Genomic DNA, 115,343 nt, shown 5'->3' on the forward strand with positions numbered 1-115,343 from the left:
ACTCTTCGTCGCTCAGTGGTGGCGTATTATACGTGAATTGGAATTGGTGTCAACACCTTTTTTAAAAATTTTCAAATAAAATAAAAATACCGCCTTGCGGCGGTATTTTTATTAATACTCTAATCAGTGAAATGATTATTTGTTGTCATCTTTTACTTCGGTGAATTCTGCATCGACAACCCCATCATCTTGCTGGGTTTGTTGTGGCTGTGCATCACCCGCTTCTGCAGTAGCGCCTGCGTCAGCATAGATTTTTTGACTAACTGGTAAGAAGGCATTGTCTAGGGCTTCAAGTTTTGACTTGATGTCATCTAGACTATCTTCTTTGACAGCCAATTCTAGCGCTTTGATAGCGTCTTCTACTGCGGCTTTGTCGCTATCGGTTATTTTGTCAGCGGCATCTTTCATGGCTTTTTGTACGCCATGAATACGACCATCTGCTTCGTTACGTACTTGCGCAAGTTCAGCAAATTTGGCATCTTCAGCGGCATTGGCTTCAGCATCACGAACCATTTGCTCAATTTCAGCATCTGATAGACCTGAGTCGGCTTTAATTTGGATACTTTGTGCTTTACCAGTTCCTTTGTCTTTAGCTGAGATATTCATGATGCCGTCAGCGTTGATATCAAAGGTAACTTCAATTTGCGGTACGCCACGCGGTGCGGGTGGAATATCGGTCAAATCGAAACGTCCAAGCAATTTATTTTGGGCGGCAATTTTACGCTCACCTTGGTAGACCTGAATAGTTACCGCAGGTTGGTTGTCATCCGCTGTAGAAAACACTTGTGATTTCTTGGTTGGAATCATGGTGTTTTTCTCAATAATTGGTGTCAACACACCGCCCATGGTTTCGATACCTAGCGTTAACGGTGTTACGTCAAGCAATAGTACGTCAGTTTTGTCACCCGACAATACCGCACCTTGAATCGCTGCACCCATCGCTACGGCTTCATCAGGGTTCACATCTTTACGTGGCTCTTTGCCAAAGAATTCTTGAACACGTTGTTGTACCAGTGGCATACGGCTTTGACCACCTACCAAGATAACATCATCAATATCAGACGCTTTTAAGCCTGCATCGCTCAGTGCGATTTTACAAGGCTCAATGGTACGGTTGACTAGCGCTTCAGTTAAGCTTTCTAACTTGGAACGGGTTACGTTTACCACTAAGTGTTTTGGACCTGTCGCATCGGCAGTGATGTACGGTAAGTTAATATCGGTGCTTTGTGAGCTTGAAAGTTCGATTTTCGCTTTCTCTGCCGCTTCTTTTAGACGCTGCATTGCCAGTGGGTCACCTTTTAGGTTTACACTGTTTTCTTTTTTGAATTCTTCAACCAAGTAGTCGATTAAGGTTAAGTCAAAGTCTTCACCGCCTAAGAAGGTGTCACCATTGGTTGAAAGCACTTCAAATTGCTGCTCACCATCAACGTCTGCGATTTCGATGATTGAAATATCGAAAGTACCACCACCTAAGTCATAAACCGCAATCTTACGATCTGCACCGCCTTTTTTGTCCATACCGTAAGCTAAAGCCGCCGCTGTAGGTTCGTTGATGATACGTTTGACATCAAGACCTGCGATTTTACCGGCGTCTTTAGTGGCTTGACGTTGGCTGTCATTAAAGTAAGCAGGTACCGTTACTACCGCTTCAGTGACGTTTTCACCCAAATAATCTTCTGCAGTTTTTTTCATTTTTTTCAAAACTTCAGCAGAAATTTGAGGTGGTGCTAATTTTTTACCGTTGATGTCCACCCAAGCGTCGCCATTGTCAGCTTTGACAATTTTATATGGCACCATGCCGATGTCTTTTTGAACGACTTTGTCTTCAAACTTGCGACCAATTAAACGCTTGATAGCAAATAAGGTATTTTGTGGGTTGGTTACCGCTTGGCGTTTGGCTGATTGACCCACTAAGATTTCGCCGTCATCTTTATAAGCAACGATTGATGGGGTGGTACGTGCGCCTTCAGCATTGTCGATGACTTTAACTTTGTCACCTTCCATCACTGCAACACATGAGTTGGTTGTACCTAAGTCAATACCAATAATTTTAGCCATAATTAAATTCTCCAATTTTTATTTTGATGGTAAGTGGTGATGAGCACCACATTGTCTTGTATTTTTATATCGGTTTACCGAGGGTTTTTTTCAAGCAGTTAGCAAAAGTTTTTTGCTACACTTGTTACCAATCGGTCAATCCGTTGTTTACTGCTTGCCTACTAGCTACCTACGCGAACCATGGCTGGGCGCAATAAACGCTCATGTAGCGTATAACCTTTTTGTAGTACTTGACCTACTTGGTTGGCGCTCGCTTCTGGGTCGATACCCACGGCTTCGTGCAGGTCGGCATTAAATGTTTCGCCTTGTGGATCGACCACTTTTACGCCGTATCTTTCTAGCACCGCAATCAGCGATTTGTGGGTAAGTTTGACGCCTTCAAGCACAGGATCATTGTCGGATTGGCTATTTTCAATCGCACGTTCAAGGTTATCAACAGTGTCTAATAGGTCTTTGGCAAATTTTTCTAAAGCAAATTTTTTGGTTTTTTCGGTTTCTTGCTCCATGCGGTTGCGCGCATTGTAGGCGTCAGCATTGGCACGGGCATGGGCTTCTCTAGCTTCTTTGACTTGACCTTCAAGCTCGGCAATGCGCTGCTCGTAAGTGCTCAAATTGATGTCGCTAGGAATGGTTTTTTGCTCGTTACTTGGCTCAAACTGTTCCATCGCATCTTTTAACTCCGTTGAGACGGCGTCAGTTTGGTTATGCAGTTGCGTATTTTGGTTATTATCAGCTGAATTCATCAATCATCACTCCTATTATCAAAGTAACGGTCACCAAGGTAACAGTTACACGTTAAAACGGTTAAAGTTATCGGCTTTGATAATGGTGAATCCCTTTGATTTCAAGAGTGAATAGCATTATTTGCGGGTCAAAATAGCGTTTTTCCTATGAAATCCACACTAAATTTGCGTATTTATGAAATTAGGGAATAAAAATCGCTAGAAACATGGCTAAAAACAACATTGCTAAAAACAAGGCGTTAAGCGCGTACTTGTTGTTGAGTTAGTGCATCAAAAATCTGGCTAGGTCGAACAAATCCAAGGGTGTCGCCGAGTAAATAACCGATGGCATCACCGAAGTAATGATAAGCAGCCGCAAAATCAGTAGCAGGTGTTAAACCCGATAGGTTACAACTCGTGGATACCAAAAATCCAAACGGGTTATTGTGATCTGCGTGGGCGATGTGATTGCATAGTTTGGCAATCATCGGATGGCTAATCACTCGTATGGCTAAGCTACCTCGCCCACCTGTGACCCACTCGGGGATTTTTCCTTGCAATGATGCAGGAATCGGTAACAACCAAGTGGTGGCTTGTGCATCGCTAGACTGCCAACTTGCCGCAATACTATCGACTACTTGCTGTGGTAACGGCTGTAAGAATGGCTGAATATGCGCGATATCGCCTGTGATAACAATCATACCTTTTTCGATTGGACGTTGTTTAATCGCTAAAATCTGTTTCACTGCGGTTTCGTTAAATGGATCACAGCCGATTCCCCACACCGCTTCGGTTGGATAAGCCAGTAGATTGCCGGCTTGTAAAAATTGCTGAACTGCATCGAGCTGGGTGTCATTAAACTGCATTATATACCTCGATTATTTGGTAGTTTTCTTTGCTCATGGCTTATCAAAATTAAGGGCGGCAGCGCATATACAGACCGCCGCGCTGCATTACCAGTCCCATGAGTTCAAGTTCAATCAGCCAGCCCATAAGTGTGGCAATATCGGTGCGGATCTTATCGACCAAGCTGTCTAAATCTTGCCCTACCCAATCGAGTTGATTAAGTAGTGTCTGCAAATGCGGCGGCACATCCATCGCCAATGGCGCTTGGTGCGGCTGGGTGTTTGGTGCTGATTCGGACGGTAATTGAGGGCTATTGCTCACTGCCTGTGCAACTATTGGCGCTGTTTCAACCTCAGTGGTTTTGACAAGCGGTGATTTAAAAATTGATAAATCTTCCAAAATTTGTGATGGATGATCGACCAAGGTCGCACCCTCACGAATCAATTGGTGGCAACCTTTGGCGTTGAGGTTGTCAATATGACTAGGAATAGCAAAAACTTGTTTGCCTTGCTCGTTGGCTTCTCTGGCAGTGATGAGCGAGCCACTTTTGGCAGCAGCTTCAACAACCAAAGTTGCTAAACTTAGCCCAGCGACGAGACGATTGCGCCTTGGGAAATGGTAACGATTGCTCGGCATATCAGGCAATAATTCACTAATGACGCAGCCACCTGACGCAATAATATGGGCTTTAAGGCTGGCATGATTTTTTGGATAACAATGTTTAATACCATTGCCCAGTACCGCGATAGTACCACCTTGTGCGCCCGTCATCTGTAGACTTAACGCACCTAAATGCGCTTGTTTGTCAATGCCTTCCGCCATGCCACTGGTGATCCATAAACCTTCGTGCGCCAAATATTGCGCCATATCAAAGGCAATTTTTTCGGCATGTGGGCTAGGTTTACGACTCCCAACGATCGCCAATTGAGGTTGGCTTAAGGCAGATAAGTTGCCTTGATACAATAGCAAAGGGGGTGGGTCATAGATGTTTTTTAACTGAGTCGGATATAAAGGGTCATTATCAAACACCACACCATACTGCCCTTGAGATAGTTCTAATAGCGTATCATTCAAAAACTGGCTGGTTCGACTAGCGCTGATAAACTCAGCAAAGCGTTTGTGGTGATTATCATGCAAGCCCAGTGCTTGCCAGTCTGCCAGCTTGGCTTGAATGGCTTGTTCAGCGCTACCAAAACGCGCTACAAGCTTATTATAAACCGGCACCGATAAGTTCACTAAATGCCATAACAATAAGGCAGCCTGCTGCGCCGGGTTTAGGTTAGGCTGATAGTCCTGCATCACGTATATTCCTTAGGCATGTATAGGGCTTATAAATGTTTGCTATTATAAATTTTTCTCACGATAAAAACTTTAAAGACAGCAAAGCCAGTCAAGGTGACTGGCTTTTGAACAATCACTTACCCATCAAGCATAAGCAAGGGCAAGCAAGCAAGCAAAGGTAAGCGAAAGCGTTAGTTGCCGACCGCAGGCAATAAAAAATCTTGCTCATGAATCGGTGACTCTGCATCGAGTACATAAGCGTAGCTAATATCGTTAAATGTTTTAAATACCATCACATGACCGATTTGCTCACTTGGCAACCGTACTGCCCCACCTTTCACGGATGAATAGTCATCCAAGACTAAAGCGCCTTTTTGATAAACCGTCAGCACATCGCCTGGCTCAGCGCCTTGGCTAGTACCCAAGTTAATGGCAATCACCCCATCTCGACCCGCACTACTAATTGAATTTAAAATACGAATCACGCGACCGCCACGGGTAACGCTGGCAGGTTTTGGATAAAACACGGGTGGCAAGTATTGACCGACTTCGACAAATACACGGTCACCTTCGCGCACTTCTTGACCATACGATTTTTTAAGCTCGATACTAGAAACACCGTTTGATGCTACGCTAGTGACGATACCTGCGGCAACTTGGGTGACTTCAAGACCAATGACTTTACGGGTGGTTGGGTCAACATACGGTTCGCCCTCACGATACACACCATAGCGTTGTCCCACAATGAGTGGCACGCCTTTGGCATAAATTTTGTTACCGACACCTGTGATAATGTTTTTATCTTTTGAAGCAAGGACATAGGGGGTAGTTTTAAAGTCATCAGGCGATACGATGATATTGCGCTCAAGCCATGTTTCAATGGCAGTCAAAGGAATCGCAGTGATACTACCTGCAGCGCTCACCACGGTGGTTGTGGTGACTGGCGCGTTCATGGCTTTTTCAATGCCTGCACAGCCTTCACCCGTATCTACACCGACCAATTTTTGCCCTTTAATCACACATAAGATAATCACATCTTTTGGATAAATCAGATGCGGATTACGAATCTGTTTATTGGTCGCCCAAATTTCTTTCCAGCGCCACGGACTTTCTAAGAATTTACCGGAGATATCCCAAAGCGTATCACCTTTTTTTACCACATAACGGTTAGGAGCATCGGCTTTGATACGAGGCGGCGGATTGTTAGCAGCGGCCACCGAAGTCACTGTCATACCTAGGGTTGCCAACAAAGCGAAGGATAATTTTTTCATTGTCGTGGTGTTATAGTTTGTCATAGCCCAATGCTCAAGGTTAACCGCTTAACGCTTTAAAATGGCATACTCTTTACCATCACTTATAAAAATCATAGCCAAATGTTGTGTTATGTGTCGCAAAATCACCCATAATTTGCACTATGTAAATTTTGGTTAGCATAGCATAAAATAATTGGGGCTTCATAAATTTTCTCTTTAAATCGTTTTTTTAAATGATTTGGTTTTGGTGGATTTTAATGACTCAATGATTATCATTGATTATTTGCTATTGTGAAGCGATTGGTTTGCACCTATATATAAGTTATAGTAGCCAAACTTTAGCGTTTGCGTTACCCTATGCCAATTTTTTTAGATAACTTTAGCCCTATTATTTGCCTTATTAACAGTTGACCAATTATGACTTTACGTACCATTTTAAATTACCCAGATCCAAGGCTTCGTACCCTTGCCAAGCCTGTCACCCACTTTGATGATGACCTAAAAACCTTGATTGATGATATGTTTGAAACCATGTATGCCGCCAAAGGTATTGGTCTGGCGGCAACGCAAGTGGATGAGCATATTCAATTGGTGGTGATGGACTTGTCTGAAGATGGCAGCCAGCCTCGGGTGTTTATCAACCCTGTTATCACCCCATTAGCCGATGAATTATATAGCTACGAAGAAGGGTGTTTGTCTGTGCCAGAGTATTATGACAAAGTCGATAGACCCAAACATGTCAGAATTGAGGCACTCGACGCGCAGGGCAACCCGTTTGTTGAAGAAGCACAAGGCCTACTTGCTGTATGTATCCAACATGAAATTGACCACTTAAATGGTAAAGTTTTTGTGGATTATCTATCCAAGCTCAAACAAGACCGGGCGCGTGATAAAGTGCGTAAAGTTGTCAAACAACGTGAAAAAGATGCTGAACATAAAAGATTGTGATTTTAAACTGTAAGGGAAAACCATGACCACTCGCCCATCGCGTATCGCCACCGTCACACGAAATACTGCCGAAACCCAAATCACCGTATCTATCAACCTTGACGGTACCGGTCAAGGCAGCATTGACACGGGTGTGCCATTTCTTGACCATATGCTTGACCAAATCAAACGACATGGCTTAATTGACATGGATATCACCTGTAACGGCGATACCCACATTGACGACCATCATAGTGTCGAAGATGTCGGTATCACGCTAGGTCAAGCCTTCAAACAAGCAATTGGTGACAAAAAAGGCATCGTGCGTTATGGACATTTTTATGCCCCACTCGATGAAAGCCTTAGCCGTGCGGTAGTGGATATTTCAGGTCGCCCTGGACTACACATGGATATCCCGTTTACCCGTGCGATGATTGGTGGGTTTGATGTGGATTTGTTCAGTGAATTTTTCTATGGCTTTGTCAATCATGCCATGATAACTATTCATTTGGATAACTTGAAAGGCAAAAACAGCCATCACCAAATTGAAAGTACGTTTAAAGCCTTTGCTCGTGCGCTGCGGATGGCGGTGGAATATGATGAACGCGCACTCGATAGACTGCCAAGTACCAAAGAAAGTCTTTAAGTCTTAAATAAAAAAGGCTCTATTGGACGAGTAATAGAGCCTTTTTAACCAATTTTTAAAGCTGTTAAACTTTTCTCTGTTTCACTTCTAAAATCTTGGTAATATTCAATATCCTTATCAAAACTTGGACACGCTAGCAATACAATCTTTTTGTCAACCAGTGCATCATAAATCAATTTTGACTGAATTCTCACTTCATTTAAACTTTCGCTAGAAAAACTAAATCTGCTATTTTCAATTAATTCTACTTTAGCAACTAAACCATAATCTATCGCTAAACTTTGTAAAAATTCATAACCCTGACAATATAACTCATAAACTTTCGCCAATAGCGGCATATCGTTAGGTTGATTTTGTAGTGATAAGAGTATGTCTTTAAGATGATGAAGATAATAATTCGTATAATCTACATAAGGAAAAATGATTCGCTGAATACTATCTAATACAAATTTTTGGTTAAAATCCAAACTGATAAGTTCATAATAATCATCATTATCTAAAACTTCTAACAGGCTGGGTTCTTGGTAAATCCAATTTTCTAAATCTTTTAAATTACCATTCTCCATAATAACCTTGAAAAATGGTAATTGTTTATCGACAGGTAATTTTTGCATTAGTCTTTAAAATTATTAAATTGCAGTGGCACGCCAAATTGCTTTTCTTTCAAAAACGCCATCGCTTGCTGTAGCGTGTCTTTTTTCTTATCATTGACCCGTACTTTATCGCCTTGAATCGCTGCCGATACTTTCAAATCTGACTCTTTTAATGCCTTGCTGATTTTTTTGGCGGTATCGCCATCAAGTCCATCTTTGAGATTGACTACCTTTTTCATTTGTTTGCCCGAGCCTTGATTATCCTGTGGGTCAAGTGACTGCAAATCCACCCCGCGTTTTATCATGTTTTTCTCAAGCATGGCATACACGTTTTCCATCTGCAACTCATTGTCTGCGGTGATGGTGATTTTTTTGTCTTTCTCATTGAGTTCGACTTTAATATCGCTGCCTTTAAAGTCAAAACGGGTGGCGATTTCTTTCTCGGTATTTTGTACGGCATGTTTAACTTCAAATAACTGTAATTCTGAAACCACGTCAAATGATGGCATGAGGTTTTCCTTATCAAATTTGTTGAATAAAATCTAAAAAATCTGCCCTATGATAACTGATTTTGTCAATTTTTAACAATTGACTAGCTGTTAGCATCAAAGATAATTATGCAAAACAAATCATAAATTATATAATGATTTAAAATACCGATTAAAATAATTAAATTTTTAATAACGCTGATTACAGTTTTTTACCTTATTTGTTTGTATAATGAGTAAGCAAATAGGTCATTTATTAAAAAATGTAGTATAACAATTTACGATAATAAGGAGTAGGACATGGCGTTTAGCGATATGATTGGCAAACAAGTGCCAAGCGTGACTTTTCATACCCAACAGCAAGGCAAATGGGTAGATATTAGTACGGATGAATTATTTAAAGGCAAAAAAGTCGTATTATTCGCCTTACCCGGGGCATTTACACCAACGTGTTCATCACTGCATTTACCCCGCTATAATGAATTGGCAACTGAATTTGCCAAACTAGGCGTTGATGACATTGTGTGTGTCTCAGTCAACGATACCTTTGTTATGAATGCTTGGGCAAAAGACCAAGACTGTAGCAATGTGACGGTGATTCCAGATGGTAACGGTGAGTTTGCCGAAGCGATGGGACGCTTAATTGATGACTCAGCAATTGGGTTTGGCAAACGTTCATGGCGTTATTCGATGCTGGTCGATGATGGTAAAATCGTCAAAATCTTTGACGAACCCCAAGACAGCGGCAGTGATGACCCATACGAAGTATCAGATGCCGATACCATGATTAAATATATTGACCCAAACTGGCAAGACAAACCCTCTGTCTCTATTTTTACCAAGCCTGGTTGCCCCCATTGTGCCAAAGCCAAAGAAACGTTAACCCAAGAAGGCTTTGAGTTTGAAGAAATCGTACTTGGTAAAGATGCCAGTATTACCTCAGTGCGAGCCATTACGGGTCGTGAAACTACCCCGCAAGTATTTATCGGTGGCAAGCACATCGGTGGTAATGATGACTTACAACAATACTTTGCTGATGCGAAGTAATGTTTGATTAAATAAAAAAAGACAGTCTAGGCTGTCTTTTTTATTGGCTAGTTAAAATTATTTTCCATCTCTTCAAGTGTCATCATCAAATTCATCACCTGCTCTTCGACTGCTTCAATGTCACTTTTTAATGCCGTCTGCTCATCGAGCAACGTTAACAAATCGGCTTTTCGGCTATCATCATACAGACCTGCATCACCCAGCTTTTCTTCGATCTCACCCAGCTGCGCCATGAATTTTTCTAGTTGCTTTTCCTCGTTTTCGATTTTTTTACGGATGGGCGCGGTGAGTTTACGCTGTTCAGCGGATTTTTTGCGTTGTTCTTCTTTGGATAACGCATTGGGCACGTTTGACGTTTCACGTGAAACATATGTTTTATGGTCAGCTAATTTTTTGTCTTCGAGCTTTTTATTGTCGCTCGCTTGTTTGGCTTGCTGTTTACGGGTCTGTGATAACCACTGACTATAATAAGCGATGTCATTGTCAAAGATGTTACATTGCCCGTCATGCACCAAATATAGCTCATCGCAAACATTGGCTATCATTTCTCGGTCATGTGACACCAGAATGACCGCCCCTTCAAATTCTTGCAAAGCCATACTCAATGCTTGCCGCATCTCCAAATCTAGGTGGTTGGTCGGCTCATCTAATACCAAAACATTGGGACGCTGCCATACGATGAGCGCAAGCGTGAGTCTTGCCCGCTCACCGCCAGAGAATAACTTGCTTTTGGTATCAATGCGCTCACCGCGAAAGTCAAAACTACCTAAAAACGCGCGTAAATCAGCGTCTGAGGTTTTGCCTGCGAGACGCTGTAGCATCAACATGGGTGATGCTTCGCCATCAAGGCTATCCATTTGGTGTTGGTTAAAATATCCTAGTACCAAACTATCTGCGGCTTTACGCGTCCCAGACAAGATAGGCAACTCGCCCACCAAGCCTTTAATGACCGTTGATTTGCCTGCGCCATTCATCCCTAGCAGACCGATGCGGCTGTCAGGGGTAATTTGTAGGCGAATGTTCTTGATGAGTGCTACACCGTTATAGCCGACACTAGCATTATCTAGCACCAGTAATGGCGATGTTAATTGCACAGGGGATTTGAACCGAAATTGAAACGGATTGTCCGCCATGATAGGCGCTAGCTCGGTCATCCGTTCTAGCTGTTTGACACGGGCTTGCGCTTGTTTGGCTTTTGAGGCCTTGGCTTTAAAACGGCGGATAAAATCTTCAAGGTGGGCACGGGTTTCTTGCTGTTTTTCAAACTGTTGCTGCTGCTGGGCTAAGCGTTCACTGCGGGTACGCACAAAGGTACTGTAATTGCCTGTATAAAGGGTCATTTGTTGGTTTTCAATGTGCAAGATATTGCTCACTACATTATCCAAAAACGCTTGGTCATGCGAAATCATAAGTAGCGTACCGTCATAGGCTTTGAGCCATTCTTCAAGCCACAAGATGGCATCCAAATCCAAGTGATTGGTCGGTTCATCAAGCAACAGTAAATCCGCTCGGCTCATTAAGGTTTTGGCAAGGTTTAGGCGCATACGCCAGCCCCCTGAAAAACTACTCACAGATTGGCTTTCTTGGGCGACATTAAACCCAAGTCCTGTCATGATTTGGGAGGCTTTTGCAGGGATACTATAACCATGGATATCATCAAAGCGCGCGTGCACATGGGCAAGTTCATCTTCTGACAAGGTATCTGGCTGGTTAATCTTATCTTGCAGCTCAAAGTATTCTTTGTCTCCACTCAACACAAAATCTATCGCCGACTGGTCAGTGCTTTCAATCTCTTGCGCCATATGGCCGATTTGCCAACTGTTTGGAACGGATAGACTGCCTGTGTCGAGTGCCAATTCGCCTTCGCCTTTTTGGGTCAATAGCGTCGCAAAAAAACTGGATTTACCTGTGCCATTGTTGCCTGTTAACCCGATTTTCCAACCTGGATGGATTTGCAAATTAACATCTTTAAATAATACTCGCCCATCACGGCGAATACTGGCATCTTTTAGTTCTATCATAATCGGCTCAAAACTCAAAAAATTTGACTAAAATTAAATGGGAAAAATTCTTGATAGTATAAAGCAAGCACCCCATAATAAGAAAAAAGTTTTTATAAGGAATACCCCGATGAGCGATATCGTAACTGATAGTATGGTTGATGGCATGACCTTGACCGATAATGCTGCCAAAAAAGTGCGTAACCTACGTGATTCAGAAGGCAATAACGACTTGATGCTGCGGGTATATGTGACGGGTGGTGGCTGTTCAGGTTTTTCGTATGGTTTTAATTTTGAAGAGAACTTAGGCGATGATGATGCTACCTTTAGCAACGCTGATGTAGCATTGGTCGTTGATAGTTTGAGCTACCAATATCTACATGGCTCAACCATTGATTATGTAGAAGGCTTAGAAGGCTCGCGTTTTACCGTTAATAATCCAAACGCCACCACGACTTGTGGTTGTGGTTCGTCATTTTCTATCTAGCTTACTGGCTAATTTTACTGGGATTCTTTACCTAGTTCATTTGAATGATTAAAAGGCTTTAGCTTAAATTCTGGCTTAAATATAGCCAGTAACTGTTAAGTTTAGCCTTTTAATTTTCGTTTATCCTGTATTTGTTACCTTTGAACAAAATCATCTACATTTTTTCAGCGTTTATCAGATTTGATTTGTGTCATTAGCCTTTATCCGTAATAATGCTTCCATCAACAGCGTGATGACACTTAACCGTGTTATCATCAAGTACCCTAATATAGGTTGATATTAATTTATTCTTGTTAATTACTTAATGTTAAATGTTTTAATGATTTAAGTTTGTTAGCTAAGCAATTATTAATAAGCAATCTTTATTATTAATTTAATAATACCAAGGAGCTTATCATGGCTAAATTATCTTTAGACTCACTCAATAACATCGACGGTTTCATTGCAGCTGCATTGGTTGACAGCGAATCAGGTCTAGCACTTGCCTCAACCGGTAATGGTATCGACCTTGAAGTCGCAGCAGCGGGTAACACTGAAGTGGTACGTGCAAAACGTAAAACTTCTAAAGCATTAGGTCTTAACGACAATATCGAAGATATCCTAATCACATTAAGTAAACAATATCACTTAATCCGCCCTCTAGTACGTAACGAAAACCTATTTTTGTACCTAGTACTTGATCGCCAAAAATCAAACCTAGCTATGGCGCGTCATGAATTAAAAGGCTTTGAGACTGAATTAGATTTCTCTTAATGCTTTTTTGATTAAAAGTGACAGATGTTAGGTGAAAATTATCGCTTAATCAAATAATGGGATAGCTTTTATCATACCCACGGTATTTACTGTGGGTTTTTCACGTTTGGCGATTATCGCAATTGGTAATTTCGTCATCACGATATTTTGATAGTGTTTGTATAAATTTGGTGGCATAATTTCACACAATTAAAAATAATTTTAGGATAACTATGACCCAAGCGCCTCAAACTTGTACTTCTTTGCAGCTACCTACTTGGCTAACCGCTGAAAAAATTCATGGCATGCTACGGGGTATCGAAAAAGAAGGCTTACGTATGAGCCCTGAGGGATATATCGCCACTACCCCACACCCGGCAAAGCTTGGCTCAAAACTCACTCACCCTTTTATCACTACTGACTACGCCGAAAGCTTGTTAGAGCTAATTACTGAGCCAAAACCCACGGTGAAAGAAGCGCTTGATATGCTGCGTGATTTGCATATTGTGGTACAAAATGCTTTGACCGATGACGAGCTGTTTTGGTCGATGTCGATGCCTTGTATGATTTCGGGCGATGAAGATATTTTGCTGGCCGACTATGGCACCTCAAACTCAGGTAGATTAAAAACCCTATATCGTCACGGTCTAGGCATCCGCTATGGTCGCCGTATGCAGACCATTGCTGGATTGCATTATAATTTATCATTTGGTGATAATTTATTCACCGCTTGGCAACAGCAGTCAGGTGATACCCAGTCATTAACTGAGTTTAAAAATGAAAAATATTTGGGTCTGATTCGTAACTTCAAGCGTCTAAGTGGTATGGTGCTGTATTTGGTTGGTGCAAGTCCTGCCGTGTGCGCGTGTTTTTTAAAAGGTCGCGAGCATCCGCTACAGCCAATGAACGCATCAACTTACTATTTACCCAACGCTACCTCTCTGCGTATGGGCAAACTGGGTTACCAAAATAGCGTACAAGACGATTTAGATATCCGCTACAACAGTCTCGATGAATATGTCGCAGGTTTGCGTAATGCCATCCACACGCCGCATCCTAATTTTACCGCGTTGGGACTCGATGACGAAAATGGCTATCCCATTCAAATCAATGACCATATTTTACAGATTGAGAACGAGTACTACAGCCCGATTCGACCCAAACAAATAACTCAACCTGGCGAAACCCCCAGTGATGCCTTAGCCAAGCGCGGTATCGCTTATGTGGAACTGCGAGCTATTGACTTAGATCCGTACAGCGAAATCGGTATCAGCTTAAATACCGCCTGTTTTATGGAAATTTTAGCATTGTACTGTCTATTGCTGGACAGTCCTGACTTATTGCCCGATGAAGATGCCCTACTTGCTCAAAACCAAGAAAAAATTGTCAATCAAGGGCGCGAGCCAAACTTAATGATTGATACACTAGCAGGGCAAGTCGCATTCAAAGACTGGCTACTACAGCATTTGCTAGGTATGCGTAAGCTATCAGAACTCATGGATGTCACCTATGGTAGCAATGATTACCGCAACGCGTGGCAATCGATGATGGCAAAAGCGCAAAATCCCGATAATACCCTATCAGCGCAAGTGCTAGCCGATACTGAACGCTTTGATAGTAGCTGGCAGTTTGGTAAGTCACTGGCGCAAATGCATGCCAATCGTTTAAGACATCAAGGATTAGTCCCTGAGCAAATCACTTACTTTGAGCAGCTTGCCAAAGATTCTGTGCGTGAGCAAGCTGATATCGAGCAGAATGACACACAAGATTTTTATGCCTATGTAGGTCAATTTCGTTAATTAGCAGGTGGTAGTTAGCAGGTATCGTTGCGCTGATTATTTTGTAGGGTTAAATTTCTAAAATTCTAAGCGCTATTGTTTGGCTTATTCTTTTTCACTAAATTGTTTGATGGTTTTTTTATGCGTGATGCTTCATTGACCCACAGCTTGTTAAGTTATCGGGGATTAGCAGGACTATTGACGTTAGCCAGCATTATTGGCATGAGTTTCGCCTATTTTTATTTGCAAGGGGTGGTAAAATTAGACCCGTGTCCGCTGTGTATCTTTCAGCGAGTGGGTTTGATTGTGATGGGGATTTTTGCATTTATCGCCTTTTTGCTCAATCCAAAACAAGTTTGGGCAAAAATTTTGTTGATGGGTGGCGCGCTGCTCGGCATTTTGTGGTCAATTGCTGTGGCGATTCGCCATGTATGGATTCAACATCTGCCACCTGACCAAGTCCCCTCTTGTGGTCCGGGGTTAGACTATTGGATGGATACCTTACCGATTGCCCAAGTGTTGAAAGAAGTGTTTAAAGGTTCTGGCGAGTGTGCGGTGATTGATTGGACGTTTTTAGGCTTTAGTATCCCAGAATTATCCTTGGGGGTTTTTAGCATTTTATTGGTAATGATTATTTTGGCGATACGTCAAAGCAATACTCGATAAGTCTATCGGTCGTGGTTTAAACCCATAAAAAAGGCGATAATCAATCGCCTTTTTTTATGAGCTTTTTTAGTCGCTTTATTCCCATTCAATGGTCGCTGGTGGCTTACTTGAGATATCGTAGGTCACACGTGATACTTCTTTGATTTCATTCATGATGCGATTAGACACGGTTTCAATCAAATCATATGGTAAATGTGCAAAACGCGCTGTCATAAAGTCGATGGTTTCAACCGCTCGTAACGCAATCACCCACGCATAGCGGCGACCATCACCGACCACACCCACTGATTTTACCGGTTGGAACACGGCAAACGCTTGTGCAGTTTTCTCATACCAACCAGATTTTTCCAACTCTTGCATAAAGATGGCATCGGCTTGACGCAAAATATCGGCATATTCTTTTTTCACTTCACCCAAGATACGCACACCTAGACCTGGACCTGGAAAAGGATGACGATAAATCATTTTTTCAGGTAGCCCTAATGTCACGCCGAGCTTACGCACTTCATCTTTAAACAAATCACGTAAGGGTTCAATGAGTTTGAACTGCAAATCGTCTGGCAAGCCACCGACATTGTGGTGAGACTTGATCACATGCGCTTTGCCTTGGTGACTTTTTGCCGATTCAATGACATCGGGGTAAATGGTACCTTGTGCCAAGAATTGAATGCCTTTACCCTCACCCGACAGTTCACGTGCGGTATCTGCAAACACATCGATGAAGGTTTTGCCAATGATTTTACGTTTGGCTTCTGGATCGCTAACACCGGCTAATAAGGTCAAAAAACGTTCCTCAGCATCCACGCGAATGACTTTAACGCCCATGTTTTCAGCAAAGATTTGCATCACTTGGTCGCCTTCATGGAGCCGTAACAAACCATTATCAACAAACACACAGGTTAGCTGCTCACCAATCGCTTTATGAAGCAGTGCGGCTACTACTGAGCTATCTACGCCGCCTGAAAGTCCCAACAACACTTGCTCATCGCCAATTTGTTCTTTTAACTGCGCGACACGCATCTCAATGATGTTATCCGGCGTCCACGCATTGGCACAGCCACAGATTTGGTGCACAAATCGGCTAATCAATGCTTCACCTTGCAGCGTATGGGTCACTTCTGGATGAAACTGCACTCCGTAATAATGCTTGCTCTCATTTGCCATCGCAGCAATTGGACAGCTTGGGGTTATCGCGGTCACTTCAAAGCCTGCAGGTAACTTAACAACTTTATCGCCATGACTCATCCAAACGTGTAATTTGTTGGGCTCATCTTCAATGCCTTTAAAGAAGCTATCTTGAGCGGTTTTTTCAATGATAGCAGCGCCAAACTCTTGGTGACTGCTGGCTTCAATTTTGCCACCAAACCGATCTGCCATCGCCTGCATACCATAGCAAATGCCTAGTACAGGCACATTGATATCAAATACGGCGTCATTAATTTTTGGGCTATTTTCTGCATACACGCTCTCTGGACCGCCCGATAAAATAACCCCTTTTGCACCAAAATCGTGAATGCGCTGTGCGTCGATATCGTATGGGTACATTTCACAAAATACCCCCGCTTCACGCACGCGGCGCGCAATCAGTTGACTGTACTGTGAACCATAATCCAATACCAAGATACGGTCTTGTTTGATTGAGTTGTTGGATGTTGACATAAGAGCCTCTTTAAATTTGGATAAATAGCTTAATTAAACCGATGTTAAAAGGTTTCAAAAATTTATGGGTATTGTACCAATTAACGGCTTTATTTGCTGATTTTTATAGGGTAGAAAATAGCTACATGAATGTTTTAAGTAAAACTTTTCTCTAAAAAATTTCTCTAATAAACGGTCTTTAATTACGTTTTTTTGTATCCCTTTCACCAATTGATTATCTTTGTTACACAAACCTCATCTAAGAGGCTTTAGGTTTACCAAACTCTACGAAAAAATTGCTGATACTGCTACAGAGTAGACGCAAAAATTTATTATTATGGAAGGGCAATAACTTAAAACGGTTTTACGAAAAATTGATTTTAATTTATGCATTTTAAGTTAACGTCACGTTCAATCGTTTTTCGACAATAAAAATAATAGCCGTATTAAAAATTTTTTCTAAACACTAGTATGGCTTGGATAAAAAAACTTCAAATGAGGATACAATCATGGTAGATAATATTAATAATTCAGACTTAAACCGCGACCCTATCACTGGTGAACCAGGCTCACATCCAATCGGTACCGCAGTAGGCGGTATGGGTGGTGCGGCTGCAGGTGCAGCTATCGGTGCTATTGGTGGTCCATTAGGTATGTTAATCGGTGGCGCAATTGGTGCCATCGCGGGTGGTGCTGCAGGTCACGCTGCAGGTGAAGCGATTGATCCAACTATTGAAGATACTTATTGGAACGATACCTATTCACAAACAACCTACTATAGAGATGGTTATGATTATACTACTGACTATCAACCAGCTTATGCCGTCGGCTATGCCAATCGCGCAAAATACCCAGCTGGCACAACGTTTGACAGTGTAGAATCCGATCTTGAACGTAGCTGGCATGAAGTAAAAGGTAATTCACGTCTTGCATGGCAAGATGCCAAAGAAGCGATTCGTGATGGTTGGGATAGAACAGATGCTCGTATTTCTGGTCAGGAATATTCACCACGTCTTCGTACAGTGGATGGCTATGCAGAAGGTGAAGAAAAAGGTCATCCTGTTGCTACTGGTACAGGCGCATTAGGTGGTGCCGCAGCCGGTGCAGCCGTTGGTTCGGTAGCGGGTCCTGTTGGTACCTTAGTGGGTGGCGCTATTGGTGCTGTAGCGGGTAGCGCGGCAGGTCATGAAGTCGGTGAAGCAGTCAATCCTACCACTGCTGAAGATGCCTACGAAAAACCTCATCCAGTTGCCAGTGGTTCTGGCGCACTAGGCGGTGCAGCGGCCGGTGCAGCCGTTGGCTCAGTAGCCGGTCCTGTTGGTACCTTAGTGGGTGGCGCGATTGGCGCTGTAGCCGGTGGTGCAGCAGGTCATGAAGTCGGTGAAGCAGTTAACCCAACTGAAGCAGGCGAACAGCGTAAAGAAGCTAACCCTGTCGCCAGTGGTACAGGTATGGCAGCCGGTGCTGCTACAGGCGCAGCGATTGGTGCAGTAGGTGGTCCAGTAGGTTCATTGGTTGGCGGTGCCATTGGTGCTGTAGCAGGCGCAGCTACGGGTAACGCTGTAGCAAATACGCTTGAAGGTAATACGGAAGAAGATACCTACTGGCGCAATAATTACAATACGACGACTTACTACAGCCAAGGCTATGATTACGATACTGACTATCGCTCAGCGTATGATTATGGTTACCGTGCACGTCATCATTTTAATACCGCTAATGAGTTTGAAAGTGTTGAAAATGACTTACGCAATGATTGGGAACAATTCAAAGGTAGTTCTCGTTTGACTTGGGACCAAGCTCGCTTAGCAGCACGTGATGCCTGGTATCGTATTGAGCGTTAATCTTTCGATTAAGTTAGCTTAAAATGAAAAAAGACTTTCATTAATTTGAAAGTCTTTTTTATTTGAACTGTTAAAATCCGAGGCAAAAAAAGCTGGTCTATTAAATTACCATTTTGATGCCAATACCGATTAACACTAGCCCACCAAAAATTTCAGCCTTACTTTCTAGCCACGTACCTGATTGCTTGCCCATAAATACGCCGATAAAGCTAAAAATGCCTGTTACCACGGCAATTACTGCACAGGATACATAAGGATTGACTGGGATTAAATTTAAGGTAAATCCGGCTGCCATTGCATCAATACTAGTTGCAATCGCTAAAGTAGTCATGGTTTTATGCGTGATGACAACATTGGCATCATTGGCGATATCTAAAGCAATATTGTGTGGGGTGGAGTCTTGTGATGACGCATCTTCATCATCGCCAGATAAGGCTTCATACAGCATTTTTCCACCAAGCCCCACCAAAATAATGCACGCGATCCAAGGCGCCCAATTTGCGATAAATCCTAAGATTGAACGTCCACCGAGATAACCAATCAAAGGCATCAAACCTTGAAAGACGCCAAAATATACGCCTGCCATAACCGCAATTTTGGTCGTATCTTGGCGGTGTTTGGCACCCAATCCAATCGCTACAGCAAAGGCATCCATTGATAAGGCTATCGCTAGCAGTAATAAAGCAATCATGTGATATCTCTTTTAAAAATTCAAGCTGAAATAAAACCACCTTATTACAACATAAGGTGGTTTCCATTGTATTAAAACACGACTCTAAAATTGGGTTAAATATCCAAGTTGGTCACCGTTAACGCATTCTCCTCGATAAAGGCACGACGCGGTTCTACATCATCCCCCATTAGACACGAGAACAAATGGTCAGCAGCAATCGCATCTTCAATGGTGACTTTTAGCATATGGCGGTTTTCTGGATCCATCGTGGTTTCCCACAATTGATCAGCGTTCATCTCTCCTAACCCTTTGTAACGCTGAATCGCTAAACCACGGCGCGCATCACTCATGATAAATTGCCATAGATAACCCATGTCTTTGATCGGCAGTTTTTTGTCACCTTTAGCGACATAAGCAGTATCTGACAACATGTCTTTCCACTGGCTAGTCAAGCGATGCAAACGGCTATACTCACCTGAACCAATAAATGCGGTATCTAATAAGTACGCGTGTGGCAACTGATGGATAAAAATCGTCACGCGCGGTAGATAATAGGTTTTTTGATGATCGCCTTCTTGTTTGCTAAAGGGCTCTAATTCAATTTGTGGGTCTAATCCGTCTGCCGTCACTGCTAAATTCTGCGCTAACGCTTCTAGCCAATTTCGCATTTGCGCTTCATCTTCAATCATTGGTATGCTAAGCTTGCTGGTGATTGCCAACGCATCCAATACGGCGCTTGGATATTTGATTTGCAAACGGTTTTTGATGGTTTGAGTTTGGTTATAATCATTGAGCAAGGTTTCTAGTGCTTGCCCGGTTACCGCAGGCGTACCTTCACTCAAATGCAACTGGGTATCGTCAATGGTTGATGACAATAAATAGGCCTTTAACGCTTCATCGTCTTTGACATACAATTCTTGACGACCTTTTTTCACTTTATACAGGGGTGGCTGCGCAATATAAATATGACCACGTTCTAATAGCTCTGGGGTTTGACGGAAAAAGAATGTCAGGAGCAAGGTGCGAATATGTGAACCATCCACGTCCGCATCAGTCATAATGATAATTTTGTGATAGCGTAATTTGTCAGGATTGTATTCATCAGGTCCGATGCCTGTACCCAATGCGGTAATCAAGGTACCCACTTCCTGCGACGATAGCATCTTATCAAAACGCGCACGTTCTACGTTTAGAATTTTACCTTTCAGCGGCAAAATCGCCTGCATCTTACGGTTACGACCTTGTTTGGCAGAACCGCCTGCTGAGTCCCCTTCCACAATGTACAGCTCTGACATCGCAGGGTCTTTTTCTTGGCAATCAGCAAGTTTGCCTGGCAGACCTGCGATATCCAGGGTAGTTTTACGGCGAGTCATTTCACGAGCTTTACGCGCCGCTTCTCGCGCACGGGCGGCATCGATGATTTTACCAGCAATCCCTTTGGCAGCATTGGGATTTTCAAGCAAATAAGCGCTAAACTTATCGTGCATGGCTGATTCAACCGCGGGTTTGACTTCACTCGATACCAGTTTGTCTTTGGTTTGGCTTGAAAATTTTGGGTCAGGTACTTTAACAGAAATAATCGCTGTTAGGCCTTCACGCGCATCGTCACCTGTTACCGTAACTTTTTCTTTTTTCATCAAGTTTTCGCTATCCATATAGCTATTTAGGCAGCGTGTTAATGCCGAACGAAAACCAGAAAGATGGGTACCGCCATCTTTTTGCGGGATATTGTTGGTAAAGCATAATACTTTTTCGTTGTAGCTATCTGTCCATTGCAATGCCACTTCGACACTGATACCGTCATTTTCTTCACTGGTAAAATGAAACACCTCATTTAGCCCAGTTTTGCCCGCATTGATGTAATGGACGAACTCAGATAAACCGCCAACGTGCTCAAACTCATGGCGTTTGTCATCGCGCTCATCCGTCAATACGATGCGTACACCCGAGTTTAAAAACGACAATTCGCGTAAGCGCTTGGCGAGAATTTCAAAATCAAAAATCGTGCCTGTAAAAATATCATCGCTTGGATAAAAACGCACTTGTGTGCCTGTTTGTTGGGTGGCTTCAAGCTGCTCGATAGGCGCTACGGGCTCACCATCAGCATACGTTTGGCTATAGTGGTAGCCATCACGCCAGATATCGAGCACCAGTTTTTTTGATAACGCATTAACCACTGACACACCGACACCGTGCAAACCACCTGAGACTTTATAACTGTTGTCGTCAAATTTACCGCCCGCATGCAGTACTGTCATGATAACCTGCGCGGCTGACACCCCTTCTTCTGGGTGAATATCGACAGGAATACCGCGTCCGTTATCTTTGACGCTGACCGATTCATCTTCGTGGATGATGATGTCAATTTGATCACAGTGACCCGCCAAAGCTTCATCAATGGCGTTATCTACCACTTCAAACACCATATGATGCAAACCTGTGCCATCGTCGGTATCGCCAATGTACATACCAGGGCGAACTCGGACGGCTTCTAAGCCACGAAGTACGCGGATACTGTCAGAACCATAAGCTTTATTTTCTTGATGACTTGATTGGGTAATAGATTGTTGTGTCTGATCGGCTACATTCGCAGATGTATCAGTCATGATGACTCCATAAGTTTTGCATGGCAAAAACGTCAGAACATACTCGATTTTATGGTCAAAATCGTTGATTTTTTTCTTAGTTTTTTGGCGAAAAATAAAGGGTTTATTGTAGCAAATTTTAGGGGAAAAGTCACTGAATATCCCTGCTTGTGAGAGGCAAAATAGTGATTTAGCTTGGCAAGAAAAAAGGGAGTTTAAGTTACATGAGTTTGAAAAAATACTTAATCATTTAACCTTAGTCAGCTAAAAATATTATTGGTTTTTATAGGCCATTTTTAATAGATTGTGTTTCAAGTGGTAATTGTCTAACGCTTCCCTGTTCCACGTGAAACAGTTTTATATTATCCTGCCAAATCTTTTGAATACTCTCAACGATATTTTGGGTGAGACTGGTGATAAACAGCTGTGAATTTACTTGTTTTAAGCCAGTTAATAACAACATAAGCGCGTCATTATCCAATTCCGCTGTGATATCGTCTACCAATACCAAGGGTACCTTATCGACTTGGTTGAGTAACGGCAACTGCGATAAGCGAAGCGCCATGACCAATAATTTTTTTTCACCCCGTGACAGCATATCGGTGGCAAGCAATGTCTGCTTGTGTTTATGCCCTGCTGCATCAGTATGCACTAAATCTAGCACAACATTGATATCAGCCCGATGACATCCCATACGCGTATAGCCAAGCTCAATGTCAGACGCTAAACGATTGGCTAAAGTAATGGCTAAGCCAGCTTCAGTATCAAACCCCGGTGTATAACGCAATCGTAATTTTTCGGCATACTGGGGTAAAAATTTTTGCACTTGCGCCAAAAAATGGGGCTGCCATTGTTCAATGATACGGGCCCTTGCTTGGTGAATTTTTTCTGCATGTTGGCTTAGCTGGTAATCCCAAGCTGACAGTTCTTGCTGCTGCAGGTTGGTTAATGAGGTATTGCCAAAATTTTGCTTTAATAAGCTATTGCGCTGTTTTAACAGACGTTGATAAGACAGCCAATTGGGATGAAATGATTGTTCCACGTGAAAACCTAGCCAATCTAGCATTTCACGCCTTGCTTGACTACCATCCTCTAGCTGTGCAAGGCTCACAGGCTCAAGCAACAGGGTCGGTAGCAGCTGCGCAAGTGGGCTTTGGGTCACAAGCGACTGACCATTAAGACGCAATTGCGTGGTAGCGTCTTGGGATTTGGCAATAGCGACGGTTTGGTCATGATTGAGCTTAGCAAAAACCGTCGTATCGCTAAAACCATGCTCAATATAATGCCTCGGTTGATGATGGCGAAAACTTTTGCCGCGCGATAATAAATAGATGCTTTCTAATAGCGACGTTTTTCCGCTGCCATTTTGACCCAAGAACACATTACAACTGCTGGGTTGTAATTCAATCGTGTGAAGATTGCGAAAATGATGAATAGCTAATTCAATAATTTGCATGATTTATCTACTTAACTACTCATCACTGGATTGAAAAAAATATGCCCGCTGACTAAATACGCATTGGCATAACTACAAATTCGTGTTTGCTGTCATTGACTTGTTGTACCAATACCGAAGCATTGGCTTGGCTCATATTAAAGTCAATTTCGCCTTGCAGTACATTCAGCACATCTAGCAAATAAGCCACATTGAATGATATCTCTAATGGCTCACCTTGATATTTAACCTCAAGCTGCTCACTGGCTTCATCTTGCTCAGCATTGCTAGCACGTACCACCAAATTGTTATCGCCTGAAAAATCAAAAATCACACCACGCGATTTCTCGTTACTCAAAATAGCCACGCGGCGAAGCACATTCGCCAGCTGCTCTTGGCTGATACGGGCAATTTTGTTGGTTAATGACGGCATAACACGGCGATAATCGGGGAACTTACCATCAATCAAACGCGCGGTAAAAGCCACCATGATGGCATTTTTTAGCTGACCTGTACTATCGACTTCCCCAAAAGGGAGTAAGACTTGTAAAAATTCACGACCGACATTGAGGGTGATTTTATTATCTTGATTCGGTAGCATGCGTTTAAGCTCTGCTAACAAACGTTGTAATTCAAGTACAGCTTTTCTTGGTAAAATTGCAGCCAGTGCCACGCTATCATCACACGCTATCACCGTACGAGCCAATGCCAAGCGATGACCATCGGTTGATACCGTCGCCAATTGCCGCTCTTTGACTTCAAACAGCATACCGGTGAGATAATACCGCACATCTTGCACCGCCATCGCAAAATGTGTTTTATCCAGCAAATCGACAAGGTCTTCACGGCCCAATTGAATAGGCGTAACTTGTTCTGGCTCACCCAACAGGGGAAAGTCTTGGGCAGGTAAGGTGCTGAGTTTAAAACGACTACTACCGCACACAATTAAACACTGATTGTCGTTGCCTACACTGATAGATACGGGTAAACCGTCGGGCAATAATTTTACGATATCTTTGAATTTGTTGGCAGGAACGGTGATTTCACCTGGTTGTTTGCACGCCAATTCTGGCAAATTGAGGGTGGCTTGTAATTCAAGCTCCAAATCTGACGCTACCATCACCAATTGAGAGTCGGTTAACGCCAATTTCATATTCCCCAAAATCACCATGTTATGGCGTTTGTCAGCGGCTTTTGAAATTAAATTAATCGCTTGTAATAACAAATCGCGAGAGATTACTAATTGCATGGCACCGCCTCAAATCAAAATGAATGGTTGTAACAAATGGAAAAATTAAAACTTATTATACGGGGTAATTGAGTAAAAATCTTTTTAATCGAGTTAACAAAATACTAGGTCTGTAACATTAATTTCAATGAGCGATAATCCTTGTCAAACATCAGATCGCTAACACAAAGTTCTTGTACTTTCTCACAGGCGTGCATGACCGTGGTATGGTCACGACCACCAAATGATTGCCCAATTTCTGTAAAGCTGTTATTAGTTAATTCACGGGCTAAACTCATAGCCACTTGCCGCGGACGAGCGATATGACGTAAACGCTTTTTACCCATCAGGTCTTTGACCGATATATCATAAAACTCAGCAACGACTTTACGAATATTATCCATACTGACCGCTTGTACACGAATGGCAATCAAATCTTTTAACGCCATTTGTACCAGTTCTAAATGGATAGGTTGATTGAGCAGACGGGAAATAGCTAAAACTTTGTTGAGCGCGCCTTCCAACTCTCGCACATTGGCGATGATATGCTGGGCGATAAAAATGGCACATTCTTTTGGTAAAATCACCTCTTGCGCTTTGGATTTTTTTTGCAAAATTTGAATACGGGTTTCTAGCTCTGGCGGCTCTAACGCTACGGCCACCCCCCAAGCCAGACGTGACTTTAAACGCTCGTCAAAATCAGTCAGTGCGCTCGGGTGTTTATCCGATGCTAAAATCACCTGTTTATTTTTGCTCATAAAGTCATTAAGCAATAGCAAAAACTGCTCGCTACTTTTTTGTTTGCCCGCAATCACATGAATATCATCAATAATCAATAAATCGGCTTTTTTTATTTTATCTTTGAACTCATCGATTTTTTGTTTTCTTAATGAATTCACCAGCTGGTTAACAAACTTATCGGACGTGAAGTAATAAAAACTTTTGCCTTGCTTTAAAATCTCGTGGGCAATTGCTTGCATTAAATGGGTTTTTCCCAAACCTGTCGCGCCATAAATAAACAGCGGATTATTTTTAGATTGTCCCAAATTGTTGGCAGTCTCTCGGCAAATACTATAAGCGATTTGATTGGATTTTGCAGTTACAAATTGGTCAAACGTAAAATGCGGATCGATATACTGAAAAGAGCGTTGCTGCTCATTTTTTACCAGCGTTACTTTTTGTTCACCAAGCTCTTGTGTACTAACAGCGTCAGTGATTGCGTTACCCTTGTCAATTTGAATCTGCACACGAATCGGTATGGTTGGCTCAAGCTGGTGTAAAATCGTTTGAATTTGACTTAAATGATTTTTTTCAACATAGCTGGCAAAGTACTGGTTAGGTACATTGACGACCATCGTATTGTCATGCATTGAGGCGGATAATGGGCGAATCCACATGGTAAAAATATTATCGGGTACTTGATATTTTAATTCGTCAACGCACTTAAGCCATAATGCATCAGCCATAACTTCATTTTCCTAATTCAAGCATCTTCAAAATTGGTTTAATGTATCATAAAACAGGAATTTTACAAATAAAATTATTGTGGATAATAATGTGGATATAATTGTTGATAAGTTAAAATTGGAAGTTACTAACAAACTATCAACTATTTATATACAGGTTTATCAACATTATAAATAATTGTTTTTTATTATTATTATATTAAATATCCACTAAAAATTACGTGCTTAATAATAATAATTAATACTTATTTAATATATAATAATAAAAAATTTTTTTGTGGATAACTTTTTGTCACATTGTATTTTTCATACAAAAATGTTATTTTAGATAAGCAAAATAATTGACTGTAGCAGTAATTTTAAGAAAGAAATTAATCGGTAAGCTTAGTTATCCTTGACCTATTGGTTAAAATTAAGGATAATACTAGATTAACTGTTTTGAAATTTTGTATTTTAACCGCTATCGGTTAAATGTCACGTAAATTTAGCCAAGGTGAATCGCATGAAACGCACTTTCCAACCAAGCGTAATCAAACGTAAACGTACTCACGGTTTCCGTGCTCGTATGGCTACTAAAAATGGCCGTCAAGTTTTAGCTCGTCGTCGTGCTAAAGGCCGTCATCGTTTAACGGTGTAATGTCTATTTTGTTAACTTGATTTAATAATAATGTGGATATTAAAACAGGTTATAGTAAAAAGCGATATACTTTTTATATCGCTTTTTTTATTGTTGTACTAATTGTTATGCTAAAAGTCGGTTTGTAACTAGCGCTTAGCATACTCCCCTACTCTATTATTTCAGCCTATTTTTACCCTATCCATAAAATCTTTATAGCTTCTTGTTTATAACTTTAGCTTTTATTTTAATGGTGCTTTGGTATTGATTTGGACTTATCCCCATGACCGCAGACAAACCTTTTAAATTTGATAAATCACAGCGGCTACTAACGCCTAAAGATTTTAAAGCGATGTCGGGTCGTCATACCAAAACTGGTGAAGATCAGTCACAGCCTGTTGTGATATTTAAAATTCATCAGCCTAACTTATTGTTCTTTGTCAAAGTGGTTTTATCCGATACCCAAAAACAAACATTAGTAAGTCGGTTGGGTCTTGCGATTACTAAAAAGAAAGTCAAACGTGCCCATGAGCGTAATCGTATTAAGCGATTAACGCGAGAGTATTTTCGGTTGCATCAGTACCAGCTAAATGGTCAAGTTGATATTTTATTAACTATCAAGCAGTTTTCCGATGACATGCCAAATGAAGCAATTGTGCAGCAATTAGCGATGGGCTTTAACTTAATCAACGTTAAGATTAGAAAGTTGAAGCGGAGTTAATTTTAGCGGCAGTTCGTAATATCTTTACTCAAATGAAGGTGATAAAAAATCTGGGTTTAATCCATGGATAAATTATTAGCAAAATTTTTGCTGCTTATGATTATATTTTATCAGCGTTTTATTAGCCCATGGTTGGCACCTCGCTGCCGTTTTTACCCAACGTGCTCTAGTTATGGTTTAGAGGCGGTAAGATTGCATGGGGGGTACCGGGGTGGATTATTAACAGCCAAGCGTATCGCGAACTGTCATCCTTGGGGTGGGCATGGGATTGATTTTGTCCCTAAACCATTATATCGCTACCGCTATCATTATATTGACACACGCCCGTCTTACTTTTTGGTATATGCTTACCACTATCATTAATTGATGTGGCTAATTACATTATAAAAATTTGTCGCCAGTCTCAAATAGCGTAATTGAGTCAACTATTTATAGAATATCTTTTTTAACTTTTTTTTAGTAGAATGTCTTCTATTTTTTAATTGTTTTTCCTTTATTAGCAACTAGTGATTTTAAGCAATATCATTAGATAGGATAGCTATATATGCAAAAAATTTTACGGACATTGATTATTATCGCAATGTTAATTACGGGTTATTTGCTGATTCTGGCATGGCGGGATGATTATACCAATGTAAATAAACCTGTGGCGATAACCCCAACAACCACAGCCGTGAGTAGCAATGATGTGCCAGTGGCGGGGGTTTCAGGTACGCCAACGGGTGATATTCCCACGGCAACGGCAACCACACCAACCGCCGCTCCCACTACCCAGAAAACGGGCGCACAGCTCATTAGCGTGATGACGGACAAGTATGATCTTCGTATTAATCCAGTCGGTGGCGATGTGGTGTACGCGGCGCTTCGAGAGCAGACCCAGACATTAGATAGCAAACAGCCATTTGTACTACTTGAAGAAGATAGTAATCGCGTATATGTGGCTCAGTCAGGGTTAATTGGCGCCAATGGTATTGATAATAGCAATGGTCGTGCGACTTTTACCGCGCCTAGTAACCAATTTGTCATGCAGCCAAATCAAGCCGAATTGGTCGTGCCTTTAACTTATCAAAAAGATGGCATAACTGTCATCAAATCGTATAAGTTTACCAAAGGTCAATATCCTATCAACGTCAGCTATAATATCACCAATAACGGTACGCAGCCTTGGCAAGGACAAATGTATGCGCAGTTAAAACGTGATAATAGTGAAGACCCAGGTAAAGGTGACAAAGGCGCAATTAGCCTATCGACTTACCTCGGTGGCGCATGGGGTACACCAGATCAGCCTTACAACAAACTTAAGTTTGGTAATTTTAATGATGGGTTAAAAGCCAGCAGTGATAAAGGCTGGATTGGCATGGTACAGCATTATTTTGTCACCGCTTGGATGCCAAAGGATTACACAGCGAATTTTTATAGCCGTGAAGCTGGCAAAGATCACATCATCGGGTTTACCAGTAACCCTGTGTCAGTTGCTCCCAACAAGCAAGTGACGTTAACGTCTACCTTATATGCAGGTCCAAAAATTCAAACCAACTTAAAGCCTTTGGCAGAGGGGTTAGATAAAACTGTTGATTACGGTATTTTATGGCCGATTTCAAAAGTCCTATTTTGGATTTTGGATAATGTGCATAAAGTATTGGGCAACTGGGGTTGGTCAATTATCGTACTTACTTTATTGGTTAAAATCGCGTTAATGCCAATTGCCAATAAAAGCTATCACTCGATGGCAAAAATGCGCGCAGTGGCACCACGATTACAAGCCTTAAAAGAAGAATATGGTGATGATCGTATGCGTATGTCACAAGAGATGATGCGCATCTACAAAGAAGAAAAAGTCAACCCAATGGCAGGTTGTTTACCGGTATTGCTGCAAATGCCGATTTTCTTGGCGTTGTATTGGGTACTGGTTGAATCGGTACAATTACGCCATGCCCCTTGGATTGGTTGGATTCGTGACTTATCATCTATGGATCCATTGTTTATCTTGCCACTGATTATGGGCGCGGCGATGTTTTTCCAGCAGATGCTAAACCCACAACCGCAAGATCCTATGCAAGCCCGTGTGATGAAGTTTATGCCGATTATTTTCACCGTGTTTATGCTATTCTTCCCAGCGGGTCTAGTGCTTTATTGGACGGTCAACAACTTGTTTAGTATGGCGCAGCAATACTTTATCAATAAAAAAGTTGAGCGTGAGCAAGCGGCAAAAGAGGCAGCACGCAACGTGGTGTAAATCCATCGAACCGTAATTTGATACTTTAACCGCCCTTTAAACCGTTGTTTAAAGGGTTTTTTATTGGCAAAAAATAATCATGTTGTAATCAGTGAGCGGATGTTAAAATATCAGTATTAAGTCAATGCTGACTACCCGAAATGTTAGATTGTAAAAAATTATGTTAAATAACTCTCAGACAGCGCTTACTTCAACCATTGCCGCCATTGCAACGCCAATGGGTCGTGGCGGGGTTGGTGTGATACGCCTATCAGGTCCAAACAGTTACCAAATTGCCTTGGCTTTGACAGGTCGTCAAGCTTTCAAACCGCGATTTGCCCATTTTTGCCGATTTTATGATAGTGATGATACGGTGATTGATGAGGGATTGGTGTTATATTTCCCTGCCCCCCATTCTTTTACCGGTGAAGATGTGATTGAGTTGCAAGGTCACGGTGGTATGATTTTGCAGCAGCAGCTTTTGACCCGTGTGTTTGAATTGGGTGCAAACCAAGCAGTAGCCGGCGAGTTTTCGGCGCGGGCTTTTGATAATGATAAGCTTGATTTGGTACAAGCAGAAGCGATTGCTGATGCCATTGATGCCACCAGTGTGGCTGCCGCAAAAAGTGCCATGCGCTCATTGACCGGTGAGTTTTCACAAAAAATTAATGCGCTGCTTGAGCAGTTAATTCAGCTACGACTGTATGTTGAAGCCGCTATTGATTTTCCGGATGAAGAAGGTGTTGATTTTTTGGCAGATGAGCATATCGCCAAGCAATTACGCCAAATTTGTGAGCAATTAAACAATGTGTTAGCCACTGCCAAACAAGGGCAATTACTGCGAGATGGTGTCTCAGTTGTGATTGCCGGGCGACCCAATGCGGGAAAATCTAGCTTGCTCAATCGCCTAGCGGGGCAAGAGCGTGCCATTGTGACCGATATTGCCGGGACAACCCGCGATATTTTGCAAGAAACCATTGTGTTAAACGGGCTAACGCTGAATTTGACCGATACCGCTGGGCTGCGCCAAACCGATGATATTGTGGAACAGGCGGGCATTGAGCGAGCACGACAAGCCATCACCCAAGCTGATTTACTGCTTATGGTGTATGATGCGCACCGTGAGCATGAGCCGTTACGATTGGCGAGCGAATTATTTGGTAGCCTACCCAGTGCCAATTCGATATTAATGATTGCCAACAAAATTGATTTATCCGACAATCACCAAAATTTGCCCAAGCAATTTTCATCACAAGAGCAGATTTACCACCCCGTCTATGTGTCTTGTAAATATGGTACAGGGCTTGAAGAATTGGTCAATCAAATCTGTGATAAAGTCGGTTTTCATCCCCCTGAAAATAGCTTGATTGCACGAACCCGCCATCTTGATGCGCTGCGCCGTACCCAAATGGCGCTGCAAGAAGCCGATGAGCAATTGCATTTGTTTCATGCCGGTGAATTGGTGGCGGAAAGCCTACGCCAAGCACAGATTAGCCTCAACGAAATCACTGGTGAATTTACCGCCGATGATTTATTGGGTAAGATTTTTGGCAGTTTTTGTATTGGTAAATAAATTAAAAGGTTTAAACTTAGCTAGGAAATCGCATGCACTGTCCATTTTGTAATGCTGAAGATACCAAAGTCATCGATTCAAGACTCGCGGCAGAAGGTGCGCAGGTGCGCCGTCGTCGTCAGTGTACCGCGTGCCAAGAGCGATTTACCACCTTTGAAATCATTGAGGCAGTAATGCCCCGTATCATCAAATCCAATGGTCGTATCGAGCCGTATGATGGACAAAAACTGCGTCGCTCAGTGCAGCTACCATTACAAAAACGTCCAATATCGAGCGACAACATTGAAGCCATGATTAGCCGGATTGAAAAACAGCTCAGGCAGCTCGGCGAGCGTGAGGTGCCAAGTAAAATTTTAGGTGAAATCGTCATGAAAGAGTTGGGCCAAATTGACGATGTCGCCTACGTTCGATTTGCTAGCGTGTATCGTGATTTTCAAGATATTGAAGCTTTTAAACACATGGTGTCAAACCTCACCACTGACGCCAATAAACAAGAAATCAATCAACGTATCGAAGATTTGACCCACCCACACAAGCTCAAACACCTACAATCCTAAGTTTATTATGACGGCAACTTTATCATCTGCTGAGCGCTATCAGCACCAATACTACATGTCACGCGCCATTGAGCTGGCTAAAAAAGGACGTTTCACCACCCGTCCCAATCCTAATGTCGGCTGCGTAATTGTCAAAGATAATCAAATCATTGGCGAAGGTTTTCACTATCAAGCAGGACAACCCCACGCCGAAGTGTTTGCCCTTCGCCAAGCGTATGAGCGTGATGCCAAGCAATTGCAAGGCGCAACAGCATATGTCACCCTTGAGCCTTGTAGCCATCATGGACGTACCCCGCCCTGTGCTGATGCATTAATCAAAGCGGGTATCAGCCGTGTTGTGATTGCTGTTGTCGATCCTAATCCTAAAGTCGATGGTGGCGGTATTGCCAAACTGCAGCAGGCGGGTATTGAGGTCATTACCGGTATTTGTGAGCAAGCGGCTTATCAATTAAATGAAGGCTTTTTTAAAGTCATGTGTGGCGGCTTGCCTTTTGTGCGCTTAAAGATAGCGACAAGTCTGGATGGACGCACCGCGATGGCAAATGGCGAGTCAAAATGGATAACCAGTGACCAATCACGCGAGGATGTACAGCGTTTACGAGCGCAGGCAGGGGCGATTATTACGGGGAGCGAAACCATCCTACAAGACCATCCTGCGCTAAATATCCGTAGTCAGCAATTAGGGGTAAATTTAGACGACATATCCCAGCCGTTATTGGTAGTGCTTGACCGTCGTCAACGCATCCAAATGACGGATGCATGGTACCAAAGTCAAATCAACAAGCGTCCTGTTTTGCTTCTCCAAGACGCAACTATGAGCTTAACCCAACTACTCACCATTTTAAAAGACAATTACCAAATCAATGATGTGTTGGTTGAAGCGGGTGCGACGGTCGCTGCTAGTTTCTTACAACAAGGTTTGGTAGATGAATTAGTCGTGTATCAAGCGCCATGCATTTTGGGTAGCAGTGCTAAGCCCATGATTAACTTTACGGCACAGCATATTCACCAACAAATGGTCGCTTCACTAGTTTCACATGAAACAATAGGTGCTGATATCAAACTAACCTATCGCTTTGATAAGTAAATCCACACAATGAACTAGGTAAAACTTGCGCAAAAAATCAGTTAAACTGTTATATTCTTTGATTTTTAAAACTTATCCACATTGTTAGATAAATCTAATAACTACGTTAAAACCAGCATTTCTTTTGTGGATAAGTGTTTCACATGAAACAATCATTAGAGTCAAATTATACTATAATACTAGACTATAAGCGGTGTTCCACATGAAACATTGCACAAAACACCCGTTACCTATCGGAATTATGACTAGTGGATAAGTAGATAAACAAGGTCATAACTAGTCTATGATGGTAAGTTATCCACCAAAAGCTACCTCTATCATTTTAATTTTTTGAACGCTTGATGCTCGATTTGAATTAAAGTTGATCGCTGATTATAATTTAATTATTCTAAATAATATTTTATGTTTGTGATAGTTGTAAAAGTACATTAAAATGCATTGATATCATAAAAAACTAGGATAAACAATGTTCACAGGTATTATTGAAGCTACTGGAAAAATCGTTGCGATTACGCCAACACAGGGTGATGTACGCTTAAAAGTTCAATCTGACTATTTGGACTTTGCTGATGTTAAATTGGGTGACTCGATTGCAAGTAACGGGATTTGTCTCACTGTTATAGAGCAAGGTAAAGACTGGTACGCCGTTGATGTTTCACGTGAAACACTCAATAAAACAGCGATGCAACAATGGCAAGTAGGAGATGTATTAAACCTTGAAAAAGCCATGTTGCCTACTACACGATTTGGCGGACACATTGTCACCGGTCATGTTGATACCACGGGTACGGTTAAACTGATAAAAAATGATTCGCGCTCGATTCACATAGAGATTGAGATTCCAAGCGAGTTTAGCAAATATGTCGCTACCAAGGGTTCTGTAACGGTCGATGGTATTAGCTTGACCAGTAATTTGGTAGAAGGTAATGTGATTAGTTTAAATATCATACCGCATACAGCGCAGGTCACCAACATAGCCAGACATTGGAAAGTAGCAACAAAAGTTAACATCGAGGTGGATGTGGTAGCCAGATATTTAGAAAAGCTTCTTGTGTCAACATCAGGCGACATGTCAAATTCTAACCATGAAGGCATTACCTTAAATTTCCTACAACAAAATGGATTTAGCAAATAACACGGATATATCCCCTGCTAAACTTTTAGCTGAACAAAAATCGTCAAATTTGCAGTTTTAGGCGGTAAACACGATGCGCTTACTTTAGTGGCTACAAAGGTCGCCGATTAAGGGATATTGGTGGCTAAATGATATTGGTAGTTAAAAACAACAAATAGCCAGTTGCTAATTGCAAAGCATAAATTTGTCAGCAATTGACGAAAAGTTTTGAGTATGGTGAAAGATTGAACTTCTTTTTTCTCGAACAAAGTGTAACAATAACTCAATCAAATCAATCTGTAATGATACATATTGAAACATGAAGTTAAGGTTATAGGGAGTTTAAATGGACACGCTGCTATCAAATAATTTTTTCAACCGTGCTATCATGTTAACACTGTTAGCGACTTTATTAACCGCTTGTGGCGGCGGGGAAAGCGGTAACAGCGATAGCTCATTAACCCCATCATCAACCACTTCCCCAACCCCTATTCCTACCTCTCCCACTAATAGCACAGTAGAATTGGCTGCGATGAAGTTATTGAATGAAAATCGTAGTCAGTGTGGCTTTGGTAGTCTAACAGCCAATCAGAATCTTAACCTTACAGCAATGAATCATGCCAACTATATGGCATCGGTAACTGAAACAAATAAACAGCCATTTGCAAGTCACGAAGAGCAAGCTGAAACGGATTTGTTAGATACAGGGATTACCAACCCCTATTATTCAGGTATTGATTTAGCCACTAGACTAAAACCCTCTACCTTGGGTAAAAATGCCGTTAGTACTCATTACGATGATCAAGGGCAAGGTGAGAATATTTCGTTATCAAACTTCTCCACTAAGGATAGTAGTTATACGGTAAATGACACTGCCACAGTCGAAGCCATGTTATATCATTTATTTGCTGCCCCTTATCACCTGCGTAGTTTAGTTTATCCGCAATTTACTGAGGTAGGATTAAGCTATCAATTAGTCAAATGGACCGCCAATAATGAAATTAATCATACGAGTCTATTGGAAATCGTATCTGCCTTACCTTCCAGCCAAAAATATATAGAAAATACCAAGCTTTTGAATTTCCCTTGTGATGGGGTTACTACTGACTATAAACTCACAGATGAAACCCCGAACCCATTTGGTACAACCCGAAATTTAAAAGACCAGCCGACTGGACAACCTGTATATGTGTTAGCACCTTTTGATAAAACTATTGCTGAGGCGACAGCCACAATAATGCAAAATGGTACGTCGATAGGCATGATACATACGCTAACAAGCCTCTCTGACCCCAATAAACTATTAAGCAAAAATGAAGTCATCTTCATCCCAGATTTACCGCTTAAACCCAATACTGTCTACCAAGTTAGTTACCAACTGGTTTATGATGATGGACAAAAAACCACCAATCAATTTACTTTTAAAACTCGACCCTAATAATGTTTTACTTCAAACAAAAAAAGACCAAGTTAACCTGGTCTTTTTTTATTGTCTCAGACCATGTAATGATTGATGGCTTCGATGAGTTTTTGCTTATTGATAGGTTTGGTCAAAAAACTGTCCATGCCCGCTTCTAAACAGATATTTCTATCATCATCAGAATCGTTGGCGGTTAAGGCAACAATAGGCACACTATCTTTATTGAGACGAATAATACGTGTCGCTTCAATACCATCTAAGATTGGCATACGACAGTCCATCAAAACAAGTCCGATTCGCTGACGATTTTCACTAAGTAACTTAACCGCTTGCTCGCCATCATCGGCTACAAGATAGCGATAACCCAAGGTTTCCAAATGTTTTTTGGCAATTTTTTGGTTAACGGGGTTGTCTTCTGCTATTAGTATCAATTTTTGACTAGAGTGATGCGCATCATTTAGGCTATCAACACTCGCTTGCCCGTCATCAACCAATTGAATTGGTGTATCCAATAAGACATTATAGTTATTAACGGGTGGTGGTGCGGATGCTACGGTAACGCTAGAATGAGAGAGATTAGGGTACTGCTGCAAAAATTGCTTAAACGCCAGTTGTACGGGGAGATGGGTGTTGGTTTTTTCTTTTCTGATTTTTAACTCATATAGATGATTCACCTCCGCAATCAAGTGGCTTAAAGACGCAGGTTTTTGCAAATACCCATCAAATTGTAATTGGCGTTCGGGTGGCAAAGTTTTGGGGGATTCCATGCTTAAAATAATTTTAATCGCATCAGCATAAAAATGAATATTATCTAATAAATGGTTATTGGGTTTGAGTGCTACATCATCAATCACAAAGACCGGCATCAAGCCTTGCAAATCAAGGTTGTTAATCGTATCGATAATGGCTTCATCAATAGCTGTGAAGATATGGTGCGATAATTCCACATAATTTAGCACTTTATTCACTCGCTCAAAGATAGAAAATGGCGAGATAATAATCAGTGTTACCCTTAAATTACCAGTTTTATATTGGTAAGCAGACTGCAGACTAAACTTTGGAATCGGTAAAAATAGTTGGAATTCACTCCCTTGACCAAATTGACTTTCTAAATGAATAAACCCGCCCAATAAATGTGAAAAACTATTTGAAATGGCTAGACCAAGCCCTGTACCGCCAAACTGCCGACTAATGGAATCATTGGCCTGTCCAAAGTAAGAAAATAACTTTTGTTGGTCTTTTTCTGTAATACCTAAGCCGGTATCTTTTACTGATATTTTTAACCAATCTTTGGTGACAGTGGTATTTTGGCTAGTTTTAGCCTTGATTAATGGGTAATGGCTATCGGTTTTATCAACCGTGATAGCCACGTAGCCCTCTCGGGTAAATTTCACCGCATTGGTCAATAAGTTTAAAATAATTTGGCGTAATTTACCTTCATCACAATCAATAAAACGTGGGGTAAGGGGATCCACAAAAATATACAGACTAATTTTTTGACGTCGGGCATTACCAAGCATCAGTTCAGTGGTTTGGCGTAGTAACTTCAAGAGATCAATAGACGTGACATTGGTTTGTAGCTTGCCTGCGTCTAATTTGGCAACATCCAGCATATCATTGAGCAGTTGAATCATGGTTTGGCTAGATTGCTGTAAGGTTGCGATGGTTTCTTGTTGCTCGCTATTAAACTGCGCTTTATCTTCAGCAAGTAAATCTATCATGCCGACTAGACCACTCAGTGGGGTACGTAATTCATGTCCCACTACCGCCCACATTTTATTAAAACTAGTTAATTTATCGGCAGTAAATTTATCTTCGACCCACGCTTTTTGCAGCTTATCGTGATAATCGGTGGTATCTTGTAAGCCACAGCTATAACCTTGTAATTGACCAAAACGGTTATAATACGGGGTAATGCGTAAATCAAAATACAGATTTCGCTGTAGATTGGTCACGGGTAAAGTCGCATAAGTCTGAATATTCTCGAGCGAACTTAGTAACTGCTGCGTGGTTTTATTGGCACCGGTGATAAAGTCACTGAGAATATACATCGACCCCGGTTGAAACGGGGTATAAAACACTTGTGAAAATTTATGATTAAAGTATACAATCCGACCATTTCTGCTCATGATAAATAGCAAAATTGGTGAAGTATCAATCAAAATATTTTGTCGATAAGTTAACTCGCGAACCTTATCATAATATTGACCCATCTTATAAGCATATCGGTTAAATAGCTGAGCCAAATAGAGCGGTTCAGGATGATTACGAAACTCATGAAGCTTGGCAGGCTGATAACCTTCACTAATTTGCAATTGCAAATTCTGGGCATAATCGAGAAGTTTATACCAAACCTCGTAGCTCTTTCGTAGCTGAATCATCACATATAAAAATAGGCAAAGCCCTAGTAGCAGCGGCAGCAAATAGATAGGGTTGGCAAAATTATTCCAAAGCGGGAAGTATTGTACTTTAACGTATAGGCGGTAACCCGCTGCCAGATTCTGCCAAACTTCAAAGCCACGATCATCATAAAATATTTTATTGCTTTGTTTGGCAGATAGCGTCCAATTCGGTAAGGCGTCAGAGAAATCGTTATGGTTGTTTTTGACAACGGTAGTATCACCCGTTGGCTCAAAGACAATCAACTGATAATTTTTGATGGCTTCATGTTGGTCTAAATTAACCTGACTCCAATCGTGCTCACCGTGGGTAATTTTATGATTGAGTTTATCAACCAGTTCAACGAGGTAGCTTTTGCCAAGCTGCTGTTGCTGCTGCAACGCATAAAGCCAAAGCAGTCCATAACCTGCCACTATTAGTATCAGCTCGATAGCCACTAAGGTTATGATGAGTCGCCGAGCTGCTGGGCGATTGTAAAGAGAAAACTGGTTTGACACAGCGTGATATACCCAATAGAGAAAACGGTCAATGAAGGTAAAAGAAAAAAACCCATCATCACAATGCTAGATTTAAGTATTGTGCCAATTCATATTATAATAGCAGAAATTTATTGTATTTAAGTCGAAATTTACCATGTCTCAAACCCCGCTTAGGGTCGTATTTGCTGGTACGCCCGAATTTGCTAAAGTCGCCTTACAAGCACTCATCAGTCACCAAAAAGCCCTTAATATTGACATTGTGGCAGTCTATACACAACCTGACCGCAAATCTGGTCGTGGGCAAAAAATTAACGCATCACCCGTTAAAGCCCTTGCCTTAGCAAATAACATTGCGGTGGAGCAACCCGAAAGTTTTAGTCTAAAATCAGTCAATGGCAATGTTTCACGTGAAATACTTAAACACTATCAACCCGATGTGATGATAGTGGCGGCTTATGGGTTGATTTTACCACTTGGCGTGCTACATATCCCAAAATTTGGCTGTATCAATATTCATGGCTCATTATTGCCACGCTGGCGCGGTGCAGCGCCCATTCAGCGTGCGATTTTAGCAGGTGATGACACTACAGGCATTACCATTATGCAAATGGCGCAGGGACTCGATACGGGCGATATGCTGTATAAAGTAGCGTGCCCAATTACTGACACAGATACCACCCAACTACTGCATGACAAATTAGCCAAATTAGGCGGTGAAGCCATTGTCACGGTGTTGTCTGATTTAGAAAACTATCAACAAAAAGCGCAAAAACAAGACGACGCCTTGACTAATTATGCTGAGAAAATCACCACGGCAGAGGGTGAGATTAACTGGCAAAATGATGCTATCAGTATTCAACGTCAAATCCGTGCGTTAAATGCCTTTACCTATCTTGATGAACATAAAGACCCCAACAGCCGTATCAAAATAATAGAAGCAGCGCCCATTAAACTCGACCAACAAACCCATGAACCTGCAGGTAAAATCGTCAGTGTGGGTCGTAATGCGATTTTGGTCGCCTGTGGTAAAAACGCGACCAACCACCAACATCAGGGTGTGCAACATCTGATTAATATCACCCAAATGCAGTGGCCAGGGGGTAAGCCGTTAACCGCTGAGCAAATTGCCAATGGAGATAAACTCAACGATGGTGATATTTTTCACTCATAACCAATTAGGCACATCATGACCCAATTACATTCTCAGCTTAACACTCGCGCCAAAGTTGTCGCCACCCTTGAGCGTATCCAACAAGGCGAGTCCTTAGCTAGCTTGCTTGACCCACTACTCAACCAAGTGAGCGAAAAAGATAAAGGCTTTGCCCATGAATTATTGCTTGGCACACTGCGTCAATGGTGGGCACTCGCTCGTATTGGTGAAAGCTTGATTGAGCATGAAGTCACTGATAAAGGCGTATGGGCAGCACTCAATATCGGACTGTACCAACTGCTGTATATGGACACGCCAGATTACGCGGCGATTGGTGAAACGGTCGAAGCAGTCAAACAACTGGATAAAGGTTACGGTGCGGGACTTATTAATGCCATACTGCGAAAGGTGCAAAAAAACCCTGCCAAATTTGCCAAAAAAATTGAGAAAAACCACAGTCTACCTAACTGGCTTGCCAAACAGCTCAAACAGGATTGGGGTGAATACTATGCCGAGCTTGGACAAGCACTTCGCCAACCTGCGCCCATATTCTTACGCGTCAATCGCAAATTTTGTAGTGTAGAGGATTATGCCGATATATTAACCCAACAAGGCATCGGTTTTGCCCTAGTGTTCATTGGCTTTGAGGAGGTGCAAACCATTCAACTCACTGACGCTATAAGAATCACCGATTTGCCTAAATTTGCCGAAGGATGGGTCAGTGTGCAAGACAGACATGCCCAGTTATCAGCGCATATTTTGGCAAGCCTCGCCTTGGATAAATCTTTGACTGTACTAGATGCTTGCACTGCGCCTGGGGGTAAACTGGCGCATTTATTGGAACTTGATGAGTCAAAAACGTTTCACGTGAAACATCAAAATATCGCGCATATAATTGCTGTGGACAACGATGAAAAACGTTTACAACGGGTGAGCCAAAACCTTGAGCGTTTGCAGTTAAACCAAGAGAATGTACACTTGGTATGTGATGATGCCACAACGTTTCAAGCCGATACCCAATTTGATGTGATAGTGCTTGATGCACCTTGTACCGCAACGGGTGTGATTCGCCGCCATCCTGATATTGCATTGCTACGTACTGAAGAAGATGTAGGGCAAACTGCCGCGTTACAAGCCCATATTTTAGCAAACTGTTGGCATAATTTAGCCGACAACGGCTATCTACTCTACATCACCTGCTCGATGTTAAAAGCAGAGAATGAAGACCAGTTACAAGCGTTTTTAGCCACACACAAAGAGGCGCAAATCGTGGATTTTAGCCTTAATTTATCCAACCAAATCAAACAGGACATCGGTTATCAATGCTTGCCGCTTCATCAAAACGATGGCGATGGCTTTTATTATGCCTTACTGCAAAAACGTGGGTAAAAAATTGGCATTCATCGCAATGCTAGGTTTATGCTAAACTGCATGAAATTGATTAAATGGATGGAAAGATGAACTATATCAGCACCCGTGGCAAAACGGCCCCTATGCAATTTAGTGATGTGTTACTGATGGGACTTGCCCCAGACGGCGGCTTAATGCTACCTGAAGAATACCCACAGATTGATGAAGCAACCCTCACCCAATGGCGCACTTTAAGCTATCCTGAGCTTGCCTTTGAAATCATGCAATTATTCGCCACCGATATCCCAAAAGACGATTTAAAAACACTGATTGATAAAACTTACACCGTACAAGCATTTGGCAATCCCGATATCACCCCTGTTCGTACACTCAAAGATGGCATCAAAATCATCGAGTTATCAAACGGCCCCACATTGGCATTTAAAGACATCGCCATGCAGTTTTTGGGCAATGCTTTTGAATATGTGTTAAAGAAAAAAAATGAGCGTCTGACCATCATCGGTGCGACATCAGGCGATACAGGCTCAGCGGCTGAATATGCGTTGCGCGGCAAAGACAATATTGAAGTGTTCATGATGTCACCCCATGGCAAAATGAGTGAATTCCAGCGCGCACAAATGTATAGCCTGGATGATAAAAATATCCATAACATCGCCATCAAAGGTATGTTCGATGACTGCCAAGACATCGTAAAAGCCTTGCAGCAAGATGCCGAGTTTAAAGCCAAATACAGCCTTGGGACTGTCAACTCCATTAACTGGGGTCGTATCCTAGCGCAAATCGTCTACTATTTTAAAGGTTACTTTGCTAGTACTACTGACAACAGCCAAAAGGTGAGTTTCTGCGTGCCATCGGGTAACTTTGGTAATATCTGCGCGGGACATATTGCCCGTGAAATGGGATTACCCATCGAGCGGTTAATCGTTGCCACCAATGAAAACGACGTTCTGCATGACTTTTTTACTACTGGCAAATATAGCCCGCGTACCGCTGACAAGACTTATGTGACATCAAGCCCATCGATGGATATTTCAAAAGCGTCAAATTTTGAGCGTTTTGTGTATCTGCTCGCTGAGAAAAATGGCGAAACAATTAATACGCTTTGGCAGGATGTCAACGCAGGTAAAGGCTTTGATATGTCGGATTTGATGGCAAATATCAATGGCAAATATGGCTTTGCATCGGGAAAATCAACGCATGCCGACCGTATCGCCACGATCAAACAAGTGTATGCCGAAGACAATCAGCTAATTGACCCGCATACCGCTGATGGGATAAAAGTGGCACGTGAAGTACGCAAAGAGGGTGAAGTCATTGTGTGCGCTGAAACCGCCTTGCCAGCCAAATTTGCCGAGACCATCACCGAAGCTGTGGGTCAACTTGACATTCCCCGCCCCAAGCATACCGATAATATCGAAAGCTTGGCGCAGTATGTGACTGTGCTTGATAATGATGCAAATTTGGTGCGTACGCAAATTGAACAGTTTGTGGTAGCCAAATGATGGCTATCTAATAAATTGGGTCAAATAAAAGCCTTTTAATTTGCCAATTAAAAGGCTTTTTTGCATTATTATTCTCTTTTGCCTTACTGTTTATGGACAAATTTGCGCAGTATCGCTTTGACTTCATCCGTCTGTAGACGGCTACTAAAGTGAATATTTTCTTGTTGGATACGCGCTAGGATTTCTGTGGCATTACGCATTAAGTCTTTGGTTTGTCGTACCGATGGCACCGATTTTTTGGCAAGTATTTCTGCTTTTTGCCGCGCCGTGCTTAATACCTCATCGCTAGTAGCAAAAGCTTGGTTGGCTAAGCCCAATTCAACTGCCTGTATGGCTGTGATTTTTTCACCCATCACAAACACCTCAAAGGCACGCTGATAACCAATTTTTTGCGTCAGCAAAAGGGTCGAACCTGCTTCTGGTACCAATGATAAATCCACAAATGGGGCTAATAATTTAGCGTTTTCTACGATATACACCAAATCACAATGAAGTAGTAGCGTCAAGCCAATGCCAACGCCTGAGCCTGTCACCGCTGCCACGATGGGTTTGGGATAATCACCCAAAAACTGCACGAAATCTAAGGCATTAAGCTCAGCATTATCATTTTCTGCTTTGGTTAAAAAATCGACAAGATCATTGCCTGCGGTAAAAAAATCCCCCGTTGACGTAAATAAAATCGCTCGAATATTATCGTCACTTTTTGCCTGTTCCATCGCAGTTTGTACTGCTTGGTACATGGCATTGGTTAGGGCATTTTTTTTATCAGCTCGATTAAATTGGATTTCTAAAACGCCATTTTGCGTGTGAAAATTGACAAGTTGTTCCATGAAAATGTTTACCTTAGTATCTCATGAGTGTCTAGTTGGGGTCTAGTAGGTATCTGGTGCTAAAAACCAAGTCAACAATATAGCATTATTCTAAGCTTAGATTCTAAACTTAGTAAGACAATGACCGCAAAAAAAATCAAACTAAAAAAATTTAAAGCCAAAATGCCAAGCGTTAGATATTATGCGTTCAGAAAATTTTAGCCAATAAAAAAGGCATTTAATTTAAATGCCTTTTTTAATTGATATTTTAAATTGATTGCATAGTTAACTCATACAGCATTAACCAATACGGCGTTTACCCGTCGCTAATTCATAGACGAATAGCACAATAATGGCACCAATGACTGAAAAGATCAAACCGGTAAAGCCACCATTGGCATTCATGCCTAGCATACCTGCTAAGAAACCGCCCACTAATGCACCAATAATACCCAGTACAATAGTAAGAATCCAACCCATTGCGTCCGCACCTGGCTTGATAGCACGTGCGATAACACCAACGATAAGACCCATGATAATCATATAAATAAAGCTCATTTTAACACTCCTAATTTTTTAACTTGTCTAATTTTTAACTTATTTTTTTACCTAATCGATTGGCAAGCGTTACAGGGCTAAATTGTTATATTTATAGTTTTAACTAATAACTGCCTCTCTGATGACTATCATTTTATAGACAAGCTACCATCAGTTAAAATGTTGGTTTGTTAATTATGTAAGTTCTCTTTGAAGTATTAAGAGGATTTTTTATTTAATGTAATGCTATGTCAGTAGACACGATTAAATGTAAGTTCCGTTATCTAGATTCGATTTCTTGATAAAGCGCAGCATATTGTTGGGTGAGTTTATGTTTGGGGTCCAAATAAATCAGCGGCAAACTTTGATGATGGGATTGTTTCATGATAATGGAAGGGCTAAGTTTGGTGTCATATACAGGATAGCCTTCATTGACCAACGTTTGTACTACTTCTTTGGGTAAATTGGCGCGTGGGTCAAACTGATTGACGATAATGCCTTCAATTAACAAGTCACTATTATGGTCTTGGCGCGTCTCTAAGATATTTTGCACCAAGGTTTGCAGCGCGCGTTTGGAGAAAATATCACAATCAAACGGGACGATGACACGATCAGCCGCGATCAATGCCGATAAAGTAAAAAAGTTAAACGCCGGTGGTGTATCAATGTACACCCGATCAAATTGCTGCGTTAAAAGGTTTAAGCCGTCTTTTAATTTATAAATTTTATGTTTGCTTTCAAGGGGCTGCAAAATATCGGCAAGCATGGGGCTGGCTGGAATCAGTGATAAATTATCAAATCGGGTGGTGTGAATACAGTGCTCCAACCCTTGATTACGACTACCCGTCATACCACCAAATGGAAATGCAAACATCATTGGCATAGGGCTAGACGTCGCTTGCAGGGTTTGCGAAAAGAAATTTTCAATATTGGGTTCTGTGATATGCGCGGGATGAATGTCTGTGGCCGCATCGCCGATGATATATTGGGTAGCGTTGCACTGTGGGTCAAGGTCGATGAGTAAAGTACGCAAACCTTGATGGGCGCTCATCGCGGCAAGATTGACAGCAATGCTGGATTTACCAACACCGCCTTTTTGATTAAAAATGACTCGGGTAAGCATTGTGTAACCTAATATTTTTACAAGTAATCATGAGTATGCTAAAAAATCACGATTTTTGCTAGCAAATTTACAAGGTTAGAACAGTTAGGGTTGCTGCAGTGCCTTCACCAGTCGACCATGAATACCTTCAAAGTCGCCATTTGACATCACAATCACCGCATCGTCATCGCCAATGTGTGCTGCAATATGCTCAATAATCGCATCGGTCGATGTCATCACTTGTTGGTTGGCAGTGTTGCCAATCGCATCGGCGACTGACCAATCTAGATTGGCAGGTTGATACCAAATGACTTGGTCGGCGATACTCGCTGATGGCGCAAGCAAACCTTGGTGGGTGCCGAGTTTCATGGTGTTTGAACGTGGTTCAATCACCGCCCAGATTTTACGCTTTGGGTTATCCGCAAAACGTTTTTTGGCGCCATCGAGCGTGGTTTCAATGGCGGTTGGGTGGTGGGCAAAGTCGTCATAAACTTCTATCTGTTTGCCGTTGTTATCGATTGTGCCGACCAGCTCCATACGGCGTTTGATACCCGCAAAATTGGATAAGGCTTCACAGGCTTGTGCAACTGATACGCCAACATTGTAGGCTGCTGCAATTGCCACTAAACCATTATTGACGCTATGTAGCCCGCTCATCTGCCAATTGACTTCTCCTTTGTGCCCCTCAAACATGACTTCATATTGGCTTCCGTCTTGTTTCACTAGCTTGGCTTGCCAATCGGCGTGGGAATTAGTGGCAGCAATCGCTGTTCGCCAAATGGGGGTCCAACAGCCTTTTTTAAGGGTTTCTTCCAAGCTTTCAGTATTTGCTGGCATGATGATTTTGCCATTTGACGGTATCATGCGTACCATGTGATGAAACTGGGTTTGGATGGCGGCAAGGTTGGGGAAGATATCAGCGTGGTCGTATTCAAGGTTGTTTAAAATTGCGGTGGTTGGGCGATAGTGAACAAACTTAGAGCGTTTATCAAAAAAAGCACTGTCATATTCATCCGCTTCGATGACAAAGTAACCTTCATGATCTGCAGTTTTATCACTACCTAAATAACTACTGTGGGCAAACGCTTGTTGTAGGCGTTCATCTTGGGTATCGACAAGTGGCACGCCACCAATCAAAAAGCCGGCATCAATACCTGCATAGTGTAAAATCCACGCCAGCATCGTGGTAGTGGTAGTTTTGCCATGCGTGCCTGCGACGGCTAATACATGACGGTATTGCAATACCTGCTCTGCCAAAAACTGCGGACCTGAGGTATAAGGAATACGCTCATTAAGCATATATTCAACTGCTTCGATGCCGCGCTTCATGGCATTGCCGACAATCACCAAATCAGGTGCAGGTTGTAAATGACTGGCGGCGTACCCTTGCATAATCTCAACACCCGCATTTTCAAGCTGGGTGGACATTGGTGGATAGACATTGGCGTCTGAGCCTGTCACGGTATGTCCAAGGTCACGCGCAAGCAGCGCCAACGAACCCATGAAGGTACCACAAATACCAAGAATATGAATGTGCATAAGTTTGCCTTAGGTCAAATACGCATTAGCGGCTAACCAAAGCCGCTAAACCTTGCTAAAAATTAACAATTTTAAAGGACAAATCAAGCTTTGTCAGCTATTAAATCCCGTTGCAGGTTAACTTGCTCACAAACACCCATGTCTAGTTTTCGACAACCCATCGTGCCAAAACCGTGCCAAAGAGGTACAGAAAAATAGTTTTACAAATTACTATGACAGTGCTAAGTTACTATAAATTCACCAAAATAGTGTTTTTGCACTATTTTTATGAAGTTAAAGAATTGAGGAGTGGTATGAAAAGCAGTGAGTTATTAAGTATTTTAAAGCAGTGTCATAGCAATGAGCCAGAGTTTATCCAAGCGGTCGAAGAATTCTGGGAAGATATCGCAGCGGTTTATGACCAATCCACTGTTTATCAACACCTTAATCTATTTGACCGCTTAACCAACCCCGACCGCGTTATTCAATTTCGTATCAACTGGGAAGATGACCAAGGCAATGTTCAAGTCAACCGCGGTTGGCGTGTGCAATTTAACAATGCATTAGGCCCTTACAAAGGCGGTATTCGTTTTCATCCCAGTGTGAATCTTTCGGTACTAAAATTTTTAGGGTTTGAACAAATCTTTAAAAACGCATTGACCGGTCTGCCCATGGGTGGGGGTAAAGGCGGTTCAGACTTTGACCCAAAAGGTAAATCAGACGCCGAAATCCGTCGATTTTGCTATGCCTTTATGCGCGAATTAGCGCCTTATATTGGTGCAGATATAGACGTACCTGCAGGTGATATCGGTGTCGGTGGCCGTGAAATTAATTATATGTTCGCCATGTATAAGACGCTTAATCGTGAGTTTACCGGGGTATTAACCGGTAAGACAGTGGGACAAGGTGGTAGCTTGATTCGTACCGAGGCAACGGGGTTTGGTCTTGTGTATTTTTTACAAAATATGCTAGAAGCCCATCATGACGGCTTGATGGCTAAGACTGTCCTAGTCTCAGGTGCGGGCAATGTATCGCTACATGCGGCACAAAAATGTATTGAGCTTGGCGCACAGGTACTGACATTATCAGACTCAAAAGGCACTTTATATCTCAAGCATGGCTTTACCTTAGAGCAAATTGAAGCGCTCAAAACTTATAAAGCGCAAGACAAACGTTTAAAAGACTTCGTCGGCACCAGTGATGACGCCGAATGGATCGACGGTAGCCGCCCATGGCATATCAAAGCCGATATTGCCCTACCTTGCGCCACCCAAAACGAAATCAACGGGCAAGATGCGCAAAATCTTGTCAATTATGGCGTTAAATATGTGGCAGAAGGTGCCAACATGCCCAGTGATGCCGATGCCATCGCCATCTTCCAAACTAATGGCGTCATCTATGCGCCGGGAAAAGCCTCGAATGCCGGTGGGGTCGCGGTATCAGGTCTTGAGATGTCACAAAACTCGGTACGTCAATACGCAACCTTTGCGGTGCTTGATGAGCAATTAAAAACCATCATGAAAAATATCCATGACGATTGTTTTAACCATGGTAAACAAGCGGATGGGAGCATTGATTATAAAAAAGGCGCAAACCTAGCAGGTTTTAACAAGATTGCTAAAGCCATGGTGAATTACGGCATTTTATAATGTTAGAAGTAATCTTAAAAAACCACTCATTAACTTTAATAAATAAAAAGCTCCGTCATTGTGATGGAGCTTTTTATTGAAGCAATAGTAATCAGTCAGCACAAGCCTGAAAAAATTTAAAGGTGGTGTTAGGCAGCCAATTCACATTGAGTTTTTTGTTTTGTAATTGCACAAAGCCCACATGTCCCCCATGCTGGCTATACAGTAAGCGCACACAAGGTGACACATCTGATTGGGTGGCAAGAATGCCCAAAAATGGGTCGTCTTTGGCAGTGATAATCAGCGTGGGTTTAGTGATGTTTTTGAGTACAGGTAGGGCGGAGGCTTGGATATAATAATTCGCTCCTGTGCCAAAACCATGGCGCGGCGCGGTATATAACTCATCAAACTCATCAATCATCTTAATATTTTTTAAGGCGTTAACTAATGCTGGCTCATCCACCTTTTTTAAAGCTTTTTGCAATAAAGGATTGAGCAAATAAGGCGTATATACCCGTTTGGCGACAAAACGATGCATGGCTTTTGCCGAAGTCGTCAAATCGACGGGCGCAGAAATTACCACCGCTGCTTCACAGGCAGCTGCATCGCCTTGCTCGCCCATATAACGAGCCAGCATATTGGCGCCGAGCGACACGCCGCTGGCTACAATTCGGCTATAACCGTACTGAGTTTTTAGCAGGTCAAACATATGTACCGCTTCGGCAGTATCACCCGCGTTATAGTCCAGTTCTGAGGTATTATCCACCCCGCCGCAGCCGCGAAAATGCACGATAACCGCATCATACCCCAATCGGTGCGCTTGGTGGGCAAAGGCAATGGCGTAATGGCTATTACTGCTGCCTTCAAGCCCATGAAACATCACCGCCAATGGCTTATCAAGGTTTGGCTGATTGTCGGTATTAGCAAACACAAAGTCATAAGCGACTTGGGTGGTGCCGGTACGGTCAGGGTGAAGGTGACGCTGATAGTTAGGTTTTGGCAGTTTGATAAACTTGGGTAAAATGGTTTGAACGTGGGGGTTGGCTAAGAAAAACGGGGTGCGAAATGGCGTTAGGGGTAGTTGGTGAATATTCATAATATGCCTAGTAATTGTTATGATTTTTGACTATTTTACGGCTTTTTGACAGTTTTTTCATGGCAACTTGTGAAGTAAGTTTGGGGTGTTTTGTAGGTTTTTTTGAGGACAATTTTGCTAGGCTAGCACTTTTACGCTGCTGCTGTGGTTATTTGCTTTTGGTTATTCGCTAGCTTTCACAGTACCGTAAAAGCCGATTTTTTCGCTGAGGGCTTGAACCGACTTTTGCGCAGCCTCTACGGTCAAAACGACATTTTTACCATAATCAACCTTCAAAATCGTGGCACTAAAGCCGTCTAATGTATGCCTAACAAAGGATTCATTGGCAAAATCGGTTTCAATCAGTACCACGCTTAACGGCACAAACGTGTGCAAATTCATGTTATCAACCACGGCTTGCGCGCTGCTGCTATAGGCACGTGTCAGCCCACCTGCACCAAGTTTGATACCGCCAAAGTAACGCACCACAATCACAACGCAGTTACCAATTCCCTTGTGTTGTAACACGTTTAAAATCGGCTTGCCTGCTGTACCACTGGGCTCACCATCGTCATCAAACCCTGCCGAGGTGGTATTGTGTGGGTCGCCAATAATATAGCCATAGCACACGTGGCGCGCATCGGGATACTGGTTGCGTAATTGTTCCACGTGAAACATTAATTGCTCGCGGCTATCAATGGAATAGCCAAAACCCAAAAATTGGCTTTTTTTAATCTCAAGTGTGGCAGTACATGGGTCGCTAAGCGTGTAATAGGTCATGGTTAATCTATGTTACAATAAACAAAACAAACACTAGGATAACAAAAAAATGCGTTTAGACAAATTTTTAAGCAAAGCCACCCAGCTATCGCGTAAAGACTGCAAAAAAATTTTGCACGCAGGCGAAGTCACTGTCAATGGCGAGGTGGTCAAAGATTCAAGCCTACATATCGATGAAGTGGATGACGATATCGAATGGGCGGGTGAGCCGTTATCGGTCGCGATGGGCAATCGCTACTTACTGTTATATAAGCCAGAAGGCTTTGAATGCACCCTAAAGCCAAAAGAGTGGCCGATTGTCACAGACTTGATTGATGTACCTCAGCTAGGTAGCTTGCGGATTGCGGGGCGACTCGATGTCGACACCACAGGTGCGCTACTACTCAGTGATGATGGTGGCTTTTTGCACCGTGTCACCAGCCCAAAACATCATGTGGCAAAGGTGTATGAGTTGACCCTTGCCGACCCAATGACTGAAGCACAACAGGCATTTGCTATCAAAGAATTAGCAAAAGGCATCATGCTTGAGGACGAGTATGATAAAACCAAACCTGCTGAGTTAAGTTTTTCTGATGCTACTCATGCCAAGCTGGTACTCACGGAAGGCAAATACCACCAAGTCAAACGCATGATGGGCTACTTTGGCAATAAAGTCATTGAGCTACACCGTGCCAGCATCGGTAACATTACCTTAGCAGGATTAGAAAAAGGCGAAAGCCGATTTTTGACTGCCGAAGAAATTGACCAGTTTTAAGCATTTAGCGGCAGTGTCACACCCACGATTTTCCAATGGATAAGCCCTTGGCGCTGCAAGCTCAACGTTAAGGGATAGCCACGCAGCTGTCCGGTGACTTCAAAACAGTTAAAACCACAATAGTGTGTGGTCGGTTGGGTCTGTGACGTTGCTGTGGTGGCATTGGGATTAGGCGATTGTAATTGTTGTTTAATTTTTTGATTAAGTTCAGCTGAATTGCGCGCCAAAATCAAGTCTTTGATATCAATCTTATCCATCGCTACGGCCACCAAGCCCCCCAGCAGTTTGACATTTGTTTTGAGCAGCTCGGTGGTCGCTTGTCCTGTCAACGCATACTGTACGCCCTCTGGCGTGACGGTATTATCCACGGCTTGATTGACCATTTTATTCACTAGGTCATCAGGGTTTAATTCGATATTGAGCATCTGCAAAATAGGGGATTTTGCCACATGATTGGCTTTTTCTATTAATACAGGGCTTAGCTGTGATTTGATACTTTGCTGCAGTTGCGTAAATTCAATCGCTGCACTGATAGTGTCTGCTTGTTGTGCATCATAGGCTTTTTTCAGTTGGTACACTGCCCAATAAGGGGAGGCAAATACCCATGCGATGATAATCAGTGCAAGGATGATTAGCAAAGATAATACTTTTTTCATAAATCACTATCAGAGTTAAAGTTTGCTAATTAGTTTAAAACAATGGGCTGGGCTGTTGCGTATTTTTCTTGCAAAAAAAGGAAAATATTTTTGCGCTGATTGCCGATTATTTGCTTGATTATTTAACAAAAATCGCCACTATATTGCATATTTTTAAATTTTAGTCTTTCAAAGGTTTGGCAGCTGTTAAACGTTGCTACTGGTCGAATCCACTCTTCCGTACTGTCAAAACTATGCTGCCAAAGGAGTTACTATGTCAAAACGCGATTTTTATGAAGTATTAGGGGTAGATAAAACCGCTAATGAACAAGAAATCAAAAAAGCCTACCGCAAACTTGCGATGAAATACCATCCAGACCGTAACCCTGATGACCCTGCCGCCGAAGAAAAATTCAAAGAAGCCTCGATGGCATACGAAGTGCTAAGTGATGATAGCAAACGTTCAGCGTATGACCGTATGGGGCATGCTGCGTTTGAGAATGGCATGGGCGGTGGCGGCTTTGGCGGTGGAAACTTCCAAGACATTTTTGGCGATATTTTTGGCGGCATGGGCGGCGGTCGTGGTGGCAGCGCGGGCGGCTTCCAAGACATTTTTGGCGACATCTTTGGGGGTCGCACAGGGGGTGGACGTAGCAGACGCGGCTCAGATTTACGCTATATGCTTGATTTGACGCTTGAAGAAGCGGTACAAGGGACAAAAAAAGAAATTACCTTTACTGCACCTGCTCCTTGTGAAACTTGTGATGGTAAGGGCGCCAAAGACAGCAGCGATATCGTGACCTGCGCAACTTGTGGTGGTGCGGGTGTGGTACGTATGCAGCAAGGATTTTTTGCTGTGCAACAAACCTGCCCCAATTGTGGCGGCTCAGGTAAACAAATCAAAAATCCTTGCAATGACTGTCATGGCTCGGGTGTTAAAGAAAAATCACGTACCCTTGAAGTCACCATTCCTGCCGGTATCGACAATGGCGATCGGGTACGTTTAACGGGCGAAGGTGAAGCGATTACAGGCGGTGAAAGCGGTGACTTGTATGTTGAAATCCGTGTGGCACAGCACCCTATTTTTACCCGTGAAGGCGCTGACTTATACATGGATGTGCCAATCAGCTTTGCAGATGCAGCCTTAGGTCGTGAGGTGGAAGTGCCAACGCTTGAAGGACGTATCAATTTACGCATTCCTGAAGGCACCCAAAGCCACAAAGTATTCCGTATCAAAGGCAAAGGCGTTACCCCCGTGCGCACGACGATGAAAGGTGACTTGTTATGCCGTGTGGTGGTTGAGACACCAACCAACCTTAACAACGAACAAAAAGAGCTACTTCGTCAGCTACAATCATCTATGGGTGATCATCAACAATCGCCCCAGAAAAAATCTTTCTTTGATAAACTCAAAGAAGATGTCAAAGATTTGTTTGACTAAGTTTTATTGGTTTATATTGTTTTATAGAAGTTTCACGTGAAACATCGAACCCTTGTAATGATTGCAAGGGTTTTTTTTGGCATAAGCCAGTATTGAGTTAAGCTAGGATTCAGCGAGACAAGCTGTTATGATTTAAACTTAGAAATTTATGCAAAAAAATCAGGCTAGAAAATCAGATTAGAAAGTTACACTAGGTAATCAGGCTAGATAAAGCTAGATAAAGGATAAGCAAATGGTAAAAATCGGGATCATAGGCGCAGGTGGGCGCATGGGACGTATGCTGATTCAAGCGGTGGCACAAAATCCACAAACTACCCTTGCAGGGGCAATAGAGCGTCAAGGCTCAAGCTTGTTGGGCGTGGATGCGGGCGAGCTAGTTAATCTTGATAAAACTAATGTCGCTTTGGTTGATGACTTGGCAGGGGTCATTCATGATATTGATGTGCTCATAGATTTTAGCTTGCCTGAGTCGACTGCCAAAAACTTACAACTTTGTGCTGCCAAAGGTGTCAATATGGTCATTGGAACAACAGGCCTAAATGATGAACAAAACGCCATCTTAAAACAGGCAAGTGAAAAAATCGCCATCGTATATGCAGGCAACTACTCAACTGGGGTAAATTTAACCCTTAAGCTACTTGAAATGGCTGCCAAAGCATTTGGTGACAGCGCCGATGTCGAAGTTATTGAAGCCCACCATAAACACAAAATTGATGCGCCATCGGGTACTGCTTATATGATGGCTGAAGCGGTTGCCAAAGGACGCGGTCAAAACCTAAAAGACGTGGCGATTTATGGTCGCGAAGGTCAAACTGGCGCACGCAAAGCAGGCGAGATTGGTATCCATGCCATTCGCGGGGGTGAGATTGTCGGCGACCATACGGTGATGTTTATCGCCGATGGCGAAATAGTTGAAATCACCCATAAAGCCCGTGAGCGCATGACTTTTGCCGCAGGGGCGGTGCGTGCTGCGGTGTGGGTCAATGAGCAGCAAACAGGACAGTTTGATATGCAAGATGTGCTTGGGCTGAAAAATTAGTGTTAACTTCTTGTGCAACAAAAAAGCCGAAACACCATCAAAGTGTTTCGGTTTTTTTATTAACCAACGCTTATTTGGTTTTGGGTTGTAGCACTTGTTTCTTAAAACCCGCTTTTTTCATTAGGGTTTCTAAGCCATTACGCACTGCTAGCGTTAAATTTTTTGATTTGGTGAGTTGTTCTGCAAATTTTTTCTTAGAGTCAGGGGTCGGTTTTGGATTGGCGATGACGATTTGAGCGGCAGCGATATCGCTACTTAGCGTTTCGATATATTGGTCACGCAAGTTTGATACGCTTGGCTCGGTCAATTTAATTGCCGCAAATTTTTGTTTTTGATAGCTTTTATAGGCAATCACCTCATTTAAAAACTGGGTCTGAATCGCAGCTTTTTGGGCATCGGTTTTGGCTTCAGCAACTTTAGGTTGGTATTTTTTTTCGATTTCAGCTTGTTTGACTTGGGTCTCAGCTTCCATCGCTTGACCAGCTTTGATTAAGGTCAATAGATTTTGCTGTAGCACGGTGGGTGCTGTTTGGTTGGCAGTCTGGGCAGCAGCACGAGTAGGCGTGGGATTGGTAGGCGCTGCATGCGCAGCCCCTGTGCCAAGCACGGCAAGGGTCAAAGCTGTTAGAATTTTAGGGTGCATAAAAACCTCTTGATTTCTTTGTATTACGCTTGTTTTTTTAATTCAATTAAATAGGACTTTAAATTTGCGAGTTAAACGACTTTGCAAATTATTAGCGCTGCTATGTTCGTGCGTTTGTTCTTAACTTTAATTAATTGGTCAATAAAAGGGCACTACCATAACAGGTAACTGATTGAAAAATCAATAAAAAATATGATAAAAATTGGTGTAAAAAAGCCGCTAGCCGGCAACAAGCATTTGACAAGTTGACTACGCTAGCGGCTATATATCATAGCGGCTTTAGATTAGCTGGGGCTTAAACTTCTTTATACAGCTGTTTACCTTCTTCAATAAATTTTTGCTTCATCTGCTCCATGCCTAGGCGGACTTCATCGGCAGACGCTTCACCCACTTGCCCGACCAACTCAGTATCCACCTGCTTGATAGCGTGGCTTGCATCCGATAACTCACCTGTATCAGGGGTAATGTCTTGCCCAAGCTGTGGTTTATTAAACTCAAGCCCTGCTGCATAATCCCGCACGTTTTGGGTGATTTTCATTGAGCAGAATTTTGGACCGCACATCGAGCAAAAATGCGCCGATTTATGCGCTTCTTTTGGCAAGGTTTCATCATGGAATTCACGAGCCGTGTCTGGGTCTAAGCTGAGATTAAACTGGTCATCCCAGCGAAACTCAAAACGCGCTTTTGACAAGGCATTATCCCGCGCTTGGGCACCTGGGTGTCCTTTTGCCAAGTCTGCCGCGTGCGCCGCGATTTTGTAAGTGATGATACCGTCTTTGACGTCCTTTTTATTGGGTAAGCCCAAATGCTCTTTTGGCGTCACATAACACAGCATGGCAGTGCCGTACCAACCAATCATCGCCGCACCAATGGCGGATGTGATATGGTCGTAGCCTGGCGCGATATCCGTCGTCAAAGGTCCAAGCGTGTAAAAAGGCGCTTCTTTACAGACCTCAAGCTGTAAGTCCATGTTTTCTTTGATACGGTTCATGGCAACGTGCCCTGGACCTTCAATCATGACCTGTACGTCATGTTGCCATGCCACTTGGGTCAGCTCGCCCAAGGTTTTGAGCTCACCAAACTGCGCATCATCGTTGGCGTCTTGTAGGCAACCGGGGCGCAAACCATCACCCAGACTAAACGACACATCGTAGGCTTTCATAATCTCGCAAATTTCTTCAAAGTGGGTATAAAGAAAATTCTCTTTATGATGGGCAAGACACCACTGTGCCATAATAGAGCCGCCACGGCTGACGATGCCTGTCAAACGATTGGCGGTCACCGGTACGTAGCGCAGCAGTACGCCCGCGTGAATGGTAAAATAATCGACGCCTTGCTCGGCTTGTTCAATCAACGTGTCTTTAAAGATGTCCCATGTCAAATCTTCGGCAACGCCATCCACTTTTTCTAGGGCTTGATAAATCGGTACGGTACCGATGGGGACGGGGGAGTTACGGATAATCCATTCACGGGTTTCATGGATATGCTTGCCCGTTGATAAATCCATGATGGTGTCCGCGCCCCAACGGGTAGCCCAGGTCATTTTGGCAACTTCTTCATCAATGCTAGAGCCCAGCGCTGAATTACCGATATTGGCATTGATTTTAACCAAAAAATTGCGCCCAATAATCATCGGTTCTGATTCGGGGTGATTGATGTTATTGGGAATAATCGCCCGTCCTGCAGCGACTTCGGCACGCACAAATTCTGGGGTGATGAGTTTGGGGGTATTGGCACCAAAGTTGTTACCAGCGTGCTGACGCAAATCTGTCAGTTCATGCTGCTTTTGGGTTTCACGGATGGCGATGTATTCCATCTCTGGGGTGATGATGCCTTGTTTGGCGTAGTGCATTTGGGTGACGTTTTTGCCATTGATCGCCCGTCTCGGCTTGTCGATATGCCCAAAGCGCAGGTTAGCAGTGGCGATGTCATTGGCACGTTCATTGCCGTATTGGCTTGAGAGTTTGGCAAGCTGCTCGCTGTCGCCGCGCGCTTCTATCCAAGCTTGACGCAGTTTTGGTAAGCCTTTGGTTAAGTCAATCTCGACATTGGGGTCGGTATACACCCCTGAGGTGTCATACACATAAAACGGTGGGTTTTTTTCGCCTTCTGCCTTACCAAAACCGCCCACCGGGGTATCGGTCAAAGTGATTTCCCGCATCGGTACTTGGATGTCGGGGCGTGAGCCTTGGATATAGACTTTGCGAGATGCCGGTAAAGCGCGCGTCAAATCACGCGCTTCTTCTTCAAAGCGGTCATCGGTAGGGTCACGGTGGGCAGGGGTCTTGTGAGTAACGTTGGTAAGTTGGTTCATAGCGAGTCCATGTTATGTTATGAAGTTATGGTTTGCTGGACTCGGGCGAAGATAGGTGAGTGTGACTGTTTCTCGTAAAAGACTGATTCTAGAAAAAACTGGTTCTAGAAAAATATCGGTCTAACTAACCTAATAGACGACTTCCCTACGACGGTATTAACCGTGTCAGGTTCGACGGGTATGTCTCAGCCGTTGGTATGTCATCCAACTGCACCCCGAGTCAATACCTCCATATTAACAAAAACTCACAGGTTTACCTAATAGATTTTTAGCCATTTTGTACCGATGATTTACTGCACTAAATTACTGATTTTTTTGACAACTATCGGTATGATAGAGGCTCCTTGGTTGTTGAAAATGTTGTAATTATTGATATGGAATGCATCTGTTTGTGGAATCGTAAAGCGACTAGCGCCCGATGGCGGTTAGGGGCGATAGCAGTGTCATTGATAGGGTCGATGTCCCTCAGCCCAGCCGTGATGGCAAAGGATTTGTGGGAATTGTATAGTGCAGCCCAGCGCACCAATGGTAATTGGGCAGGGCAGCAATATGACTATTTGGCAACGCAAAAAAATGTGCAGCTAGCGTTTGGCGATATGCTGCCGCAAGTGGGACTACAAGGCAGTGTCAAACATAATCAGTTTTATCCCAAAGACGATAACATCCCGGACACGGGTAATACCGCAAGCCAAGTTGGTATCGGACTGCGCCAAGCCTTGTTTCGTGCTGATAAATGGGCAAACTATGAAAAAGCCGTGCTCGCCAGTCAAGCCAATGACATCCAGCTATTACAGCAGCACCAACAACTAATCGAGCAAATCAGCAAAGCCTATCTCAATGTATTGCGCGCTGAAGCGATGACAGATAGCCTTAATGCCGAGTTCACCGCACTCAAAGCACAAAATGACATGATGCAAGCGAGACTCGCGCAAGGGGTAGTGGCGCGCGTAGATACCGAAGAAAGCCGTGCAAGGCTTGAAAGCGTCAGCGCCTCTATTGCCAACAATGACGTGGCAATCGTAAATGCCAAACAGCAGTTATCACTGCTCACCGGTCAACCAATCAATCAGCTAGATGCTATCAAATTACCGCCTGATTTGAATCTGGTGGCAAGTCAAAGTATCGAAAACTGGATGCAGCAGTCACAAAATAATAATCTCGATATTCAGCTAGCACAAACCCAAGTGGCGATTGCCAACAAACAAGTCGATTATCTCAAAGCCAATATCTATCCCCGTGTCGATTTGGTAGGTAATGTGGGGTGGCAAGATTATACCCATAATAATGTTAGCGCTATTGATGGCACCAATTATAGCTTTGGGGTGGAAGTGGATTTCCCGTTTTATACCGGTGGGCGGACACGCGCAGGCGTTGAGCAAGGCACTTTGCAAGCGCAAGCGGCAAAAAGTCGCCTCGCTTATGTGTACCAAGCCGCCATGACTCAGACTAGCCAAGCGTATCTAAATTTGGTCGCACAGCGTGCCACGATTAAAGCCCAGCAAGTTGCAGTGGAGGCCAATCGCCGCGTCGCCCAAGCGTCAAAAACAGGCTATGATTTGGGGGTGCGCTCGATGGTGGATACACTACTGGCAGAGCGCCAATATCACGCTGCCAAACGCGATTTGATTAATGCGTATTTTGATTATTTAAATGCCTATATTGACCTACAAAAAGCTGCGGGCAATCTGACCGATGAGACGGTCAAAGTGCTAGATAATCAGCTGATATGATGCTTTTTTTGGCAAAATTTTAAGCTAAAAAACCCCGCCAATTGGCAGGGTTAATTTGCGTAGTAAGCTGACGCAAATAACTATTTAACTTTCGTCCATTCTTTACGAACCGCAGCTTTAGTACCGGCAGGTAGAGGAACGTAGTCGAGTGCAGTTGCTTGTGCATTGCCGTTAGTAAATGCCCAGTCAAAGAATTTAAGCGCTTCTTTGGCTTTTGCACCGCCCGTACGGGGTACAAGGATGAACGTCGCTGCAGAGATTGGCCATGCGTTTGCTGCTGGCATGTTAGTGATAGTCACTGCAAAACCAGGATATTGTGCCCAGTTAATGTTTGATGCTGCTGCAAACGTTGAATCATCTGGTAGTACAAATTTACCGGCGCGGTTTTGAAGTTGGGTATAAGCTAAACGGTTTTGTTTTGCGTAAGCGTATTCAACATAACCGATGGAGTTTGCAACACGTTGTACGTTGCTTGATACGCCTTCGTTACCTTTACCACCCACGCTTGCTGAAGCATTGGGCCATTTAACGGTTTTGTCCGCGCCTACTTTTGATTTCCAATCGCTTGATACTTGGCTTAGGTAGTTAGTAAATACGAAAGTGGTACCTGAACCGTCTGAGCGGTTAACGGTGGTAATCTTAGCGGCAGGTAGGGCAACGCCTGGGTTTAATGCTTGGATACGTGCATCGTTCCAAGTAGTGATTTTGCCCATATAGATGTCAGCAAGGACGGCGCCCGATAGTTTTAATTGACCGGGTTTGACGCCAGCGATGTTGACTACAGGTACGATACCGCCAATGACTGCGGGGAATTGGATTAAGCCGCTGGCATTTAGCTCTGCTGGGCTCATGGGCGCATCAGTGGCACCAAAATCAACCGTTTTTGCTTGGATTTGTTTGATACCCCCTGAAGAGCCGATACCTTGATAGTTTACTTGGTTGCCTGTTGCTTTTTGATAATCGCTTGCCCATTTTGAGTAAACAGGCTGTGGGAAGGTTGCACCCGCACCTGTGATGTTGACAGCATTGGCTTGTACGCCTACAGCAGCGAATGCCACACTGACGATTAAATGTGATAGTTTCATAATAATTCCTTGATGGACAAATAAGATGATTGTCAGGGAAGATGGGAAATTAGCTTAGGGTGTCGCCAACCAATATGTCGCGTTTTAAATCATCCAAAGCTGAAAAATTGTTGCCATATTAATGTAACAAAATGTCAAATCTGTTACGGTTATGTTAAAGTTTGATGACATTGAAATCTTTGTTAGGTCTTTTGTTCGGTTTATATGATGCAATATCAGCAGATAGGCTCGGTATTTTTCATCATTTTGTCGTAATTTTTAGTTATAGTTAGCTTTTCTTTAACGGCTTTTTTAATAAAAATTTTGCACAGTCCATGAGTCACAATCCATGAGTTAGGAAGGGAAATATGAATTTAATTGGTGAGCATTTATCAAAAAGTTATGACCAAGATTTACAAAACTTGGTCAATTTGTTTTTAAAAATGGGTGGCATGGCAGAAGCTAATCTCACCAAAGCAATTGAATCTTTGGTAAAAAGTGATGTGGCGCTTGCCGAAGATGTCATTGATGGTGACAAAGAAATCAACTTTACTGAGCAGCAGCTTGATGATTTGGTGGTCAAAGTATTGGCACGTCGTCAACCTGCTGCTACCGACTTACGCCTAATCATGGCAGTGAGCAAATGTGGCGCTGACATTGAGCGTATTGGTGATGAAGCCAAAAAAATCGCCAAGATGGCGCGCCGTGCCACCCGTGAAGGTCAATCACCGATTGGGTATCATGAAGCGCATCAAATGGGTAATTTTGTGCAGATGATGCTAAAAAATGCGCTAGAAGCTTTTGCTAAGTTTGATGCAACAGGCGCTTACCAAGTAATAGAGCAGGATAATGAAATTGATGCGATGTATAAATCCGCGTCACGTGCGATGATGACCTACATCATGGAAGATGGTCGCTATGTAGCAAAAGTCATTGATATTTTATGGGTGCTGCGTTCGATAGAGCGTATTGGTGCGCATGCGCGTAATATCGCTGAGCAATTGATTTTTTGTATTACTGGTGAAGATGTGCGTTATCAAAAACTGGGCGTCAAAAAGGACAGCGCGCTGAATCCCTCGGCTAGCCATGAAATCGCCGATGCCTCACTAGATTATCAACCGAGCAATGGCGAAAACTAACATTTTTTAGTCAAACCTGCTATTAGCCGGAATTGGTTGTCAGGGTTAGGTTATTTTAATGGACGGTTGCATGGTATTTTTAGGTGATTCTGCTACACTGTAGCCTATCAACTTTGGTGAAAAAACGATAGGAAACACCATGTCTAGGGAATCACTTAACACCCCAATCGCCACACCCCGTGGGGAAAATATCACTCAAAAATCATTACTTATTTTTGACTTGGACGGTACGTTGATTGATAGCGTGCCAGATTTGGCGGATGCCGTCAATGCGATGCTAACCACGCTTGGCAAAGCCAACTTTAACGAAGATGTCATCCGCAACTGGGTCGGCAATGGTGGCAAAGTACTGGTGCAACGTGCCTTATCAGGCTCACAAACCATTGACCCCAATCTCACTGAAAACGATACCAATCAGGCGCTTGCCCTCTTTTTTGACTACTACCATCAAAACACCTGTGTCAGAACCCAGCCCTACGCAGGGGTGAGCGAAGGGTTGCGTGAGCTTAAAGAGCAAGGCTATACCCTCGCAATTGCCACCAATAAACCCATTGATTTTGTTCCGGCGATTGTCGAAAAATTGGGTTGGCAAGCTCTTTTTGCTTATATTTTGGGTGGCGATAGCTTGCCTGCCAAAAAACCTGACCCGATGCCACTATTTCACGTCTGTGACAAACTGGGCTTTAGCATCGCTCAAAGCTATATGATTGGTGATTCCAAAAATGATATTTTGGCAGGGCAAAATGCGGGCATGGATACGCTTGGGTTATCGTATGGCTATAACTATGGGCAGGATATTCGTGACTATCATCCGACCCAAACCTTTGATGACTTTGCCACGCTGACTGAGTTTTTGAGTCATGCACGAATTTAACTATCATCTCAACTTTGACACGCTGAATTTTCGCGAGCATCCAGCGTTGTATCGGGTGGGGCGCGGTGAGCAAGGGGTATTATTGGTAGAGCCGTATAAATCCGAGATTTTGCCGCATTGGCGATTTGCTACGCCGGAACTTGCGCGTGAGAGCAGTGATACTATCTATGCGATGTTTTTGGACTACCTTGCTCAAGGGGATTTTGTCGGTGCTGATATGGCGCGTAAATTTATCCAAATGGGTTATACGCGCTCGCGTCGTTATGCCAATCACAAAGGGGGCAAAAAATATGACGGCGCTGTCCCTGACGCTAAAAAAGGACAAAGTGGCGCGCATGGGCGTGAGCAATTGCCACAGCAATCACAGCAGCTTGAATCCGCACAAATCAAAGCGCAATCTGCACAAATTTTTAAGCAAAAATGGGATGAGTGCCGCGCCAATGCGGATTATAAAGCGCTAAAAAAACAGTTTGAAGCCAAATACGTCAACGACACCCAATACGATAACCTGCCGCCCACATTTTTTCGCGAGCATCCGTTTTTATAGCCTTGCTATATCTTGCGCTATGATGAGTTGGCACGAAAACTAGGCATTCGTTAATTGACTACGATAACTTAATGCCTCTGTCAGATGCGGTGTCTGAATATTGTCACTGCCTGCCAAGTCCGCAATCGTGCGGGCGACGCGAAGGACGCGATGATAGCCACGCGCGGACAGATTCAGCCGACTTTGTGCCATTGCCAAAATACGACTTTCTGCATCGCCAAGCGGCGCAAATTGGTCAAGTTCACTGGGGGAGAGTTCATTATTGGCTTTGCCCTGTCTGGCTTGCTGACGCTGATAGGCTTGTATCACCCGCTCACGTACTGCCGCAGAAGACTCACCCCTTTGTGCTGACTGCAAATCACTGGCAGGTAGGGCAGGCACGGTAATATGCAAATCAATACGGTCAAGCAAAGGTCCTGATAGCTTTTCTTGATAGCGTTTGATTTGCTCGGGTCGGCACTGGCAGCGACCTGATTTATCCCCATAGTAGCCACAGGGGCAGGGATTCATCGCTGCTACTAGCTGAAAATTGGCGGGAAAGCGCACTTGAGAGTTGGCACGGCTGATGACAATTTCTTTGTTCTCGATGGGCTGTCTGAGTACCTCAAGCACCTTGCGATCAAACTCTGGAATCTCATCCAAAAATAACACCCCCCGATTGGCGAGCGTGATTTCACCAGGTTTGGGCGATGAGCCGCCGCCCACTAGCGCCACTGCTGAAGTAGTATGATGGACTTGGCGAAAAGGGCGTGTGCCGTAGTCATAATCACTGTTGGCAATCGAATAGATACTGGCAACTTCGAGTGCTTCATGGTCGTTGAGCGGTGGCAAAATGGTAGGTAGGCGAGATGCCATCAAGGTTTTGCCTGTCCCAGGTGAGCCACAAAATAGTAGCGAATGTCCGCCTGCTGCCGCAATCTCTAGCGCACGTCTAGCTTGGTGTTGTCCTTTGACATCGGCTAAATCTAGCTGATAATTGGCTGATTGGTAAGATGTCTTATGCTCGGCTTGGCTGAGTTGCTGCTCGTTCATCAAGTGTTGGCACACGGCTTTCAAGGTATCGGCTTGCAACACCTTCACGCCATCGACTTTGACCGCTTCATCGGCATTGTCTTTGGGAACAATCAAGGTGCGCTGGTCTGCCTTGAGTGCACGTGATACTGCCAACGCCCCAGCAATGCCTCGTAAATCGCCATTGAGCGCCAATTCGCCAATAAACTCGTACTGCGCAAGCACGGTTTCATCAATTTGACCACTCGCTGCCAAGATACCTATAGCAATGGGTAAATCAAGCCGTGCGCCATCTTTGGGTAAATCCGCGGGCGCAAGGTTGATAGTTAATCTGCGATTGGGAAATTGAAAACCCGAGTTGATAATGGCAGAGCGCACCCTATCTTTACTCTCGCGTACCGCTGCTTCGGGTAAGCCGACCATGGTGACTGCGGGCAATCCTTGAGATAAATGTACTTCAACCATCACGCTTGGCGCGTTTAAACCTACCACCGAGCGCGTATATACTTGAGCAAACGACATTTTTAAAATCCTTTTCCAACCACTTGGCGGCTACCTTGACACAAGACAGGCAGTTTTTTATGGCAGTAACTAGACAATTTTTGATAAAAAACGGCTAAATCATAGCATAATTCATCTGCTTTCTCATAATCGGCGATCTATGATGACTATGTTATAATCACAACCAATATTCCGAGAATTTTACGCTATACGCTATACGAGACTATTATGACAGACCAAACTCGCCCTTTATCTGACAGCGAACTGCCCACCTTTGATCGTCCTGTCGAAATCATCGAAAATCCGTATGCCAATCCCAATCGTAGCTACACGACCCAAACCCATTTGTTTAATGAAGCTATCATCAATAAATACAACCGCTCAGGTCCTCGTTATACCTCGTACCCAACCGCGCTAGAATTTTCCCCGATTGCTGACGGCATGGAAGCCCGCGTTTTGGCAGAAAAAGACCCACGGGTGCCAGTGTCTTTGTATTTTCACATCCCGTTTTGTCGCCACCTGTGCTATTACTGCGGCTGCAATAAAATTATCACCAAGAAAAACAGTGATTCAGGCGACTATTTAGCGTATCTTTTTGCCGAAATTCGGCATAAACGCAGCTTGATGCAAGGGGACCCTATCGTCGAACAAGTGCATTTTGGCGGCGGTACACCGACCTTTTTGACCGATGATGAGCTGGTCGAATTGTGGAACTTTTTGCAAACCCAATTTACTTTTAGCAATAAACCTACTGCTGATTATTCGATTGAAATTGACCCGCGAGAATTGCGCCCGACCACGCTTGAGATATTGCGTGGACTTGGGTTTAATCGGGTGAGTTTTGGTGTGCAGGATTTGCAAGAAAAAGTACAAATTGCCGTCAATCGCGTGCAGTCAGAAGAAATGATTCAAGGGGTGATGACGGAAGCTCGCCGCCTTGGGTTTCATTCTATCAATATTGATTTGATTTATGGGTTACCGCACCAAACGGTGGATAGCATGCGCAATACGGTTGAGCGCATAATCGCTATCTCGCCAGACCGTCTGTCTGTTTTTAACTATGCCCATTTGCCAGAGCGATTTAAAGGTCAGCGTCAGATTAATGAAGCGGATTTGCCAAACCCTGCCGACAAACTGACCATGCTCGGTAATACCATCCATGCGCTGACTGACGCAGGCTATCAATATATCGGCATTGACCACTTTGCCAAGCCTGATGATGAGCTGGCGATTGCGCAACGTGAAGGCAAATTGCACCGCAATTTTCAAGGGTATACCACGCATGGCAATTGTGATTTGCTGGGGTTTGGGGTGTCGTCGATTAGCCAAATCGGTCTTCATATTTTGCAAAATCCAACGGATTTAAGCGATTATCAAAATCTCATCAATGCGGGAAAATTGCCTGCGGTGAAGGTGATTTCTACGCGCTTGCCTGATTTGCTGCGCCGTTATGTGATTATGAATCTGCTATGCCATGATTATATTGATTTTAAAGATGTGAATGCGCGCTTTAGTATTGACCCGATGACCTATTTTATTGATGAAATCCGCCAACTGGGCGAGATGCAAGCGGATAAACTCGTTGATATGGATGCCAAAGGGATTCGGGTGTTGCCAAAAGGGCGACTGCTCGGGCGCAATGTGGCGATGGTGTTTGATACTTATTTGGCGAGTAAAGAAGGCAATCGCTTTAGTAAGGTGATTTGATTTTATAAGGAAATGGTTATGAAAAAATTTTTGTTCGTTACCTTATTATTGCTCAGTAATGTTGCAACGGCTGAAAATATTCCAAAAGCCTTTCAAGGAAAGTGGGTTGGCACTTGGCAAAGCCACATCAAGTCCAATGAAGTTAAAGCCTATTGTCAATTAAATGACTTTGACCACGTTTTAACGTTATCAATCAATAAGAACACTATGCAAATGAATTACTGGGAAGCAAGCGAAACAGTCAGTAATTTTAAATTTAGCCAAGTGAAACCTAACTATTTTTTAGGAACAGCAAAATTTGTACAGAGTGGATTTCTAACCGATGATGACGGTAACTTAACCGATAAAGATATTGTACTCAACCGTAAAGTTGAATTTATGCTAAAAAAGGGTGAGTTGATTGAGCTATATCGAGATGACCAAAACGATACAGGCAAGTCCATTTGGTATAAACGCTATTGGAAAAAATGTAATTAGTGTTAATTTTAGGAAATGAAATGACCCATAAAATCCCCACCGACTTACTCAAAAAATCTGCCTACTGGCGCGAAGACATCCAGTTCAGCCAGGATGTGCTTGGCAAGCCGTTTCACTTTACCAGCACTTGGGGTATTTTCTCGCCCGAAAAACTCGACGAGGGTAGCCTTATGCTGCTTGACTATATCGAGTTCAAAGACGATGACCACTCAATCGACCTAGGCTGTGGCTATGGCGTACTGGGTATGACTGCCGCCCGTGAATGCCCAAACGGACAGCATTTGCTCATCGACAAAGACTTTGTGGCGGTGGAATATGCCAAACTTAACTGCCAAAAAAATCATTTAAATAATGCCCAAGTTCAGCTATCGAATGGCTTTCGTGATGTTGAAAAAGATAAAAAATTTAGCCTAGTGATGAGTAACTTACCTGCCAAAGCCAGTAAAGAACAGCATTATCTGTATTTACTCGATGCCTACAATGCGATGGAGACTGGGGCACGCTTTTATGTGGTGACCATCAATGGCTTACGTGATTTTATGAAGCGCTCATTTACCGAAGTGTTTGGTAACTCAGATAAAATCAAGCAAGGCAAAACTTATACCATTACCTTAGCAGTCAAAGACTAATTTTAAGATTCAAAAAAAGGGCGTTTAAAATACGTCCTTTTTATCAGTGAATTTAACGCACCATAATTTGAATTGGCGTTTGCATATTTTGGTTATAATTGCCATATGTGCTACTGGTTCGACCAGCGTTATTGACATAACCTATGGTCGTCCATTGATTGGGATTGACCGTAATCGTACTTGAAAAGTTTTGTCCATTTACCACCGTTTGGCTATTCCCATTACCAAAAGCAAGCGAGCCGAATTTATCATTGGCTTGAGCGATTTGCACTTGAATTTGCCCATTGGACAAAGCCGTTGGTATAACGATAATACCTTGATTAGCTGATAGTAACGTATTTGCAATAAATACGTGGGGATAGTAACCCTGACGACGACCATTCACAATCACCGCCTGTGTTGGCAAGAGTTGCTCAAGCCCTATACTCGCAGGTTTACTCGATAGCGTTTGCACTTGATACAGCTGATTGCCAATGGTTTGGCTTTGGTTATTCTGCCATCGCCCATTCATATACACTTGACTATTGATTACGCTGATATTACCGTAGCCTGTGTTCTCATAATTTGAGCTATTTTCACCCACCCGCACCGACACAGTGAGCATCTGTGGCATACGGTCAATTTGACGGATAAGCTCACGGACTTTGGCATAGTTTTGTGGGGTGGTATTGATAACCAAACGCTCTTGATACACCATCACGTTACCGCCATTGGGTAGCTGATTGAGCTGATTTTGCACAATCGGTTGCAACGCAGCACCGCCTAAAGTATCGACTACATACGTATTGGCATGGCTCATTATCGATAAACTTGCCAGCATCAACCCACCCAGTTTTTGCCAATTTGTCATTCTTTTCTGCCTGTTGAATTTAGCCTAAATTCTCACCGTTTGGGTTTTTGATTTACTGTAGGCTCGTAACCGGATGTACAGGGTCTTAGTGACAGTGGCGACCACCTCATTTTGGTCGTCAACCACCTGTACGTCATAGTTGCGGAACACCGCTTTACCATCCTTTGCTAAGGCTTTTATGGTATCGATTTCGGTGTCATCAAGGTGAAAATCGGCAAACACATCGCTTTTGCCCGCTTTAACAAAATCAATGCTCGCCGACTTATCCCATACTACGTACTCATTGCCCAATGCTTGCATCAACAAAATCATCAAAAATGGGTCAGTCATCGAATACAAACTACCCCCAAACTGGGTGCCGACGATGTTTTGATTGAGCTTGTTTAAGGGTAAACGCACCCGAATATGATGGTTGGCGAAATCAAGGCTTTCAACACGAATACCCGCCCCAAAATATGGCGGATAAAAGTTAAAAAACTGCTTTAACAGCTTGGGGTTATGAAACGGATTAAGGTAGTCTTTGGCTTGAGATTGAAAGGTTTGGCTTAGCTTAGATAAATGGGATAACATGGCAGACTCGTTTTTAACATGAAAAAAGCATTGCACAACACGCCATTGGCAAAGCAACAATGCTATTGTATGATGGATACCACTGATAGCAAAGCGTGACAAATTAATGGCAAAAGGTAAAGCAAAAAATAACGAAGATGCAGCATTCTGGGAGGCGATTTTGGCTGAAAAAGCGCCGTCGCCACCGTGTGAATTGTGTGGACGTGATGAAGTTGAATTAACCCAACATCATCTGATTCCCAAATCCCGCCACGACAAAGCCCGTACCAAACGCGAATTTAGCCGTGATGAAATGAAAAACGACATCGCCATGCTGTGTCCTGCTTGTCATGCGCAGGTGCATGAAGTGTTTAGCAACCAAGAATTATCCAGCTACTACCATACGGTTGAGCGGCTAAAAGAACATACCGAGATGCAAAAATTTATCAATTGGGTAAAAAAACGCCCGGCTGGACAAACTATTCGTGTCAAAAGTGGCGGTTCGGATTAAGATAATAACCACTTTTTAACCAGCTTAGTATAGCGCGGCATCACCACATACACCATCATAAACACCACCAGTCCGGTGATAATCAGTTTGGCAAGTAACGGTGTAAGGTGAACATTTAAAGCGTTAACAACTTGTTCGTACAGCCAAAAAATTACCGTGACCAGTGGAAAAATCGCTGACCAAGTCAGTAAAAACTGTTTCCAAGGTTTTGGCGTGGGTGGGGGCGAAACGTTGACCAAGTGTGGGTCTTGTGTCGGCAGTGGCTGAAATAAAAATTCTAACCCGCTTTGCACGTGATAGTTGTCATCATCTAGCAAATAAGGTTTGACCTCATCAATCAACTGGCGGCGTTCAGATGAAGTCAGCCATGTGTGCAAATGCTCAGCCGTATCAAATCGCAAAATCACGGTAAAGGTTTGGGTCTTGCCCGCTATCGGGGTGATGACATGGCGATCAATAAACCCTGCAAACGGCTTTGAAAGAGTATCAACCTTTTCGAGCCACATTTGATAATGCACATGGTGCTCAGGCTTGACCCGATGACTAATGATTGCCGTCGCGCCTTGGTGGACAGAATGTAATGCGTTCGCGGTCGACGACATAAATTTTGCCTTGATAAATTGAGTTAATTGTAAAATTGCGATTCAGAAATTCTAACTAGTTTATGTTTATAATTTCTCTGACAGTATATCTATTTCATCAAATATTGGCAGTAAATTTACAGTCATCATATAGCTACCCTAGTCAATAAAGGTAAGTTTATTGACGTTATCTTTTTCAAACCATAAAGCTTCGCATTCATCACATAAAAAAGCTTCTTTCGACAATTTTTTTATCCAGACTTTAAGTATTTTACTTTGCTCACAGCGCGGGCATAACATCCTTTAAATTTCCATGAGTCATAAAGTCGATAAAGTTTAATGTTCAATGCAAAAGTATAGTTACTTTAAAGATTGAAAAGTGATTGAATTAACTTAATATAGTATAAAAACCGTGAAATAGTAAACAAGCAATGCCCAAAAACAAAACGCCCAGTATTGACCCTGCAACCATTGAAATTGCTGCAGCGACTGCCGACCGCAAAGCGCGATTGGATCACTTGATTAAGCGCCTGCCCAACTTGCCAGGCGTGTACAAAATGCTCGGCAAAAATGGCGACATCATCTATGTGGGCAAAGCCAAATCGCTCAAAAGTCGCGTCAATAGCTACTTTGCCAAAACCATCGACCACCCCAAAACGCGGGCGCTGGTGCAACGCATCGACAACATCGAAACAATCATAACTCGCTCTGAGACCGAAGCGCTGCTGCTTGAGCAAAACCTCATTAAGCTGCATCGCCCGCCCTACAACGTGCTACTGCGTGATGATAAATCCTATCTATACGTGTTTATCTCGGCCGATAAACCTTATCCAAGACTTGCCTATGGACGCGGTAAAGGACAGCACCAAAAAGGCAGATTTTTTGGACCTTTTCCTTCGGCGCATGCCGCCAAACAAACTTTGCTAATGATGCAAAAAATGTTTATGGTGCGCCAATGTACCAATGCATTTTTTGCCCAGCGTCAACGCCCTTGCCTAGAGTACCAAATCAAACGCTGTAAAGCGCCGTGTGTCGGACTGGTATCACCCGAAGAGTATGCCGATGACGTCAATAACACCATTCGATTTTTAAAAGGTGAAGGCACGGATTTGCAAGTCAAATTGGTGGGTAAAATGGAGCAAGCGGCTGAAGACATGAACTTTGAGCAAGCCGCCTTGTATCGCGACCAACTCTCGATGCTACGCGAAGTACAAGCCAAACAAGCGGTATATACGGTCAAAGGTGAAGCCGATATCATCGCCATCGCCAGTCAAGCAGGCATTACCTGTGTGCATGTCATGAATGTGCGTAATGGGCAGGTTTTGGGTGGTAACAATTATTTTCCTGATGTGGATAGTGAAAACGACATAGCGGATAATTTGTCTGAGTTTGTCAGCTCGTTTTATTTTCAAGTCAGTGATGATTTGCCAGAAGAGTTGATTATAAGTCATGAGTTGCCCGACCAAACCGCGATGACAGAAGCCTTAACAGAAACCTTTGGCAAAAAGGTGACGATAAAAACTAAAGTCCGTGAGCAGCGGAGCGAATGGCTCACCCTTGCCCAAATGAATGCCAACAACGCCCTGCAAACCAAATTGGGCGATTATTTGGAAGTTAAATCTCGCTTCAACGCACTCAATGCAGTATTAAAAGAGGCGCTGCAAGGCAAATCGCTCGACCGTATCGAATGTTTTGATATTTCGCACACCATGGGTGAAGCCACCATCGCCAGCTGTGTGGTCGCTGACCAAGGCGGGCTGCGCAAACGCGACTATCGCCAATATGCCATTCATGGCATCACGGGCGGTGACGACTATGCCGCCATGAAGCAAGTATTAAACCGCCGCTATAGCAAACAGCCGCTGCCAGATTTATTACTGATTGATGGCGGTAAGGGGCAGCTTAATATGGCAAAAGACGTACTGAGCGAGCTGGGGATTTTAACCCAGACCTTGCTCGTCGGAGTGGCAAAGGGCGAAGGTCGCAAGGCTGGGCTTGAAGTACTGCATTTTATTGACCGTGAGCCACTCGATTTGCCAGCTGATAGCAAGGCACTGCATTTGATTATGCATATCCGTGATGAAGCGCACCGCTTTGCCATTACCGCACACCGCAAAAAACGTGATAAACGCCGCTCAAGCTCGGTGCTAGAAGCCATCCCTGGGTTGGGGGAAAAACGCCGCCGAGAGTTACTCAATCATTTTGGCGGCTTGCAGCAGCTGCTTGGTGCGTCACAAGATGAAATTGGGCAAGTAAATGGCATTGGTAAGGTGATGGCCAATACCATTTATAAAGTGTTGCATGGCTAGTATTAAATTTTTAGCCGTTTTGGATGAAACGGGTAGTTAACAATGGTAATGACATGGCATTGTAAAAATGGCAGAAATTTTTTTTAAATCAATCGCAGCTGCGGAGAGCGATATCTGCATGCACTGTGGCGCATGTTGCGCTAACTATCGGGTGTCTTTTTATTGGGCAGAAGGCGAGACACTCGGCATCCCCGAGGATATGACGGTCAAAGTCAATGATTTTTATACCTGTATGAAAGGTACCGAAACAAAGCCGGTCAGATGCGTGGCACTCGCTGGCGAAGTTGGTAACTCGGTTGCCTGCCAAATCTATGATAAACGCTCAAGCACCTGCCAATCGGTACAAGTCGGTGACGAGCAATGTATTAAAGCCCGTCATCACTATGGGTTATCTAACGATATCTTTAGTCAAGTGCCTGTTTAATGGCTTTGTGATAAACGAACAGTCAGCTGTTTTTCCACTTCGGTTTTGAGCCATTGATTCAAATCCTCATTCATCAGCGTCATTGATTCGAGCAAATAGTTGTCGATATAGCCTTGCAGCTGTTTGACGATATCTTGTTTGATTTGTTCAATAGCGGGCGTGGTGGCGGTAGATGGATTGTCAATATCAGCAAGTGGGTGAGTAACGCTCGTTTCATGGGTCATCACGGCCGCTGTTGGGTCATCAGCTAACGGCTCAGCAATGTTATCAGTGTTATCAGCGGTATCAGTGTGATCAATGGCATAGACCATCTCACTGCGATGGCGCTCAATCGTGACATCGCTGTTTGCGGTATCCGTGGATTGAGCTTGTTCATCTAGCTCGTGGGTCGCGACCTCGATTGAGCCAGTTGATACTTGCGTCGCTGGTTGTGTAGAGTTTGCCTGTTTTGCTAGATGCGCTTGTTTGGCAATGGCGCGTTCTTGCTCGAGTAGCGCAATGGCTGCGTCATCTTGTGCTTGGCGTTCGCGCTGTAGATGTTCTTCTTGCGCTTGGCGTTCTTTTTCGTTTTCTTGTGTTAACTGTATTTGTTCAAGGCGCTGTTGTTCAAGTCGTTGTTGCTCAAGGCGCTCTTTTTCCAAGCGTTCAGTTTCTAAGCGCTCCAGTTCCAGCCTGTGTTGTTCCAATCTTTCTTGTTCTAGGCGCTGTTCTTCAAGCTCGCGCTCATGTGCTTGCGCTTGTAATTTTTCTTGGTGGTCACGCTCGATAGCCAGTAATTCCTCGACTTTATCATGCAGATTAGGCACGCTAAACTGATACCCATCAAGGTTGGTATCGGGGTAAAGCAAGGTAACGATATCATCGAGTTCTTGAATAATGGCGTGTTTGACAGGGGTAGGGGTGGCAAGCCAGCGCTTTGAAAATTGGTGGGAGAAGGCAAATCCTGACATGAATGGTGTCCAGCGTTAAGGATGAAATAAGATAGCTTCATTTAACGAAAAAACGGCTACAATTTCAATAGCCGTTTTCAAAATTCACACCGTTAAAGGATTAAGGATTAATGCTATTATCGCAGTGATTACCATTTATCGTGACTGCCATTTGGCAAACAGCAGTGAGCCGTTGGTACCCCCAAACCCAAAGCTGTTAGAAATCGCATGGGTTAAGTGGTCAACTTTACGGGCAGTATGTGGTACATAGTCAAGCTTGCACTCAGGGTCTTGATGATCCAAATTGATGGTCGGTGGCAATATTTGTTGTTGCAGCGCCTTAACGGTGAAAATCGCTTCGATACCGCCTGCAGCACCCAATAGATGACCGGTCATCGATTTGGTGGAACTTACCACCATGTTCTCACCAAAGATACCCGCAATCGCACGGCTTTCTGCCACATCACCCGCTGGGGTACTGGTGCCATGGGTATTGATGTAGCCAACGTCACTGGGGGCAATGCCAGCATCACTCAAGGCGTGAAGCATCGCCATAGCCGCACCTTCACCATTTTCCGGTGGCGCGGTGATATGACTGGCATCATCACTCATGCCAAAGCCGACAAACTCTGCCAGAATCGTCGCACCGCGCGCTTTGGCGTGGGCAAGGCTTTCCATTACTAGCACGCCTGCCCCATCACCCAGCACAAAACCATCACGGTCTTTGTCAAATGGACGACTGGCCTTGGTCGGTGCATCGTTGCGGGTTGATAATGCTTGCATTGCTGAGAAGCCACCGATACCGAGTTGGCTTGAGGCTTTTTCACAGCCCCCCGCTACAATCACATCGGCATCGCCATACGCAATCAACCGTGCCGCCAAGCCAATCGCATGAGTGGCTGTAGTACAAGCGGTAGAAGTGGCAAGATTTAACCCTTTAATCCCATGGCGAATCGCCACTTGCCCAGCTGCCATATTCACAATGGCTGAGGGCACAAAGAACGGCGAGATTTTACGCGGACCTTCGCTATTAAGTTTTACCGCTGTATCTTCAATGGTGGTGATACCGCCAATCCCTGAGCCGATAATCACCCCGATACGGTCAGGATCAACCTGCTGTACAGGCGCGGCTTGCAACTCACTGATAAAGCCTGCTTGCTTCAAGGCTTGTGCTGCTGCGGCAACGCCATATTGTACAAAGGTGTCATACCGACGCGCGTCTTTGGCGTTCATGTACAAGCCGATATCAAACCCATCCACTGTGCCGGCGATTTGTGCGCGGTAGTCAGTGGCGTCAAAATGGCTAATCGCTTTGATACCGCTTTCGCCATTAATGAGCCGTTGCCAAGTGCTCTCTACATCGAGTCCTAGCGGGGTAATGGCTCCCATGCCTGTGATGACAATACGCTCATGGTCAGGGCGTTCGTCGTAGCGGGGCTTTTTTGGGCTAATTTTTGTAGTCATTTGATGCTCGAATTTTTGAATAATATTTTTTGAATAACATTTTATGAAAGTTTAGCAAAAATAGTGTACGAGTGTAAACACAATAACTTTAACGTCTTTAGGTTGATTGTATATATCTCTAGCCAGTTGAACAACATTAGCCCTTACCCAAAGATGACTGAAGCCCAGTATAAAGGTTATAAGTTAAGCGCTATATACCAGTGCTATCAATATCATTGTCGACGTAAAAAATACACGCCGTGTTAAAAACACACCTGCCCTAATACTACTTTTTTACTTGCCCCAGTGACACTGGGTAAGTTACTCGGTACGTTCAAAATCGTCTGCTGAGCCAGCCATGCAAACGCTACGGCTTCGACCCACAACGGCGACAACCCAATTTTGTCGGTAGTTTGTATGCTCCAAGTGGCTAAATTATCTTGTAAGCGGCTCATTAAATAGGCATTTAATGCCCCACCGCCACAGACAAACAACTCGCCTTGTGCCCCATCAGTGACGGATACAATGGCATCGCTGACGGATTTAGCGGTAAGCTCCACCAATGTCGCTTGTACATCGGCAGGTGAATACACCAAATTGGGGAATTGATGACCCAATTGTTCTAGCATAGCGTCAAGCCAAGCCAAATTAAACTCCTCTCGCCCAGTGCTTTTTGGGAACGGCTTGGCAAAAAATGGGTGGGTCAAAAGCAAATTTAATAACGGCTCAAGCACTTGCCCCGATTTCCCCCAATCGCCATTGTGATCATAGGCTTGTTGGGTATGACGCTGACACCAACCATCAATGAGCAAATTTGCCACCCCTGTATCAAATCCAATCACATTATCGCTGCCATCAAGTACCGTGATATTGGCGATGCCGCCTAAATTTAAAATCACTTTTGGCATAACTTTATCGGCATGATAAGGCGGTGTAGCAAACATGGCTTGGTGAAACGCAGGCACGAGTGGTGCGCCTTGTCCACCCACTGCCATATCGCGGCGCCGAAAATCGCTCACCACCGCAATAGCAGTGCGCTCAGCGAGTACATTCGGGTCAAGCAGTTGCAAACTAAATGACCACTGCGGGCGATGACGTACGGTTTGCCCATGACAACCAATCGCGGTTACTTCATCAGGGGTCACCTGCGCTTTCTCGAGCAATTGATTGACCAAATTTGCGGCAAACTCAGCATAAAATACACTCGCCCAACCAAATACATCAAGTTCGCTCTCGAACGCCAAATTATCATCAGCGATGAGTTGTGCCACTCCGTTTGGTTGGGTAAGCGCTAACAACACGGCGCGTAAATCATCGGGAAACGGCTCGCTCACCGTCGCCAAAATCTCAACAGGCTCATCATTGTCTTCATCAATCTCATAAAACTGGCACAGCACCGCATCGAGTCCGTCAAGGCTGGTGCCACCCATCATGCCAATCACATACGGCGAGTCTGCAAGCGGGTCTTCTTTGGTCGTCATCATATCGTCCATGATGTCGGTAAAATGGCTAAAAAATTCTTCATCAAAAGGCAGGTTGGCAGGTAGTCCAGTCGGCAACGTTTGGCTCATAATTATTCTCGTTCGGGCTGTCAAAGTAGAGAGTGCCTTGATTATAGCATACTAAAAGCCTGCCTTATTTTATCTGCAAATTTGCTATAATGGCTAAACTTCACTTTTTTTTCAGCCATTTTAACCCGCGCTTTTTTCGAGGTAAGCATGACCGATTCTACTCATAGATTTTTAGCAGCAGAAGAACAACTAAAACTCATCCAACGTGGTACGCACGAAATTATTTCGCAAGACGATTTAATTAAAAAACTCAAAGAAAATCGCCCACTGCGAGTCAAAGCAGGGTTTGACCCGACCGCACCCGATTTGCACTTGGGTCATACAGTTTTAATCAATAAACTCAAGCATTTTCAGGATTTGGGACACCAAGTGTTGTTTTTGATTGGTGATTACACCGCGCGCATTGGCGACCCAACGGGTAAAAATACCACTCGTCCGCCATTGTCTGAAGAAAAAATCTTGGAGAATGCCCAAACTTATAAAGAGCAAGTATTTAAAATCCTTGACCCCGCTAAAACCCAAGTGATGTTTAACTCCGACTGGTTTAGCAAAATGTCGGCAGGTGACATGATTGGTTTGGCAAGCCAGCAAACCGTGTCGCGTATGCTCGAGCGCGATGACTTCTCAAAACGCTACCATAGCCAAACGCCGATTTCGATTCATGAATTTTTGTACCCACTGGTGCAAGGTTATGACTCAGTCGCCATGCAAGCCGATGTTGAGCTAGGTGGTACTGACCAAACCTTTAACCTACTCATGGGTCGTACCTTGCAATCTCGCTACGGTCAAGTGCCACAAGTCTGTATCACCGTGCCGATTTTGGAAGGCTTAGATGGCGTACAAAAAATGAGCAAATCGCTTGGCAATTACATCGGCATTTATGACAGCGCAGGCTCAATGTACCAAAAAATCTTGTCCATGCCAGATACTTTGATTGCGCGTTATTTTGAGCTACTTAGTTTCAAACCCATGGATGAAGTCGAAGCCTTGCTAAAGGACATTGAAAACGGGCGCAATCCGCAAGAAGTCAAACGTATTTTGGCACTAGAGCTGATTGAGCGTTTCCATGACAAAGAAGCCGCCGAAAACGCTCACAAATCAGCGGGCAATCGCTTGGTAGAAGGTGAGTTGCCAGTGGATTTGCCAGAGGTGACGATTAGCCTTGATGGGCAAGCGCAGTTATTTATCACCCAAGTGTTAAACCAAGCCAATTTGGTAAAAAACTCAGCGCAAGCCAAAGACTTTTTGAAAAACCAATCGGTGAAAGTGGATGGGCAAGTGGTGGATGCAGGATTTGCCCTCACTGCAGGACAAACGGTGGTCATTCAAGCAGGCAAAAAAGCGTATGCCAAAGTGACAGTGGCGTAACTAAATTTTAGGCTAAGTTTTCCACTTAGCCTTGTTTGTTGGTAGGGAGATTGAAATGAAATCGATAAACTACGTATTGGTTGGGCTCACTAGTCTATTAGCGCTCCAAGCCCATGCCAAAGAAGTTACCTTTAAAGATTACACTGTTAAGCTTTATAACGGTAAAAAATCTCCCATCAACTATAACAGTCATCAATATGCAAAAGCGTTTAAAACGTTAATTCAACAGAGCTATCAAAGCTCAAATCCAGATTTTGCAGGTAGTTATAACACTGTTTCATGGGGTTGTGGCACAGCTTGCGTGAACTATGCAATGATAGATAGAAGGACAGGCAATGTCTATGCGTTAGCAGATTTAGCTTACCGCGCTAGAAAAAATGCAAAATTAACCTGTACAGACTTAGCATTGGGCTCAAATATCACCACAAGTGACTTTTTATCAAAAAAAGATAGTCGCTTAATGATTGAACATGAATATTGCGGAACAGATGATACAGACGTTTATCTTGACCATTACTTGCTATGGAATGATAAAACTAAGTCCTTTAAATTGTTAGACCAAAAATTTAATAAAGCCACTAAGAAATAAAAATTATGAAAGCCATCTTCCTCGACCGAGCCACCTTTTCCGCTGATTTGGCATTAACAACCCCACATGGACTTAGCGACTATCAAGTCTATGCGCAAACGCCCAATGATCCCAAAATCATCATTGAGCGTTGCCAAGACGCGGATATTGTTATCACCAATAAAGTTGAGCTTACCGCCGAAATTATCGCGCAGCTCCCAAAACTTAAACTCATCCAACTGACCGCCACAGGCATGAACAACGTCGATAAAGACGCTTGTGACAAACACGGCATTACTGTTAAAAACGTCGCAGGCTATGCAGTCAAAAGCGTCCCCGAACATACCTTTATGCTGATACTCTCAGCCATGCGAGCGGCTCGCCATTATCATCATGAAGTGGTCAAGGGTGACTGGCAAAAAGATGGCCGCTTTTGTCTGCTCGACACGCCACTCATTGACCTTGAAGGCAAAACGCTGGGCATTATTGGCTATGGCACAATTGGCAAACGGGTTGGGGAAATTGCCAAAGTCTTTGGTATGACGGTATTGATAGCGGAACACCAAAACAAACCGCCAAGAAATAGCGACTATAGCGCGTTTGATGATGTCCTTGCTCAGTCCGATGTCATTACCTTGCATTGTCCATTGACGGAGCAAACGCAGCATTTAGTGAATGCCGATACCATTGCCAAGATGACAAAAAAACCGTTGATTATCAATGTCGCGCGCGGTGGCGTGGTCGATAGTCAGGCGGTGGCTGATGCTGTTACACAAGGTAAATTATTAGGCTATGGGGCAGATGTGTTTGAACATGAACCGATTAAAGACAACGACCCATTACTCACACTTAAAGACCACCCAAGAGTGATTTTTACCCCCCATAATGCGTGGGGCAGCGTCAACGCCCAGCTTAACCTATGGGACATATTGTGTCAGCAAGTACAAGAGTTTACCCAACTATCCCATAAGGGAAATAACGAAAATAACGGAAAATAAATATGACAAGTAAACTGCAATTTCAGGACCTAATTATCGGCACAGGTAAAACTGCCGAGCGTGGGGCACTGATTACCGCGCATTACACGGGCTATCTGCCAGATGGCACGGTGTTTGACTCATCGCATCACCGCGGGCAACCCTTTGAAGCCGTGATTGGCACAGGGCGGGTGATTAAAGGTTGGGACGTGGGCGTTTTGGGTGGCGAATACGCCCAAAAAATCGGCTATCAAGCCCAAGTTGAAGACCCTGCCAATCTCATAGCCATGCAAGTCGGTGGTAAGCGTAAACTCATCGTGCCAAGTCACTTGGCGTATGGTGAACGCCAAATCGGTAAAATCCCACCAAATTCAGACTTAACTTTTGAAATTGAATTGTTGGGTGTCAAAACTCGTGATTGAGATTAAATTGGGTATTTATGAGCACTACAAAGGCAATCTGTATCAAGTGCTGCACATCGCTAAACATAGCGAGACTGAAGAGGAATTGGTCGTCTACCGTGCACTCTATCAAACGTATGGGGTTTGGGTGCGACCGCTTGCGATGTTTGCCGAAACGGTAGAAGTCAATGGCGAAGCTGTGCCAAGATTTAAGCTAATAAAGGCTATATGATAAAGGCATTGTGATGAGAAGATGGCGAGCCGAAATACAAGCGTGGCTAATAACCCAAGAACAAAAGAATTTAAAAAATTTAGAGAAGGTAAGACAACAACATTTACGAGCGTTGCAAGTCCTAGAAGAAGCCAATGATTACTCAGCAATTTTTAGTCAATTAAAGAATTGGAGTGAGCTTGATTCTGGTAGAGCGGTATTTAATGACCCAAGATTTTATACTTATTTGGATAAAGCAGGCAAGCTAACTCAACAACCGCCCTTACATATTGAGTTTATTCGCGCGAGTTTTATGCAGAGCCATTTAAGCCAAGAAGAGCTGCTCGCTACCTTTTTCGGCAACTTTAGTTAAGCAGTCTTTCACGCATCTTGTGAAATTTTGAATAACAAAAAACCCCAAACTAATAAGCTTGGGGTTAATCGATTTATACCTAAGACAAATGATGGTGGCGTGGGGCAGGATCGAACTGCCGACACACGGATTTTCAATCCGTTGCTCTACCGACTGAGCTACCGCGCCATGTTTGTCAGCATCAGTATTTGAGCGGCTATTAAACTAAAAATCGCCAAAGGTGTCAAGCACTATTTCAAAATTTTTGCAAAAAGTTGCTACTAACTGGCAAAATCTGCATTTATATCAACTCGTACATGGCTAAAATACGATGAATTGCGCCGCAGCCCGGTACAAACTTGGTATTGCCTTTTTTGCGCTCAATATCGGTGACTTGTTTGACAAATTTGGGGGCAAGACCGCGCCCGCGATTGGCAGGATGTAGTACGATGTACTGTAGCAAGCGGCTAGACTCGATGCCTTCATTGAAGCAGCCAATCGCGGCAATCGGTTTTTCATTAAACATCCCCAAATACAGGATATCACCTTTGGCAAAGGCCTTTTCAAAAAACGACACAGCATCACGACCTGTGGCAAACTCAGGTGAGCTGTCGTACAATTTCTCCACCCGCAATTTGAGTTCAGGATCGTCAATGCTGTTGTTTTCAAAGTTATTGATGGCAACGGATTCTAATGGCATAAAGCCCTCCTTTTTAATTAGCTCACGTTTTGGTTAGGTCATGTTGATTTAGTATAAAATAGTAACTAGGATATCGACAAACTTGTAATTGTTATTCCGTGTTTTTTGCTAAAAATAAAAGCTTGCAAGGCGTTGGCCAGGCCTTGGCAAGCCGTGATGGGTTTTTTGGTTAACCAAATCTTGGATAAACTCTGTGAAATGATAATGTGTTTTTCAAAACAACCTGCTCGATGCCGTCCACTAACCGAGGGCGAAAAAGCCATCTCGGTTAGCGTATTTGGTGATACGTTACAGCTTGATAGTATACGCCTAAAAACCGCATGGTGGGTGCTCAAAGGCTATGCGGTCAGTCCCAATGGTCATGTGTATTTTCATCCAGCAGATTTTTGTGATGATTTTAGCAAGCAAAATGTCTATCTACGCGCGTGGCTGGTGCATGAATTGACCCATGTTTGGCAAATCCAACAAGGCGTTAAGGTGTTTCGCCGCGCCCTGCTCAATCGGCGCTATAGCTACGAGCTGCAAGCGAATAAGCCATTTGGTCGTTATGGTATAGAGCAGCAAGCGCGTATGGTGGAAGATTATTATCGAAAACGTGAGCTCAAACAGGATTATGAGCCATTACTCGCCTTTATTCCGTTTGCCAGTTTACAGCCTGCCACCGCTTAGCGATATCAACTCTCTGTGTCGCTGTCACCACCCAATGTTTGTAGCGATTGCGGTGGTTTTTTTAGCATAATTGCGTGATAGATGGGTGTCTTAAGTTTCAGTTAAGCTAAATCTGTATGATAGCCTCATCCTAAATTTGGTTATTATATAATGGCTATTTTTTGGTGCATTTGGATAAGGTGAGTAATCGTATGTCAGTGAATAACTCTCGATGGGTAGCATGGCGTCAGCAAGGTATTAATACTAAAAGTGTCAATGCTCAAGGTATCAGTACTCAAGGTATCAATGCTTACGTGATGATGGGTATGGTCGCGCTATTTTTGACCCTGACCGCAAACGTTACTTTCTTTGATAAAGCCACTGAAGTCTATCCGTTTGCCCAGCATATTGGGTTTATAGGCTCATTGCCGTTGGTGTTATACGGTGTGATGCTACTGGTTATTGTGCTGCTTAGCTATCGTTACACCCTTAAAGCGGTATTGATTTTTTTGCTATTGACCGCGGCAGTCACGGCGTATTTTACTGATACCTATGGCACTGTCTATGATGTCAATATGCTACAAAATGCGCTACAAACCGATAAAGCAGAAAGCGCCGATTTGTTTAATGTCAATTTTATCTTACGCATTTTATTGCTTGGGGTATTGCCTAGTGTATGGGTGGCGTGGCAAAAGGTCACATTTCCCTCACTTAAGCGCAGTCTATTGCAGCGCGGCTTGACGTATTTGGTCAGTCTCGGCTTGGTGGTGTTACCGATTTTGGCGATGAGTAAAAATTACGCCAGTTTTTTCCGTGAACATAAACAGCTACGTAGCTATACCAATCCTGCAACCCCTGTATATGCACTGGGTAAACTTGCCAGTATACAGCTCAAACAAGCACAGGCACCCAAAACCCAAATCATGCATGCAACCGATGCGGTACAGGTGAGCAATCCGACCACCCGTAAGCCAAAACTGGTGGTATTGGTGGTCGGAGAAACCGCGCGCGCCGACCATGTGCAGCTAAATGGGTATAACCGAACCACCTTCCCGCAGATGGCAGCGACGGCTGGGGTAACTAATTTTAACCAAGTCATCGCCTGCGGTACCTCAACTGCTTATTCGGTGCCCTGTATGTTTAGTTATGTCGGTATGAAAGACTACGATGTGGATACCGCCAACTACCAAGAAAACGTACTTGATACTTTAAATCGCCTAAAGGTTAATATCTTGTGGCGTGATAACAACTCAAGCTCAAAAGGCGTCACTAATCGTTTACCCGCGGCAGATTTTGTCGATTATAAAACCGCGCGCAACAATACGATGTGTAATACCAACCCCTATGGCGAGTGCCGCGATGTGGGTATGCTAGTAGGCTTAGATGACTACGTCAAACAGCAAGCTAACCAGAATACGCTTAACCAGGATACCCTAATTGTGCTGCACCAAATGGGTAATCACGGACCTGCGTATTTTAAACGATATGATAAGCAATTTGAAAAATTCACCCCAGTCTGCCAAAGCAATGAACTTGCCAAATGCGACCCACAAAGCATGATTAATGCCTTTGACAATGCGCTACTTGCCACCGATGACTTTTTGGCAAAAACGGTGAACTGGTTAGACAAATACGACAGCACCCACCAAGTGGCAATGCTGTATGTCAGTGACCACGGTGAAAGTTTGGGCGAAAACGGCATTTATCTACATGGTATGCCTTATAAAATCGCGCCTAAAGCGCAAAAACACGTCGCATCCATGTTTTGGGCAGGTAAGCACTCAGGCATTCAAGCAGTGCCATCTAATACTGAGCTCACCCATGATGCCATTACCCCAACCTTGTTAAAACTGTTTGATGTGCGTACGCAAACCGTACAAGGCAAACCATTATTTATCAAGTAAAGCTATTTGGGTAATTAGAGCCATTTAAGTAATGTTAGCGACATAACAAGTGCGTCCAACTCCAGCGACGGCAAGATAGATGGTTCAAAATAGATGAGTATACAGATCGCTAAATTAAAAAATTTTGCCAGTAGGCAGACCGTGCTCGGACTGGTGCTGGCGATTATCTTTACGCTAACGCTTGAGCACAGCGCCATTGATATAGCCATCAGTCAGTATTTTTATTCCCCCACAGATGGCTGGCTGCTTGCCAAAGAATCACTACTCCCTAACTTAATTTTTTATACCCTTCCTAAAAGACTATTAATTGCGTTTGAAGTCTATATGGCCATCGCATGGCTACAACGCTACTTATTACAACGCCGTTCATCAAGTCACTGGCTTGCCAAGCAACAGGCATGGTTTAAGCCTTTTAAGCGACTATCACTGACTGAAATGGGCTATCTATTCGTTGTGATGGTGTTGGTACCTTTGATTATCGCATCGCTTAAAGGGGTGACGCATGTGGTGTGTCCCAATCACTTGCAAATTTTTGGCGGTGAGTATCCCTATCTAACGATACTAGAAGACATCCAAGCCGGCACCCGCTCAAAATGCTTCCCTGCAGCGCATGCCAGTGCTGGGTTTGCCCTATATGCTTGGGCATTTATCCCAAGTCTTTGGCACAAGCGCTGGCAAATCGCAGCGATGGTGACGGTGATAGCTTGGCTGATGGGTGGGTATAAAATGTTAATAGGTGACCATTTTTTCAGTCATACGCTGGTATCTATGAGCTTGGCATGGGGGATTTGCGCGGCAGTGGCATGGGCGTGGTGTCGGTTGTATGCTAAAAATACGTCCGCAAAAAATTCAAAGCGCTAACAGTTCACGGTATAAAAAAGCGTTGAGGAACACCCCACGCTTTTTTTGGGCTTCATGGCTAGCTTAACCGATTGATGGTCATCACCACTTTATAGCCATCGGGATGACTGGCAGTTAAGCGAGAAGGCAGTTTATTGTTACTGTTGCTATAGCTAAAGGTGGCTGTCCAATCGCCATTTTGGGCACTCACTAGGCGATTAGTGCTGTCTTTTTTATCATTGGCATCACTGGGTGCTGGCTGACCTTGAATCCAGTAAGGCAGCTGTGAGATGGGCGCTTGCCAACCGGTTGCACGTAATAGCAATTCTTCAGGGGTGGCGGCATTGATGGTGCCTTTTTCATTAGTTAACGTCGCAGATTGACCATTGTAGCTGATTTTGGTTTGACCCGCATTCATCGCACCGGCAATCTCAATGGCAAAGTTTTGACCTTGCTGTGTCCAAATATAAAACGCGCTGCCTGCCTGCTGCGGCGTGGTCATGCCAATTTTACCATTGATGGTAAATTGCGCGCTTGGTAGCGTACTTGCAGCCGCTTGCTCAGGAGATGTGGTCGATGACGCTGTGGCAGTTTGGGTATTGACCATAGGGTTTGTCATGCCTGTGGCGACAGGCTTGGCTGTGATAGGCTTAGTTGTTGCCTGTACTGACTGACAGCCTGTTAGCAGCATACTACTGATGCCCAAACAGGCAACACTTAATCCCGTGACTTTGCTAGTGACTGCTGGTAATAAATGCATAATATCCTCAAATGTTAATCAAATTTGTTAATCAAGTTTTCATTAAATGTTAACTGGTTGCGCTCAAGCATGATGGTTTAAAAAACCGATGGGTAAACTATAAATAGCCATTGTTAAGCCTGTTTTGCTTAACTGCTCAAATTGGTGAAAAAGCGGTTATTATTTATCTATTGTTTATCTGCCATTTACCTGTCATCTATCTGCTTTACAACCTTCATTGCTCGCTAGTCGTCATGCTTAGAGACGATTTTAGGCAGCGCTATTGCAGGTTTTCGGGTTGATAACCGAGTTCATGGACCAAAATTTGGTTGATGCGCTCCGCTTCTTTTTGGTTGCCCAAATTTAAATAGGCTTGTTGCAGTAGCAGGCCGCTAATCACATCGGGTACGATATCAAAATTATCTGATAACAGACTAATGACGGTAGCATTATCAGACTGATGCAGCGCTTGTTGCGACAATATTTGCCGCGCCTTTAAACCGACTTCTTTGTCATTGATTAATGCTGTCAGTAGGGCGGTCACTTCTTCATTATTTTGTTTCAAATTGACCAAGGTTTGCGCATATTCGAGTTGATAATCCACATTTGCCGGTGCAAGGCGAATCAACTCTTTTAACAATCGCAGTTTACTGGTGTAATCATCATCAGGCAGTAGCAATACCTTGGCAAATAAGATATCGGTATTATTGGGTAAACTGGTTTGCGCGCTATTAAGCAAGGCTAACGCTTGCGCGGTTTGGTTATTTTTTTGCAAAATATTGGCTTGCATGATGTAGCTTTGCGGTGCAAAACTGTCAAATTGCTCCCGTAATTTGATGCTACTGGCAATCGCTTCATCAAAACGACTTTGTGAGATTAATAAATCAATCTGTTGCTGTCTGGCTTTGAGCACTAAGTCAGGTTGCATCACTTTGCCATAGTAGCCAATCGCATCATTGAGTAGGTTCTGGCGTTCGGCACTGACAGCCAAATAATAATTGGCTTGGTCCTTAAAGTTGGGGCTGGCAATCAATGCTTTGAGTAAGCGATCTGCTGCGGCGTATTTTTTTAAATCAATACCCACCAAAGCGGCCAGTAGTTTGATTTCTTCATCTGCTAAAAACTGCTGATTAGCACGAGCATTGAGCTGTTGCCAGACCTGCGCGCTTTTGCCTTGCTTTAGCATGTAGCGAATTTGATAGACAAATAGCGCTTTATTGTCAGGGACGGTTTTACGCGCCTGCGCAATAAACGCAATCACTTGATGACTGGGCGATAAGGCTTGCAGTATATCTGCTTTTAACGTCAAAAAAGCCGGGCTTTTTGGGTTGGTTTTAAGCGCCCGATTAATCGCCACTAACGCGGCTTTGGGCTGTTGAAACTGTAGCAGCAGGCCTGCTTTCATCACCAGTAGTGAAGGGTTGTTTTTGATGTCTAATCGATTGAGCGTAGCAAGCAGTTCAGCTTGGTCACGGGTTTCGGTGGGATAAATCCCAATCAAAATCTGACTCAAATCAGCGTCAGGATCGTACTGCAAAATTTGATTAAGCTTTTCGCCGGCTAATTCATACTCGTGCGCTTTGAGTGCCAAATGGGTCACATAAAAAATCGCCGGAACATGGTCAGGGTTTTGTTGCTGCCACGCATTGGCAAAAGCGAGCGACAACTGCGCCGGTTCATTTTGTAAAGACAAACCCAGTGCGCGTTCAAATACGGGGGCAGCATCCGCCAAAAAAGACTGCTGCTTATAGGTCGCTAACGCCTGATCGATACGACCGCGATCTGCGGCAAACTCTGCCATCAAAATCGCATACAGGCTGGGCTGGGTGACGGCATTGGCAACATCTTTCTCTAGGCTTGCGGGCTGCAATATCAGCGGTGCAGGACGCCCCGTAGGTTTGGCAGCAGCTTTGTGGCTGCTCACCACAGCGCTCGTCTGATTAACAGACTGACTAGCGGATGCAAAATTTGCCCCGGCACTAAAAACCGCTGGGCTAAACAATAAGCTTGCCAACGTGAGTGTAGTCGCGACTACATTTTTGCCTAAAGCGGTAAAAGGTTTAAATACATCAAGCGGTTTTAGGTTGGGCTTCAGATTCGGCTTTAGATTGACAAAAAGTTGCTGCGGTATTGATAAATGCATCGGTAAATAAATCGATAAACAATAAGGCTTGACATATTTCGACGCAAAAAAGCGTGGATTGAGGGGACAACCACGCACAGCGCAACAAGCCGATGAAATAACCGCTGGAAACAACTTTAGCATTTAGCCTGCTTGGACAGTAACGTACCTAAAAATTATCATCAGTGACAGGTAAGATGTAACAAAATGTTCATGATGAAATTGAATTATACGGCTTCAACTGGTCGAACTATGTAGAATTATGGTTAAATCGTATGGGTAAATAGCAACCAAACAAGCGGATGTGGCAGAGTTAAGTAAAAAAATACTATGATAGCTCGAATGACTGTTTAAAATGCTAGGTATGCTAGACATGTTAATGCTTTAAATTGTAATGCTTTAAAGCGTGGCTAAAGAATTTTCCTGAATCAAAAAAGCAGGATGTTTTTCATTTGTTATTAGCAATGGTATAATAATCCACTTTTCTAATTTACTTTTATTAAGTGGTTATTATTAAGTTGCTTTAGGTTTCTTTATATTGCCACTTTTCCCCCTGTGTTATCAAGCATGACAAATGTCGATAGGCTGATATGGGCTGCATGTCGCTTAGCTAGCACGCCTAGCTTCACAAAAATCGGCTTTGATAAACGCGGTCATTTTTAAGGTCAGTACGTTATATGCAGCTTCTGGTTATTGGGTTAAATCATAAAACAGCACCAGTTGCCATGCGTGAGCAATTGGCGTTTGCTGCTGAAGATTTGCCGATTGCCTTAGATTCGCTCAAAGCGATCACCCAAGGCGCGGTGATTTTATCGACCTGCAACCGCACTGAAATCTATGCCCTAGCCCCCGAAGGACAAACCCTTACTAGCACGATGTCACAAGTGATTGAATGGCTAGCGGCTTTTAAAAACACGCCCATGGAAAAAATCGCGCCACACCTGTATCAATATCAAAATAACCATGCACTGCTACATTGGGTGCGGGTAGCGTCTGGGCTAGACTCGATGATTTTGGGCGAGCCGCAGATTTTGGGACAAATCAAACAGGCGGTGCGCCAATCCCGTGCCAAAGAAGGTATTTCTAGTAAACTTAGCTGGGTGATTCAGCAAGTATTTGCCGCCGCCAAACAGGTGCGTAACGAAACGCGGGTAGGCTCACAAGCGGTGTCGTTAGGCTTTGCCGCGGCCAAATTGGTGACCCAAATTTTTCAAAAACCTAGCAACAACACTTTGCTGGTTGTCGCGGCAGGTGAGATGAATCGGCTGGTTGCGACCAATATCGCAGGTTTAGGTGTCGGCAAAGTCATCATCTGTAATCGTAGTCCTGAGCGTGCCGCGCTGCTTGCCTCTGAGCTTGAAACGATTGTGCCGCACATTGAGATTACCCCGTTTGATCAATTACCCAGCGTGTTGCCGCAAGCGGATATTGTAACCAGCTGTAGCGGTAGCTTATATACCTTGATTGATAAAACCATGGTGAAACAGGCGTTAAAACAGCGCCGTCATCAGCCCATGTTAATGATTGATTTGGCTGTGCCTCGCGATATTGACCCTACCGTCAGTGAGCTAGATGACGTGTATTTATACTCAATTGATGACTTACAACATGTGATTGCAGGCAACCTTGAACAGCGTCGCCAAGCTGCCGTAGAAGCAGAATTATTGGTGAGCCAAATCGTGGTGGCGATTGAGCGCAAATACTTGGTGCGCCAAGTGGGTCAGGATATTCAGCAGTACCGTGAGCAAGCCAAACACCATGCGGATATGATTTTAAGCCAATCCTTACAGCAGCTTGCCGATGGTCATGCAGCCGAAGCCGTGTTGACCGAACTGACCCGTAAACTCACCCAAACATTGACCCATGCACCGTCCAAACTATTGCGAGAAACGGCTAGCGAACAGCCCGTAGAAACTGTCAATTTTGTGGCACAACATCTGACCCATGCCTTTCGCAAAGACAAATGCCCCTATCTCACCCATAACAACACCCTGATTGATGACGAGCCAGCGTCACCGTCTTTTGACAATCAATAATTTTCTTATCGCTGAGCTTTTAAGCTCAATTTTTCGCTAGAAGCGGCGGCTAGCTTTTTTGCATCAAATTTGTAATACTGAAAATTGATCTGCTAACTCTGATAACAATGGCGTCGATTAGGATTTGCTATGTTTACTTGCCCACCGATACTACCGTATTTTACCCCACTGCCTGCGCTTAGCCTGCAAGGCGAAGCCAATCTTGGCATACCCGCTTGGTTAGCAGCAGTGGAAGCGGACTTGGATAAGGCGCTGGCATCTGGCACACCGATTCGCCAAGTCGTCATGGGGCGCTGCTGTGCGATTGATAGCATGATGGAAGCCTTATTTGAGTTGTATGAACTCGATCAAACCGATTTGACGCTGTTTGCCACAGGAGGGTATGGGCGTGGGGAGTTGCACCCGTTTTCAGATGTGGATTTATTGCTGTTAAGTCCAAACCCGATTGATGAGACCTTGAACCAAAAAATTTCGCCATTCGTCGCGAAGCTCTGGGATATTGGGATTGATCCTGCTTTGGTGGTGCGCTCTGTTGAAGAGTGCGATGAGGCTTGTCACGATGATATCACGGTAGCAACAAGTCTGTTAGAAGCACGAATTTTGGCGGGCAACGTTGCCCAAGCTGGGTTGCCGATGCAGCTACTCAATAAAAACTGGTCACAAACCAAGTTTTATGAGGCCAAAATGGCAGAAGCCAAAGAGCGCTATCTCAAACATAATTCGACGGAGTATAACCTAGAGCCTGACCTTAAAAACGCGCCTGGGGGCTTGCGAGATATTCATACTGTCGGCTGGATCAGTAAGCGCTATTTTCGTGTGACAAACTTGTTTGGACTGGTGCAGCAAGAGTTTATTACCGAAAAAGAATTTGATGAGCTGCAAGAAGCGGAAGATTTTTTGTGGTTGATTCGCCATCATCTGCACAAAATTACCAAACGCAATGAAAACCGTCTTTTATTTGACTATCAGCGCCTGATTGCTGAGCGCATCGGTTACCGTGACAATTCGCATCCCAATGCCGCAGTCGAGCAGTTTATGCGCGATTATTACCGCTATGCCATGTCAAACTCAACATTGTCTGAAATGCTCACCCAGCACTACTATGAAACGTTGATTGAGGCGCGTCTACCCGATGAACAGCGCCCGGTGAGAAAGGTGATTAATGAGCGCTTCAAACTGGTCGGTGATCGCATTGCGGTGACGCATACCCGAGTGTTTGCCCAACATCCGACCGCGATTTTAGAATTGTTTTTGTTGATGGGTCAGCGAAATATTCGCCATATTCGTACTCGCACGCTACGGATTTTGAAAATTGCCGCGCGGGGCATTGATGAGCATTTTCGCAATGACCCTGTCAACAAAGCCATGTTTATGGACAATCTCAAAGAGCAAAATCTGCTATTTTGGCGACTGCGAGTCATGAAACGCTATGGCGTGCTAGGTAGCTATTTGCCTGCTTTTGGTCAAGTTACTGGGTTGATGCAATATGACTTGTTTCACCGTTATACAGTGGATGCCCATATTTTGATGTTGATACGTATGTTGCACCGCTTTACCGATGACAATTATGTTGATACCTATCCGCTTGTCAGTGGTATCTACCGCCGTATTGACCGTAAAGAGATGCTGGTGTTGGCAGCGATTTTCCATGATATTGCCAAAGGTCGGGGCGGTGACCACAGTGAACTTGGCGAGCAAGATGCCATCAAGTTTTGCTTGTCACATGGCTTGAGCCAAGCCGATGCCGAGCTTGTCGGCTGGTTGGTGTCTCAGCATTTATTGATGTCGATGACCGCGCAGAAAAAAGACATCTCTGACCCCGAAGTTGTCGCAGAATTTGCCGATAAAGTCGGGAATGTGACTTATTTGAATTATTTGTATGTGCTCACCGTTGCCGATATGAATGCCACCAACCCACAGCTTTGGAACAGTTGGCGCGCAACCTTGATGCGTCAACTATATACCCAAACCCGCCGTATCCTACGGGCTGATATCGATGCGCCGATGAACCGCCAAGACATGATTGCCAGTAACAAGCAAAGTGCCCGTGACTTGCTAGCAGGTGATAATAGCTTGGCTGACATTGAAAGCCTGTGGGATGGGCTAGGGGAAGAGTATTTTTTACGTGAAGTCCCAAGCGATATTGTTTGGCATTCCAAAGCCATCATGGCGCATGATGAGGTACAAAAACAACGCACAGAGAGCGAGCAACCTGAGCCGCTGATTATTTTGCGTGAACATCGCGAGTTGGCACTCGATGCCGTGCAAGTGTTTATCTACACCCATGACCAATCCAATTTATTTGCGGTGACCATGACGGTGTTTGACCAAATGGATTTGGACGTGCTCGATGCGCGCGTCATCACCGCTTCGCGAGATTTTGCCCTAGACTCCTACGTACTGCTTGACAGACATGGCACGCTGCTCACCGATACTGAACGCCAAATTGAGCTCATTGAGCGTCTAAAACAAGCCTTTATGAGTCCAACGTTGCCTGAGGTCGCGCAGCGACGCATGCCTAGACAGCTCAAGCATTTTCATGTGCCCACCAAAGTGTCTTTTAACTTTAACCCGCAATCCAATCAGCATATGATGATTTTAGAAACCCTTGACCAGCCAGCCTTGCTTGCGCGTGTGGGGCAGGTGTTTTTGGCGCATGATATTGAAGTGCATTTTGCCCGCATTACCACATTGGGTGAGCGCGCCGAAGATATGTTCTTTATCACTGACCATGAAGACAAACCGCTATCGGATGAGCGCCTCGAAAAACTCAAACAGGCATTGGTAGAAACGCTGAATGTCAGTTAACTTGTCAGTGGAAAAAGTCACCTGCAAGCAAACCCAATCGTAAGTCTAAGCGCAAGCCCAATTACAAGTAAGCTCTGGGGTCTGATTATTTTTGGGGGCGCGCCAAATACACCATTAGGCAAACCATGGCAATGAGCGCAATACCTGCCCCCACATAACCCACCATCGCCAGTCCTAGGCTGGCAATCACCAGTCCACCGACGAACGCGCCGCCGCCGATACCGATGTTATAAATTCCTGAAAAAATTGACATCGCTACATCAGTGGCATTCGGCGCAAGCTGCAATACGCGTAGCTGAAAAGCAAGGCTAATCGCCGTAATTGCTAAGCCCCACAGCAAGGCTAGGACAAGCCACAAGATTGGCACATGGGGCAGCCAGACCGATGCCAATAACGAAAACAGCAGCGTTGCCATCGCGCTAATCAAAAACGCCCGTGGGAAACGGTCATAAAAGTGCCCAAATAGCCAGCTCGCTAGCAACCCTGCCACCCCAAAACTCAGCAAAATAACCGTGGCAAATTGCTGATTAAACTGACTAATCGTCAGCATATAAGGCTCAATATAACTGTACGCCGTAAAGTGTGCCGTCACACATAGCCCAGTGAGTGTATAGACAGTGAGCAAGGGGATATTATTAAAAATACTGGGCAAACTTGCCGCTGAGCCGACATCTTTGCTCGGCAGTTTTGGCAAAATCCACCACACCATAATCATTGCCAAGAGCGCAGCCACGCCAATCGTGCCAAACGTCATCCGCCACCCGAGCCACTGCCCAATCATCCGACCTAATGGCAACCCAAGTACCGTCGCCAGCGCGCTACCCATCGACAGTAGCCCCAAGGCTTTGGTTTGACGATCTTTGGGCGCCACACGCACCACAAGGCTTGCGGTAATTGACCAAAAAACCGCATGCGCTAGCGCAATCAATGCCCGTCCAACCAACAGCATGGCAAAACTTTGCGCCATTACAGACACCGCATGCCCCCCGATAAAGATAACAAATAATCCTATCAATAGCTTGCGCCGTTCGATACGGGCAGTGACAAGCATGGCAGGGAGCGACAAAATAGCCACGATCCAAGCATAGATGGTTATCATATGCCCCACCGTTTCTACCGGCATGGCAAAGCTATGACCAATGTCAGAGAGCAGCGCAATCGGCACAAATTCGGTGGTATTAAAAATAAATGCCGAAATCGCCATGACAATCACGCGCCATTGGCGAATTTGGTTGGGATAATTGGGGTTGGACTGGGTGTGTTGGCGTAACTGGTGAAAATGACTCATTGCGGGCAGGATAGCTAAGGCTGATGGCATACCTTAGCGGCTCACTCTATAAAATAAAAGCAATTTTACGTTATTTTATAATGAAAATAGCTTTAGTAGTAAAAAATCGACTCATAGGATAGTGCTATAACCCAATGCGTAGCGGATAAATCACTCATACAGTCATCCTCTATACCCACTAGCCAAGCCACATAGGGATAAGTGGTTAAAAAACTGGCAATCAGTCCGACTATTTACCTTTGGACAAAATCGCCACTTGGCGGATATAAGTGTGTAAATCAGCCACACTCTCATTCATCAATTCATCATCTTGGGTGTATTCGGCATAGGCAATCCAAATCAGCAGCTGCTTGATGGTGTTGAATTCACTATCAAAAAAGGTTTTGGTAAATTGTTTTAAGGTATTATCATCTTGCAAATTTAGGCGCGTTTGCCAACTTTCAATTTTGGCTTGTTGCTCAGGGCTAAAGGTATGGCGAAATAAAAATTCGACAATCGCATGCGGTTCTTCTTCAGCCAGCAATTTACCCAAACGCTTGATGTGACGTTTACGTGCTTCATGGCTGGTGATATCGGCAAGCTGCAGCAAGTCATCCAAAAAAAACTCACTGGCAGGCAGTACCTTCATTTGTTTTTTTGATAAATTGGCAAGCGGCTCAGCCAGTCGCTGTAGGCGCTCATGGGCTTTTTTTAGTTCGGTACGGCTAACCGCCATATCCATTTCAGCAAAATTAATCATTTATCAATCTCAAAGTTATCAATCATAAGTATAAAGTTGATTCAGAACGCACTACCAGCGGTTTTTTTCACGGTGTTTGATACGTACCACCATCTCTTTGGGTAGCGATTGGGTCAGTGACTCGCCCAATTTTTCTGCGATATACACAGAGCGGTGTTTGCCCCCAGTACAGCCGATAGCGATGGTCACGGTATGGCGATTGTTGTGCAAAAAAGGCGGCAGCCATTTTTTAAAAAAAGCGATAATATCATTCGCCATATCATCTACTTCTCTATATTCATCAAAAAATGCTTTGACATCATCATCTAGCCCTGTCTGGTTGCGCAGTTCAATTTTCCAATGGGGGTTTGGTAGGGTGCGCACATCAAAGATAAAATCGGCATCAATCGGTGCCCCATATTTAAACCCAAAGGATAAAATATTAACGGTTACCGCATTATCCACACCCAAATGATCGCGGATGACTTCTTTGAGTTGGTGGATATTAAGCAGGCTTGTGTCAATTTTGATATCAGCGCGGATGGCAATCGGCTCTAAAATATCGATTTCTTTTTTGATGGCATTGGGTAGATTACCCGACACCGCCATTAACGGATGCAGACGGCGCGTGGCGTCAAACCGTGCCACGAGTACGCTTTCTTGGGCAGTCACATACAGTATTTTAATCGCCGGTTTGCTATAAGTCTCTATCAGCTTATGATACACCTCAGCAAACCGCGATAAGTCCGCTTGTGGCGAGCGTACATCCACACCAATGGCGATTTTATAAATTTGGCTGTCATGTACAAGTTTATCAATGGCACTAGGGACTAGTGAGAGTGGTAAATTATCAATTGGATAATAGCCAAAGTCCTCCATAATGTTGAGAACCGATGTCTTACCCGAGCCTGAACGTCCTGAAACAATGATAACTTGTAGCGTTGACATAGTTAATCCTTCACAGATGCAGTGGTAGCTTGTCGATTAAAATCGCTGCTCAATTCCTGATTCATTTCCCGGCTAAACTCTAGGTTATCTAAAAGCCGTGTTTTCTTGCCCAAAAAAGCGGCGGTCAAAATTACCAAGTCTTTATCATTGGGCTTCGGCGGTTGTAATAAGCGATTTTTAACTTCCAAATAATCCACTTTAAAGCCTGAGTCAGCCACCATCACGCGATTTAAATTATCGATTGCGCCGGCAATAATCTTGTCAAAATCGGCAGAATTGGCAGTTTTTAACTCATTGGCAAGCTGTTGCAAACTTTTTTGCAAGGTGGGGGCAAGTTGACGTTCTGCTTCGCTTAGGTATTGATTGCGAGATGATAATGCCAACCCGTCCTCAGCCCGCACGATATCCACGCCGACAATCTCAATCGGGAAATTTAGCTCAGCGACCAACTGGCGGATAATGGCAAGTTGTTGATAGTCTTTTTTGCCAAAAACAGCGATGTCAGGTTGGACGATATTAAACAGTTTGCTCACCACCAAGCCGACACCATCAAAGTGGGTGGGGCGAGTGTTGGCACACAAGATTTTGCTAATATCGCCTGACAGCACTTGCACGTTGTTAGGGTAGGTCGGATACATTTCTTCCACGCTTGGGGCAAATACAAAATTTGCCCCCGCATCGGTGAGTTTTGCCACATCAGTATCTAGCGTGCGTGGGTAAGTATCAAAGTCTTCACCCACGCCAAATTGGGTTGGGTTAACAAACACACTGACCACCACGATATCGGCAAGTTCCTTGGCTTTTTTGACGAGGGTCACGTGACCGCTGTGCAAATTGCCCATCGTGGGAACCAGCGCTATCTTTGGCGCAGCCGCTTGATGGCGTAAAGGTTTTAAGGTGTCACGTAATGCGCTGATGGTATGAAATACTTGCATTTTTTTGCCTTTATGATTACTAAAAACTATGTGCTGGCGTTGGGAACGTACGCTCTTTGACCGCCTTATGATAGGCTTTAAACGCCCCGGTGATATCCTTGGTTTCGTTATGCTCATCGGTCAAAAAGTCTTTGACAAACTTGGCAGGTTTACGGGTATATACCCCAAGCATATCGTGCATGACCAGCACTTGACCATCACACTCTACGCCCGCACCGATACCAATCACTGGTACGGGGAAAGTGTCACGCACTTTTTTGGCAAGCTCAGCAGGGACGCATTCGAGTAGTAAAATGGCTGCGCCCGCTTCTACCACTGCTTGACAGTCAGCCATGAGTTTTTCCGCTTGGGCATCGGTTTTGCCTTGTACTTTGTAGCCACCAAACACATTCACTGATTGCGGCGTCAAACCTAAATGCACGCAGGTCGGCACGCCGTTGTTGGCAAGCACTGACACGATTTTGGCAAGCTCGGCACCGCCTTCGATTTTGACCACATGCGCGCCTGCTTGCATCACCGCTTGGCTGGCATCGAGTGCGCGCTCAAGCGTGGCAACGCTCATAAAAGGTAAATCACATAAAATCAGTGCATGACTGTTGGCACGAGCCACGTTTTGGGTATGATATACCATGTCTGCGATTGTGACAGGCAAGGTTGAGGTTTGTCCTTGCACCACCATGCCAAGGCTGTCGCCAATCAAAATCGTATCAATCGCTGCAACTTGCATGGCTGCTGCAAAACTTGCGTCATAACATGTCAAGCACGAGAACGTCTCGCCATTGGCTTTGAGTTTGTTTAAAGTGGACAAAGTCACAGGTAATTTAGGTTTGGTCGCTGCGGCAGATGTTGACTCAGTTGTTGAATCAGGGTTAGATTCTAGGTTGCTAACGTAGCTCATGCGGTTTCCTTTAAAAAGCAAGGTTAAAAGAAGTAAAGCTAAAAGAAGTAAAGCTAAAAGAAGCAAGGGCAAAAGAAACAGGCAAAAACAAGAAATAGGGAAAACAAAAAACGTTGAACGTTACTTTATCAATGGTTTAATTTTTTGCGATTTCAAACCCATAGCACCAATAATTTGTTAATTTTTACAAAAAACCCTGTTAACTGATATGGGTTAAACTACGGTTAATTTTTCCAAGCCCTGCCACTGTTGACTGGTCGGTAAATCTGCCAATTTTTGTCCATTTACCATAAGGGTCGGGTCAAGCTCTAGCATCGGAATTAGCACAAAATTACGCGCAAATAAGCCCTCATGTGGCACGGTTAAACGCGCATTGTCGATTGTGTCATCGCCATACAATAATACATCGACATCCAAACTACGCTCACCCCAGTGGCGCAAACGCGTGCGCTTGGCAGCGCTCTCCAAACTTTGGCAAAAATCCAATAGCGCTAAGGGTGCCAAATCGGTATCAACTTTTACGACCGCATTAAAAAAATCGGGCTGGTCAGTGACACCAAAGGCTTTGGATTGATACAGTGATGATGCTGTAACATTGGCAAAGTGCGGCGATGCGTAAAACGCCGCAATAGCATTGGCAATATGCTGCCTTGGCGTACCAAGCGCGTTTGCGATATTGCCACCCAAACCGATATAGCAACTAATCATGGCTGATGACCATCGATTTTGACCGCGCGTTTGCGAGTGCGTTTTGGCGCTGCCGCTGCCTCGTCCTTAGTCACCGCTTCTGCTGAGACTTTGCTATCAGCAACCGCTTTTTTACGCGTCCGTGGCGCTCGCTTTGGCTTTGGCTGTACCACGCCACCATCAATCATTGATTCATTGGGTGCCGAATGCTTGACGGAGTCAGTGTCAGTGCGAATGTCAGTGCCAATATTAGTATCAATATCGGTATGAGTCACCGCCTGATTGTCAATGCTTTGTTTGACGGGTGTTGGGCTGACAGATTCGCCACGCAAATCATTAGCGGATGTTGCGATATCCGCTTGCTGACGTTGCTCCAAAATCGACCAGTTTGAGCTGGGGGTGCGTCGCGCACGTTTGGCAGGTACAATGGCTGCCGATAAATAGGCTTTGTCGCGTTTGCGTGAGCGACTTAGTTGTGAATTATTTGGGTGCGAGTTATTTGGGTGTGAACTATTTGGGCGTGCGCTTGTCTCAGTATAAGCTGATGCTAAAGCAGAAACTGTCGGCTGATAAGGGTGGTCATCGTCTTTTTGCGCTATGATTGGCGCTACGATAAGTGACTTAGCCGGTGCTGAGTTGGTGTGACTGGCAAGCGATAACTGCTGCAGTTGGGCTTTTTCAAGTTGCTGCTGCTGTGTTAGTTTGTGTGCTTTGGTAGATAGCACCGTATCTGGTAATTGTTCATGTTCGATTTGGCGGCTTGCTGCAAACGGCAAACGACGTCGTTCGCGGCGGCGCTGTCCATGACTCAAATCGCTACCCATGTCTGCCTCATTATCATGCACCGCATCGCTAGTTTGGTAAGCAACACTGTCGTCCTCAAAACTGGTCTGATTGACAATATTCGCAAAGCGCAAACGCACCGATTCAAGGTCGAACTCATCAATCGCTTGTTGCTGCTGTTTGGTACCTAGGGTTTGAAACCACGCCCACCAATGCCCCATGCCGTTGGTGCTTTCATCATCCAACGTAATCGCTGCGCCATGTTGTTTGGCAAGCGCTTGGTTTTTGGCTTCTACCTGCTCACGCATCATCAAAAAGTCATAAGCAGCCCGAAAACGTGGATTTTCAAACAGCTTTTGCAGATTTTTTTTGCGCGGTTGGGCAAGTCTTGGCTGCATGAGCCAAATATCTTTAATAAACTGCTCGGCAAACTTGGGCATGGCTGTGTGCTGGCGCTGCTTGTCCAAAACTTTATTGGCGGCTTGGTTTTGCGCGTCGCTAAAAGGTGTGTTCTTTTTAAACTTATCCAATAAATACAGATAGTTTTCCCACAAAATAGTGGCATAAAAGAACGCAGGGTTAATGCTTTTACCACTACCTATACGCCTATCGGTATTTATGGTGACTTGGTTGAGTAGCGGTGTCACGGTTGTCGGTGGATAAAACAACAACTGGGAAAACGCACCATAATCAAATAGCAGTGGTAACATCGGCACCAAGTAGCCGCCTGTGAACATTTTTTGCGTTTCATCGTACAAGCGGTGAGGGGATACTTGTGCCAATAATGCCCAGTTTTGCGCGTTGAATTGTTGGTTTAAGGCGTTATCAAAATCAAACTGCAACTTTGCCTTAAAACGAAGCGCTCGTAGCAGACGTACAGGGTCTTCTTCCACCCGTTTTTGGGTGTCACCGAGCAGACGAATGGTGCGGTTTTCAACATCTTTTAGCCCACCACAGAAATCATAAACAATATCGTCAAATGGCTGATAGTACAGGGCATTGATACTAAAATCGCGGCGTACCACATCTTGATAGATATCACCCCACACATTATCCCGCATGATCATGCCGTCTTCGGTGAGATGATTGTTGTCCTTAGGCGGCGCGCGAAAGGTCGCAACTTCAATCATATCGCGACCAGAATACACATGACACAGCTGAAAACGCCGTCCGATGATGCGGCAGCGTTTGCCAAATACTTCTTTGATTTGGTTGGGGGTGGCGTTGGTCACAGCATCAAAGTCTTTGGGCTTTAAGCCTAACAAGGCATCACGCACCCCACCACCGACGATGTAGGCTTCAAAACCCGCTTGCGTCAGTGTGCTAATCACTTCTTTGATGGAGTTGGGTAAATCAGCTTTGTTTAAGCCCAGTTTTTTGGCATCCCGGCGAGCTGACTGTCTATCTAAAACATAATCAGTTTGGGTATTGCCAGCAGCGGTTGCCGTGCTAGGTGATTTGCGAGTTTTTTTTGCCATGTATAGTAACCAAAATCCATGAAAACGGCAGAAATTTATTAGCGGTTAGTGTACCAAATTTCTGCCTAACTAGGGATATTAATTCACGGTTACAAAAAATCCAGTGAGCAAAAAATATTGTTTAATGATTGATTATCTGTAGGACGTTATCGCTACAGTATGAGATGGTTTGCTTGCTAGTACAGCGTGTATAAAACATGAGAATAGGCTTGTGATAATTGACAATGCTTTATTGAGCTAACATTATTGGGTGGTGATGCGGTGGCGATTTTTATCGACAGTCGCTTTACCGATACCTTTGACGTTGGCTAGGTCATCTGCCGTGGCAAACGGCGCCATCATTTGCCGGTATAAAATAATTTGCTGGGCTTTTTTGGCGCCGATACCATCAAGCTGTGTAAGCTCGGCTTCACTGGCTATATTGATATTAATCACTTTGGGTAAATTGGCAAGGTCATTTGCAGAGGATTTTGTGCTACCACCATTAGTCCCTGTCAAATTTGTCACTGCCAAAAAAGCCTGCTCGGGCGTCAAGGTTGGGGTACATACTTGCGCCTGTGCGGGCACTGCCCATATACTTAGAACTAAAATGGTAAAAATCGAGCCAACTAATAATCGAAAAATCATTGCTTTAACGGTCAAATCCCTTTTAACTCAGTATACCTTGCCAACGCCTCTGGAACAATCAATCTTGGGCAATAAAAAAAGCCAAAACCCAGTCAGGTTTCGGCTTTTACTATGCGCTAAAGGCTTGTGGCGATAACGAGAAATTATCTTGGCTGTCCTTTTGCATAATGGTGACCACGGTTTACTTTGACCTGTTTTTTGACATAATGTTTTTTCACCTGTTTTCTAACAGGTTTTTTGACAATTTTTTTAACAGGTTTATGGCGTAACTCGTTTTTATGAGCCTCTTTTTTATGATGCACGTTTTTATGAGTTACGTTTTGGCTAGGCGCTTTATGGGCAGGTACAGGTGGTACAGCCGGTGCTGCAAAAGCGGTTGTTGAAGCAAATACCAAGGCTAGGGCGGATGCAAATAGCGTTTTTTTCATAGTGGTCTCTTAAAATATTATTGTTATACCGATTTATGTAATGGATCAACAAGATTGAATAAACAAGATAGATTCAATGATAAACGAATCAAACCTTGTGTTAAATCAATGCTATTAAATCAATGCTATTAACCAAATTGACTTAATACATAGGTTTAATGAGTTGATGTGAGTCATTATGCCACCCCAAACTTAGTACAAACTTAGCTAAAAAACTGTTTTACCAAAAAAATGTACACGGCATGTAAACAGGGTATCATCTATCAATAATACTAGACCCTAAAACCTATCCCGTACTCAAAACCCCTCATATAAGTTTTTCATGCTGTTTTGCCATATCCCACAAATTATCCATTTCCTCTAAGCTAGCAGTTTCAGGGGTTTTACCCATTTTAGCGAGCTCATCTTCTATAAAGCCAAAACGAGAGCGAAATTTATGCACGGTGGTCAAAGTCGCTTTTTCGCTATCAATGCCCAATTTGCGGGCAATATTGACTAGGGCAAAAAAACAATCCCCCAGTTCTTTTTCTAGCAGCGCTTTTTGCTCAGGCGTCGGTTTTTGACCATCGGCTAATCATTATTGAAACCTAAATCTTCTTGTATCGCTTTTTTGGTTTTTGCCAAGAATGGTGCTTGAGAAATAAACACAACAGACCACTGAAATGCTCTTTTTTGATTATATTCTTCCGCAATGTAGTGATACTGGTAATAACGCAAACTAAATGCCACGCTTAACCATATGATTAACATGGCAATAAAATAAATTGGGTTTGGGTCTTTTCGCTTAAAATACTGATAAAAAATCAAAGCAGCCAATGCAAACAAGCTGAAAAACCAAAATACCGCCCCAATCCCCCAAACAACTATTTTCCCACTTGACATATAATCGACTTGGTATGATTGAGAAAAACTAAATCCGCTTAACACTAACATAAATAAAGCTAATAATACCATCAAAAAATTTGCGTGATTTGTTTGAGTGAGTATTTTGATAAATAGAAACAGAAATATAAAATTGGCATATATGGCTAATATTCCATAGTAACCTTTTACAAGGGCGAAAGGTGAGTATATTGGCCCAAAAAAAACAACCGCAATTCCAGGCAAAATGTCCCCGCTCATAGTAGAAAAATCGATAGCGGGTAGTAGCAGTGAAAGCGAATAAGTCGCACCAATGAAGAATAGTAATAGGCTATACCTTTTTCCATTAGTGTTCAGATTTAATAATAATGGCTTTAAGTCATTAAGGTTTGTCATGTTTTTCCTTTAACTTTGCCAAATCCCACAAGTTATCCATTTCCTCTAAGCTAGCAGTTTCAGGGGTTTTACCCATTTTAGCGAGCTCATCTTCTATAAAGCCAAAACGAGAGCGAAATTTATGCACGGTGGTCAAAGTCGCTTTTTCGCTATCAATGCCCAATTTGCGGGCAATATTGACTAGGGCAAAAAAACAATCCCCCAGTTCTTTTTCTAGCAGCGCTTTTTGCTCAGGTGTTGGTTTTTGACCATCGATTGGTAAGATTTCTTTGAGCTCTGCCACTTCTTCATCCAATTTGTCCACCGCACTCGACACCACATCCCAATCAAAACCGACTTTATTGGCAGTTTTTTGTAGTTGTTGCGCTTGCATTAACGCTGAGCCTGCCTTGACCGCATCAAGGGTGCGGCGATGGTTTACCAGTTTACCCTGTTTGGCTTTTTCGGCATTTTCCAAGGCTTTGATTTCATCCCAGCGTTTTTTGACATCTTCATCGGTTTTTAGATTTTCTTTGTCAAACACATGCGGGTGACGGCGAATGAGTTTTTGTTGTAAGGTGAAAATCACCTCACTGATATCAAACTGCTGCTGCTCTTGGTATAAACAAGCGTGAAAAACCACTTGTAGCAGCACATCGCCAAGCTCACCCTTAATATCGTCAATGTCGCCTGATTGTATGGCTTCGACAAGCTCATAGGTTTCTTCTAGGGCGTAAGGAATGAGGCTATCGTTGGTTTGTTTTTTATCCCAAGGGCAGTCTTGGCGCAGTCGTGCCATTAAGGCAATGAGGTCAGCAAAATTGGAAGTCGGTTGCATCGTTATCTCTGAAGGGTGATTGATAGTAAATGATGAAAAATTCACAATATAATTGACCTAGCTATTTTAGCGCATTTGACGTGGCAATCTAAGTCCATTGGTAAGTATTTGCCTTGACCGTCTAGATGTTTCAAATACAGATACCTAAAACACAGATGCCTCAAAATAATCGTTGTCATTGCTATGCCATTTTGTCAAACTATAGTGATATTGGCAAAAACTTACCTAATTTAAAAATAAAAGAAATATCAAGGCTGAAAATAAGCAACGGCTTCGCTAATTTTTGCTGCGATTTGTAAGGTTTCATCACCCATGATTACAACTATTTTTGTCATTGGGGCAGGCTATGTCGGTCTGTCCAATGCGGTCTTATTAGCCCAGCCTAAACTTGCTAACCAAGTCACCTTGGTCGATATCGATGCCCAAAAAATTGCCCAATTACAACAGCAAGAGTCGCCGATTGACGATGCGTTGATTGCGCAGTTCTTGGCAACCCAGTCACTGAATTTAGCGGCGCAGTTGGTGAGTGAGGCTGATTTTTCAACCGCAGATTTGGTGATTATTGCCACACCGACCAACTACGATGTCGCCACGGGCAAATTTGATACCTCATCGGTGGAAGCCAGTATCCAAACGGTACGCGCTCACAACGCACAAGTACCGATTGTAATCAAATCAACCGTACCGATTGGATTTACCGTTGACATGCAGGCAAAGTTTGATACGCGTATTTTGTTTATGCCGGAGTTTTTGCGGGAGGGTAAAGCGTTATATGACAACCTGCATCCGTCACGTATTATTGTTGGCTGTGATATAAACCATGTGCCAGCGCTGCAAGATGTTTGCCACCAATTAATAACCCAATACCAAACTGCCAGCGAACAAACTGACACGCTAAGCCAAACACCAAGCCAAATCATGCCGCCCACTGAGGCAGAGGCGGTCAAACTATTTGCCAATAGCTACCTTGCCACACGCATTGCATTTTTTAACGAGTTAGATAGCTTTGCCGAAAGCATGGGGCTTGATAGTGAGTCGATTATCACCGGTGTGAGCTTAGACCCGCGGATTGGCATGCATTACAACAACCCATCATTTGGCTATGGTGGCTATTGTCTACCCAAAGATACCCAACAGCTTAAAGCCAATTATGAGGGGATTCCTGCCAATGTGATTCATGCGGTGGTGGATGCCAACAATACCCGCAAACGCTTTATCGCCCGTCAAATTATCGCCAAGCAGCCTAATACCGTGGGTGTGTACCGCTTGAGCATGAAAAAAGATGCCGATAACTTTAGAGATTCTGCAATTTTGGACATTATTGAACTGCTCAAACAACATGCCATTGATGTACAAATCTATGAGCCCAGTCTGTCGTCAGCGCAGTTTATGGATTGTCCTGTAGTCAATGATTTAGCCAGTTTTTTACAAACCAGTGACGTGATTGTCGCGAACCGATTACATCCCGAATTAGCGCACGTCGAGGCAAAAGTGTATAGCCGCGATGTGTTTGGTGATAGCTGATCATTGCTAGTGAATAACTGATTTTGACTAATTAACAGTTAATTGAATGACATTCTTAATTCTTAATCCAATGAGCCACGTATATGAATGATTTTTCTCCCATAACAATTTCGTCTTTTAAAGCCTATGACATCCGCGGTGAACTCGGTAAAAACCTTGACGAGGACATCGCCTACCGTATCGGACGTGCTTTCGCCCAATTTTTAAGTGAACCGCTATCAAATCAGCAAAAACCAGCGATTGTGATTGGCTGTGACATTCGGCCCAGTAGTGAAGCCCTGAAAAAAGCCACTATACAAGGCATATTAGATGCGGGTATCGATGTGATTGATTTGGGCATGACAGGCACTGAAGAAGTGTATTTTGCTACCAGTCACTATGGCGCGATTGGCGGTATTGAAGTAACCGCCAGTCACAATCCCATTAATTATAACGGGCTAAAACTGGTGCGTGAACAGTCAAAACCCATTAGCGCGGATACCGGCTTGGCAGACATTCAACAAATCGCAGAAAAAGGCGCGTTCAAAGCGGCAGCCAGTAAAGGCGAGTATCAGTTAAAAGAAGATAAAACCGCCTATATTGACCATCTCATAAGCTATATTGACGTCAACGCGTTACGGCCTTTGACAGTGGTCGTCAACTGTGGCAACGGTAGTGCCGCGCCAACGATTGATTTGCTTGAGCAGCGTCTACAAGCTGCCAACGCGCCTATTAAGTTTATCAAAATCAATCATGCGCCCGATGGCAGTTTTCCCAATGGTATTCCCAATCCCATGATTATTGCCAACCGTAAAGTGACAGCAGACAAGCTATTGGCAGAGAAAGCGGACTTAGCGATTGCGTTTGATGGCGATTTTGACCGCTGTTTTTTCTTTGATGAAAACGCTCGATTCTTGGAAGGCACTTATGTAGTAGGGGTGCTTGCCAAAGCTTTCTTGGATAAAAACCCTGCCGAGGCGATTGTCTATGACCCGCGCAATATCTTAAATACCGAAAGCGTCATCGCGGCGGCCGGTGGCAAAGCGACTATCAGTAAATCAGGGCATTCTTTTATCAAACAAGTCATGCGTGAAAACAACGCAGTGTATGGTGGCGAGATGTCTGCGCATCATTATTTTCGCGATTTTAACTACTGCGATAGTGGCATGATTCCTTGGTTATTGGTGATTGAATTGCTATCCAAATCAGGCAAAACAGAGGCGCCAAAAAAACTGTCGCAACTGGTCGATGAGATGATTGCCGCTTTTCCCATCTCAGGTGAGATTAACTTTAAATTAGACGGTATCACTGCGCCCGCGGTGTTGGCAAAACTTGAAGATAGCTACCAACAATTTGATAGCCAAACGGCGACCCTTGATAAACTCGATGGCTTGTCGGTCAATTTTCCACGCTGGCGCTTTAACGTCCGCGCTTCTAACACTGAGCCACTGATTCGTCTCAATGTTGAAGCAAGCGGTGATAAAATGCTATTGGATGAAAAAACCAAACAGCTAGAAAATTGGATTGTGGCACAAGGCGGCATGCCAGCCGACCACTAGGTTTTATTAACTACCATAAAAAAGCCGTTTCAATGCTAATTCATTGTAACGGCTTTTTTACTATTTAAGCTAAAACCATCTAGGCTAAAACTATTAATCCTCAGCAAATGGCTGGCGGATTATTTACCACCACGCTCAGCACGGGCTTTATTGATAAGATAGTTAACCACTTGTGGCACTTTGCCATCCTCACCCTCAACCACGTATTTGCCATCAACCACAACCGCGGGTACCCCTGATAGTTGGAAGCGCTGCGCCGCATCTTTTGAACGCGCGATACGGGTATTCACCGCAAAAGAATTGTACATGCTGTTAAATTTATTGATATCCACGCCTTTTGATGCGTACCATTGACCGATAGAGGCTTGGTCAAACAATTTTTGGCGGTCTTTTTGAATGGCGTCAAACATCGCTTGGTGGGTTTTGCCTTGATAACCTAATAACTGTGCGGCATAAAAACCGCGCGCGTTTTGTTCCCACACAGGGTTCATCGCAGCTGGCGTCTGCATAAACACCACATCAGCAGGCAATTTTTTTGACCACTGTGCCATGTAAGGTTCTAATTTGTAGCAGTGTGGGCAACCATACCAAAAAAATTCACGAACAATGATTTTATTGCCTTCAATTTTCTCTGGGTTTGCAAGCACCTTATAGTCTTGACCCGCGACAAAATCTGCAGCTTGGGTTGATAAACTGGTCAAGCCGATAGCGGCGGCGATTGCGGTCATTGCTAATTTTTTCATGGTTGCCTCATTAACAGTCAAATCATAGGGTCTAGCACGGCTCATATCTTATAGTATCTTATAGAAAATTGCTTGCTAGCAGGTCTCAAAATACGAAAATACCTGCGCGTTATACTATCATAAATTGAGGAAGCGCCTAAGTGTAATCCTTTGTAAACTAAAAAAAACTACAGTGGTGAAAAATATAAGCAATATGTTAATTAAATTTTCTAAATTACAAGTTATATTTTTTAAGTTTAGTTTATCAGTAATATTTAAAGTTGGACGGTTATCGGGTTATGCAGCAATAAGCTATTTTACCCCACAAATTTATCCTACAATTTTACGCTATCAGCCTGCCACATAAATTCTACAGCGCATGCGCTAAAAACTGTTAGAATAAGGCTATTTTTGATGGCAATTGTGGTTAGCGAGCAACCGTATTTCAAAAAACGCGATAACATGCTATTAAAGTAAAAAGTATCGAATTAAAAAAATAGCGAAGTAAAAATCAAACGGAACTATCATCATGACACAACCGAACCTACAGCAAAACGTCGACTTACAAGAAGTACAAAAATTTACCGACCTTGCCAATGAATGGTGGGACAAATCAGGCGCGTTTGCCACCTTGCACCAAATCAATCCGCTACGCTTAAACTGGATTGAACAGCAAACCATCGCCCGCCAGCAATCAGGATTAACGGGCAAAAAAGTGTTAGATGTCGGCTGTGGTGGTGGTATTTTGTCACATAGCATGGCAGTGCGCGGCGCCACGGTGACGGGTATTGATTTGGGAGAGGCGAACATCAAGGCAGCACAAATCCATGCTACGCAGACCAACCAAGCGATTGATTTTGCTTGTGTTGCTGTAGAAGATTTTGCCAAAGCGCACGCTGGTGAGTTTGATGTGGTGACTTGTATGGAAATGCTCGAGCACGTGCCAGACCCGCAGTCAATTATCAATGCTTGTTTTACCCTGCTCAAACCCAATGGCGTATTGGTACTATCGACTATCAATCGCAACCCAAAATCCTACCTGTTTGCGGTGATTGGCGCTGAATACCTATTACGCTTGTTGCCACGCGGCACACATGATTATGAAAAATTCATCACCCCAGCCGAGCTAGATCGTTTTGCTCAGTGTGCAGGCTGCAAGCGCCAAGATTTAATTGGCTTACATTACAATCCACTTATCAAGCACTATTGGCTGGCACAAAATGTTGACGTTAACTACATGATGGCAGTCTACAAACCTCAGTAGTTGGCTTTACTTAAATATTAATTGTTGATTTGAGCAAAAAATGACTGAAAAATGCCAAGCTGTATTGTTTGACCTTGATGGTACCTTGATTGATACAGCGCCTGATTTTATCCGGATTATTAAGGTGATGTGCGCCAAACACCAGCACCCAGCACCCAGTGATACCGCCATTCGCGAGCAAGTTTCTGCAGGCGCCAGAGCCATGGTCAAGCTGATGTTTGGCGAGCTTGCCGATGTGACTGAGGATGACTCCACCTTGTTGGCTTATCGGCAAGAGTTTTTGGACACCTATGAAGCTGATATCTGTGTCGATAGCCGCTTGTTTGATGGGCTTGATTCGCTACTAAAAAACTTGGAATCACGTGGTATTGTATGGGGTATTGTCACCAATAAGCCGCGTTATTTGGCGGAAAATTTATTAGAGAGACTTGAGCTAACTGAGCGCTGTGCGGTTCTGGTATGCCCTGATGATGTCAAACACACCAAACCTGACCCAGAGCCCATGTATTTGGCAGTAGCGCGGTTGAATGAACAGCTTGGGCGTCAGCTACAGCCTAAAAATTGTGTATATGTCGGTGACCATATTCGTGACATTCAAGCCGGCAATGCGGCGAATATGCGCACGATTTTGGCAGCTTATGGCTACATTCCCCCTGAAGACCAAGCGGATTTGGGCAGTTGGGGCGCAGATAACATCATCCATAGCGTCGCTGAATTGACCGCTTTGCTGGGCGATTGGACGGATGCTTGAGCGGACACTTGAACAAGCGACTAGGCGGTTGATGCATAGACAAGGTGTTAACAATTTGCACGATTTTTAGGAAATTTTTTAGCAAGCTTTTGAGAAAAATTTTGAGGAAACTATGACTTTAGCAACGCATGATGATATCCGTAACTTTATCCCACCTACCGATTGTCTAAAAGGTAAAAATATTTTGGTCACAGGGGCAGGTGATGGCATCGGTAAAGCAGCAGCGCTAAGCTATGCAAAATATGGCGCGACCGTGCTACTGCTTGGCAAAACCGCGAGCAAGCTTGAAGCCGTGTATGACCTAATTGAAGCAGAAGGCGGTGCTGAGCCTGCCATGCTACTGATGAATCTAGAGAGCGCAAGCTACACAGAAATGCAGCAATTGGCGATTTTGATTGAGCGTGAAGTCGGGCATTTGGACGGTGTTTTACACAATGCCGGGTTACTCGGTGTATTGACCCCACTTGAGATGTATGACCCAATTATTTTTGAGCAAGTGATGAAAGTCAATTTTAATGCCACCTTTACCCTTACCCAAGCTTTGCTACCGCTACTCAAATCTGCACAAAGTGGCTCAGTGGTGTTTACCTCTAGCAGTGTCGGCAGCCGTCCACGCGCGTTTTGGGGGGCGTATGCGCTGTCAAAATTGGCGGTAGAAGGGATGAGCGATATTTTCACCCAAGAAACCCAAAAAACCACCACCCTGCGCTTTAACTGCATCAATCCCGGTGCCACGCGTACCCAAATGCGTGCTGCTGCTTATCCTAGCGAAAACCCCAACACCTTGCTTGCGCCCGAAGACTTGATGAGTGCATATGTTGCCTTGATGAGTGATGAAGCGGCAGGTATCAAAGGTCAGGTGATTGATTTACAGCCACAATAAAATGGCGCGATAACGGCTTTAATACGCTATTGAAATTTGACAAAACCACTACCATATTATGGTTAACCTATTAAAATCTAAGGAAAAATATGGCAAGTGGTTGGGCTGCAGATGGCGCAGAAAACGAGCAAATTGAAGCGACTATTAATGACGCGATTGAACGGGCAAAACGGGCATTGCCACAGGGCGAGAGCCTAACTCATTGTGAGGAGTGCGATGCCCCGATTCCCGAAGCACGGCGTCTTGCGATGCCAGGGGTTCGCTTGTGCGTGCATTGTCAACAATCGCTAGAACAGCATCAGCAAAAAGTTGAGCTTTTTAATCGCCGTGGTAGTAAGGATAGCCAATTGCGCTAAGCACATTGGCTAACGCTACAGTTCATAACAATGACAGCTTATAAAAATTTTTCAAGCGGCAGGTGCGATAGCATCCATACTAGCGTACGCTGCCAAGCCTCGGTTTGTGGCTCTTCATCATATGTGACGATTTGACCGTTCTCGAGCGTTGACCACTGAATATTGTCATCTTTGAGCGACAAGGTGTAGCTGGTTGTTGGCAAGGCCTGCAAAAATTCATTGCGGATTTTGTTGGCAAGTACAGGGTGGGCGATGGCAACGCCAAGTTCGGTATTGGTCAAAGCTGAACGCGGATCAAAGTTGAATGAGCCGATATACACCTTTTCACCATCGCTTTCAAACGTTTTGGCATGCAAGCTGGTTGCAGAGCTTCCCGTCAAGTATGAATCACGCAGATTGTCTTTGATGGCATTGGGCTTTAGTTCATATAGCTTGACCCCAGCTTTGAGTAAGTCTTTGCGGTGTTTGGCATAGCCAGAATGCACGAGCTTGACATCGGTGGCGCTCATGGCATTGGTCAAAATATTCACCGCTACGCCTTTTTTTGCAAGGTTGATAAAATAGTCTTTGCCTTGCTCCGTGGGTACAAAATACGCAGAGATTAAATTGAGTTCACGGCTGATTTTACCTAAGCTTTGGTTGATGTCTAACCCTTGGGTATTGGCTTTGCTGCCCAGTTTGTCAGGATTGTCCGTCAATAGCTGGACACTTGCCCAGTAGAGCGGCAATTTTTGTTGTTTGATTTGGTTGACAAAGTCGATTGCCACCAAGCGCTTTAGATAGTCGTTTTTCAGCTTTAGCACAGGGTCGAGTTGTTGTGATGCGGGTTTATCAGCTTTTTGGGTTTTTGGGGTAAATACTTGGTTTAGGGCGGATGGCTCAGGTTTTTTGACCAAATCGGTGATAGGAAAAGCCAGTTTATGGTTCCAATATTGGTCAAACGCTTGTGACATCTGCGGCACAATATGACCAACCATCAGCACATCTAGGTCAGAAAATACCATCTCTTGGTTTAAAGAAAAATACTCATCCCCGATATTGCGCCCGCCTGTGATGGTGATTTGGCTATCAGCGGTGATGGATTTGTTGTGCATACGGTGATTGAGCCGCTCAAAATCGCCCACAAACCCTAGCCAGCGCCACGAGCGAAAACGATTGGGGTTCATCAATCTTACTTCAATATTGGGGTGTTCATTGAGTACCCACAGCGTCGGGTCGAGACCACGGGTATTGTTGTCATCTATTAATAATCGCACGCGCACACCGCGCTCTGCCGCTTCTTTGATGGCTTGGAACATCAGATTGCCAGTGATGTCGTTATTCCAAATATAGTACTGCACATCTAGCGTTTTTTCTGCGGTGCTAATGAGCAGCATACGTGCGGCAAACGCATCCATGCCATCGGGCAAGGGATAAACGCCCGTTTTTTGTGGATTGCTTTTAACCAACTCTGCGATGCCATCGGCCATGCTTTGCGAGCCAAATTGGCGAAAACGGCTGGAGGGCTCATCAGGTGGCATATCGGTTGCCACCGTTTTTTGATGGTCTTTGGTAATGACAGCGGTTTGGTAAGTGCTTGGCTTACCCGTGTTGACAGGTAGATGACCCCACCAGGCGATAAAAAACAAAATCGCCATACATACCAAGAACAGGCTGGCTAAAAAAATAAGACGACGTTTGAACAGGGGTCTTAGCATGATGGCACTCACCAAGGTCAATTAAGCCATGGGTTAAATTAGTTAAATTGACGCCCAATAAATTTGACGGTTTCATCCTTGGCTTTTTTGACGGCAAGTTTGCGGTTTTGTCCCAGCAGTAATTTGATTTGCCACAGTTTTTCTTGATACAAGGTTGTTGCAGGCGTGTGATACATGGCATTGATGATGCGTTTGCTCGCCAACACGGCATCGGGGGAGCGATTGCTTAATTCCGTGACCAAAGTTTTGGCAACTTCCATCGGTGTGTCGCTTAGATGGCTGACCACACCGTAGTTAAAGGCCTGCTGCCCATCAAAAATCCGTGCGGTCATCGCTAACTCCTTGACGATGTCCGCGCGTAGCACCCCCATCGCAGACCGGGTCAGTCCCATATCCGCTACCAGTCCCCATTTGGCTTCCATAATGGCAAATTGGCAATCCGCTGTGGCGATACGAATATCGGTCGCCAGTGCCAACTGTAGTCCTGCGCCAAGGCAATGTCCATGCAGTACACTGATGACGGGCATCGGCAATTCTCGCCACACAAGGCACACTTTTTGAAATTTACTTTGAAACGGTTTGATAAGCTCCCAAGCGACCTGTTTTAGATTTTTTGGGTTGTTTAAATCCGCCAAATCAATGCCAGTAGAAAAGCTTTTACCTTCACCTGCCAAAATTACTGCCCGCACGTCCGTCCAAGTAGTGAGCAGGTGGGCTAAATCAATGAGTTTATCCATCAATGCAAAACTTAACGCATTGCGCTTGTCAATCCGTGTCAACCAAACAATGATGCTATCATCACCGCTAAGTTCCAACCGCACATCGGGCGCAAGGTTATCGTTTGCCGCTTTGATCCGCTGCGCTAAAGACACAGCAGTAGCACGCTGAGAAAATGGCAAAAACCCTATACCCGGCAATATTTTCGATACCGACAAAACTGACATACGCATCCTTAAAATTTGACCAACCCAATACACTTAAAAAATGTTGCGAAAACGCGAAGATTTGCAATCATTAATCTCACTTTACTGATTTTGTTGGTTGGGCACAAGAGGCGATATCGGACGATACGTTTAAGAAAGGTAACGTGGAATAGCAAGTATGCCAAACCTAGGAGGCATTGTGGTGATGGGTGTCAAATCATCTTCCAGGTCATGTCGTTTTCTTTGAGCTGGGCATATTTGAGTGCAGGGAATTGGCTCAAATCAGCCTGTGCCAAGTTATCGAGCGCTTGTAGCATTTGCTCATAATAAGGCGCCAAAATGGCAAATTGCGCAGGCGAGCTATTGTTGATATTTAGCAAGCACTTGTCTTCAAGATTTTGACTGGCTTGACGTAGCTGTGGTACGCCCGTATAACGACTCGCCCCTAAAATGCGATGCGCCGCGTGGGACAAGGCTTGTCTGTCGTGGCGCTGCCAAGCCTGCTGCAAGTCACTTTTTTCCTGCTCAATCGACTCAATCAGCAGGGTAATCAAGTTGGCTGCCAAATCAGGCTTACCTGCTACCCGCATCACCGCATCATCCCAATCAATGACCGCAAGACTTGCTAGTGACTCAGCGCTATGCTGACTGCTGACCGATGGCAGGCTTGGTAGATTAGCGTTGTCATCGGCGGTAGTCGTTGAGGCGGCTAATGGCGTATGAGCAAATACGGCACTCTCTTTGGGGGTTGCAGATGCAGTACGCAGGTTATTTGCCACAGACGTTATCGACCGCGCCGAGATGGGTGAGTTGATAGCCGATTTGTCAGAAGCCACATCAGCGGTTGAGTCAAAAGTCACATCAGCGGACACGGACGTGCTGTGTTTACCCAACCAGCGTTGCAGGATTTGCAATAACTGGGCTTGACTGATTGGCTTGCCCACATAGTCATCAATCCCAGACGCCAATAATTTATCGCGTTCATCCGATAGACTATGGGCGGTCAGGGCAATAATCGGGATATGTTTATGTCCTGCTTGCGTTTCAACCTTACGGATTTGGATAGCGGCCTCGCTGCCTGACATTCTTGGCATTTGAATGTCCATAAAAATCAAATCTACGGCAGTATCGCTTTGTGACTGGTGGGTGGTGATGTATTCAATGGCATCAAACCCACTATTAACCGTCACCACATTAATGCTCAGCTCAGCCAATAACGCTTCTAGTACCAACAAATTGGGCAGATGGTCATCCACGGCAAGCACAGTAAAGCCATGCCACTGCGGCAGTGTGGGCTCTTGGCTGCTGGCAGAATTGCTATCGAGCAGCTGATAAAGTTGGCGACGATCGAGCGGCTGATACAAGGCTTGTGCTTGGTAACGCGACAACAATTCTGGCTCAAGATTCACTTGATAGCCAAATAGTAGCAATTTACCGGCATAATGTAAGCGTACTTGTTTGAGCAGCGACGTGGTGTCCTCAGTGGTACCATTGTCCACGATGACCCAATCCCAGTGATTGCCTGTTTCTTTGAGCGATTCAAGTAGGCTTGCTAGCGTACTTGCGGTAGTAATGGCAATTGGCAATTCACGCAGCGAGCCTTTTAACACTTGTAAACTTGCAAGATGGTCAATCCAAACCAAGATATTTACCGCAGTAGTGGTATCAGCCGCTAAATAACCGGCATCGGTTTTTGGCGCGATGATGGCGGGTAACTGCCAGATAGGGTCATGGATAAGCAGCCGCTGCTGCTCTTGGTTACTGATGCTCATCGGCAAAGTAAACCAAAACGTCGTGCCTTTGATTTTGTGCGATTGGCTCGCATCACCCGCTTGCTCAGTGGCGTTGTCATAAAAACCAATATTGCCGCCCATCAGATAGGTAAGCTGTTTTGAAATCACCAACCCCAGCCCCGTACCGCCGTACTGGCGAGTAATCGAAGGATCGCCTTGCGAAAAACTTTGGAACAGCACTTTTTGATGCTCAGGCGAAATCCCGCGCCCTGTGTCTTGCACACTGATATGAATTAAATCATCGATGTCATCATCCAGACTGACCCGCACAATGACCTCGCCATCATCGGTAAATTTGATGGCGTTGTTAACAAGATTGGTCAACACTTGCTTGGTGCGTAACGCATCCCCCACCAGATAATGCGGCACATCGTCATAGAAGAACACCGCCAGCCGTAAATCTTTCTCTGCCGCCAGTGGCGATAGCATATCCACCACATCGTAGATACTGGCATACAGGTCAAATTCATGACTATCCAGTACCAGTTTACCGGCTTCAATCTTAGAAAAATCAAGCACGTCATTGACCAGTGCTAATAGGTGCGCTGAAGACTTACGAATCGTTTGCACGTACAAGTCTTGCTCGGCGTTTAAGCCGCCATGACGGGATAATAGGTTGATAAACCCGTCAATACTGTTAAGTGGGGTGCGTAACTCGTGACTGATATTGGCTAAAAATGCCGATTTGGTTTGACTGGCTGAAACCGCCGCATCACGCGCATTGCGAATGGAGATGTTTTGCATTTCCATCTCGTCAAAAGCCAATCGCAAATCATCTTCGGTCTGCTCGGCATGATTTTTGAGTTCTTGGAAACTTTTATGCAGACGTCTTAAGGTCTTGACCAAATCCTGTTGCAGTTGGTTGATTTCCCCACTGGCGTTGATGGTCATCGGTTTATACAGGTTGTTGGCGTTGGTGCGCTGCAAATGTAACCGCATCTCATAAATCGGCGCAATCCAGCGTCTGGCATATATGTGGGTGGTCAATAGCAGCAGTAAAATAGTAAAGAGTCCGGTAATCGCTAACGCTAACATCACTTGATAGCGAGCCACTTGTAGCGGCTCATTATCAATATTGACAATAAGCCACAAGGTCGGTAGTGGGGCAGTCGCATTGGCGGGCGGGCTTAGTACCAATTTTCGACCAAATAAACTACTACCATTGCTATTAAACAAGCTGTTGGATTGGGTGTTGAGCTGCGTCAATAAATAAGTTTGCTGTGTATTGCTTTGCGCCTCAAGGTGGCGTCCCAAAAAAGGCAACAAGCGCGGATTGGGCTGTTGTGACAAATCCCCAAAACTGACCAACACTTTGCTTTGTTCGTTGACAATCGCCACGCCTTGCAAGTGTTTGTCGTTGATAGTATTTTGTAAGGCAAATTTCACATTGGCTTGCAGTGTCGCCAATTCTTTGGGCGATAGTTCAGCTTTATTTGCGCTGTGTTTGTTTAAGTTATCTTTATTTAAGCCATCTTTACTTGAGCCATTATTGCTATTAGGCTGAGTGGTAGTTGTAGATAGCGCTTGGTTGATTTTAAGCAGATTCGTCTGCATAGAAGCGGCGACTGGCTGCAGAGTCACCAGCAAATTATCGGCGGTTGATTGCTGAATGGTACGCGCAGCACGGCTGGTATC

100 protein-coding genes, 1 tRNA gene, 3 pseudogenes and 1 riboswitch (1 of these 105 running past the window's edge) are annotated in these 115,343 nt (G+C 44.0%); of the genes and pseudogenes, 52 read left to right on the forward strand and 52 right to left on the reverse strand.

Translation table 11 applies throughout. From position 1 onward, the window contains the following. Positions 1–135: 135 nt before the first annotated feature. From dnaK to RTJ53_RS03895, 5 genes are all read right to left on the reverse strand, one after another. On the reverse strand, positions 136–2,058 hold the full coding sequence (gene dnaK / locus RTJ53_RS03875; protein WP_312275936.1) for a molecular chaperone DnaK: 1,923 nt from the start codon (positions 2,056–2,058) through the stop codon (positions 136–138). Between the two features lie 161 nt (positions 2,059–2,219). Beyond that, positions 2,220–2,801: a nucleotide exchange factor GrpE gene (grpE, locus tag RTJ53_RS03880; RefSeq protein WP_312275937.1), complete on the reverse strand. Its 582-nt coding sequence runs from the start codon at positions 2,799–2,801 to the stop codon at positions 2,220–2,222. A gap of 239 nt (positions 2,802–3,040) precedes the next feature. Beyond that, a complete protein-coding gene (locus RTJ53_RS03885) occupies positions 3,041–3,646 on the reverse strand; it encodes an L-threonylcarbamoyladenylate synthase (protein ID WP_312275938.1) in 606 nt (201 codons plus the stop codon). Positions 3,647–3,695: 49 nt separating this feature from the next. Continuing rightward, positions 3,696–4,925 (reverse strand): DNA-processing protein DprA, encoded by a 1,230-nt coding sequence (gene dprA, locus RTJ53_RS03890; protein WP_312276212.1) that lies wholly within the window; start codon positions 4,923–4,925, stop codon positions 3,696–3,698. 173 nt (positions 4,926–5,098) lie between these two features. Next, complete coding sequence (locus RTJ53_RS03895; RefSeq protein ID WP_312275939.1) at positions 5,099–6,202, reverse strand: LysM peptidoglycan-binding domain-containing protein; 1,104 nt, start codon at positions 6,200–6,202, stop codon at positions 5,099–5,101. A gap of 375 nt (positions 6,203–6,577) precedes the next feature. Between RTJ53_RS03895 and def the strand changes: the two genes are divergently transcribed. After that, positions 6,578–7,108, forward strand: a complete 531-nt coding sequence (gene def / locus RTJ53_RS03900) for a peptide deformylase (protein WP_219334080.1) — start codon at positions 6,578–6,580, stop codon at positions 7,106–7,108. 22 nt (positions 7,109–7,130) lie between these two features. Further along, the gene (gene hisB, locus RTJ53_RS03905; protein WP_007117432.1) at positions 7,131–7,733 is read left to right on the forward strand and encodes an imidazoleglycerol-phosphate dehydratase HisB; all 603 of its coding nucleotides are present in this window, start codon (positions 7,131–7,133) and stop codon (positions 7,731–7,733) included. A 44-nt stretch (positions 7,734–7,777) separates the two neighbouring features. On the opposite strand, the gene RTJ53_RS03910 is transcribed toward hisB, so the two are convergent. Further along, complete coding sequence (locus RTJ53_RS03910) at positions 7,778–8,347, reverse strand: hypothetical protein (RefSeq protein ID WP_312275940.1); 570 nt, start codon at positions 8,345–8,347, stop codon at positions 7,778–7,780. Continuing rightward, positions 8,347–8,835, reverse strand: a complete 489-nt coding sequence (locus RTJ53_RS03915; RefSeq protein ID WP_036591734.1) for a YajQ family cyclic di-GMP-binding protein — start codon at positions 8,833–8,835, stop codon at positions 8,347–8,349. Before RTJ53_RS03915 ends, RTJ53_RS03910 begins: the two co-directional genes overlap by 1 nt. Before the next feature lie 279 nt (positions 8,836–9,114). Here RTJ53_RS03915 and RTJ53_RS03920 point away from each other — a divergent pair, with 279 nt between their 5' ends. Then, complete coding sequence (locus tag RTJ53_RS03920; protein WP_312275941.1) at positions 9,115–9,861, forward strand: glutathione peroxidase; 747 nt, start codon at positions 9,115–9,117, stop codon at positions 9,859–9,861. A 47-nt stretch (positions 9,862–9,908) separates the two neighbouring features. On the opposite strand, the gene RTJ53_RS03925 is transcribed toward RTJ53_RS03920, so the two are convergent. Further along, on the reverse strand, positions 9,909–11,882 hold the full coding sequence (locus RTJ53_RS03925) for an ATP-binding cassette domain-containing protein (protein WP_312275942.1): 1,974 nt from the start codon (positions 11,880–11,882) through the stop codon (positions 9,909–9,911). Between the two features lie 133 nt (positions 11,883–12,015). Between RTJ53_RS03925 and erpA the strand changes: the two genes are divergently transcribed. The 4 genes from erpA to RTJ53_RS03945 all read left to right on the forward strand — a co-directional run bounded on the left by erpA (position 12,016) and on the right by RTJ53_RS03945 (position 15,524). Then, positions 12,016–12,348, forward strand: coding sequence for an iron-sulfur cluster insertion protein ErpA (gene erpA, locus RTJ53_RS03930; RefSeq protein WP_060994958.1), 333 nt, complete (start codon positions 12,016–12,018; stop codon positions 12,346–12,348). Between the two features lie 396 nt (positions 12,349–12,744). After that, a complete protein-coding gene (locus tag RTJ53_RS03935; protein ID WP_060994948.1) occupies positions 12,745–13,101 on the forward strand; it encodes a roadblock/LC7 domain-containing protein in 357 nt (118 codons plus the stop codon). Between the two features lie 212 nt (positions 13,102–13,313). Continuing rightward, the gene (gshA, locus tag RTJ53_RS03940; RefSeq protein ID WP_312275943.1) at positions 13,314–14,879 is read left to right on the forward strand and encodes a glutamate--cysteine ligase; all 1,566 of its coding nucleotides are present in this window, start codon (positions 13,314–13,316) and stop codon (positions 14,877–14,879) included. 120 nt (positions 14,880–14,999) lie between these two features. Next, a complete protein-coding gene (locus RTJ53_RS03945) occupies positions 15,000–15,524 on the forward strand; it encodes a disulfide bond formation protein B (RefSeq protein ID WP_312275944.1) in 525 nt (174 codons plus the stop codon). 75 nt (positions 15,525–15,599) lie between these two features. Here the strand turns inward: RTJ53_RS03945 and guaA are convergent, their stop codons facing one another. After that, positions 15,600–17,183, reverse strand: coding sequence for a glutamine-hydrolyzing GMP synthase (gene guaA, locus RTJ53_RS03950; protein WP_312275945.1), 1,584 nt, complete (start codon positions 17,181–17,183; stop codon positions 15,600–15,602). Positions 17,184–17,671: 488 nt separating this feature from the next. Between guaA and RTJ53_RS11880 the strand changes: the two are divergent. Next, positions 17,672–18,136 (forward strand): annotated as a pseudogene (locus RTJ53_RS11880) (hypothetical protein); the annotation flags it as partial. A 66-nt stretch (positions 18,137–18,202) separates the two neighbouring features. Then, a pseudogene (locus RTJ53_RS11885) lies at positions 18,203–18,565 on the forward strand (glycine zipper domain-containing protein); the annotation flags it as partial. 541 nt (positions 18,566–19,106) lie between these two features. Here the strand turns inward: RTJ53_RS11885 and RTJ53_RS03965 are convergent. The 5 genes from RTJ53_RS03965 to dnaA all read right to left on the reverse strand — a co-directional run bounded on the left by RTJ53_RS03965 (position 19,107) and on the right by dnaA (position 26,393). Then, complete coding sequence (locus RTJ53_RS03965; protein ID WP_278931535.1) at positions 19,107–19,697, reverse strand: manganese efflux pump MntP; 591 nt, start codon at positions 19,695–19,697, stop codon at positions 19,107–19,109. Positions 19,698–19,792: 95 nt separating this feature from the next. Beyond that, the gene (gene gyrB, locus RTJ53_RS03970; RefSeq protein WP_312275946.1) at positions 19,793–22,285 is read right to left on the reverse strand and encodes a DNA topoisomerase (ATP-hydrolyzing) subunit B; all 2,493 of its coding nucleotides are present in this window, start codon (positions 22,283–22,285) and stop codon (positions 19,793–19,795) included. Between the two features lie 262 nt (positions 22,286–22,547). Next, a complete protein-coding gene (recF, locus tag RTJ53_RS03975; protein ID WP_312275947.1) occupies positions 22,548–23,720 on the reverse strand; it encodes a DNA replication/repair protein RecF in 1,173 nt (390 codons plus the stop codon). Between the two features lie 52 nt (positions 23,721–23,772). Further along, the gene (dnaN, locus tag RTJ53_RS03980) at positions 23,773–24,948 is read right to left on the reverse strand and encodes a DNA polymerase III subunit beta (protein ID WP_312275948.1); all 1,176 of its coding nucleotides are present in this window, start codon (positions 24,946–24,948) and stop codon (positions 23,773–23,775) included. A 104-nt stretch (positions 24,949–25,052) separates the two neighbouring features. Continuing rightward, positions 25,053–26,393 (reverse strand): chromosomal replication initiator protein DnaA, encoded by a 1,341-nt coding sequence (gene dnaA / locus RTJ53_RS03985; RefSeq protein WP_312275949.1) that lies wholly within the window; start codon positions 26,391–26,393, stop codon positions 25,053–25,055. A 502-nt stretch (positions 26,394–26,895) separates the two neighbouring features. Here dnaA and rpmH point away from each other — a divergent pair. The 9 genes from rpmH to RTJ53_RS04030 all read left to right on the forward strand — a co-directional run bounded on the left by rpmH (position 26,896) and on the right by RTJ53_RS04030 (position 35,714). Next, the gene (rpmH, locus tag RTJ53_RS03990) at positions 26,896–27,030 is read left to right on the forward strand and encodes a 50S ribosomal protein L34 (RefSeq protein ID WP_050326012.1); all 135 of its coding nucleotides are present in this window, start codon (positions 26,896–26,898) and stop codon (positions 27,028–27,030) included. A gap of 262 nt (positions 27,031–27,292) precedes the next feature. Next, positions 27,293–27,730 (forward strand): ribonuclease P protein component, encoded by a 438-nt coding sequence (gene rnpA, locus RTJ53_RS03995; RefSeq protein ID WP_312275950.1) that lies wholly within the window; start codon positions 27,293–27,295, stop codon positions 27,728–27,730. A gap of 63 nt (positions 27,731–27,793) precedes the next feature. Then, entirely contained in the window at positions 27,794–28,093 is a 300-nt protein-coding gene (gene yidD / locus RTJ53_RS04000; RefSeq protein WP_312275951.1) for a membrane protein insertion efficiency factor YidD, read from the forward strand. Between the two features lie 181 nt (positions 28,094–28,274). Continuing rightward, positions 28,275–29,966 carry a membrane protein insertase YidC gene (gene yidC / locus RTJ53_RS04005; RefSeq protein WP_312275952.1) on the forward strand — a complete coding sequence of 564 codons (1,692 nt, stop codon included), beginning with the start codon at positions 28,275–28,277 and terminating at the stop codon, positions 29,964–29,966. Positions 29,967–30,126: 160 nt separating this feature from the next. After that, positions 30,127–31,518: a tRNA uridine-5-carboxymethylaminomethyl(34) synthesis GTPase MnmE gene (gene mnmE, locus RTJ53_RS04010; protein WP_312275953.1), complete on the forward strand. Its 1,392-nt coding sequence runs from the start codon at positions 30,127–30,129 to the stop codon at positions 31,516–31,518. 32 nt (positions 31,519–31,550) lie between these two features. Further along, positions 31,551–32,075, forward strand: a complete 525-nt coding sequence (gene nrdR / locus RTJ53_RS04015) for a transcriptional regulator NrdR (RefSeq protein ID WP_312275954.1) — start codon at positions 31,551–31,553, stop codon at positions 32,073–32,075. A 7-nt stretch (positions 32,076–32,082) separates the two neighbouring features. Further along, the gene (gene ribD / locus RTJ53_RS04020) at positions 32,083–33,162 is read left to right on the forward strand and encodes a bifunctional diaminohydroxyphosphoribosylaminopyrimidine deaminase/5-amino-6-(5-phosphoribosylamino)uracil reductase RibD (RefSeq protein ID WP_312275955.1); all 1,080 of its coding nucleotides are present in this window, start codon (positions 32,083–32,085) and stop codon (positions 33,160–33,162) included. 466 nt (positions 33,163–33,628) lie between these two features. Continuing rightward, positions 33,629–34,297 carry a riboflavin synthase gene (locus RTJ53_RS04025; protein WP_312275956.1) on the forward strand — a complete coding sequence of 223 codons (669 nt, stop codon included), beginning with the start codon at positions 33,629–33,631 and terminating at the stop codon, positions 34,295–34,297. A 325-nt stretch (positions 34,298–34,622) separates the two neighbouring features. Further along, on the forward strand, positions 34,623–35,714 hold the full coding sequence (locus RTJ53_RS04030) for a CAP domain-containing protein (protein WP_312275957.1): 1,092 nt from the start codon (positions 34,623–34,625) through the stop codon (positions 35,712–35,714). A gap of 56 nt (positions 35,715–35,770) precedes the next feature. Here the strand turns inward: RTJ53_RS04030 and RTJ53_RS04035 are convergent, their stop codons facing one another. Next, a complete protein-coding gene (locus tag RTJ53_RS04035) occupies positions 35,771–38,593 on the reverse strand; it encodes a response regulator (RefSeq protein ID WP_312275958.1) in 2,823 nt (940 codons plus the stop codon). Positions 38,594–38,729: 136 nt separating this feature from the next. Between RTJ53_RS04035 and fmt the strand changes: the two genes are divergently transcribed. From fmt to thrC, 3 genes are all read left to right on the forward strand, one after another. Beyond that, positions 38,730–39,746: a methionyl-tRNA formyltransferase gene (fmt, locus tag RTJ53_RS04040; protein ID WP_312275959.1), complete on the forward strand. Its 1,017-nt coding sequence runs from the start codon at positions 38,730–38,732 to the stop codon at positions 39,744–39,746. A 15-nt stretch (positions 39,747–39,761) separates the two neighbouring features. Beyond that, entirely contained in the window at positions 39,762–41,114 is a 1,353-nt protein-coding gene (rsmB, locus tag RTJ53_RS04045) for a 16S rRNA (cytosine(967)-C(5))-methyltransferase RsmB (protein ID WP_312275960.1), read from the forward strand. Between the two features lie 68 nt (positions 41,115–41,182). Further along, complete coding sequence (gene thrC / locus RTJ53_RS04050) at positions 41,183–42,598, forward strand: threonine synthase (protein WP_312275961.1); 1,416 nt, start codon at positions 41,183–41,185, stop codon at positions 42,596–42,598. Between the two features lie 83 nt (positions 42,599–42,681). Here the strand turns inward: thrC and RTJ53_RS04055 are convergent, their stop codons facing one another. The 4 genes from RTJ53_RS04055 to mpl form a co-directional block, all read right to left on the reverse strand. Beyond that, positions 42,682–43,428, reverse strand: a complete 747-nt coding sequence (locus RTJ53_RS04055; RefSeq protein ID WP_312275962.1) for an enoyl-CoA hydratase-related protein — start codon at positions 43,426–43,428, stop codon at positions 42,682–42,684. 279 nt (positions 43,429–43,707) lie between these two features. Then, positions 43,708–43,965, reverse strand: a complete 258-nt coding sequence (locus tag RTJ53_RS04060) for a GlsB/YeaQ/YmgE family stress response membrane protein (protein WP_036601338.1) — start codon at positions 43,963–43,965, stop codon at positions 43,708–43,710. A 259-nt stretch (positions 43,966–44,224) separates the two neighbouring features. Next, a complete protein-coding gene (locus tag RTJ53_RS04065) occupies positions 44,225–45,067 on the reverse strand; it encodes a ParA family protein (protein ID WP_160002746.1) in 843 nt (280 codons plus the stop codon). An 84-nt stretch (positions 45,068–45,151) separates the two neighbouring features. Further along, positions 45,152–46,585 carry a UDP-N-acetylmuramate:L-alanyl-gamma-D-glutamyl-meso-diaminopimelate ligase gene (gene mpl, locus RTJ53_RS04070; RefSeq protein ID WP_312275963.1) on the reverse strand — a complete coding sequence of 478 codons (1,434 nt, stop codon included), beginning with the start codon at positions 46,583–46,585 and terminating at the stop codon, positions 45,152–45,154. A 293-nt stretch (positions 46,586–46,878) separates the two neighbouring features. Between mpl and gdhA the strand changes: the two genes are divergently transcribed. Further along, the gene (gene gdhA / locus RTJ53_RS04075; protein WP_312275964.1) at positions 46,879–48,213 is read left to right on the forward strand and encodes an NADP-specific glutamate dehydrogenase; all 1,335 of its coding nucleotides are present in this window, start codon (positions 46,879–46,881) and stop codon (positions 48,211–48,213) included. 91 nt (positions 48,214–48,304) lie between these two features. On the opposite strand, the gene RTJ53_RS04080 is transcribed toward gdhA, so the two are convergent. Then, positions 48,305–49,288 (reverse strand): YheT family hydrolase, encoded by a 984-nt coding sequence (locus tag RTJ53_RS04080; protein WP_312275965.1) that lies wholly within the window; start codon positions 49,286–49,288, stop codon positions 48,305–48,307. Between the two features lie 162 nt (positions 49,289–49,450). Beyond that, positions 49,451–50,047 (reverse strand): YigZ family protein, encoded by a 597-nt coding sequence (locus RTJ53_RS04085; RefSeq protein WP_312275966.1) that lies wholly within the window; start codon positions 50,045–50,047, stop codon positions 49,451–49,453. A 49-nt stretch (positions 50,048–50,096) separates the two neighbouring features. On the opposite strand from RTJ53_RS04085, the gene RTJ53_RS04090 reads away from it, so the two are divergent. Then, complete coding sequence (locus RTJ53_RS04090; RefSeq protein WP_312275967.1) at positions 50,097–50,801, forward strand: pseudouridine synthase; 705 nt, start codon at positions 50,097–50,099, stop codon at positions 50,799–50,801. On the opposite strand, the gene RTJ53_RS04095 is transcribed toward RTJ53_RS04090, so the two are convergent. Further along, entirely contained in the window at positions 50,798–51,457 is a 660-nt protein-coding gene (locus RTJ53_RS04095; RefSeq protein ID WP_312275968.1) for a DUF2939 domain-containing protein, read from the reverse strand. The genes RTJ53_RS04090 and RTJ53_RS04095 overlap by 4 nt on opposite strands. Before the next feature lie 253 nt (positions 51,458–51,710). Here RTJ53_RS04095 and dnaJ point away from each other — a divergent pair, with 253 nt between their 5' ends. Together dnaJ and dapB are read left to right on the forward strand one after the other, a co-directional pair. Further along, positions 51,711–52,877, forward strand: a complete 1,167-nt coding sequence (gene dnaJ, locus RTJ53_RS04100) for a molecular chaperone DnaJ (protein WP_100274325.1) — start codon at positions 51,711–51,713, stop codon at positions 52,875–52,877. 232 nt (positions 52,878–53,109) lie between these two features. Beyond that, positions 53,110–53,916, forward strand: coding sequence for a 4-hydroxy-tetrahydrodipicolinate reductase (gene dapB / locus RTJ53_RS04105; RefSeq protein WP_312275969.1), 807 nt, complete (start codon positions 53,110–53,112; stop codon positions 53,914–53,916). Between the two features lie 70 nt (positions 53,917–53,986). On the opposite strand, the gene RTJ53_RS04110 is transcribed toward dapB, so the two are convergent. Together RTJ53_RS04110 and thiC are read right to left on the reverse strand one after the other, a co-directional pair. Continuing rightward, positions 53,987–54,559: a hypothetical protein gene (locus RTJ53_RS04110; protein ID WP_312275970.1), complete on the reverse strand. Its 573-nt coding sequence runs from the start codon at positions 54,557–54,559 to the stop codon at positions 53,987–53,989. A 295-nt stretch (positions 54,560–54,854) separates the two neighbouring features. Then, positions 54,855–56,873, reverse strand: coding sequence for a phosphomethylpyrimidine synthase ThiC (thiC, locus tag RTJ53_RS04115; RefSeq protein ID WP_312275971.1), 2,019 nt, complete (start codon positions 56,871–56,873; stop codon positions 54,855–54,857). Between the two features lie 125 nt (positions 56,874–56,998). After that, positions 56,999–57,101, reverse strand: a riboswitch (TPP riboswitch). Positions 57,102–57,331: 230 nt separating this feature from the next. Here thiC and RTJ53_RS04120 point away from each other — a divergent pair. After that, positions 57,332–58,603 (forward strand): TolC family protein, encoded by a 1,272-nt coding sequence (locus RTJ53_RS04120; RefSeq protein ID WP_312275972.1) that lies wholly within the window; start codon positions 57,332–57,334, stop codon positions 58,601–58,603. Positions 58,604–58,683: 80 nt separating this feature from the next. Here RTJ53_RS04120 and pstS read toward each other — a convergent pair whose 3' ends face one another. Beyond that, positions 58,684–59,688 carry a phosphate ABC transporter substrate-binding protein PstS gene (pstS, locus tag RTJ53_RS04125; protein ID WP_224054732.1) on the reverse strand — a complete coding sequence of 335 codons (1,005 nt, stop codon included), beginning with the start codon at positions 59,686–59,688 and terminating at the stop codon, positions 58,684–58,686. A 347-nt stretch (positions 59,689–60,035) separates the two neighbouring features. Here pstS and phoU point away from each other — a divergent pair, with 347 nt between their 5' ends. The 3 genes from phoU (at position 60,036) to RTJ53_RS04140 (ending at position 62,227) form a co-directional block, all read left to right on the forward strand. Further along, a complete protein-coding gene (gene phoU, locus RTJ53_RS04130; protein WP_312275973.1) occupies positions 60,036–60,806 on the forward strand; it encodes a phosphate signaling complex protein PhoU in 771 nt (256 codons plus the stop codon). A 139-nt stretch (positions 60,807–60,945) separates the two neighbouring features. Then, positions 60,946–61,680: a phosphoglycolate phosphatase gene (locus tag RTJ53_RS04135; RefSeq protein WP_312275974.1), complete on the forward strand. Its 735-nt coding sequence runs from the start codon at positions 60,946–60,948 to the stop codon at positions 61,678–61,680. Beyond that, the gene (locus RTJ53_RS04140; RefSeq protein ID WP_076775610.1) at positions 61,667–62,227 is read left to right on the forward strand and encodes a DUF4385 domain-containing protein; all 561 of its coding nucleotides are present in this window, start codon (positions 61,667–61,669) and stop codon (positions 62,225–62,227) included. Before RTJ53_RS04135 ends, RTJ53_RS04140 begins: the two co-directional genes overlap by 14 nt. Before the next feature lie 39 nt (positions 62,228–62,266). Here RTJ53_RS04140 and RTJ53_RS04145 read toward each other — a convergent pair whose 3' ends face one another. Continuing rightward, a complete protein-coding gene (locus RTJ53_RS04145) occupies positions 62,267–63,760 on the reverse strand; it encodes a YifB family Mg chelatase-like AAA ATPase (protein WP_312275975.1) in 1,494 nt (497 codons plus the stop codon). Between the two features lie 207 nt (positions 63,761–63,967). Between RTJ53_RS04145 and hemN the strand changes: the two genes are divergently transcribed. Genes hemN through RTJ53_RS04160 form a run of 3 tightly spaced genes read left to right on the forward strand, consistent with a single transcriptional unit; the run spans position 63,968 to position 66,552 of the window. Then, the gene (gene hemN, locus RTJ53_RS04150) at positions 63,968–65,446 is read left to right on the forward strand and encodes an oxygen-independent coproporphyrinogen III oxidase (RefSeq protein WP_312275976.1); all 1,479 of its coding nucleotides are present in this window, start codon (positions 63,968–63,970) and stop codon (positions 65,444–65,446) included. 18 nt (positions 65,447–65,464) lie between these two features. After that, entirely contained in the window at positions 65,465–65,923 is a 459-nt protein-coding gene (locus RTJ53_RS04155; RefSeq protein ID WP_312275977.1) for a hypothetical protein, read from the forward strand. Positions 65,924–65,943: 20 nt separating this feature from the next. Beyond that, positions 65,944–66,552 (forward strand): class I SAM-dependent methyltransferase, encoded by a 609-nt coding sequence (locus RTJ53_RS04160; RefSeq protein ID WP_312275978.1) that lies wholly within the window; start codon positions 65,944–65,946, stop codon positions 66,550–66,552. A gap of 52 nt (positions 66,553–66,604) precedes the next feature. Here the strand turns inward: RTJ53_RS04160 and RTJ53_RS04165 are convergent, their stop codons facing one another. Further along, positions 66,605–67,402 carry a hypothetical protein gene (locus tag RTJ53_RS04165; RefSeq protein WP_312275979.1) on the reverse strand — a complete coding sequence of 266 codons (798 nt, stop codon included), beginning with the start codon at positions 67,400–67,402 and terminating at the stop codon, positions 66,605–66,607. A 24-nt stretch (positions 67,403–67,426) separates the two neighbouring features. After that, on the reverse strand, positions 67,427–67,972 hold the full coding sequence (locus RTJ53_RS04170; protein ID WP_312275980.1) for a DUF4442 domain-containing protein: 546 nt from the start codon (positions 67,970–67,972) through the stop codon (positions 67,427–67,429). Positions 67,973–68,078: 106 nt separating this feature from the next. On the opposite strand from RTJ53_RS04170, the gene RTJ53_RS04175 reads away from it, so the two are divergent. Continuing rightward, a complete protein-coding gene (locus RTJ53_RS04175; protein WP_145988447.1) occupies positions 68,079–68,462 on the forward strand; it encodes an HNH endonuclease in 384 nt (127 codons plus the stop codon). Here RTJ53_RS04175 and RTJ53_RS04180 read toward each other — a convergent pair. Then, on the reverse strand, positions 68,459–69,064 hold the full coding sequence (locus RTJ53_RS04180) for a putative antibiotic biosynthesis monooxygenase (protein WP_312275981.1): 606 nt from the start codon (positions 69,062–69,064) through the stop codon (positions 68,459–68,461). The two genes, RTJ53_RS04175 and RTJ53_RS04180, sit on opposite strands and share 4 nt — an antisense overlap. 410 nt (positions 69,065–69,474) lie before the next feature. Here RTJ53_RS04180 and uvrC point away from each other — a divergent pair, with 410 nt between their 5' ends. Further along, the gene (gene uvrC, locus RTJ53_RS04185; protein ID WP_062333150.1) at positions 69,475–71,352 is read left to right on the forward strand and encodes an excinuclease ABC subunit UvrC; all 1,878 of its coding nucleotides are present in this window, start codon (positions 69,475–69,477) and stop codon (positions 71,350–71,352) included. A 67-nt stretch (positions 71,353–71,419) separates the two neighbouring features. Further along, positions 71,420–71,776, forward strand: a complete 357-nt coding sequence (locus RTJ53_RS04190) for a YkgJ family cysteine cluster protein (protein ID WP_312275982.1) — start codon at positions 71,420–71,422, stop codon at positions 71,774–71,776. Here RTJ53_RS04190 and RTJ53_RS04195 read toward each other — a convergent pair. The 3 genes from RTJ53_RS04195 to RTJ53_RS04205 all read right to left on the reverse strand — a co-directional run bounded on the left by RTJ53_RS04195 (position 71,773) and on the right by RTJ53_RS04205 (position 75,641). After that, entirely contained in the window at positions 71,773–72,726 is a 954-nt protein-coding gene (locus RTJ53_RS04195) for a hypothetical protein (RefSeq protein WP_312275983.1), read from the reverse strand. The two genes, RTJ53_RS04190 and RTJ53_RS04195, sit on opposite strands and share 4 nt — an antisense overlap. A gap of 135 nt (positions 72,727–72,861) precedes the next feature. Next, on the reverse strand, positions 72,862–74,169 hold the full coding sequence (fabF, locus tag RTJ53_RS04200) for a beta-ketoacyl-ACP synthase II (RefSeq protein ID WP_312275984.1): 1,308 nt from the start codon (positions 74,167–74,169) through the stop codon (positions 72,862–72,864). A gap of 242 nt (positions 74,170–74,411) precedes the next feature. Continuing rightward, positions 74,412–75,641: an anhydro-N-acetylmuramic acid kinase gene (locus RTJ53_RS04205; RefSeq protein ID WP_312276213.1), complete on the reverse strand. Its 1,230-nt coding sequence runs from the start codon at positions 75,639–75,641 to the stop codon at positions 74,412–74,414. Positions 75,642–75,866: 225 nt separating this feature from the next. On the opposite strand from RTJ53_RS04205, the gene tyrS reads away from it, so the two are divergent. From tyrS to RTJ53_RS04235, 6 genes are read left to right on the forward strand one after another with little or no spacing between them, the layout of a single operon-like run. Beyond that, positions 75,867–77,087 carry a tyrosine--tRNA ligase gene (gene tyrS / locus RTJ53_RS04210; protein ID WP_312275985.1) on the forward strand — a complete coding sequence of 407 codons (1,221 nt, stop codon included), beginning with the start codon at positions 75,867–75,869 and terminating at the stop codon, positions 77,085–77,087. Between the two features lie 55 nt (positions 77,088–77,142). Beyond that, positions 77,143–77,676: a hypothetical protein gene (locus tag RTJ53_RS04215; protein ID WP_312275986.1), complete on the forward strand. Its 534-nt coding sequence runs from the start codon at positions 77,143–77,145 to the stop codon at positions 77,674–77,676. Between the two features lie 5 nt (positions 77,677–77,681). After that, positions 77,682–78,653 carry a D-2-hydroxyacid dehydrogenase gene (locus RTJ53_RS04220; RefSeq protein WP_312275987.1) on the forward strand — a complete coding sequence of 324 codons (972 nt, stop codon included), beginning with the start codon at positions 77,682–77,684 and terminating at the stop codon, positions 78,651–78,653. Between the two features lie 2 nt (positions 78,654–78,655). Beyond that, the gene (locus RTJ53_RS04225) at positions 78,656–79,054 is read left to right on the forward strand and encodes an FKBP-type peptidyl-prolyl cis-trans isomerase (protein WP_312275988.1); all 399 of its coding nucleotides are present in this window, start codon (positions 78,656–78,658) and stop codon (positions 79,052–79,054) included. Then, positions 79,050–79,265, forward strand: coding sequence for a DUF1653 domain-containing protein (locus RTJ53_RS04230; RefSeq protein ID WP_312276214.1), 216 nt, complete (start codon positions 79,050–79,052; stop codon positions 79,263–79,265). Before RTJ53_RS04225 ends, RTJ53_RS04230 begins: the two co-directional genes overlap by 5 nt. Before the next feature lie 13 nt (positions 79,266–79,278). Continuing rightward, the gene (locus RTJ53_RS04235) at positions 79,279–79,617 is read left to right on the forward strand and encodes a hypothetical protein (RefSeq protein WP_312275989.1); all 339 of its coding nucleotides are present in this window, start codon (positions 79,279–79,281) and stop codon (positions 79,615–79,617) included. 92 nt (positions 79,618–79,709) lie between these two features. Here the strand turns inward: RTJ53_RS04235 and RTJ53_RS04240 are convergent. Together RTJ53_RS04240 and RTJ53_RS04245 are read right to left on the reverse strand one after the other, a co-directional pair. Next, positions 79,710–79,785, reverse strand: a tRNA-Phe gene (locus RTJ53_RS04240). Between the two features lie 112 nt (positions 79,786–79,897). Continuing rightward, complete coding sequence (locus tag RTJ53_RS04245) at positions 79,898–80,296, reverse strand: hypothetical protein (RefSeq protein ID WP_312275990.1); 399 nt, start codon at positions 80,294–80,296, stop codon at positions 79,898–79,900. A gap of 156 nt (positions 80,297–80,452) precedes the next feature. On the opposite strand from RTJ53_RS04245, the gene RTJ53_RS04250 reads away from it, so the two are divergent. The 3 genes from RTJ53_RS04250 to RTJ53_RS04260 all read left to right on the forward strand — a co-directional run bounded on the left by RTJ53_RS04250 (position 80,453) and on the right by RTJ53_RS04260 (position 83,709). After that, positions 80,453–80,965, forward strand: a complete 513-nt coding sequence (locus tag RTJ53_RS04250) for a type IV secretion protein Rhs (RefSeq protein WP_312275991.1) — start codon at positions 80,453–80,455, stop codon at positions 80,963–80,965. Positions 80,966–81,156: 191 nt separating this feature from the next. Then, positions 81,157–82,848, forward strand: coding sequence for a phosphoethanolamine transferase (locus RTJ53_RS04255; RefSeq protein ID WP_312275992.1), 1,692 nt, complete (start codon positions 81,157–81,159; stop codon positions 82,846–82,848). Positions 82,849–82,941: 93 nt separating this feature from the next. Then, complete coding sequence (locus RTJ53_RS04260) at positions 82,942–83,709, forward strand: PAP2 family lipid A phosphatase (protein ID WP_312275993.1); 768 nt, start codon at positions 82,942–82,944, stop codon at positions 83,707–83,709. Positions 83,710–83,767: 58 nt separating this feature from the next. Here the strand turns inward: RTJ53_RS04260 and lolB are convergent, their stop codons facing one another. Together lolB and RTJ53_RS04270 are read right to left on the reverse strand one after the other, a co-directional pair. Beyond that, the gene (gene lolB, locus RTJ53_RS04265) at positions 83,768–84,448 is read right to left on the reverse strand and encodes a lipoprotein insertase outer membrane protein LolB (protein ID WP_312275994.1); all 681 of its coding nucleotides are present in this window, start codon (positions 84,446–84,448) and stop codon (positions 83,768–83,770) included. 259 nt (positions 84,449–84,707) lie between these two features. Beyond that, positions 84,708–86,693, reverse strand: a complete 1,986-nt coding sequence (locus tag RTJ53_RS04270) for a tetratricopeptide repeat protein (protein WP_312275995.1) — start codon at positions 86,691–86,693, stop codon at positions 84,708–84,710. A gap of 533 nt (positions 86,694–87,226) precedes the next feature. Between RTJ53_RS04270 and hemA the strand changes: the two genes are divergently transcribed. After that, positions 87,227–88,585 (forward strand): glutamyl-tRNA reductase, encoded by a 1,359-nt coding sequence (gene hemA, locus RTJ53_RS04275; RefSeq protein WP_312275996.1) that lies wholly within the window; start codon positions 87,227–87,229, stop codon positions 88,583–88,585. A 129-nt stretch (positions 88,586–88,714) separates the two neighbouring features. Further along, positions 88,715–91,393, forward strand: a complete 2,679-nt coding sequence (glnD, locus tag RTJ53_RS04280; protein ID WP_312275997.1) for a [protein-PII] uridylyltransferase — start codon at positions 88,715–88,717, stop codon at positions 91,391–91,393. A gap of 85 nt (positions 91,394–91,478) precedes the next feature. On the opposite strand, the gene RTJ53_RS04285 is transcribed toward glnD, so the two are convergent. The 12 genes and pseudogenes from RTJ53_RS04285 to mazG all read right to left on the reverse strand — a co-directional run bounded on the left by RTJ53_RS04285 (position 91,479) and on the right by mazG (position 102,257). Continuing rightward, entirely contained in the window at positions 91,479–92,711 is a 1,233-nt protein-coding gene (locus RTJ53_RS04285) for a sugar transporter (RefSeq protein ID WP_312275998.1), read from the reverse strand. A gap of 199 nt (positions 92,712–92,910) precedes the next feature. Then, a complete protein-coding gene (gene yjgA, locus RTJ53_RS04290) occupies positions 92,911–93,420 on the reverse strand; it encodes a ribosome biogenesis factor YjgA (RefSeq protein WP_312275999.1) in 510 nt (169 codons plus the stop codon). A 51-nt stretch (positions 93,421–93,471) separates the two neighbouring features. Beyond that, positions 93,472–94,347 (reverse strand): RNase adapter RapZ, encoded by an 876-nt coding sequence (gene rapZ / locus RTJ53_RS04295; protein WP_312276000.1) that lies wholly within the window; start codon positions 94,345–94,347, stop codon positions 93,472–93,474. Between the two features lie 2 nt (positions 94,348–94,349). Beyond that, positions 94,350–95,282, reverse strand: a complete 933-nt coding sequence (panC, locus tag RTJ53_RS04300; protein WP_312276001.1) for a pantoate--beta-alanine ligase — start codon at positions 95,280–95,282, stop codon at positions 94,350–94,352. Positions 95,283–95,301: 19 nt separating this feature from the next. Continuing rightward, the gene (gene panB, locus RTJ53_RS04305) at positions 95,302–96,180 is read right to left on the reverse strand and encodes a 3-methyl-2-oxobutanoate hydroxymethyltransferase (protein WP_312276002.1); all 879 of its coding nucleotides are present in this window, start codon (positions 96,178–96,180) and stop codon (positions 95,302–95,304) included. Positions 96,181–96,393: 213 nt separating this feature from the next. Next, entirely contained in the window at positions 96,394–96,888 is a 495-nt protein-coding gene (gene folK / locus RTJ53_RS04310; protein WP_312276003.1) for a 2-amino-4-hydroxy-6-hydroxymethyldihydropteridine diphosphokinase, read from the reverse strand. Then, positions 96,885–99,128 (reverse strand): polynucleotide adenylyltransferase PcnB, encoded by a 2,244-nt coding sequence (pcnB, locus tag RTJ53_RS04315; RefSeq protein ID WP_312276004.1) that lies wholly within the window; start codon positions 99,126–99,128, stop codon positions 96,885–96,887. The genes folK and pcnB overlap by 4 nt, the downstream gene beginning before the upstream one ends. Before the next feature lie 243 nt (positions 99,129–99,371). After that, positions 99,372–99,755 (reverse strand): ComEA family DNA-binding protein, encoded by a 384-nt coding sequence (locus RTJ53_RS04320; RefSeq protein WP_312276005.1) that lies wholly within the window; start codon positions 99,753–99,755, stop codon positions 99,372–99,374. A 143-nt stretch (positions 99,756–99,898) separates the two neighbouring features. After that, positions 99,899–100,183: a hypothetical protein gene (locus tag RTJ53_RS04325; protein ID WP_312276006.1), complete on the reverse strand. Its 285-nt coding sequence runs from the start codon at positions 100,181–100,183 to the stop codon at positions 99,899–99,901. Positions 100,184–100,490: 307 nt separating this feature from the next. Then, a pseudogene (locus RTJ53_RS04330) lies at positions 100,491–100,724 on the reverse strand (MazG nucleotide pyrophosphohydrolase domain-containing protein); the annotation flags it as partial. A gap of 29 nt (positions 100,725–100,753) precedes the next feature. Beyond that, a complete protein-coding gene (locus RTJ53_RS04335; protein WP_312276007.1) occupies positions 100,754–101,440 on the reverse strand; it encodes a hypothetical protein in 687 nt (228 codons plus the stop codon). Continuing rightward, on the reverse strand, positions 101,427–102,257 hold the full coding sequence (gene mazG, locus RTJ53_RS04340; RefSeq protein WP_312276008.1) for a nucleoside triphosphate pyrophosphohydrolase: 831 nt from the start codon (positions 102,255–102,257) through the stop codon (positions 101,427–101,429). The genes RTJ53_RS04335 and mazG overlap by 14 nt, the downstream gene beginning before the upstream one ends. Positions 102,258–102,569: 312 nt before the next feature. Here mazG and RTJ53_RS04345 point away from each other — a divergent pair, with 312 nt between their 5' ends. Then, a complete protein-coding gene (locus RTJ53_RS04345; RefSeq protein WP_312276009.1) occupies positions 102,570–103,781 on the forward strand; it encodes a nucleotide sugar dehydrogenase in 1,212 nt (403 codons plus the stop codon). Positions 103,782–103,864: 83 nt separating this feature from the next. Beyond that, on the forward strand, positions 103,865–105,319 hold the full coding sequence (locus RTJ53_RS04350; protein ID WP_312276010.1) for a phosphohexomutase domain-containing protein: 1,455 nt from the start codon (positions 103,865–103,867) through the stop codon (positions 105,317–105,319). A 119-nt stretch (positions 105,320–105,438) separates the two neighbouring features. On the opposite strand, the gene RTJ53_RS04355 is transcribed toward RTJ53_RS04350, so the two are convergent. Continuing rightward, positions 105,439–106,062 carry a thiol:disulfide interchange protein DsbA/DsbL gene (locus RTJ53_RS04355; protein WP_040403627.1) on the reverse strand — a complete coding sequence of 208 codons (624 nt, stop codon included), beginning with the start codon at positions 106,060–106,062 and terminating at the stop codon, positions 105,439–105,441. Positions 106,063–106,570: 508 nt separating this feature from the next. Here RTJ53_RS04355 and ubiG point away from each other — a divergent pair. The 4 genes from ubiG (at position 106,571) to RTJ53_RS04375 (ending at position 109,295) form a co-directional block, all read left to right on the forward strand. Beyond that, positions 106,571–107,305, forward strand: coding sequence for a bifunctional 2-polyprenyl-6-hydroxyphenol methylase/3-demethylubiquinol 3-O-methyltransferase UbiG (gene ubiG / locus RTJ53_RS04360; RefSeq protein WP_312276011.1), 735 nt, complete (start codon positions 106,571–106,573; stop codon positions 107,303–107,305). Positions 107,306–107,345: 40 nt separating this feature from the next. Then, complete coding sequence (locus RTJ53_RS04365; protein WP_312276012.1) at positions 107,346–108,056, forward strand: HAD family hydrolase; 711 nt, start codon at positions 107,346–107,348, stop codon at positions 108,054–108,056. Positions 108,057–108,168: 112 nt separating this feature from the next. After that, entirely contained in the window at positions 108,169–108,939 is a 771-nt protein-coding gene (locus tag RTJ53_RS04370) for a YciK family oxidoreductase (RefSeq protein WP_312276013.1), read from the forward strand. An 89-nt stretch (positions 108,940–109,028) separates the two neighbouring features. Further along, on the forward strand, positions 109,029–109,295 hold the full coding sequence (locus tag RTJ53_RS04375; RefSeq protein ID WP_144918554.1) for a DksA/TraR family C4-type zinc finger protein: 267 nt from the start codon (positions 109,029–109,031) through the stop codon (positions 109,293–109,295). A gap of 38 nt (positions 109,296–109,333) precedes the next feature. On the opposite strand, the gene RTJ53_RS04380 is transcribed toward RTJ53_RS04375, so the two are convergent. From RTJ53_RS04380 to RTJ53_RS04390, 3 genes are all read right to left on the reverse strand, one after another. Beyond that, complete coding sequence (locus RTJ53_RS04380; RefSeq protein WP_312276014.1) at positions 109,334–110,992, reverse strand: phospholipase D family protein; 1,659 nt, start codon at positions 110,990–110,992, stop codon at positions 109,334–109,336. 38 nt (positions 110,993–111,030) lie between these two features. Next, positions 111,031–111,936 (reverse strand): crotonase/enoyl-CoA hydratase family protein, encoded by a 906-nt coding sequence (locus RTJ53_RS04385; protein WP_312276015.1) that lies wholly within the window; start codon positions 111,934–111,936, stop codon positions 111,031–111,033. A 191-nt stretch (positions 111,937–112,127) separates the two neighbouring features. After that, on the reverse strand, positions 112,128–115,343 hold the 3' portion of the coding sequence (locus RTJ53_RS04390; RefSeq protein ID WP_312276016.1) for an ATP-binding protein. 111 nt of this gene lie beyond the right edge of the window; only the last 3,216 of its 3,327 coding nucleotides appear in the window; the start codon falls outside the window, past its right edge — the gene reads right to left on this strand; the stop codon is at positions 112,128–112,130.

This window comes from Moraxella sp. CTOTU46711 (assembly GCF_031975715.1).
Lineage (GTDB): Bacteria > Pseudomonadota > Gammaproteobacteria > Pseudomonadales > Moraxellaceae > Faucicola.

What these genes read in the sequence shown, in the direction of transcription:
- RTJ53_RS04270 (WP_312275995.1), bottom strand. Translation starts at nt 86,693, where the DNA reads ATGCTAAAGTTGTTTCCAGCGGTTATTTCATCGGCTTGTTGCGCTGTG.
- mazG (WP_312276008.1), bottom strand. Translation starts at nt 102,257, where the DNA reads ATGCAACCGACTTCCAATTTTGCTGACCTCATTGCCTTAATGGCACGA.
- hemA (WP_312275996.1), top strand. Translation starts at nt 87,227, where the DNA reads ATGCAGCTTCTGGTTATTGGGTTAAATCATAAAACAGCACCAGTTGCC.
- RTJ53_RS04095 (WP_312275968.1), bottom strand. Translation starts at nt 51,457, where the DNA reads ATGAAAAAAGTATTATCTTTGCTAATCATCCTTGCACTGATTATCATC.
- RTJ53_RS04065 (WP_160002746.1), bottom strand. Translation starts at nt 45,067, where the DNA reads ATGCTTACCCGAGTCATTTTTAATCAAAAAGGCGGTGTTGGTAAATCC.
- RTJ53_RS04250 (WP_312275991.1), top strand. Translation starts at nt 80,453, where the DNA reads ATGGGTTTTTTGGTTAACCAAATCTTGGATAAACTCTGTGAAATGATA.
- RTJ53_RS04350 (WP_312276010.1), top strand. Translation starts at nt 103,865, where the DNA reads ATGAATGATTTTTCTCCCATAACAATTTCGTCTTTTAAAGCCTATGAC.
- RTJ53_RS03945 (WP_312275944.1), top strand. Translation starts at nt 15,000, where the DNA reads ATGCGTGATGCTTCATTGACCCACAGCTTGTTAAGTTATCGGGGATTA.
- RTJ53_RS04220 (WP_312275987.1), top strand. Translation starts at nt 77,682, where the DNA reads ATGAAAGCCATCTTCCTCGACCGAGCCACCTTTTCCGCTGATTTGGCA.
- RTJ53_RS04060 (WP_036601338.1), bottom strand. Translation starts at nt 43,965, where the DNA reads ATGAGCTTTATTTATATGATTATCATGGGTCTTATCGTTGGTGTTATC.
- RTJ53_RS04195 (WP_312275983.1), bottom strand. Translation starts at nt 72,726, where the DNA reads ATGTCAGGATTTGCCTTCTCCCACCAATTTTCAAAGCGCTGGCTTGCC.
- guaA (WP_312275945.1), bottom strand. Translation starts at nt 17,183, where the DNA reads ATGTCAACATCCAACAACTCAATCAAACAAGACCGTATCTTGGTATTG.
- RTJ53_RS03935 (WP_060994948.1), top strand. Translation starts at nt 12,745, where the DNA reads ATGGCTAAATTATCTTTAGACTCACTCAATAACATCGACGGTTTCATT.
- RTJ53_RS04025 (WP_312275956.1), top strand. Translation starts at nt 33,629, where the DNA reads ATGTTCACAGGTATTATTGAAGCTACTGGAAAAATCGTTGCGATTACG.
- RTJ53_RS03885 (WP_312275938.1), bottom strand. Translation starts at nt 3,646, where the DNA reads ATGCAGTTTAATGACACCCAGCTCGATGCAGTTCAGCAATTTTTACAA.
- rpmH (WP_050326012.1), top strand. Translation starts at nt 26,896, where the DNA reads ATGAAACGCACTTTCCAACCAAGCGTAATCAAACGTAAACGTACTCAC.
- dnaN (WP_312275948.1), bottom strand. Translation starts at nt 24,948, where the DNA reads ATGCAATTAGTAATCTCTCGCGATTTGTTATTACAAGCGATTAATTTA.
- RTJ53_RS03925 (WP_312275942.1), bottom strand. Translation starts at nt 11,882, where the DNA reads ATGATAGAACTAAAAGATGCCAGTATTCGCCGTGATGGGCGAGTATTA.
- ubiG (WP_312276011.1), top strand. Translation starts at nt 106,571, where the DNA reads ATGACACAACCGAACCTACAGCAAAACGTCGACTTACAAGAAGTACAA.
- RTJ53_RS04055 (WP_312275962.1), bottom strand. Translation starts at nt 43,428, where the DNA reads ATGGAACAACTTGTCAATTTTCACACGCAAAATGGCGTTTTAGAAATC.
- RTJ53_RS04385 (WP_312276015.1), bottom strand. Translation starts at nt 111,936, where the DNA reads ATGTCAGTTTTGTCGGTATCGAAAATATTGCCGGGTATAGGGTTTTTG.
- RTJ53_RS04120 (WP_312275972.1), top strand. Translation starts at nt 57,332, where the DNA reads ATGTCCCTCAGCCCAGCCGTGATGGCAAAGGATTTGTGGGAATTGTAT.
- grpE (WP_312275937.1), bottom strand. Translation starts at nt 2,801, where the DNA reads ATGAATTCAGCTGATAATAACCAAAATACGCAACTGCATAACCAAACT.
- RTJ53_RS04380 (WP_312276014.1), bottom strand. Translation starts at nt 110,992, where the DNA reads ATGCTAAGACCCCTGTTCAAACGTCGTCTTATTTTTTTAGCCAGCCTG.
- RTJ53_RS04180 (WP_312275981.1), bottom strand. Translation starts at nt 69,064, where the DNA reads ATGTCGTCGACCGCGAACGCATTACATTCTGTCCACCAAGGCGCGACG.
- RTJ53_RS04285 (WP_312275998.1), bottom strand. Translation starts at nt 92,711, where the DNA reads ATGCCATCAGCCTTAGCTATCCTGCCCGCAATGAGTCATTTTCACCAG.
- gyrB (WP_312275946.1), bottom strand. Translation starts at nt 22,285, where the DNA reads ATGACTGATACATCTGCGAATGTAGCCGATCAGACACAACAATCTATT.
- RTJ53_RS03915 (WP_036591734.1), bottom strand. Translation starts at nt 8,835, where the DNA reads ATGCCATCATTTGACGTGGTTTCAGAATTACAGTTATTTGAAGTTAAA.
- RTJ53_RS03895 (WP_312275939.1), bottom strand. Translation starts at nt 6,202, where the DNA reads ATGACAAACTATAACACCACGACAATGAAAAAATTATCCTTCGCTTTG.
- dnaA (WP_312275949.1), bottom strand. Translation starts at nt 26,393, where the DNA reads ATGGCTGATGCATTATGGCTTAAGTGCGTTGACGAATTAAAATATCAA.
- RTJ53_RS04205 (WP_312276213.1), bottom strand. Translation starts at nt 75,641, where the DNA reads ATGGACGATATGATGACGACCAAAGAAGACCCGCTTGCAGACTCGCCG.
- RTJ53_RS04335 (WP_312276007.1), bottom strand. Translation starts at nt 101,440, where the DNA reads ATGACAAACCTTAATGACTTAAAGCCATTATTATTAAATCTGAACACT.
- RTJ53_RS04235 (WP_312275989.1), top strand. Translation starts at nt 79,279, where the DNA reads ATGAGAAGATGGCGAGCCGAAATACAAGCGTGGCTAATAACCCAAGAA.
- RTJ53_RS04090 (WP_312275967.1), top strand. Translation starts at nt 50,097, where the DNA reads ATGCGTTTAGACAAATTTTTAAGCAAAGCCACCCAGCTATCGCGTAAA.
- RTJ53_RS04135 (WP_312275974.1), top strand. Translation starts at nt 60,946, where the DNA reads ATGTCTAGGGAATCACTTAACACCCCAATCGCCACACCCCGTGGGGAA.
- fmt (WP_312275959.1), top strand. Translation starts at nt 38,730, where the DNA reads ATGTCTCAAACCCCGCTTAGGGTCGTATTTGCTGGTACGCCCGAATTT.
- RTJ53_RS04355 (WP_040403627.1), bottom strand. Translation starts at nt 106,062, where the DNA reads ATGAAAAAATTAGCAATGACCGCAATCGCCGCCGCTATCGGCTTGACC.
- yidD (WP_312275951.1), top strand. Translation starts at nt 27,794, where the DNA reads ATGGATAAATTATTAGCAAAATTTTTGCTGCTTATGATTATATTTTAT.
- pstS (WP_224054732.1), bottom strand. Translation starts at nt 59,688, where the DNA reads ATGAAACTATCACATTTAATCGTCAGTGTGGCATTCGCTGCTGTAGGC.
- RTJ53_RS04085 (WP_312275966.1), bottom strand. Translation starts at nt 50,047, where the DNA reads ATGACCTATTACACGCTTAGCGACCCATGTACTGCCACACTTGAGATT.
- RTJ53_RS04080 (WP_312275965.1), bottom strand. Translation starts at nt 49,288, where the DNA reads ATGAATATTCACCAACTACCCCTAACGCCATTTCGCACCCCGTTTTTC.
- rnpA (WP_312275950.1), top strand. Translation starts at nt 27,293, where the DNA reads ATGACCGCAGACAAACCTTTTAAATTTGATAAATCACAGCGGCTACTA.
- RTJ53_RS03910 (WP_312275940.1), bottom strand. Translation starts at nt 8,347, where the DNA reads ATGCAAAAATTACCTGTCGATAAACAATTACCATTTTTCAAGGTTATT.
- RTJ53_RS04190 (WP_312275982.1), top strand. Translation starts at nt 71,420, where the DNA reads ATGGCAGAAATTTTTTTTAAATCAATCGCAGCTGCGGAGAGCGATATC.
- gshA (WP_312275943.1), top strand. Translation starts at nt 13,314, where the DNA reads ATGACCCAAGCGCCTCAAACTTGTACTTCTTTGCAGCTACCTACTTGG.
- hisB (WP_007117432.1), top strand. Translation starts at nt 7,131, where the DNA reads ATGACCACTCGCCCATCGCGTATCGCCACCGTCACACGAAATACTGCC.
- panC (WP_312276001.1), bottom strand. Translation starts at nt 95,282, where the DNA reads ATGCAAGTATTTCATACCATCAGCGCATTACGTGACACCTTAAAACCT.
- RTJ53_RS04145 (WP_312275975.1), bottom strand. Translation starts at nt 63,760, where the DNA reads ATGTCGTTTGCTCAAGTATATACGCGCTCGGTGGTAGGTTTAAACGCG.
- RTJ53_RS04245 (WP_312275990.1), bottom strand. Translation starts at nt 80,296, where the DNA reads ATGCCATTAGAATCCGTTGCCATCAATAACTTTGAAAACAACAGCATT.
- folK (WP_312276003.1), bottom strand. Translation starts at nt 96,888, where the DNA reads ATGATTAGTTGCTATATCGGTTTGGGTGGCAATATCGCAAACGCGCTT.
- RTJ53_RS04030 (WP_312275957.1), top strand. Translation starts at nt 34,623, where the DNA reads ATGGACACGCTGCTATCAAATAATTTTTTCAACCGTGCTATCATGTTA.
- dnaJ (WP_100274325.1), top strand. Translation starts at nt 51,711, where the DNA reads ATGTCAAAACGCGATTTTTATGAAGTATTAGGGGTAGATAAAACCGCT.
- RTJ53_RS04170 (WP_312275980.1), bottom strand. Translation starts at nt 67,972, where the DNA reads ATGTTATCCCATTTATCTAAGCTAAGCCAAACCTTTCAATCTCAAGCC.
- yidC (WP_312275952.1), top strand. Translation starts at nt 28,275, where the DNA reads ATGCAAAAAATTTTACGGACATTGATTATTATCGCAATGTTAATTACG.
- rapZ (WP_312276000.1), bottom strand. Translation starts at nt 94,347, where the DNA reads ATGTCAACGCTACAAGTTATCATTGTTTCAGGACGTTCAGGCTCGGGT.
- RTJ53_RS04140 (WP_076775610.1), top strand. Translation starts at nt 61,667, where the DNA reads ATGCACGAATTTAACTATCATCTCAACTTTGACACGCTGAATTTTCGC.
- gdhA (WP_312275964.1), top strand. Translation starts at nt 46,879, where the DNA reads ATGAAAAGCAGTGAGTTATTAAGTATTTTAAAGCAGTGTCATAGCAAT.
- mnmE (WP_312275953.1), top strand. Translation starts at nt 30,127, where the DNA reads ATGTTAAATAACTCTCAGACAGCGCTTACTTCAACCATTGCCGCCATT.
- nrdR (WP_312275954.1), top strand. Translation starts at nt 31,551, where the DNA reads ATGCACTGTCCATTTTGTAATGCTGAAGATACCAAAGTCATCGATTCA.
- pcnB (WP_312276004.1), bottom strand. Translation starts at nt 99,128, where the DNA reads ATGGCAAAAAAAACTCGCAAATCACCTAGCACGGCAACCGCTGCTGGC.
- RTJ53_RS04215 (WP_312275986.1), top strand. Translation starts at nt 77,143, where the DNA reads ATGAAATCGATAAACTACGTATTGGTTGGGCTCACTAGTCTATTAGCG.
- RTJ53_RS03920 (WP_312275941.1), top strand. Translation starts at nt 9,115, where the DNA reads ATGGCGTTTAGCGATATGATTGGCAAACAAGTGCCAAGCGTGACTTTT.
- RTJ53_RS04155 (WP_312275977.1), top strand. Translation starts at nt 65,465, where the DNA reads ATGAAAAAATTTTTGTTCGTTACCTTATTATTGCTCAGTAATGTTGCA.
- RTJ53_RS04375 (WP_144918554.1), top strand. Translation starts at nt 109,029, where the DNA reads ATGGCAAGTGGTTGGGCTGCAGATGGCGCAGAAAACGAGCAAATTGAA.
- yjgA (WP_312275999.1), bottom strand. Translation starts at nt 93,420, where the DNA reads ATGATTAATTTTGCTGAAATGGATATGGCGGTTAGCCGTACCGAACTA.
- def (WP_219334080.1), top strand. Translation starts at nt 6,578, where the DNA reads ATGACTTTACGTACCATTTTAAATTACCCAGATCCAAGGCTTCGTACC.
- RTJ53_RS04260 (WP_312275993.1), top strand. Translation starts at nt 82,942, where the DNA reads ATGAGTATACAGATCGCTAAATTAAAAAATTTTGCCAGTAGGCAGACC.
- glnD (WP_312275997.1), top strand. Translation starts at nt 88,715, where the DNA reads ATGTTTACTTGCCCACCGATACTACCGTATTTTACCCCACTGCCTGCG.
- RTJ53_RS04110 (WP_312275970.1), bottom strand. Translation starts at nt 54,559, where the DNA reads ATGCACCCTAAAATTCTAACAGCTTTGACCCTTGCCGTGCTTGGCACA.
- panB (WP_312276002.1), bottom strand. Translation starts at nt 96,180, where the DNA reads ATGAGCTACGTTAGCAACCTAGAATCTAACCCTGATTCAACAACTGAG.
- dprA (WP_312276212.1), bottom strand. Translation starts at nt 4,925, where the DNA reads ATGCAGGACTATCAGCCTAACCTAAACCCGGCGCAGCAGGCTGCCTTA.
- dnaK (WP_312275936.1), bottom strand. Translation starts at nt 2,058, where the DNA reads ATGGCTAAAATTATTGGTATTGACTTAGGTACAACCAACTCATGTGTT.
- thiC (WP_312275971.1), bottom strand. Translation starts at nt 56,873, where the DNA reads ATGAACCAACTTACCAACGTTACTCACAAGACCCCTGCCCACCGTGAC.
- mpl (WP_312275963.1), bottom strand. Translation starts at nt 46,585, where the DNA reads ATGCACATTCATATTCTTGGTATTTGTGGTACCTTCATGGGTTCGTTG.
- RTJ53_RS04175 (WP_145988447.1), top strand. Translation starts at nt 68,079, where the DNA reads ATGGCAAAAGGTAAAGCAAAAAATAACGAAGATGCAGCATTCTGGGAG.
- RTJ53_RS04370 (WP_312276013.1), top strand. Translation starts at nt 108,169, where the DNA reads ATGACTTTAGCAACGCATGATGATATCCGTAACTTTATCCCACCTACC.
- RTJ53_RS04160 (WP_312275978.1), top strand. Translation starts at nt 65,944, where the DNA reads ATGACCCATAAAATCCCCACCGACTTACTCAAAAAATCTGCCTACTGG.
- hemN (WP_312275976.1), top strand. Translation starts at nt 63,968, where the DNA reads ATGACAGACCAAACTCGCCCTTTATCTGACAGCGAACTGCCCACCTTT.
- uvrC (WP_062333150.1), top strand. Translation starts at nt 69,475, where the DNA reads ATGCCCAAAAACAAAACGCCCAGTATTGACCCTGCAACCATTGAAATT.
- RTJ53_RS03965 (WP_278931535.1), bottom strand. Translation starts at nt 19,697, where the DNA reads ATGATTGCTTTATTACTGCTAGCGATAGCCTTATCAATGGATGCCTTT.
- RTJ53_RS04225 (WP_312275988.1), top strand. Translation starts at nt 78,656, where the DNA reads ATGACAAGTAAACTGCAATTTCAGGACCTAATTATCGGCACAGGTAAA.
- lolB (WP_312275994.1), bottom strand. Translation starts at nt 84,448, where the DNA reads ATGCATTTATTACCAGCAGTCACTAGCAAAGTCACGGGATTAAGTGTT.
- fabF (WP_312275984.1), bottom strand. Translation starts at nt 74,169, where the DNA reads ATGACTACAAAAATTAGCCCAAAAAAGCCCCGCTACGACGAACGCCCT.
- RTJ53_RS04325 (WP_312276006.1), bottom strand. Translation starts at nt 100,183, where the DNA reads ATGAAAAAAACGCTATTTGCATCCGCCCTAGCCTTGGTATTTGCTTCA.
- RTJ53_RS04365 (WP_312276012.1), top strand. Translation starts at nt 107,346, where the DNA reads ATGACTGAAAAATGCCAAGCTGTATTGTTTGACCTTGATGGTACCTTG.
- RTJ53_RS04320 (WP_312276005.1), bottom strand. Translation starts at nt 99,755, where the DNA reads ATGATTTTTCGATTATTAGTTGGCTCGATTTTTACCATTTTAGTTCTA.
- rsmB (WP_312275960.1), top strand. Translation starts at nt 39,762, where the DNA reads ATGACCCAATTACATTCTCAGCTTAACACTCGCGCCAAAGTTGTCGCC.
- erpA (WP_060994958.1), top strand. Translation starts at nt 12,016, where the DNA reads ATGGTTGATGGCATGACCTTGACCGATAATGCTGCCAAAAAAGTGCGT.
- RTJ53_RS04165 (WP_312275979.1), bottom strand. Translation starts at nt 67,402, where the DNA reads ATGACAAATTGGCAAAAACTGGGTGGGTTGATGCTGGCAAGTTTATCG.
- ribD (WP_312275955.1), top strand. Translation starts at nt 32,083, where the DNA reads ATGACGGCAACTTTATCATCTGCTGAGCGCTATCAGCACCAATACTAC.
- dapB (WP_312275969.1), top strand. Translation starts at nt 53,110, where the DNA reads ATGGTAAAAATCGGGATCATAGGCGCAGGTGGGCGCATGGGACGTATG.
- tyrS (WP_312275985.1), top strand. Translation starts at nt 75,867, where the DNA reads ATGACCGATTCTACTCATAGATTTTTAGCAGCAGAAGAACAACTAAAA.
- recF (WP_312275947.1), bottom strand. Translation starts at nt 23,720, where the DNA reads ATGCAAATTATTGAATTAGCTATTCATCATTTTCGCAATCTTCACACG.
- phoU (WP_312275973.1), top strand. Translation starts at nt 60,036, where the DNA reads ATGAATTTAATTGGTGAGCATTTATCAAAAAGTTATGACCAAGATTTA.
- thrC (WP_312275961.1), top strand. Translation starts at nt 41,183, where the DNA reads ATGAACTATATCAGCACCCGTGGCAAAACGGCCCCTATGCAATTTAGT.
- RTJ53_RS04345 (WP_312276009.1), top strand. Translation starts at nt 102,570, where the DNA reads ATGATTACAACTATTTTTGTCATTGGGGCAGGCTATGTCGGTCTGTCC.
- RTJ53_RS04255 (WP_312275992.1), top strand. Translation starts at nt 81,157, where the DNA reads ATGTCAGTGAATAACTCTCGATGGGTAGCATGGCGTCAGCAAGGTATT.